Annotated in this window: 97 protein-coding genes, 1 pseudogene and 2 riboswitches (2 of these 100 only partly in view); of the genes and pseudogenes, 30 read left to right on the top strand and 68 right to left on the bottom strand. The window is 71.9% G+C overall.

The window, feature by feature from the left end:
- Window positions 1-940 carry the 5' portion of a polysaccharide lyase 8 family protein gene (locus ACZ7MF_RS07205; protein WP_471475205.1) on the bottom strand. Its footprint begins 1,400 nt before the window's first position, so only the first 940 of its 2,340 coding nucleotides appear in the window; it begins with the start codon at window positions 938-940; its stop codon lies off the left edge, out of view.
- Between the two features lie 150 nt (window positions 941-1,090).
- Here ACZ7MF_RS07205 and ACZ7MF_RS07200 point away from each other — a divergent pair, with 150 nt between their 5' ends.
- Window positions 1,091-1,648, top strand: coding sequence for a YceI family protein (locus ACZ7MF_RS07200; protein WP_471474998.1), 558 nt, complete (start codon window positions 1,091-1,093; stop codon window positions 1,646-1,648).
- Here ACZ7MF_RS07200 and ACZ7MF_RS07195 read toward each other — a convergent pair.
- Both ACZ7MF_RS07195 and ACZ7MF_RS07190 read right to left on the bottom strand, forming a co-directional pair.
- Window positions 1,635-2,213 (bottom strand): cysteine hydrolase family protein, encoded by a 579-nt coding sequence (locus ACZ7MF_RS07195; protein WP_471474997.1) that lies wholly within the window; start codon window positions 2,211-2,213, stop codon window positions 1,635-1,637. The two genes, ACZ7MF_RS07200 and ACZ7MF_RS07195, sit on opposite strands and share 14 nt — an antisense overlap.
- Window positions 2,214-2,254: 41 nt before the next feature.
- Entirely contained in the window at window positions 2,255-2,869 is a 615-nt protein-coding gene (locus tag ACZ7MF_RS07190; RefSeq protein WP_471474996.1) for a TetR/AcrR family transcriptional regulator, read from the bottom strand.
- Window positions 2,870-2,945: 76 nt separating this feature from the next.
- On the opposite strand from ACZ7MF_RS07190, the gene ACZ7MF_RS07185 reads away from it, so the two are divergent.
- A complete protein-coding gene (locus ACZ7MF_RS07185; protein ID WP_471474994.1) occupies window positions 2,946-3,911 on the top strand; it encodes a DMT family transporter in 966 nt (321 codons plus the stop codon).
- A gap of 17 nt (window positions 3,912-3,928) precedes the next feature.
- Here ACZ7MF_RS07185 and ACZ7MF_RS07180 read toward each other — a convergent pair whose 3' ends face one another.
- The 6 genes from ACZ7MF_RS07180 to ureA all read right to left on the bottom strand — a co-directional run bounded on the left by ACZ7MF_RS07180 (window position 3,929) and on the right by ureA (window position 11,340).
- Window positions 3,929-5,281, bottom strand: a complete 1,353-nt coding sequence (locus tag ACZ7MF_RS07180) for a hypothetical protein (RefSeq protein ID WP_471474993.1) — start codon at window positions 5,279-5,281, stop codon at window positions 3,929-3,931.
- A gap of 64 nt (window positions 5,282-5,345) precedes the next feature.
- Window positions 5,346-6,950, bottom strand: coding sequence for a citramalate synthase (cimA, locus tag ACZ7MF_RS07175; protein ID WP_471474992.1), 1,605 nt, complete (start codon window positions 6,948-6,950; stop codon window positions 5,346-5,348).
- Window positions 6,951-7,268: 318 nt separating this feature from the next.
- Window positions 7,269-7,871 (bottom strand): TetR/AcrR family transcriptional regulator, encoded by a 603-nt coding sequence (locus ACZ7MF_RS07170; protein WP_471474990.1) that lies wholly within the window; start codon window positions 7,869-7,871, stop codon window positions 7,269-7,271.
- Window positions 7,872-7,888: 17 nt separating this feature from the next.
- Window positions 7,889-8,908, bottom strand: coding sequence for an agmatine deiminase family protein (locus ACZ7MF_RS07165; protein ID WP_471474989.1), 1,020 nt, complete (start codon window positions 8,906-8,908; stop codon window positions 7,889-7,891).
- A 72-nt stretch (window positions 8,909-8,980) separates the two neighbouring features.
- Window positions 8,981-10,660, bottom strand: coding sequence for an urease subunit alpha (locus tag ACZ7MF_RS07160; protein WP_471474988.1), 1,680 nt, complete (start codon window positions 10,658-10,660; stop codon window positions 8,981-8,983).
- Window positions 10,657-11,340 (bottom strand): urease subunit gamma, encoded by a 684-nt coding sequence (gene ureA, locus ACZ7MF_RS07155; RefSeq protein WP_471474986.1) that lies wholly within the window; start codon window positions 11,338-11,340, stop codon window positions 10,657-10,659. The genes ACZ7MF_RS07160 and ureA overlap by 4 nt, the downstream gene beginning before the upstream one ends.
- Before the next feature lie 144 nt (window positions 11,341-11,484).
- On the opposite strand from ureA, the gene ACZ7MF_RS07150 reads away from it, so the two are divergent.
- Entirely contained in the window at window positions 11,485-12,915 is a 1,431-nt protein-coding gene (locus tag ACZ7MF_RS07150; protein WP_471474985.1) for a cytosine permease, read from the top strand.
- Window positions 12,916-12,990: 75 nt separating this feature from the next.
- On the opposite strand, the gene ACZ7MF_RS07145 is transcribed toward ACZ7MF_RS07150, so the two are convergent.
- The 5 genes from ACZ7MF_RS07145 to ACZ7MF_RS07125 form a co-directional block, all read right to left on the bottom strand.
- Window positions 12,991-14,079, bottom strand: a complete 1,089-nt coding sequence (locus ACZ7MF_RS07145; RefSeq protein ID WP_471474983.1) for a branched-chain amino acid aminotransferase — start codon at window positions 14,077-14,079, stop codon at window positions 12,991-12,993.
- Window positions 14,080-14,343: 264 nt separating this feature from the next.
- Window positions 14,344-15,387, bottom strand: coding sequence for a 3-isopropylmalate dehydrogenase (locus ACZ7MF_RS07140; RefSeq protein ID WP_471474982.1), 1,044 nt, complete (start codon window positions 15,385-15,387; stop codon window positions 14,344-14,346).
- Window positions 15,388-15,462: 75 nt separating this feature from the next.
- Complete coding sequence (locus ACZ7MF_RS07135; RefSeq protein WP_011030289.1) at window positions 15,463-15,594, bottom strand: hypothetical protein; 132 nt, start codon at window positions 15,592-15,594, stop codon at window positions 15,463-15,465.
- 308 nt (window positions 15,595-15,902) lie between these two features.
- Complete coding sequence (pruA, locus tag ACZ7MF_RS07130; protein WP_471474981.1) at window positions 15,903-17,543, bottom strand: L-glutamate gamma-semialdehyde dehydrogenase; 1,641 nt, start codon at window positions 17,541-17,543, stop codon at window positions 15,903-15,905.
- A 47-nt stretch (window positions 17,544-17,590) separates the two neighbouring features.
- Window positions 17,591-18,517: a proline dehydrogenase family protein gene (locus ACZ7MF_RS07125; protein ID WP_164278750.1), complete on the bottom strand. Its 927-nt coding sequence runs from the start codon at window positions 18,515-18,517 to the stop codon at window positions 17,591-17,593.
- Between the two features lie 165 nt (window positions 18,518-18,682).
- Between ACZ7MF_RS07125 and ACZ7MF_RS07120 the strand changes: the two genes are divergently transcribed.
- Window positions 18,683-19,918 (top strand): PucR family transcriptional regulator, encoded by a 1,236-nt coding sequence (locus ACZ7MF_RS07120; protein WP_471474979.1) that lies wholly within the window; start codon window positions 18,683-18,685, stop codon window positions 19,916-19,918.
- On the opposite strand, the gene ACZ7MF_RS07115 is transcribed toward ACZ7MF_RS07120, so the two are convergent.
- Window positions 19,899-20,489: a TetR/AcrR family transcriptional regulator gene (locus ACZ7MF_RS07115; protein WP_471474978.1), complete on the bottom strand. Its 591-nt coding sequence runs from the start codon at window positions 20,487-20,489 to the stop codon at window positions 19,899-19,901. The genes ACZ7MF_RS07120 and ACZ7MF_RS07115 overlap by 20 nt on opposite strands.
- An 84-nt stretch (window positions 20,490-20,573) precedes the next feature.
- Here ACZ7MF_RS07115 and ACZ7MF_RS07110 point away from each other — a divergent pair, with 84 nt between their 5' ends.
- Complete coding sequence (locus ACZ7MF_RS07110) at window positions 20,574-22,130, top strand: MFS transporter (RefSeq protein WP_471474976.1); 1,557 nt, start codon at window positions 20,574-20,576, stop codon at window positions 22,128-22,130.
- 48 nt (window positions 22,131-22,178) lie between these two features.
- Here ACZ7MF_RS07110 and serA read toward each other — a convergent pair whose 3' ends face one another.
- The 6 genes from serA to ACZ7MF_RS07080 form a co-directional block, all read right to left on the bottom strand.
- Window positions 22,179-23,780 (bottom strand): phosphoglycerate dehydrogenase, encoded by a 1,602-nt coding sequence (gene serA, locus ACZ7MF_RS07105; RefSeq protein ID WP_471474975.1) that lies wholly within the window; start codon window positions 23,778-23,780, stop codon window positions 22,179-22,181.
- 218 nt (window positions 23,781-23,998) lie between these two features.
- A complete protein-coding gene (ilvC, locus tag ACZ7MF_RS07100) occupies window positions 23,999-24,997 on the bottom strand; it encodes a ketol-acid reductoisomerase (RefSeq protein WP_471474974.1) in 999 nt (332 codons plus the stop codon).
- 139 nt (window positions 24,998-25,136) lie between these two features.
- Window positions 25,137-25,661 (bottom strand): acetolactate synthase small subunit, encoded by a 525-nt coding sequence (ilvN, locus tag ACZ7MF_RS07095; protein ID WP_003973483.1) that lies wholly within the window; start codon window positions 25,659-25,661, stop codon window positions 25,137-25,139.
- Between the two features lie 21 nt (window positions 25,662-25,682).
- Complete coding sequence (locus tag ACZ7MF_RS07090; protein WP_471474972.1) at window positions 25,683-27,524, bottom strand: acetolactate synthase large subunit; 1,842 nt, start codon at window positions 27,522-27,524, stop codon at window positions 25,683-25,685.
- 241 nt (window positions 27,525-27,765) lie between these two features.
- Window positions 27,766-30,864, bottom strand: coding sequence for a putative bifunctional diguanylate cyclase/phosphodiesterase (locus ACZ7MF_RS07085; RefSeq protein WP_471474971.1), 3,099 nt, complete (start codon window positions 30,862-30,864; stop codon window positions 27,766-27,768).
- Between the two features lie 414 nt (window positions 30,865-31,278).
- On the bottom strand, window positions 31,279-32,220 hold the full coding sequence (locus ACZ7MF_RS07080; protein WP_471474970.1) for a 2-hydroxyacid dehydrogenase: 942 nt from the start codon (window positions 32,218-32,220) through the stop codon (window positions 31,279-31,281).
- A gap of 74 nt (window positions 32,221-32,294) precedes the next feature.
- On the opposite strand from ACZ7MF_RS07080, the gene ACZ7MF_RS07075 reads away from it, so the two are divergent.
- On the top strand, window positions 32,295-33,293 hold the full coding sequence (locus ACZ7MF_RS07075; RefSeq protein WP_471474968.1) for an aldo/keto reductase: 999 nt from the start codon (window positions 32,295-32,297) through the stop codon (window positions 33,291-33,293).
- Window positions 33,294-33,381: 88 nt separating this feature from the next.
- Window positions 33,382-34,590 carry a PQQ-dependent sugar dehydrogenase gene (locus ACZ7MF_RS07070; protein WP_471474967.1) on the top strand — a complete coding sequence of 403 codons (1,209 nt, stop codon included), beginning with the start codon at window positions 33,382-33,384 and terminating at the stop codon, window positions 34,588-34,590.
- 8 nt (window positions 34,591-34,598) lie between these two features.
- Here ACZ7MF_RS07070 and ACZ7MF_RS07065 read toward each other — a convergent pair whose 3' ends face one another.
- From ACZ7MF_RS07065 to ACZ7MF_RS06985, 17 genes are all read right to left on the bottom strand, one after another.
- Window positions 34,599-34,808, bottom strand: coding sequence for a DUF6191 domain-containing protein (locus ACZ7MF_RS07065; RefSeq protein WP_471474966.1), 210 nt, complete (start codon window positions 34,806-34,808; stop codon window positions 34,599-34,601).
- 38 nt (window positions 34,809-34,846) lie between these two features.
- Entirely contained in the window at window positions 34,847-37,948 is a 3,102-nt protein-coding gene (locus ACZ7MF_RS07060; RefSeq protein WP_471474964.1) for a helix-turn-helix transcriptional regulator, read from the bottom strand.
- A 116-nt stretch (window positions 37,949-38,064) separates the two neighbouring features.
- On the bottom strand, window positions 38,065-38,250 hold the full coding sequence (locus ACZ7MF_RS07055) for a hypothetical protein (RefSeq protein WP_356864472.1): 186 nt from the start codon (window positions 38,248-38,250) through the stop codon (window positions 38,065-38,067).
- Window positions 38,251-38,445: 195 nt separating this feature from the next.
- Complete coding sequence (locus ACZ7MF_RS07050; protein ID WP_471474963.1) at window positions 38,446-39,057, bottom strand: hypothetical protein; 612 nt, start codon at window positions 39,055-39,057, stop codon at window positions 38,446-38,448.
- Between the two features lie 35 nt (window positions 39,058-39,092).
- Complete coding sequence (locus ACZ7MF_RS07045) at window positions 39,093-39,677, bottom strand: GNAT family N-acetyltransferase (protein WP_356864474.1); 585 nt, start codon at window positions 39,675-39,677, stop codon at window positions 39,093-39,095.
- Window positions 39,655-41,901: an MMPL family transporter gene (locus ACZ7MF_RS07040; protein ID WP_471474961.1), complete on the bottom strand. Its 2,247-nt coding sequence runs from the start codon at window positions 41,899-41,901 to the stop codon at window positions 39,655-39,657. Before ACZ7MF_RS07040 ends, ACZ7MF_RS07045 begins: the two co-directional genes overlap by 23 nt.
- A 240-nt stretch (window positions 41,902-42,141) precedes the next feature.
- On the bottom strand, window positions 42,142-43,656 hold the full coding sequence (gene gatB / locus ACZ7MF_RS07035) for an Asp-tRNA(Asn)/Glu-tRNA(Gln) amidotransferase subunit GatB (RefSeq protein ID WP_471474960.1): 1,515 nt from the start codon (window positions 43,654-43,656) through the stop codon (window positions 42,142-42,144).
- 15 nt (window positions 43,657-43,671) lie between these two features.
- Window positions 43,672-43,911: a hypothetical protein gene (locus ACZ7MF_RS07030; protein ID WP_007444751.1), complete on the bottom strand. Its 240-nt coding sequence runs from the start codon at window positions 43,909-43,911 to the stop codon at window positions 43,672-43,674.
- Window positions 43,908-45,401 (bottom strand): Asp-tRNA(Asn)/Glu-tRNA(Gln) amidotransferase subunit GatA, encoded by a 1,494-nt coding sequence (gatA, locus tag ACZ7MF_RS07025; protein WP_356864477.1) that lies wholly within the window; start codon window positions 45,399-45,401, stop codon window positions 43,908-43,910. The genes ACZ7MF_RS07030 and gatA overlap by 4 nt, the downstream gene beginning before the upstream one ends.
- A gap of 3 nt (window positions 45,402-45,404) precedes the next feature.
- Entirely contained in the window at window positions 45,405-45,701 is a 297-nt protein-coding gene (gene gatC, locus ACZ7MF_RS07020) for an Asp-tRNA(Asn)/Glu-tRNA(Gln) amidotransferase subunit GatC (protein WP_070023066.1), read from the bottom strand.
- 142 nt (window positions 45,702-45,843) lie between these two features.
- The gene (locus ACZ7MF_RS07015) at window positions 45,844-46,338 is read right to left on the bottom strand and encodes a cupin domain-containing protein (RefSeq protein WP_471474958.1); all 495 of its coding nucleotides are present in this window, start codon (window positions 46,336-46,338) and stop codon (window positions 45,844-45,846) included.
- Between the two features lie 31 nt (window positions 46,339-46,369).
- Entirely contained in the window at window positions 46,370-46,741 is a 372-nt protein-coding gene (locus ACZ7MF_RS07010; protein ID WP_471474957.1) for a DUF4267 domain-containing protein, read from the bottom strand.
- Between the two features lie 202 nt (window positions 46,742-46,943).
- A complete protein-coding gene (gene rmdB, locus ACZ7MF_RS07005) occupies window positions 46,944-49,190 on the bottom strand; it encodes a cyclic Di-GMP phosphodiesterase RmdB (RefSeq protein WP_471474956.1) in 2,247 nt (748 codons plus the stop codon).
- A gap of 257 nt (window positions 49,191-49,447) precedes the next feature.
- Complete coding sequence (ligA, locus tag ACZ7MF_RS07000) at window positions 49,448-51,655, bottom strand: NAD-dependent DNA ligase LigA (RefSeq protein WP_471474954.1); 2,208 nt, start codon at window positions 51,653-51,655, stop codon at window positions 49,448-49,450.
- 14 nt (window positions 51,656-51,669) lie between these two features.
- Window positions 51,670-52,665, bottom strand: coding sequence for a methionine synthase (locus tag ACZ7MF_RS06995; protein WP_471474953.1), 996 nt, complete (start codon window positions 52,663-52,665; stop codon window positions 51,670-51,672).
- Window positions 52,666-52,830: 165 nt separating this feature from the next.
- Entirely contained in the window at window positions 52,831-53,520 is a 690-nt protein-coding gene (locus ACZ7MF_RS06990; protein ID WP_471474952.1) for an SDR family oxidoreductase, read from the bottom strand.
- A 27-nt stretch (window positions 53,521-53,547) separates the two neighbouring features.
- The gene (locus ACZ7MF_RS06985; protein ID WP_109036229.1) at window positions 53,548-54,087 is read right to left on the bottom strand and encodes an LOG family protein; all 540 of its coding nucleotides are present in this window, start codon (window positions 54,085-54,087) and stop codon (window positions 53,548-53,550) included.
- Between the two features lie 91 nt (window positions 54,088-54,178).
- Between ACZ7MF_RS06985 and ACZ7MF_RS06980 the strand changes: the two genes are divergently transcribed.
- Complete coding sequence (locus tag ACZ7MF_RS06980) at window positions 54,179-54,502, top strand: DUF427 domain-containing protein (protein WP_471474950.1); 324 nt, start codon at window positions 54,179-54,181, stop codon at window positions 54,500-54,502.
- A gap of 37 nt (window positions 54,503-54,539) precedes the next feature.
- Window positions 54,540-55,319 (top strand): alpha/beta fold hydrolase, encoded by a 780-nt coding sequence (locus tag ACZ7MF_RS06975; protein WP_115744333.1) that lies wholly within the window; start codon window positions 54,540-54,542, stop codon window positions 55,317-55,319.
- An 85-nt stretch (window positions 55,320-55,404) separates the two neighbouring features.
- On the opposite strand, the gene mnmA is transcribed toward ACZ7MF_RS06975, so the two are convergent.
- Entirely contained in the window at window positions 55,405-56,535 is a 1,131-nt protein-coding gene (gene mnmA, locus ACZ7MF_RS06970; RefSeq protein WP_471474949.1) for a tRNA 2-thiouridine(34) synthase MnmA, read from the bottom strand.
- Window positions 56,536-56,596: 61 nt separating this feature from the next.
- Here mnmA and ACZ7MF_RS06965 point away from each other — a divergent pair, with 61 nt between their 5' ends.
- Window positions 56,597-57,325 carry an N-acetylmuramoyl-L-alanine amidase gene (locus ACZ7MF_RS06965; RefSeq protein WP_356864487.1) on the top strand — a complete coding sequence of 243 codons (729 nt, stop codon included), beginning with the start codon at window positions 56,597-56,599 and terminating at the stop codon, window positions 57,323-57,325.
- 38 nt (window positions 57,326-57,363) lie between these two features.
- Here the strand turns inward: ACZ7MF_RS06965 and ACZ7MF_RS06960 are convergent, their stop codons facing one another.
- The 3 genes from ACZ7MF_RS06960 to ACZ7MF_RS06950 form a co-directional block, all read right to left on the bottom strand.
- Complete coding sequence (locus tag ACZ7MF_RS06960) at window positions 57,364-58,533, bottom strand: cysteine desulfurase family protein (protein ID WP_471474947.1); 1,170 nt, start codon at window positions 58,531-58,533, stop codon at window positions 57,364-57,366.
- A 91-nt stretch (window positions 58,534-58,624) separates the two neighbouring features.
- The gene (locus ACZ7MF_RS06955) at window positions 58,625-58,918 is read right to left on the bottom strand and encodes a DUF4190 domain-containing protein (RefSeq protein WP_471474946.1); all 294 of its coding nucleotides are present in this window, start codon (window positions 58,916-58,918) and stop codon (window positions 58,625-58,627) included.
- A 34-nt stretch (window positions 58,919-58,952) separates the two neighbouring features.
- Entirely contained in the window at window positions 58,953-59,120 is a 168-nt protein-coding gene (locus ACZ7MF_RS06950; RefSeq protein WP_471474945.1) for a hypothetical protein, read from the bottom strand.
- A 127-nt stretch (window positions 59,121-59,247) separates the two neighbouring features.
- Here ACZ7MF_RS06950 and ACZ7MF_RS06945 point away from each other — a divergent pair, with 127 nt between their 5' ends.
- Window positions 59,248-59,874: a TetR family transcriptional regulator gene (locus ACZ7MF_RS06945; RefSeq protein WP_471474943.1), complete on the top strand. Its 627-nt coding sequence runs from the start codon at window positions 59,248-59,250 to the stop codon at window positions 59,872-59,874.
- A 12-nt stretch (window positions 59,875-59,886) separates the two neighbouring features.
- On the opposite strand, the gene ACZ7MF_RS06940 is transcribed toward ACZ7MF_RS06945, so the two are convergent.
- Window positions 59,887-60,747 carry a thioesterase family protein gene (locus tag ACZ7MF_RS06940; RefSeq protein ID WP_471474942.1) on the bottom strand — a complete coding sequence of 287 codons (861 nt, stop codon included), beginning with the start codon at window positions 60,745-60,747 and terminating at the stop codon, window positions 59,887-59,889.
- Window positions 60,748-60,790: 43 nt separating this feature from the next.
- Window positions 60,791-61,567, bottom strand: coding sequence for a TioE family transcriptional regulator (locus ACZ7MF_RS06935; RefSeq protein WP_471474940.1), 777 nt, complete (start codon window positions 61,565-61,567; stop codon window positions 60,791-60,793).
- A 58-nt stretch (window positions 61,568-61,625) separates the two neighbouring features.
- Between ACZ7MF_RS06935 and ACZ7MF_RS06930 the strand changes: the two genes are divergently transcribed.
- On the top strand, window positions 61,626-62,828 hold the full coding sequence (locus tag ACZ7MF_RS06930) for an erythromycin esterase family protein (protein WP_471474939.1): 1,203 nt from the start codon (window positions 61,626-61,628) through the stop codon (window positions 62,826-62,828).
- A 13-nt stretch (window positions 62,829-62,841) separates the two neighbouring features.
- On the opposite strand, the gene ACZ7MF_RS06925 is transcribed toward ACZ7MF_RS06930, so the two are convergent.
- The 9 genes from ACZ7MF_RS06925 to ACZ7MF_RS06885 form a co-directional block, all read right to left on the bottom strand.
- Window positions 62,842-63,501, bottom strand: a complete 660-nt coding sequence (locus ACZ7MF_RS06925) for a trimeric intracellular cation channel family protein (RefSeq protein ID WP_003973517.1) — start codon at window positions 63,499-63,501, stop codon at window positions 62,842-62,844.
- A gap of 79 nt (window positions 63,502-63,580) precedes the next feature.
- On the bottom strand, window positions 63,581-64,918 hold the full coding sequence (locus tag ACZ7MF_RS06920) for an ABC transporter ATP-binding protein (protein ID WP_471475204.1): 1,338 nt from the start codon (window positions 64,916-64,918) through the stop codon (window positions 63,581-63,583).
- Window positions 64,919-64,941: 23 nt separating this feature from the next.
- Window positions 64,942-66,039, bottom strand: coding sequence for an ABC transporter ATP-binding protein (locus tag ACZ7MF_RS06915; protein ID WP_356864495.1), 1,098 nt, complete (start codon window positions 66,037-66,039; stop codon window positions 64,942-64,944).
- Window positions 66,036-67,034, bottom strand: a complete 999-nt coding sequence (locus ACZ7MF_RS06910) for an ABC transporter permease (RefSeq protein ID WP_109036255.1) — start codon at window positions 67,032-67,034, stop codon at window positions 66,036-66,038. The genes ACZ7MF_RS06915 and ACZ7MF_RS06910 overlap by 4 nt, the downstream gene beginning before the upstream one ends.
- A 108-nt stretch (window positions 67,035-67,142) precedes the next feature.
- Window positions 67,143-68,945, bottom strand: a complete 1,803-nt coding sequence (locus tag ACZ7MF_RS06905) for an ABC transporter substrate-binding protein (RefSeq protein WP_471474937.1) — start codon at window positions 68,943-68,945, stop codon at window positions 67,143-67,145.
- Window positions 68,946-69,016: 71 nt separating this feature from the next.
- On the bottom strand, window positions 69,017-70,024 hold the full coding sequence (locus tag ACZ7MF_RS06900) for an ABC transporter permease (protein WP_109036260.1): 1,008 nt from the start codon (window positions 70,022-70,024) through the stop codon (window positions 69,017-69,019).
- Between the two features lie 315 nt (window positions 70,025-70,339).
- Window positions 70,340-71,137, bottom strand: a complete 798-nt coding sequence (locus ACZ7MF_RS06895) for an enhanced serine sensitivity protein SseB C-terminal domain-containing protein (protein WP_471350988.1) — start codon at window positions 71,135-71,137, stop codon at window positions 70,340-70,342.
- Between the two features lie 169 nt (window positions 71,138-71,306).
- A complete protein-coding gene (locus ACZ7MF_RS06890; RefSeq protein WP_471474935.1) occupies window positions 71,307-72,074 on the bottom strand; it encodes an enhanced serine sensitivity protein SseB in 768 nt (255 codons plus the stop codon).
- Window positions 72,075-72,153: 79 nt separating this feature from the next.
- Entirely contained in the window at window positions 72,154-72,822 is a 669-nt protein-coding gene (locus ACZ7MF_RS06885; RefSeq protein WP_471474933.1) for an AAA family ATPase, read from the bottom strand.
- Between the two features lie 178 nt (window positions 72,823-73,000).
- Window positions 73,001-73,094: riboswitch (glycine riboswitch) on the top strand.
- Window positions 73,095-73,210: riboswitch (glycine riboswitch) on the top strand. It abuts the riboswitch before it with no gap.
- 39 nt (window positions 73,211-73,249) lie between these two features.
- Here ACZ7MF_RS06885 and gcvT point away from each other — a divergent pair.
- The 4 genes from gcvT to ACZ7MF_RS06865 all read left to right on the top strand — a co-directional run bounded on the left by gcvT (window position 73,250) and on the right by ACZ7MF_RS06865 (window position 77,615).
- Entirely contained in the window at window positions 73,250-74,383 is a 1,134-nt protein-coding gene (gene gcvT / locus ACZ7MF_RS06880) for a glycine cleavage system aminomethyltransferase GcvT (RefSeq protein ID WP_471474932.1), read from the top strand.
- A 108-nt stretch (window positions 74,384-74,491) separates the two neighbouring features.
- The gene (gene gcvH / locus ACZ7MF_RS06875; protein WP_003973527.1) at window positions 74,492-74,869 is read left to right on the top strand and encodes a glycine cleavage system protein GcvH; all 378 of its coding nucleotides are present in this window, start codon (window positions 74,492-74,494) and stop codon (window positions 74,867-74,869) included.
- 14 nt (window positions 74,870-74,883) lie between these two features.
- On the top strand, window positions 74,884-76,146 hold the full coding sequence (gene glyA, locus ACZ7MF_RS06870; protein WP_471474930.1) for a serine hydroxymethyltransferase: 1,263 nt from the start codon (window positions 74,884-74,886) through the stop codon (window positions 76,144-76,146).
- Between the two features lie 101 nt (window positions 76,147-76,247).
- Window positions 76,248-77,615 carry an L-serine ammonia-lyase gene (locus tag ACZ7MF_RS06865; RefSeq protein ID WP_471474929.1) on the top strand — a complete coding sequence of 456 codons (1,368 nt, stop codon included), beginning with the start codon at window positions 76,248-76,250 and terminating at the stop codon, window positions 77,613-77,615.
- A gap of 19 nt (window positions 77,616-77,634) precedes the next feature.
- Here the strand turns inward: ACZ7MF_RS06865 and ACZ7MF_RS06860 are convergent, their stop codons facing one another.
- On the bottom strand, window positions 77,635-78,369 hold the full coding sequence (locus ACZ7MF_RS06860; protein WP_471474927.1) for a D-Ala-D-Ala carboxypeptidase family metallohydrolase: 735 nt from the start codon (window positions 78,367-78,369) through the stop codon (window positions 77,635-77,637).
- Between the two features lie 179 nt (window positions 78,370-78,548).
- On the opposite strand from ACZ7MF_RS06860, the gene ACZ7MF_RS06855 reads away from it, so the two are divergent.
- The gene (locus ACZ7MF_RS06855) at window positions 78,549-79,106 is read left to right on the top strand and encodes a glycoside hydrolase family 25 protein (protein ID WP_471474926.1); all 558 of its coding nucleotides are present in this window, start codon (window positions 78,549-78,551) and stop codon (window positions 79,104-79,106) included.
- Window positions 79,107-79,114: 8 nt separating this feature from the next.
- Here the strand turns inward: ACZ7MF_RS06855 and ACZ7MF_RS06850 are convergent.
- The 3 genes and pseudogenes from ACZ7MF_RS06850 to ACZ7MF_RS06840 form a co-directional block, all read right to left on the bottom strand.
- Window positions 79,115-79,798, bottom strand: a pseudogene (locus tag ACZ7MF_RS06850) (NADPH-dependent F420 reductase); the annotation flags it as partial.
- A 150-nt stretch (window positions 79,799-79,948) separates the two neighbouring features.
- Complete coding sequence (locus ACZ7MF_RS06845; protein WP_003973534.1) at window positions 79,949-80,161, bottom strand: EF-hand domain-containing protein; 213 nt, start codon at window positions 80,159-80,161, stop codon at window positions 79,949-79,951.
- A 43-nt stretch (window positions 80,162-80,204) separates the two neighbouring features.
- On the bottom strand, window positions 80,205-80,351 hold the full coding sequence (locus ACZ7MF_RS06840) for a hypothetical protein (protein ID WP_471474924.1): 147 nt from the start codon (window positions 80,349-80,351) through the stop codon (window positions 80,205-80,207).
- Between the two features lie 48 nt (window positions 80,352-80,399).
- On the opposite strand from ACZ7MF_RS06840, the gene ACZ7MF_RS06835 reads away from it, so the two are divergent.
- Window positions 80,400-81,041 carry a GNAT family N-acetyltransferase gene (locus ACZ7MF_RS06835; RefSeq protein ID WP_471474923.1) on the top strand — a complete coding sequence of 214 codons (642 nt, stop codon included), beginning with the start codon at window positions 80,400-80,402 and terminating at the stop codon, window positions 81,039-81,041.
- Between the two features lie 16 nt (window positions 81,042-81,057).
- On the opposite strand, the gene ACZ7MF_RS06830 is transcribed toward ACZ7MF_RS06835, so the two are convergent.
- From ACZ7MF_RS06830 to ACZ7MF_RS06810, 5 genes are all read right to left on the bottom strand, one after another.
- Window positions 81,058-81,672, bottom strand: coding sequence for an ADP-ribosyltransferase (locus ACZ7MF_RS06830; RefSeq protein ID WP_471474921.1), 615 nt, complete (start codon window positions 81,670-81,672; stop codon window positions 81,058-81,060).
- Between the two features lie 97 nt (window positions 81,673-81,769).
- The gene (locus ACZ7MF_RS06825; protein ID WP_356864537.1) at window positions 81,770-82,273 is read right to left on the bottom strand and encodes an ATP-binding protein; all 504 of its coding nucleotides are present in this window, start codon (window positions 82,271-82,273) and stop codon (window positions 81,770-81,772) included.
- Window positions 82,274-82,577: 304 nt separating this feature from the next.
- Window positions 82,578-83,345, bottom strand: a complete 768-nt coding sequence (locus tag ACZ7MF_RS06820; RefSeq protein WP_471474920.1) for an enoyl-CoA hydratase/isomerase family protein — start codon at window positions 83,343-83,345, stop codon at window positions 82,578-82,580.
- A gap of 54 nt (window positions 83,346-83,399) precedes the next feature.
- Window positions 83,400-84,602, bottom strand: a complete 1,203-nt coding sequence (locus tag ACZ7MF_RS06815; RefSeq protein ID WP_471474918.1) for a L,D-transpeptidase — start codon at window positions 84,600-84,602, stop codon at window positions 83,400-83,402.
- Window positions 84,603-84,757: 155 nt separating this feature from the next.
- On the bottom strand, window positions 84,758-86,008 hold the full coding sequence (locus ACZ7MF_RS06810) for a L,D-transpeptidase (RefSeq protein ID WP_471474917.1): 1,251 nt from the start codon (window positions 86,006-86,008) through the stop codon (window positions 84,758-84,760).
- 155 nt (window positions 86,009-86,163) lie between these two features.
- Between ACZ7MF_RS06810 and glgX the strand changes: the two genes are divergently transcribed.
- Entirely contained in the window at window positions 86,164-88,437 is a 2,274-nt protein-coding gene (gene glgX / locus ACZ7MF_RS06805; protein ID WP_471474916.1) for a glycogen debranching protein GlgX, read from the top strand.
- 67 nt (window positions 88,438-88,504) lie between these two features.
- On the opposite strand, the gene ACZ7MF_RS06800 is transcribed toward glgX, so the two are convergent.
- The 4 genes from ACZ7MF_RS06800 to ACZ7MF_RS06785 are packed head-to-tail and all read right to left on the bottom strand — an operon-like array spanning window position 88,505 to window position 92,097.
- Window positions 88,505-89,179, bottom strand: a complete 675-nt coding sequence (locus ACZ7MF_RS06800) for a response regulator (protein WP_471474914.1) — start codon at window positions 89,177-89,179, stop codon at window positions 88,505-88,507.
- On the bottom strand, window positions 89,169-90,440 hold the full coding sequence (locus ACZ7MF_RS06795; protein ID WP_471474913.1) for a sensor histidine kinase: 1,272 nt from the start codon (window positions 90,438-90,440) through the stop codon (window positions 89,169-89,171). Before ACZ7MF_RS06795 ends, ACZ7MF_RS06800 begins: the two co-directional genes overlap by 11 nt.
- An 8-nt stretch (window positions 90,441-90,448) precedes the next feature.
- Entirely contained in the window at window positions 90,449-91,198 is a 750-nt protein-coding gene (locus tag ACZ7MF_RS06790) for an ABC transporter permease (protein ID WP_471474911.1), read from the bottom strand.
- Window positions 91,195-92,097 (bottom strand): ABC transporter ATP-binding protein, encoded by a 903-nt coding sequence (locus ACZ7MF_RS06785; RefSeq protein WP_471474910.1) that lies wholly within the window; start codon window positions 92,095-92,097, stop codon window positions 91,195-91,197. The genes ACZ7MF_RS06790 and ACZ7MF_RS06785 overlap by 4 nt, the downstream gene beginning before the upstream one ends.
- Before the next feature lie 170 nt (window positions 92,098-92,267).
- Here ACZ7MF_RS06785 and ACZ7MF_RS06780 point away from each other — a divergent pair, with 170 nt between their 5' ends.
- The 7 genes from ACZ7MF_RS06780 to ACZ7MF_RS06750 all read left to right on the top strand — a co-directional run bounded on the left by ACZ7MF_RS06780 (window position 92,268) and on the right by ACZ7MF_RS06750 (window position 104,516).
- Window positions 92,268-94,178 carry an ABC transporter ATP-binding protein gene (locus ACZ7MF_RS06780; RefSeq protein WP_471474908.1) on the top strand — a complete coding sequence of 637 codons (1,911 nt, stop codon included), beginning with the start codon at window positions 92,268-92,270 and terminating at the stop codon, window positions 94,176-94,178.
- Window positions 94,175-96,061, top strand: coding sequence for an ABC transporter ATP-binding protein (locus ACZ7MF_RS06775; protein ID WP_471474907.1), 1,887 nt, complete (start codon window positions 94,175-94,177; stop codon window positions 96,059-96,061). Before ACZ7MF_RS06780 ends, ACZ7MF_RS06775 begins: the two co-directional genes overlap by 4 nt.
- Window positions 96,058-97,854, top strand: coding sequence for an ABC transporter ATP-binding protein (locus ACZ7MF_RS06770; RefSeq protein ID WP_471474906.1), 1,797 nt, complete (start codon window positions 96,058-96,060; stop codon window positions 97,852-97,854). Before ACZ7MF_RS06775 ends, ACZ7MF_RS06770 begins: the two co-directional genes overlap by 4 nt.
- Entirely contained in the window at window positions 97,851-99,602 is a 1,752-nt protein-coding gene (locus tag ACZ7MF_RS06765; RefSeq protein ID WP_471474904.1) for an ABC transporter ATP-binding protein, read from the top strand. Before ACZ7MF_RS06770 ends, ACZ7MF_RS06765 begins: the two co-directional genes overlap by 4 nt.
- Before the next feature lie 294 nt (window positions 99,603-99,896).
- Entirely contained in the window at window positions 99,897-101,951 is a 2,055-nt protein-coding gene (locus ACZ7MF_RS06760) for a M4 family metallopeptidase (protein WP_471474903.1), read from the top strand.
- Between the two features lie 325 nt (window positions 101,952-102,276).
- Entirely contained in the window at window positions 102,277-103,926 is a 1,650-nt protein-coding gene (locus ACZ7MF_RS06755; RefSeq protein ID WP_471474901.1) for a M4 family metallopeptidase, read from the top strand.
- A gap of 80 nt (window positions 103,927-104,006) precedes the next feature.
- Window positions 104,007-104,516: a DUF1990 family protein gene (locus tag ACZ7MF_RS06750; RefSeq protein WP_356864550.1), complete on the top strand. Its 510-nt coding sequence runs from the start codon at window positions 104,007-104,009 to the stop codon at window positions 104,514-104,516.
- A 65-nt stretch (window positions 104,517-104,581) separates the two neighbouring features.
- Here the strand turns inward: ACZ7MF_RS06750 and ACZ7MF_RS06745 are convergent, their stop codons facing one another.
- Entirely contained in the window at window positions 104,582-107,200 is a 2,619-nt protein-coding gene (locus ACZ7MF_RS06745) for a glycosyltransferase family 1 protein (protein WP_471474900.1), read from the bottom strand.
- 370 nt (window positions 107,201-107,570) lie between these two features.
- Here ACZ7MF_RS06745 and ACZ7MF_RS06740 point away from each other — a divergent pair, with 370 nt between their 5' ends.
- Genes ACZ7MF_RS06740 through glgB form a run of 4 tightly spaced genes read left to right on the top strand, consistent with a single transcriptional unit; the run spans window position 107,571 to window position 115,153 of the window.
- Window positions 107,571-109,598, top strand: coding sequence for an alpha-1,4-glucan--maltose-1-phosphate maltosyltransferase (locus ACZ7MF_RS06740; RefSeq protein ID WP_471474898.1), 2,028 nt, complete (start codon window positions 107,571-107,573; stop codon window positions 109,596-109,598).
- Window positions 109,595-111,313 (top strand): maltose alpha-D-glucosyltransferase, encoded by a 1,719-nt coding sequence (treS, locus tag ACZ7MF_RS06735; RefSeq protein WP_471474897.1) that lies wholly within the window; start codon window positions 109,595-109,597, stop codon window positions 111,311-111,313. The genes ACZ7MF_RS06740 and treS overlap by 4 nt, the downstream gene beginning before the upstream one ends.
- Window positions 111,314-111,333: 20 nt before the next feature.
- Window positions 111,334-112,728: a maltokinase N-terminal cap-like domain-containing protein gene (locus ACZ7MF_RS06730; protein WP_471474895.1), complete on the top strand. Its 1,395-nt coding sequence runs from the start codon at window positions 111,334-111,336 to the stop codon at window positions 112,726-112,728.
- Between the two features lie 40 nt (window positions 112,729-112,768).
- Entirely contained in the window at window positions 112,769-115,153 is a 2,385-nt protein-coding gene (glgB, locus tag ACZ7MF_RS06725) for a 1,4-alpha-glucan branching enzyme (protein WP_471474893.1), read from the top strand.
- Window positions 115,154-115,169: 16 nt separating this feature from the next.
- Here the strand turns inward: glgB and ACZ7MF_RS06720 are convergent, their stop codons facing one another.
- On the bottom strand, window positions 115,170-115,343 hold the 3' end of the coding sequence (locus ACZ7MF_RS06720) for a HelD family protein (protein WP_471474892.1). Its footprint extends 2,094 nt past the window's final position; 174 of the gene's 2,268 nt are visible here — the last part of the coding sequence; the start codon falls outside the window, past its right edge; the stop codon is at window positions 115,170-115,172.

The following is a 115,343-nucleotide window of genomic DNA, read 5'->3' as shown; positions in this document are numbered from 1 at the left end:
TGTCCATGACGAGGCCGTCGTGGATCAGGGGTGCGTAGGCGTGCTCGACACTGTCGAGGACGATCTGCCTGCCCGGGTCGGTCACCTCCCACTCGGAGCCGGCCAGCAGGGTGAACAGCCGGCCGAGGCCGTCCAGCATGACCTGGCCGTACGTCCCCGAGTAGGCGACCCAGGTGTGCTGGACGAACGAGCCGTCGGCGTAGAGCCCGTCCCCCTCGGTGACGTACGGGAAGACCGGTGAGAGGGCGTCGCGGGCCAGGGCGATCTTGGCGGGGGCCCGGCCCAGGACGCCGCGCAGGGCGACGGAGCGGCACAGGTCGACGCGGTTGGCGCCGGTGGAGGTGCCGGTGTAGTCGCCGAGCATCGTGTCGGGGACGAAGTGGTCGACGGCGGCGCAGGCGGCGGCCACGCGGTCGGTGCCGAGGTGGTCGTACAGGGCGGCCGTGATGTCCATCAGGAGCCGGGGGCTGCCGATCTGCCACTCCCACCAGTTGCCGTAGCGGGTGGTGGCGGGGTTGTAGACGGTGGCCGAGAGATGGTCGAGGCCGCGCAGGATGTCGGCGAGGAGGGCGGGGTCGCCGGTGGCGCCGGTGCCCTCCTGCACGTACGCCTCGGTCATCGTCCACAGGCGGCCGTAGGCGAAGGTGATGCCGGTGGGCGGGTCGAAGGGGTGGCCGGGCCACAGGGAGGTGGAGGTGGGGGCCATGGTGGCGCGGTGCTCGCGGGCGCGCTCGCCGGTCCCGGCGAGGCGGGAGGCGTACGGCTCGGCGGCCGGGTCGTAGCCGGTGCCGAGGGTGATGTCGAGCCAGCGGCGGCGGAGGGTGTCGTAGGGGTCGGCGGCGGCGGCCGCGGCGCGGGGGACGGCGGCGAGGGCGGCGGCCGCTGCCGCCGCGAGCAGGACCGCGCGGCGGGTGGGGGCGGTGGGGCGCTGTGGGGTCATGCTCATGCCGTCTATCACGCCGGAGGGCGGGAGGGGAACGGTGCCGCGACACGTGTGGCGCGGGTGGTTGATGACGGCGCGGAATAGTCCTAGAGTCGAACCCGTTGGACTGGTTGAACATTCAACTTCAAGCCTTCCCCGGAGGACACCATGACCGCCACCCCCGACCTCTCCACGCTGACCGGCGACTACACCGTCGACCCCGCCCACACGACGATCGGCTTCACCGCGCGCCACGCGATGGTCACCAACGTCAAGGGCAAGTTCCTCGACTTCACCGGCACGCTGCACCTGGACGGCACCGACCCGTCCCGTTCCACGGCGTCCCTGGACATCACGATGGACAGCATCGACACGGGCTCCCCCGACCGTGACGGCCACCTGAAGAGCTCGGACTTCTTCAACACGGGCGAGCACCCGACGATGACCTTCCGCTCCACCGGGGCCGAGTCCCTGGGCGGCGACGACTACCGCATCACCGGTGACCTGTCGATCCTCGGCACGACCAAGCCGCTCACCATCGACCTGGAGTTCAACGGCGCCGCCAAGGACCCGTTCGGCAACGAGCGCGTCGGCTTCGAGGGCAAGGCGGAGATCAAGCGCTCGGAGTGGGGGCTCACCTGGAACGCGGCCCTGGAGACGGGCGGCGTGCTGGTCTCCGACAAGATCAAGCTGAACTTCGACATCTCGGCGATCAGGCAGGCCTGACGTCCCGCGCCCCCTCGGGGGCGCCGAAGTCCACGTCGGCGGCGGCCCGGACCCGGATACGGCGGCCGGGCCAGCCGATCGTGCGGTAAATGGCGTTGTACTGCGCGATCGAGCGGTCCGCCGGAACGAGGTCGCCGGTGTCCGCCCCGGTCCGCACCGAGGTGGTGTGCCCGTCGGCGACGACGACCAGGTCGTACCCCCGGCTCAGCGCCTGCCGTGCCGTGGTGTCCACGCAGACCTCCGTGGCGAACCCGGTGACGATCACCTCGGTGACCCCGCGCGCCGTGAGGACCGCGTCGAGGTCGGTGTCCAGGAAGCTGTCCGGGGTCGTCTTGTCCACGACCGGCTCCCCGTCCCGCGGCGCCAGCTCGGGCACCACCCGCCAGCCCTCGGTCCCGGGCACCATGCCCGCGTCCTGCTGCCGCACGGTCACCACCGGCACGCCGGCCGCCCGGGCCCGTTCGCTCAGACCGGCGATCGCGGCGACCGTCTCGGCGGCCCGGTGCGCCATGGCGACCGTGGTGTTCTGCATGTCGATGACGAGGAGCGCGGTGGCGGGCGGCATGGGCTCACCGTAGCGGGGCGCTCCGCCCGTGCGCCGCCCTTTCACCTGCCCAGCAGCTCCCGCACCCGGTCGAGGGCGGCACCGAAGGGGTCGGGGACGACCCCCACGCCGTGGGCGACCAGCGCCCCCTCGTGCAGCAGCATCAGCGTCCGCGCCAGCCGGTCGGCACCGGCCGCGTCGATCTCCCGGGCCAGGCCGGTGAACAGGTCGAGCATCCACCGCTTCTGGCCGGTGATGACCGGGTACGCCGGATGGTCCGGGTCGCTGATCTCCGCGTGCGCGTTGATCATGCTGCACCCCTTGGCGCCGTACCGCTGCGACCACGCGCGCGACGCCTCGAAGACGGCCACCACCCGGGCGGCAGGGCCCTCCCCCGCCGCCGCCAGCCGCCCGGCGAGCAGTTCGCGCCAGCGCTCGTCGCGTCCGGCCAGGTACTCGACGACGATCTGCTCCTTCGAACCGAAGCGGTCGTAGAGCGTCTTCTTGGTCACCCCGGCCTCGGCGGCGATGGTGTCCACACCGACGGCGTGGATGCCGTGCTCGTAGAACAGCCGCTCGGCGGCCTCCAGCACCCGTCGCGCGCCGGGCGTCATCCGTACGCGGCGCGGCTTGTCTTCCGGACCCGTACCTTCTGCACCGCCGACCTCTGCACCCATGACGACGAGTATACCGGTCTGTATAGTGGGCACCCGAGACTAGTAAACCGATCTGTCTACTCTGGATGGAGTCGACATGAACGTCCTGCTCTCGGCCGCCTTCGTGCTGTGCTGGAGCTCCGGCTTCATCGGCGCCAAGCTCGGTGCCGAGACCGCGGCCACGCCCACCCTCCTGATGTGGCGCTTCCTGCCCCTCGCCGTGGTCCTGATCGCCGCCGCGGCCGTCTCCCGGACGGCCTGGCGGGGCCTGACGCTCCGGGGCGCCGGCCGGCAGATCGCCATCGGCGCGCTGTCGCAGAGCGGCTACCTGCTCAGCGTCTACTACGCCATCGAGCTGGGCGTCTCCAGCGGCACCACCGCCCTGATCGACGGCGTCCAGCCACTCGTCGCCGGCGCGCTCGCCGGTCCCCTGCTGCGCCAGTACGTCTCGCGCGGGCAGTGGCTCGGACTGTGGCTGGGCCTGTCGGGCGTGGCCACCGTGACGGTCGCCGACGCCGGGGCGGCGGGCGCGGAGGTGGCCTGGTGGGCGTATCTCGTCCCGTTCCTCGGCATGCTGTCGCTGGTGGCGGCCACGTTCCTGGAGGGCCGCACACGGGTGCCGGTCGAGCCCCGCGTCGCCCTGACGATCCACTGCGCGACCAGCGCCGTCCTCTTCTCCGCACTCGCCCTGGGCCTCGGGGCGGCGGCACCGCCGGCCGGTTCCTCGTTCTGGCTGGCGACCGCCTGGCTGGTGGTCCTGCCGACCTTCGGCGGCTACGGCCTGTACTGGCTGATCCTGCGCCGGTCCGGCATCACCGAGGTCAACACCCTCATGTTCCTCATGGCACCGGTCACGGCCGTGTGGGGTGCCCTCATGTTCGGTGAGCCGTTCGGCGTCCAGACCGCCCTCGGCCTGGCGGTCGGCCTCGTGGCCGTGGTCGTCGTCCGGCGCGGGGGCGGCGCACACCGGGGGCGGCCCGTGCGGTCCGGCGCCCGCCGTCCGGCGGTCGAGAAGCCGACGGCGGACAGGCCGGTGGGCAGGTCGACGGCGGCAAGGCGCTGATGCCTGCCGCACGTGCCTCAGAAGCCGCCGCCGAAGTCCCCTCCACCGCCGAAGCCGCCACCACCACCGAAGTCGCCGCCGCCGAAGCCGCCCCCGAAGTCGCCGGGATCGAAGTCGCCGCCCGAGACGTCGCCGCCCTCGTAGCCGCCGAAGTCGCCGTACCCGGTGCCGTAGCCGGCTCCGTAGGCGGGGCCCGCCATCATGCTGCCGAGCATGGTGCCCACCAGCAGGCCGGGCAGGATGCCGCCGCCGAAGTAGCCGCCCGCCCAGGGGCCGTAGGCCGGGCCCGCGTCCCAGTAGGGGCGGCGGCCCTGGTCGGTGTCCACCTCGCGGATCATCGGGTCCCGCCCGTCGGACAGCCGGGCCTGGTCGGCGGCGCAGACCGGGACCTGGCGGGTGGTGCCGCCGGGCGGGGTCCAGGTGGCGTCGGCGACCGACGGGCCGTGGCGCGGGTCGAAGAAGCAGGGCGGACGGCGTTCGGGCAACGGCCTGCCCTCGCGGCGGGCGGCGAGCTGCGCGAGCGAGAAGCGGCCGTCCTCCACCGCCTGGGTGACGGCGCGCACGTCCTCCGGTTTACGGGCGTCGGCCATGTACGTCTTGGCCTGCTCGTAGGCGTCCAGGGCGCGTTCGTAGTCCGCCCGCATCGCGTCGTCGGCGCCCGGTTCCGCCGGGTGGAAGTCCAGGCGGTCCAGCTCCTCGCCGAACGCCGTGATGTCCTCGTCGACCACCACCCGCAGCCGCTCCAGCGCCGCCCGCTGCTCCGCCTCGCGGCGATGGCGGCTGCGCCGGGAGACCGCGTAGACGCCCGCGCCGCCGATGACCACCACCGCACCCGCGGTGATCAGGGCGCCCGTGGGCGCGGAGCCGCCGCCGGAGTCCCAGGACGAGGGGGCGGAGCCGCGCACGCTGCGCAGCGCGTCGTCGACGAAGTCGTTCAGCTGGGCCTTGGGATCGCCCGCGCCCTGGACGGCGGTGACCAGGTTGTGCACGCCCTGGCGGCTCAGCACGCTGCTGTCGGCGCGGGCGTCGAAGCGGTCGCCGAGGCGGACGCCGTACAGACCGGTGATGCCGGTCTCGGTGCGGAGGTTCTGGAAGAGGTTCTCGGTCGGGTAGCCGGCCGGGAGGACCGCCACGAAGACGGGTTCGCCCGCGTCCTCGATCTTGTCGGCGAGCGCGTCCGCGTCCGACTTGGACAGCAGGTCGGAGGCGGCCGGGTCCACGTACACCGGACTCTCGCGCAGGGCCGCGCCGATCTCGGAGACGCCGGTCTCCGCCTGCGCGCCGGGCGCACCGGCGAGCAGCATCGCCAGCGCGGCCACGACCGGCGCGACCAGGAGACGTATGAGGACCTGAGCAGAAACGCCCTTCATACGTTCGAACGTACCCGAATGGACCTCAATCAGACATAAAGCGCGGAGTCATTACCTGCTCCGCTCACTGGGCGGGCGCGACCCCGGCCCGCAGCAGCCCGTAGGTGTACGCGTCCTCCAGGGCCTGCCAGGAGGCGGCGATGACGTTCTCCGCGACGCCCACCGTGGCCCACTCCCCCGTGCCGTCGGACGTGGAGATGAGCACCCTGGTGGTGGACTGGGTACCGTGCACGCCCTCCAGGATGCGGACCTTGTAGTCGACCAGGTCGAGCTTGGCCAGCTCGGGGTAGATCTTCTCCAGCGCGACGCGCAGCGACCGGTCCAGGGCGTTGACCGGGCCGTTGCCCTCGGCGGTGGCGACGATGCGCTCGCCCTTGGCCCAGAGCTTGACCGTGGCCTCGTTGGCGTGGCTGCCGTCGGGGCGGTCCTCGGTGATCGCGCGCCAGGACTCGACCTCGAAGTACTTCAGCGGCCTGCGTTCGACCTCGGCGCGCAGCAGCAGCTCGAAGCTCGCGTCGGCGGCCTCGTAGGTGTAGCCCGCCAGCTCGCGCTCCTTGACCCGCTCCACGACCCGGCCGACCAGCTCGCGGTCGCCGCCGAGGTCGATGCCGAGCTCCTTGCCCTTCAGCTCGATGGAGGCACGTCCCGCCATGTCGGAGACCAGCATCCGCATGGTGTTGCCGACCAGCTCGGGGTCGATGTGCTGGTAGAGGTCCGGGTCGACCTTGATCGCGGAGGCGTGCAGGCCGGCCTTGTGGGCGAAGGCGGAGACGCCCACGTAGGGCTGGTGGGTGGAGGGCGTGAGGTTGACGACCTCGGCGATGGCGTGGGAGATGCGGGTCATCTCGCGCAGCCGGCCCTCGGGCAGCACCTGCTTGCCGTACTTCAGCTCCAGGGCGGCCACGACCGGGAACAGGTTGGCGTTGCCGACCCGCTCGCCGTAGCCGTTGGCCGTGCACTGGACGTGGGTCGCGCCCGCGTCGACGGCGGCGAGCGTGTTGGCGACGGCGCAGCCGGTGTCGTCCTGGGCGTGGATGCCGAGCCGGGCACCGGTGTCGGCGAGCACCGTGGCGACCACGGCCTGGATCTGCGCGGGGAGCATGCCGCCGTTGGTGTCGCACAGGATGACGACGTCGGCACCGGCTTCGGAGGCGGTGCGCACGACCGACTTGGCGTACTCGGGGTTGGCGCGGTAGCCGTCGAAGAAGTGCTCGCAGTCGACGAAGACCCGGCGGCCCTGCGCCTTCAGGTGCGAGACCGTGTCGGCCACCATCGCCAGGTTCTCGTCCAGCGTGGTGCGCAGGGCCAGTTCGACGTGCCGGTCGTGCGACTTGGCGACCAGCGTGATCACCTCGGCACCGGACTCCAGCAGCGCCCTGACCTGGTGGTCCTCGGCGGCGGTGGCGCCCGCGCGGCGGGTGGAGCCGAAGGCGACCAGCTGGGCGTGCCGGAAGTCGATCTCCTGCTGGGCGCGGGCGAAGAACTCGGTGTCCCGCGGGTTGGCGCCGGGCCAGCCGCCCTCGATGAAGCCCACCCCGAAGTCGTCCAGGTGCCGTGCGATGGCCAGCTTGTCCGCGACCGTGAGGTTGATGCCCTCGCGCTGCGCGCCGTCCCGCAGGGTGGTGTCGAAGACGTGGAACGAATCGTCGAGTTCGCTGGTTGCGGTCATGATCTGAAGGCTCCTGTTGGGGATCTCGGTCTACCGGAATGACCGGTTCCACCGTCCGTCTATGATCCCTCGCGCTCTCTTCCCGGCTCGGGTGGGGCCAGGAAAGCGAAAAACCTCTCGCGGGTGCGAGAGGTCTGCGCGCGGGTCGAGGACGACGGTGTCCACCCGTACCTGGTCGTACGTGGTGGTCACTGCGGACCGGCGCGCCTGCTGCCAATAATCATGGCGAACGAGAGCACGGTGGCAGTCTGGCACACTCCGTCCCCCTGTCCATCGTCCGTCTCAGGATGCGAACGGCGGCCGTCCGGGGGCACGGGCTCAGTCCCGCCCGTAGAGGCCGTCCGTCAGGAAGTCCCGTACGTGACCGAGCACCTGCGCCCGGTCCGTCCCCCGCAGACCGATCGCCACGTGGATGGCGAAGCCGTCGAGGAGGGCCCGCAGCCGGGACGCGAAGCGGTCCGGGTCCACGGCACGGAACTCGCCGCGCGAGATGCCCTCGGCGAGCAGGGCGACCAGGTCGCGGTGCCAGGCGCCCTCGATGGCGGCCTGCCGGTCGCGGGCCTCGTCGGGGGCGTTCTGTGAGCGGTTCCACACCTCCAGCCACAGCGTCCAGTGCGGGTCGCGGTGGCCGTCGGGGACGTACAGGTCGACGTAGGCGCCGAGGCGTTCCCGGGCGGTGCCGGGCCGGGTGAGCAGGCGGCCGCGCTCGGCGCCGAGGCGGCCCTCGCTCCACTCCAGGGTGCGCAGCAGCAGTTCGTCCTTGGAGCCGAAGTAGTACAGGAGGTGGCCGCTGCTCATGCCGACCTCGCGGCCGAGCGCCGCCATGGTGAGCTTCTCCAGCCCGCGCTCGGCGATCATCTCCATGGCGGCGGCGAGCACGTCCTCGCGCGGCGGGGCCTGCCTGCGCCCACCACCGGCCATGTCCGCTCCCGGGTCTTCTAGGTCCTCGGCTGTTGCTGCGTGATGCAGTGGATGCCCCCGCCACCCGCGAAGATCGTACGCGCGTCCACCAGGGTCACCGTCCGCTCCGGGAACAGGCGGCGGAAGATGCCCGCGGCGAGTTCGTCGTTCGGGTCGCCGAAGGCGCAGAGGACGACGCCGCCGTTGCACACGTAGTGGTTGATGTACGAGTAGTCGACCCAGTCGCCCGCCTCGTCCCGCAGGACCGTCGGTGCGGGAACCTCGACGACCTCCAGGCGGCGGCCCCTGGCGTCGGTCCGGCCGCGCAGGATCTCCAGGTACAGCTGCGAGCGCTCGTGGTCGGGGTGCCGGGGGTCGCGCTGGCTGTGCACGACGACCGTGCCCGGCCGTGCGAAGGCCGCGACGATGTCGACGTGGCCCTGGGTGCCGTACCTGCCGTAGTCGCCGGCCAGGCCGTGCGGGAGCCAGATCGCCCGGGTGGTGCCGAGCTTGGCGTGGATCTCCGCCTCGACCTGCTCGCGGCTCCAGCCGGGGTTGCGGCCGGAGCCGAGCTGGACCGTGTCGGTCAGCAGGACCGTGCCCTCGCCGTCGACGTGGATCGCACCGCCCTCGTTGACGAGCGGGCTGCTCAGCACGGGGGCGACGGCGAGGTCCGCCACGTGGCGGGCGATCTTGGCGTCGTGCTCCCAGCGGGCCCAGTCCTGGCCGCCCCAGCCGTTGAAGACCCAGTCCACGGCGGCGAGCCCGCCCTGCCCGTCCGTCACGAAGGTCGGGCCGATGTCCCGCATCCAGGCGTCGTCCAGCTCCCGCTCCACCAGGTCGACGTCCGGTCCGAGCAGCTCGCGCGCGGTGGCTGCCTGGCCGGGCCCGTGCACCATCGTCACCGGCTCGAAACGGCGCACCGCGCGGGCGACCGAGGCCCAGGCAGCACGAGCCCCGGCCAGCTCCTGGTCGTCGGTGAACGTCGCGTTGGGGCCCGGCCAGGCCATCCAGGTGCGTTCGTGGGGGGCCCACTCGGGCGGCATGCGGAAGGTCATGGAGGTGTCCAGGAGATCGGAGAGAGGTCGGAGAGGGCTCGTAGAGAGGTCTGAAAAAAGGTCAGCGTGAGGTCAGAGGAAGTAGAGGCGGTTGAGGGAGACCGACTCGGCGGGTTCGGAACGCAGCGGGTCGCCGTCCAGGGTGACCAGACCGGTGCGCTGGTCGACGTCGACCGCGCCGGTACGGGAGTTCAGGCGCAGGTCGGCCGGGCCGATGCCGCGGGTGCCGCGCACGGCCACCCGGCGGCGGCGGGTGGGCATGGTGTCGTGCCCCTGGTCGAGGGCGGCCTGCGCGACGAAGGCCACCGATATCTCGGCGGGCGTGGCGCCGTGCGCGCCGAACTGGGGTCCGAGGACCAGGGGTTCGCAGGTGTCGGTGGCCGCGTTGGGGTCTCCGACCACGCCGTACGCCGGGAAGCCCGACTTGAGGACCAGCTGCGGCTTCGCGCCGAAGTACTCCGGCCGCCACAGCACGATGTCGGCGAGCTTGCCGGTCTCGATGGAGCCGACCTCGTGCGCGAGGCCGTGGGCGATGGCGGGGTTGATGGTCAGCTTGGCGATGTAGCGCAGGACGCGTTCGTTGTCGTGGCCGTCGTCCGGGGCGCCGAACTGGGCCTTCATCTTCCCGGCCATGGCGAAGGTGCGGCGGACGGTCTCGCCGGCCCGGCCCATGCCCTGCGCGTCGGAGGAGGTGATGCCGATGGCGCCCAGGTCGTGCAGTACGTCCTCGGCGCCCATGGTCCCGGCGCGGATGCGGTCGCGGGCCATGGCGGCGTCGCCCGGCAGGTCGGTCTTCAGGTCGTGGACGGAGACGATCATGCCGTAGTGCTCGGCGACCGCGTCCCGGCCGAAGGGCAGGGTGGGGTTGGTGGAGGACCCGATGACGTTGGGGACACCGGCCATCTTCAGCACGTTCGGGACGTGTCCCCCGCCGCAGCCCTCGATGTGGAAGGCGTGGATGGTGCGGCCCTCCAGGACCCGGAGGGTGTCCTCCACGGAGAGGCATTCGTTGAGGCCGTCGCTGTGCAGGGCGACCTGGACGTCGTACTCCTCGGCGACGCGCAGGGCGGTGTCGAGGGCGCGGGTGTGGGCGCCCATGTCCTCGTGCACCTTGAAGCCGGACGCACCGCCCTCGGCCAGCGCCTCGATCAGCGGGGCGTCGTGGGACGAGGAACCCCGGCCCAGGAAGCCGATGTTGACCGGCCAGGCGTCGAAGGCGCCGAACGCGTGCTTCAGCGCCCAGGGCGAGTTGACGCCGACGCCCCAGACCGGGCCGAACTCCTGCCCGATGACCGTCGTCACGCCGGACGCGAGCGAGGCCTCCATGATGCGCGGGGAGAGCAGATGGACGTGGGTGTCCACGGCTCCCGCGGTGGCGATGAGACCCTCGCCGGACACGATCGAGGTACCGGTGCCGACGACGACGTCGACGCCGTCGAGGGTGTCGGGGTTCCCGGCCCGTCCGATGGCGTGGATGCGCCCCTCGCGGATGCCGATCGACACCTTCCGGATGCCCTGCACGGCGTCGATCACGACCACGTTGCTGATCACGACGTCGCAGGTGTCGCGGACGGCGGCGGCCTTGAGGTGCAGTCCGTCGCGGGCGGTCTTGCCGAAACCGGCGAGGAACTCGTCCCCGTACCGCTGCGCGTCGGACTCGACGCGGATCACCAGCCCCGAGTCGCCGAGACGGAGCCGGTCGCCGGCGCGCGGGCCGTGGGTGGCGGCGTAGGCGTACGGGTCGATGCTCATCGGTCTGCTCCCAGATATCCGCAGGCGGCGGCCCGGCGCAGGGCCTCTTGTCTGGCGCCCGGCGTGTCCAGCGGGCCGTCGACGAGCCCGGCGAACCCGATGGCGACGCGCGCACCCCCGATCGGCACGAGCCCCACCTCGACGCGCTCGCCGGGGCCGAAGCGGACCGAGGACCCGGCGGGGACGGCCAGGCGCATGCCGTAGGCCCGCTCACGGTCGAAGTCCAGACGCGGATTGGCCTCGAAGAAGTGGAAGTGGGAGGTCACGGAGACCGGCACGGTCGCGGTGTTGGTGACCGGGAGCCGCAGCGCCGCCCCGGGCTCGGGACGGTCCCGTCCCGGCAACAGCGCTCCGGGGGCATCGGGGCCGAGCCCGCCGCCGCCGACGGGATCGGCGACGACCGCGAGGCGGGAGCCGTCGTCGAAGACGGCCTCCACGTGCACCTCGGTGACCACGTCGGCGACGCCGGGCAGGACGTCGTCCGGGCCGAGCACGGACCGGGCGCGCTCGATGGCCTCCGCGAGGCGCGCTCCGTCGCGGGCGGCCTCGCACACGGTGTCCGCGATCAGCGCGGTCGCCTCCGGCACGTTCAGCCTGAGCCCGCGGGCCCGGCGGGCGCGGGCCAGCTCGGCCGCCCCGAAGAGCAGCAGCCGGTCACGTTCCGTGGGGGTCAGTCTCACGACGCGGCACCTCCTTGCCATACCGAGATTAGAGCATCACTCTAAACGTCAATTACATGCCACGGAACCGTTGACGAGCACGCAGGACAGACGCCACATTGAACGTCGCTCTAAATCTCAGGCGGCCGTCGAAGGAGACCAGCCATGCCGATAGAACAGCGCGGAGTCGACACCATCCCGGAAGCGGAACGCACCAGCGGACCCCGGGACCTGGTCTCGATCCTGCTGGGATCCAACCTGTGCCTGGGCGTGATCGTCTTCGGCTGGCTGCCCCCGTCCTTCGGCCTCGGCTGGTGGGCGTCGGTGAGTTCGGTGGTCGCGGGGACGGTCGTCGGCACGGTGTTCACGGCCCCGCTGGCCCTGATCTCGCTGCGCACCGGCACCAACCTGTCCACCTCCTCCGGCGCCCAGTTCGGGGTGCGCGGGCGGCTGGTCGGCTCGGTGGTCGGCCTGCTCCTCGCCCTCGGCTACACCGCGCTGACCGTGTGGATCGGCGGGGACGTGATGGCGGGCGTGCTGGGGCGGCTGTTCGGCCTGCCGCAGGGCGGTGCGACGTACGCCGTCGTCTACGGCCTGCTCGCCGCCGCGACCGTGGCGGGCGCGGTGTACGGGTACCGGGTGCTGCTCGCCATGTCCCGGGTGCTGGCCTACGGCATGACCGCCCTGCTGGTCCTCGGCGTGATCGCCTACGCCCCCGACTTCACCACCGCCGCGTTGCCGGAGGCGGGCGGGTACCTGCTGGGCGGGTTCTGGCCGACGTGGCTGCTGGCCGCCGTGGCCGCGGGACTGTCCGGGCCGATCGCCTTCATCACGCTGCTCGGCGACTACACCCGCTACATCTCGCCGGCCCGCCACCCCTCCCGCCGGGTGCTGCACGCGACCTGGCTGGGGCTGCTGCTCGGCCTGCTGGTCCCGCAGCTCTTCGGCACCTTCACGGCGTACGCGGCCCGCGCCGCCCTGGACTACGCGGGCCCGCTGGTCGACGCCTCCCCCACCTGGTACCTGGTGCCGCTGCTGCTGGCCGCCTCGGCCGGCTCGGTCGGCAACGCGGGGCTGATGCTGTACTCGATGGGCCTGGACCTGGACGCCATCCTGCCGCGGGCCTCCCGAGCCCGTGCCACCTGCGCGGTCGCCGTGGTCGCCACGGCCTGCGTCTTCGCGGGGCACTACGCCTGGCAGGCGCAGTCGGCGATGACGTCCTTCGTGCTGCTGCTGACCGCGATCGGCACCCCGTGGGCGGTCATCACGATGATCGGCTCGGTCCGCTGCGGCGGGGTGTACGACGCCGACGCCCTCCAGGTCTTCAACCGCCGGGCACGGGGCGGGATCTACTGGTACCGGTCCGGCTGGAACATCCCCGCGACGGCTGCCTGGGCGGTGGGCGCGCTGGTCGGCGTGCTGGCGGTGTCCCTGCCGTCGTACGAGGGCCCGCTGCTGTCCCTCACGGGCGGCGTGGACTGCAGCTTCCTGCTGTCGGGGCTGGTGGGCGGGGTGGTGTACGTGGCGTTGCCGCAGCCCCGGGCCGGCTCGTCGGAGGAGCCCGGGGTCGACACACTCAGCCCGTCCGGCGTTTGAGGACGAGGCCGTTCAGGCCGAAGCGGGGGTCTGGGGGCGGCAGCCACCAGCGGGCCCGCCCCCACGCCGGCCGCGTCAGGCCAGCGTGTGCATCCACCCGTGCACGTCCGCGACAGTCCCCCGCTGGATGTCCAGCAGCGCGTCCCGCAGCCGCTGCGTCACCTCGCCCGTCTCGCCCCCGCTCTGCTGCCACTCGGCACCGGTGCGCTTGACCGTGCCGACCGGCGTGATCACAGCGGCGGTCCCGCAGGCGAAGACCTCGGTGAGGGTGCCGTTCGCCGAGTCGCGCTGCCACTGGTCGACCGAGACGCGGCCCTCCTCCGCCTCGTAACCGAGGTCGCGGGCGACGGTGAGGAGGGAGTCACGGGTGACGCCCTCCAGGATGGAGCCGGTGAGGGTCGGCGTGATGATCTTGTTGCCGTACACGAAGTACAGGTTCATGCCGCCCAGTTCCTCGACCCACTTGCGCTCGATGGCGTCGAGGTAGCAGACCTGGTCGCAGCCCTTGGTGGCGGCCTCGGCCTGGGCGAGCAGGGAGGCCGCGTAGTTGCCGCCGGTCTTGGCGTCGCCCATGCCGCCGGGGACGGCGCGGACGCGGTCCTCGGAGACCCAGATCGAGACCGGCTTGACGCCGCCCGGGAAGTAGGCGCCGGCCGGGGAGGCGATGACGAGGAAGAGGTACTCGTTGGCCGGCCTGACGCCCAGGCCGACCTCGGTCGCGATCATGAAGGGGCGCAGGTACAGGGACTCCTCGCCACCGTGCGCCGGGACCCACTTCTCGTCCTGCCCGACCAGCGCGTCGCAGGCCTCGATGAAGGTGTCCACGGGAAGCTCGGGCATGCCGAGGCGGCGCGAGGACGCCTGGAAGCGGGCGCCGTTCTTCTCCGGGCGGAAGGTCGCGACGGAGCCGTCGGGCCGCCGGTAGGCCTTCAGTCCCTCGAAGATCTCCTGCGCGTAGTGCAGGACCATGGTGGCCGGGTCGAGGGAGAGCGGGGCGTACGGCACCAGCTGGCCGTCGTGCCAGCCGCGGCCCTCGGTCCACTTGATCGTCACCATGTGGTCGGTGAAGTGGCGGCCGAACCCGGGGTTGGCCAGAATCGCCGCCCGCTCGGAGTCCGAGAGCGGGTTGGCGGAGGGCTTGAGCTCGATCGTGGGCGTCGTCATGGGTGGCTGTCCTTCACCGGTTGTGTTGTGACGGGCCGCGGTCACGCCCGTACGGCCGGTGGCCGGTGCTAGGACGTCCGAGCATTCCCTCAGGTCGCGGCTTCGCGTTCGATTATCGCGCGCGGCCCGCGACGGGTGAAACGGGGTGAATGCGGCCCAGGATTCGATGGTCGCACCTGGCGGACGCAGGAGAAAGCCGCCGGGTGCCTTGTTTTCGGGACCCGGCGGCTTCGAAACGGATTCGATCGAGTGGCGCGGCGGGCGTCAGCCGGCTACTCGTACGGCGAGAGCGTCGCCGATCTCGGAGGTGGAGCGGGCGGGCAGCCCGCCGCGCTCGCCGAGGTCGGTGGAGACGGCTTCCTCGATCCGGGCGGCCTCGTCCTCGTACCCGCGGTGGCGCAGCAGCAGGGCGACGGACAGGACCGTGGCGGTGGGGTCGGCCTTGCCCTGGCCGGCGATGTCGGGCGCGGAGCCGTGCACCGGCTCGAACATCGAGGGGAAGTCGCCGGACGGGTTGATGTTCCCGCTGGCGGCGACGCCGATGCCGCCGGAGACGGCCGCGGCGAGGTCGGTGATGATGTCGCCGAAGAGGTTGTCGGTGACGATGACGTCGAACCGGGCCGGGTCGGTGACCAGGAAGATGGTCGCGGCGTCGACGTGGATGTAGTCGGTGGTGACCTCGGGGAACTCCGCCGCCACCTTGTTGAAGATGTTGGTCCACAGGTGGCCCGCGAAGGTCAGCACGTTGTTCTTGTGGACCAGCGTGAGCTTCTTGCGGGGGCGGGCCTGGGCGCGGGCGAAGGCGTCGCGGACGACGCGCTCGACACCGTAGGCCGTGTTGACGGAGACCTCGGTGGCGACCTCGTGCTCGGTGCCCTTGCGGATGGTGCCGCCGTTGCCCGTGTACGGGCCCTCGGTGCCCTCGCGGACGACGACGAAGTCGATCTCGGGCTGGCCGGCGAGCGGGGTGGCGACGCCGGGCAGGAGCTTGCTCGGCCGCAGGTTGACGTGGTGGTCGAAGGCGAAGCGGAGCTTGAGCAGGAAGCCGCGCTCCAGCACGCCGGACGGCACCGACGGGTCGCCGATCGCGCCGAGCAGGATGGCGTCGTGCGCCTTGAGGGCGTCGAGGTCGGCGTCGGTGAGGGTCTCACCGGTGGCGTGGTAGCGCCGGGCGCCGAAGTCGAATTCCTTGGTCTCCAGCTTCACATCCTGCGGAAGGACGGCGGAGAGGACCTTGAGACCCTCGGCCACGACCTCCTGGCCGATGCCGTCACCGGGAATCACTGCGAGATTGAGGCTGCGAGACATGACGGCACCCTACCGCTCGTCCCACGGGATGACATGAGGCGTCCGCCATGCGGACGCCACTGTCGTCCGCGCGGCTCAGTGGCCGGTGGCGCCGCCGTTGTCACGGCGGTCGAGGGAGCGCTGGAGGGCGGCCGCGGCGTTCTTGCGGTCGGAGTCGCTGGTACGGGAGAGGTGGCGGACTCGGCGGCGGACGGTCGTCTCGGCCATGGGAATCGACTCCTTCGGCACAAAGGGAGCGCGGAAAGCGAGGGTGGTGAGAGACGCCGGAAGGGGCGGGGAGCTCGGTGCCGCAGGGGTTGCCTGCACGGGCACGGGCTCACGACCGCCATTCGCTCGATCGAGCGGGACGTTCGGCTCCTACAAAGCTAAGGGAGCGCACCGCGTCTGTCTCCACAATTACTCGGACTTCCTACTATCTGAGACGGCCTCTGTGCGTACACCGCTCCGACCTGCGGAAAAGCCCGGCGGGGCCAGGTCGGTCGACCTGGCCCCGCCGGGCGATTCGCGCGCGGGTGTCAGCCCATGTGCGGGTACGTGTAGTCGGTCGGCGCGACCAGCGTCTCCTTGATGGCGCGGGTCAGCGTCCAGCGCATCAGGTTCTGCGGGGCACCGGCCTTGTCGTTGGTGCCGGAGGCACGGCCGCCGCCGAAGGGCTGCTGGCCGACCACGGCGCCGGTCGACTTGTCGTTGATGTAGAAGTTGCCGGCCGCGTAGCGCAGCTTCTCCATCGTGTACGCCGCCGCCGCGCGGTCGTTGGAGACGACCGAGCCGGTGAGCGCGTAGTCCGAGACCGACTCCATCTGGGTCAGCATCGTGTCGTAGGCGTCGTCGGCGCTGTCGTCGTAGACGTGCACGGCGAGGAACGGGCCGAAGTACTCGGTGCGGAAGACCTCGTTCTCCGGGTCGGTGCACTCGACGACGGTCGGACGGACGAAGTAGCCGACCGAGTCGTCGTAGGAGCCGCCCGCGACGATCGTGCAGGTCTCGTCCTCCTTGGCGCGGTCGATGGCGGCCTTGTTCTTGGCGAAGGACCGCTCGTCGATGACCGCGCCGATGAAGTTCGACAGGTCGGTGACGTCACCCATGGTGAGGTAGTCGACCTCGGCGGCGAACTCCTCCTTGAACCCGTCGTTCCAGATGGACGCCGGGATGTACGCGCGGGAGGTGGCGCTGCACTTCTGGCCCTGGTACTCGAAGGCACCGCGGGTCAGCGCGGTCTTGAGCACCGCGCGGTCCGCGCTCGGGTGGGCGACGAGGAAGTCCTTGCCGCCGGTCTCGCCGACCAGGCGCGGGTAGGTGCGGTACTTCTCGATGTTGTTGCCGACCGTCTTCCACAGGTGCTGGAAGGTCTTGGTCGAGCCGGTGAAGTGGATGCCCGCGAGGTCCCGGTGCTCCAGGGCGACCTCGGAGACCGCGATGCCGTCGCCGGTGACGAGGTTGATGACGCCCTTGGGCAGCCCGGCCTCCTCCAGGAGCTGCATGAGCAGCACGGCGGCGTGGGTCTGCGTCGGGGACGGCTTCCAGACCACCACGTTGCCCATCAGGGCCGGGGCGGTGGGCAGGTTGGCCGCGATCGCGCTGAAGTTGAACGGCGTGATCGCGTAGACGAAGCCCTCCAGCGGGCGGTGGTCCATGCGGTTCCACACGCCCTGGGAGTTGGCCGGGGGCTGCTCGGCCAGGATGTTGCGGGCGTAGTGGACGTTGAAGCGCCAGAAGTCGATCAGCTCGCAGGGGCTGTCGATCTCGGCCTGCTGGGCGGTCTTGGACTGGCCCAGCATGGTGGAGGCGGCGATGGTCTCGCGCCAGGGACCCGACAGCAGCTCGGCGGCGCGCAGGATGATCGCCGCGCGGTCGTCGAAGGACATCGCGCGCCACGCCGGGGCGGCGGCCAGGGCGGCGTCGATCGCGTCCTGGGCGTCCGCCTGCGTGGCGTTGGCGTAGGTACCCAGGCGGGACTTGTGGTTGTGCGGCTGCACGACGTCGAAGCGCTCGCCGCCGCCCATCCGCTTCACACCACCGATGGTGCAGGGCAGGTCGACCGGATTGTCGGCCAGCTCCTTGAGCTTGGCCTCCAGGCGGGCACGCTCCGGGGAACCGGGCGCGTAGCCGTGCACCGGCTCGTTGACGGGGGTGGGGACCTGGGTCACAGCGTCCATGAGTTCGGTAACTCCTTACTGAGCGGGTTGTGCGAGCGGGTGCGGGCTCAGCCCTTGCTGACCATCGAGCGGGCGAAGAACCGGAGGTTGGCCGGCTTCTCCGCGAGACGGCGCATGAAGTAGCCGTACCAGTCGGTGCCGTAGGCGGTGTAGACGCGCATGCGGTGGCCCTCGGCGGCCAGGCGCAGGTGCTCGTCGCCGCGGATGCCGTACAGCATCTGGAACTCGTACTCGTCGAGCTTGCGTCCGGCCGTGCGGGCCAGCTCCTGGCCGATGGAGATCAGGCGCGGGTCGTGCGACCCGATCATCGGGTAGCCCTCGCCCTCCATCAGCGTGCGCAGGATCCGCACGTACGCCTTGTCGATCTCGTGGCGCTGCTGGTACGCGACCTCTGCGGGCTCCTTGTAGGCGCCCTTCACCAACCGTACGCGAGAGCCGCTGTCGGCGAGGCGGCGCGCGTCGGCCTCGGTGCGGAAGAGGTAGGCCTGGATGACGCAGCCGGTCTGCGGGAAGTCCTTCCGCAGCTCCTCGTGGATGGCGAACATCGAGTCGAGGGTGGTGTGGTCCTCGGCGTCGAGGGTGACGGTGGTGCCGATCTCGGCGGCGGCCTCGACGACCGGGCGGACGTTGGCGAGGGCCAGCTCGTGGCCGCCGTCCAGCGCCTGGCCGAACATGGAGAGCTTCACGGACATCTCGGCGCGGGTGCCGAGGTCGAGCGGCTTGAGCCGGTCGATCAGCTCCAGGTACGCGTCGCGGGCGGCCTCGGCCTGCGCGGGGGTGGTGATGTCCTCGCCGACGACGTCCATCGTCAGCTCCAGGCCCTGATCGGTGAGGTCCCGGACGATCGGCACGATCTGGTCGACCGTCTCGCCGGGGATGAACCGGTCCACGACCGGCTTGGTCACGGGCGCGGCCGAGACGAGACGACGCATCCGGTCGCTGCGCGACGCGGCGAGAATCACGGGACCCAGCACGGGGCACCTCCACTTACCAACCAACACAGGGGCCGCTGCCCGACGAAGGGGGAACGGCACGGAGAACCACCGTGAAATCTAAGGATCCTCCCGATCGTCGGCCATCGACAGCTGTCACGCATCCGTGCCGCGGATCTCAGACAGATGTATGAAGGGGGCGCGCATATGCGGCAGAATGCCCGGGTGACGTCGGATTCCAGAGGTTCCGCAGGCTCCGGTGGTACGCGTGGTGACTACCAGGAGCTGGTCGACGAGCTCTCCGAGCTGCTGGGCGCGCCCGCGACCCTGGAGAACCGCGACTTCGAACTGATCGCCTTCGGCGCCTACGACAGCGAGGGCGACCTCGACCCGTCCGCCCTCGACCCGGTGCGCACCCGCTCGATCCTCACCCGGCGGTCCACCGCCGCGGTGCGGGCCTGGTTCGAGAGCTTCGGGATCACCCGTGCGACCGGCCCGGTCCGCATTCCGCCGACCCCCGAGGCGGGGGTGTACCGGGGGCGCACCTGTCTGCCGGTACGCCATCGGGGTGTGGTCCTCGGCTATGTCTGGCTCCTGGACACCGACCCGGGGCCGACCGAGCGGCAGCTGGCGGCGGCCATGGAGGTAGCGGCGCGGATCGGCGCGCTGCTGGCCGACGAGGCGCAGCACGGCGCGGACCTGAGCCGGGAGCTGCGGGCGGTGCTGACGGCGGAGCGGGACTGGCAGCGGGACATGGCGGTGGCGGAGCTGCGCAGCGCGCTGGGCGCCCGCGCGGACACCCCGCACGCGGTGGTGTGCGTGGCGCCCTGGCCCTCGGCCGACCCGGACGACGCGCCCTCGGTCCGCACGGTGCCGGGGGCGACGGCTCTGTGCACGGTGCCGTGGGGGGCCGTCGGCGTGTCGCTGGCGCTGCTGGTCCGGCTGCGCTCGGCGGACGTGCCGACCCCGGCGACGTCGGCGGCGGGGCGGCTGCTGGAGCGGGTCCCGGCCCGGGACACCGACCCGGCGACCGGCGTGGCCGCGGGGGTCTCGGCGTCGCGCACGGGTCTCGCGGACCTGGGGACGGCCTGGGCCGAGGCGTCGGCGGCGGCGCGGGCGGCGCGCGCCGAGGCACGGTTCGCTCCGGTCGCCCAGTGGACGGACATCGGGCCGTTCCGCCTGCTGACCGCGCTGCCTCCGCACGCCGCCCACGACCGGGCCGTACGGGCCCTGCTCTCCCCCGCCCACCGCGAACTCGCCCGTACCGCGGAGGTGTACCTGGACCGCGCGGGCCAGGCCGGCCGGACCGCCGCCGAGCTGGGCATCCACCGTCAGACGCTGTACTACCGGCTGTCCCGCGTCGAGCAGCTCACCGGCCTGGACCTGGACGACGGCGAGGACCGGCTGCTGCTGCACATGGCGCTCAAGGCGCGTCGCCTGTAGCGGCCTCGATCACCCGGCGCAGGCCCTCGGCGAGCTGGTCCGCCTCGGGCGCCGTGTTCGGGTCGAAGGTCCACTGCGCGATGAGACCGGTCATCAGCGTCACGTAGAACATGCCGAGGGTGCCGAGCTCCTCCCCGGAGACGTCCTCCTCCCGCCCGCCCATGAGCAGCGGGATGAACCCGCGCCCGGCCTCCTGCTGGGCCTTCGCGAGGTGGTCGCGCAGCTCGGGCAGCTGGTCGCCGATGACGATGATCTCCATGCTGAGCCGCCACGGGGAGCCGGGCTCCTTCATGGTGGCGATGACATTCGACCAGACCTCGCGGAACCGTTCGACGGAACCCGGTTCGGTGGTCAACCCCGGGGTTTCGCCGCCCTCGAACGCGTCGGCCATGTCCTCGACCAGCGCCACGTAGGCCTGCGCCAGCAGGGCGTCCTTCGAGCCGTAGTGGTAGCCGATGGAGGCCAGGTTGGTCCCCGACTCCCTGACGACGTCACGCGCCGTGGTGCGCATGAATCCCTTCTGCAGCAGGCAGCGCTTGGCGCCTTCGAGCAGATCCTCGCGGTGTCCCATGCCGTCACCCTATCCATCCGTCCAGACACTCGTCTTATACAAACGTTCTAGACAAGCGTATAAGACGTGCGTACAGTCGCCGTCATGACAACGAACCCGTCCCGGGCCGGCCGCCGCGAGTGGACCGCGCTGGGCGTACTGATGCTTCCGCTGCTGCTGGTCTCGATGGACGTCTCCGTCCTGTACTTCGCGATCCCGCAGATCAGCGCCGATCTGGACCCGAGCGGCACCCAACAGCTGTGGATCTTCGACATCTACGGCTTCGTCCTGGCCGGTCTGCTGATGACGATGGGGGCGCTGGGTGACCGCATCGGCCGGCGCAGGCTCCTCCTCCTCGGCGCGGTGGCCTTCGGCGCCGCCTCCGTGCTCGCCGCCTACGCGCACACCGCCGAGACGCTGATCGCGGCCCGCGCGGTCCTCGGCATCGGCGGCGCCACCCTGATGCCGTCGACGATGGCGCTGGTCCGCACGATGTTCACCGACCCCGCCCAGCGGGCGAAGGCGATCGGACTGTGGTCCGGGGTGATGACGGCCGGGATCGCGCTCGGCTCGGTGATGAGCGGCATCCTCGTCGAGCACTTCTGGTGGGGCTCGGTCTTCCTGGTCAACCTGCCCGCGATGGCCCTGCTGCTGATCCTCGGCCCGGTGCTGCTCCCCGAGTCGAAGAGCCCGTCCCCCGGCCGCTTCGACTGGCTGAGCGTCCCGCTGTCGATGGCGGCGGTCCTCCCCGTGGTCTACGGCCTCAAGGAGCTGCCCTCGGAGGGCTGGAACGTCCGCTACGTCGTCTCGATCACCGTCGGGCTGCTGTTCGCGGCGCTGTTCGTGCACCGCCAGCGCACCTCGGCCTCGCCGATGATCTCGCCCGCCCTCTTCCGCGGGCACGGTTTCACCCCGGCGCTGGTCCTCAACACCCTGTCGGCCTTCGGGATGCTGGGCTCGGCGTACTTCACCACCCAGTACCTGCAGTCGGTCCTGGGCAAGAGCGCGCTGGAGGCCGCACTGTGGAGCCTGCTGCCGTCGGTGCTCATCGGCGTCGCCGCACCGGTCGCCGCCCAGTTGGCCCAGCGCGGTGTCGAGCGCGCGTACCTCGTGACGGCCGGATTCGTCGTCGCGGCGGGCGGCTACGGCCTTCTCGCCCTGGCCGGTACGGACTCCCTGTGGCTGGTGCTGGCCGCGTGCGGCGTCCTCGCCGCCGGTCTCGTCGTGGTGATGTCCCAGCTCACCGACCTGGCGCTCGGCTCGGCCCCGGTCGAGAAGGCGGGCGCGGCCTCCTCACTGCTGGAGACCGGCACCGAGTTCGGCGGCGCCCTGGGCATGGCCGCCCTCGGCTCCATCGGTACGGCCCTCTACCGCCACGGCATCCCCTCCGGCGCGCCCGACCCGGCGCAGGAGACCCTGGGCGGCGCGCTGTCCGTCGCCGCCGGACTCCCGGGGCGCGCGGGAGACGCCCTGGCCACGGCGGCACGCGAGGCGTTCACCGACGGGATGCGGGGCGCCGCTGCGGCGGGGGCGCTGCTGCTGCTCGGGGCGGCGGCGCTGGCCGCGCTGGGGCTGCGCAACATCCGGGTGCGCCCGCAGGCGGAGACGGCGGACACGGAAAACGCCGGACAGGCTGACTCACTCAGCCCGTCCGGCGTTTGAGGCCGTGAGCGGGGGTCCCGGGGGCGGCAGCCCCCGGGTACGGCCGCCTCAGACCAGGTTGACGGACCGGGCGGACGTCGCGCCGATCTCCGCCGAGACCTCCGCCAGCACCCCGGCGGGCACCGTGTCGTCGACGGTCAGCACGGCCAGCGCCTCGCCGCCGACCGTCGCGCGGGCGACCTGCATGCCGGCGATGTTGATACCGGCCTCGCCGATGACGCGGCCCACGGTGCCGACGACGCCGGGACGGTCCTCGTAGCGCAGGACGACCATGTGGTCGGCCAGGGCGAGGTCCACGTCGTACTCGCCGACGGCGACGATCTTCTGGAGGTGCTTCGGGCCGGCCAGCGTGCCGGAGACCGACACCTCCTCGCCGTCCGAGAGGGTGCCGCGCACGATGACGACGTTGCGGTGCTCCGAGGACTCCGAGCTGGTGGTCAGCCGGACCTCGACGCCGCGTTCCTGGGCGAACAGGGGGGCGTTGACGTACGACACCGTCTCGTCGACGACGTCCTCGAAGACACCCTTGAGCGCGGACAGCTCCAGCACCTTCACGTCGTGCTGGGTGATCTCGCCGTAGACCTCGACGTCGAGGCGGACGGCGACCTCACCGGCGAGCGCCGTGAAGATCCGGCCGAGGCGCTCGGCGAGCGGCAGGCCCGGCTTGACGTCCTCGGCGATGACGCCGCCCTGGACGTTGACCGCGTCGGGGACCAGCTCACCGGCGAGGGCCAGGCGGACCGACTTGGCGACGGCGATACCGGCCTTCTCCTGGGCCTCGTCGGTGGAGGCGCCGAGGTGCGGGGTGGCGACGACCTGGTCGAACTCGAACAGCGGCGAGTCGGTGCAGGGCTCCTTGGCGTACACGTCCAGGCCGGCGCCGGCGACGCGGCCCTCCTTGAGCGCCGAGTACAGCGCCTCCTCGTCGACGATGCCGCCGCGCGCGGCGTTGACGATGCGGACGCTCGGCTTGACCTTGCGCAACGCCTCGTCGCCGATCAGGCCGAGGGTCTCGGGGGTCTTGGGCAGGTGGACGGTGATGAAGTCGGAGACCTCGAGCAGCTCGTCCAGCGACAGCACCTTGACGCCCATCTGCGCGGCCCGCGCGGGCTGCACATAGGGGTCGTAGGCGACGACCTTCATGCCGAAGGCCGACATGCGCTGCGCGACGAGCGCGCCGATGCGGCCGAGGCCGACGACGCCGAGGGTCTTCTCGGCCAGCTCCACACCGGTGTACTTGCTGCGCTTCCACTCGCCGTTCTTCAGCGCGGCGTTGGCCTGCGGGATGTTGCGGGCGGTGGCGACGATCAGGCCGCAGGCCAGCTCGGCGGCGGTGACGATGTTGGAGGTCGGGGCGTTGACCACCATCACGCCGGCCTTGGTGGCGGCGGAGACGTCGACGTTGTCCAGGCCGACACCGGCGCGGGCGACGACCTTGAGCTTCTTGGCGGCGGCCACGGCCTCGGCGTCGATCTTGGTGGCGGAGCGGACCAGGATCGCGTCCACGTCGGCGATGGCGGGGAGCAGTTCGGCCCGGTCCGCGCCGTTGCACCGGCGGATCTCGAAGTCGGGGCCGAGCGCGTCCACGGTCGCGGGCGACAGCTCTTCAGCGATGAGTACCGTAGCTTTTTGACTGGGGTACGAGCTCACGTGAGTCCTCACAAGTCCAATGCGGACGGCCGTCCCGACGGCCGCATGCGGAGGGTTGCTAGCCGCGTGGAAGACGCACGACGCTGTGGGCCTGACGCGTATGTGTTCAGCAGTCTAGTGGCGTGGCGGGCAGTGTCCTGCGCCTCTGCGGAAGCATCACCCGGAAGTGGATCCCGCGGGGGTGCCCGGCGCGCCGGGCACCCCCGCGGGGCAAAGACCTACGCCTCTTCGTCGACCCAGCTCATGAGCTTGCGCAGCTCCTTGCCGGTGGTCTCCAGGAGGTGCTCGGAGTCCTGCTTCTTGTACTCGTTGTACTTCTTCAGACCGCCGTGGTACTCGTCCATCCAGTTCTTGGCGAAGGTGCCGTCCTGGATCTCGGCGAGGACCTTCTTCATCTCGGCCTTGGTGGCGTCGGTGATGATCCGCGGGCCGGTGACGTAGTCGCCCCACTCGGCGGTCTCGGAGATCGACCAGCGCATCTTCTCCAGGCCGCCCTCGTACATGAGGTCCACGATCAGCTTCAGCTCGTGCATGCACTCGAAGTAGGCGATCTCCGGCTGGTAGCCGGCCTCGGTCAGGGTCTCGAAGCCCGCCTTGACCAGCGCGGCCGTGCCACCGCACAGGACGGCCTGCTCACCGAAGAGGTCGGTCTCGGTCTCCTCGGTGAAGGTCGTCTTGATGACGCCGGCGCGGGTGCCGCCGATGCCCTTGGCGTACGACAGGGCCAGCGCGAAGCCGTTGCCCGTGGCGTCCTGCTCGACGGCGGCGATGCAGGGAACGCCGCGGCCCTCCTCGTACTGACGGCGCACCAGGTGGCCCGGGCCCTTGGGGGCGACCATGCAGACGTCGACGCCGGCCGGGGGCTTGATGAAGCCGTAGCGGATGTTCAGGCCGTGGCCGAAGAACAGCGCGTCGCCGTCCTTCAGGTTGTCCTTGATGTGCTTCTCGTAGACCTCGGCCTGGATCGGGTCCGGGACCAGGATCATGATGACGTCGGCCTCGGCGGCGGCCTCGGACGGGCTCACCACGCGCAGGCCCTGCTCCTCGGCCTTGGCCTTGGACTTGGAGCCCTCGTGCAGACCGACGCGCACGTCGACACCGGAGTCGCGCAGCGACAGGGCGTGGGCGTGGCCCTGGCTGCCGTACCCGATGACCGCGACCTTGCGGCCCTGGATGATGGACAGGTCGGCGTCGGCGTCGTAGAACAGCTCGGCCACTGGGTTCTCTCCTTGTGTGCAGGTGTTGCGTCCCACCGTATGCCGGTGGGGGGAGGCGAAGTTTCGGGGTCTCGGAATGCGGGCGGCCGGCGGCGTCCCCGGCCGCCCGTTTCCGTTGTGGTGCGGACCGTTTCCGTCGTTATGCGGACCGGTCGAGTGCGCGCAGCGAGCGGTCCGTGATCGAACGGGCGCCGCGGCCGATGGCGATCGTGCCGGACTGGACGAGCTCCTTGATGCCGTACGGTTCCAGCATCCGGAGCATGGCGGTCAGCTTGTCGCTGCTCCCGGTGGCCTCGATGGTGACGGCCTCCGGGGAGACGTCGACGGTCTTGGCGCGGAACAGCTGGACGATCTCGACGATCTGGGAGCGCGTCTCGTTGTCGGAGCGCACCTTCACCAGAACGAGTTCGCGCTGGACGGCCTGGGTGGGCTCCAGCTCGACGATCTTGAGCACGTTCACCAGCTTGTTGAGCTGCTTGGTGACCTGCTCCAGCGGGAAGTCCTCGACGCTCACCACGATGGTGATGCGGGAGATGTCGGGGTGCTCGGTGACGCCGACGGCGAGCGAGTCGATGTTGAAGCCGCGGCGGGAGAAGAGGGCGGTGATCCGCGCCAGGACGCCGGGTGTGTTCTCCACCAGGACGGAGAGCGTGTGCTTGGACATGGTCTCTTCGGTCTCTCTCGCTCAGTCGTCTTCGTTGTCGCCGAAGTCGGGGCGGACGTCCCGGGCGGCCATGATCTCGTCGTTGGAGGTGCCGGCGGCGACCATCGGCCAGACCATCGCGTCCTCGTGGACGATGAAGTCGACGACGACGGGGCGGTCGTTGACGGAGTTGGCCTCCTCGATCACCTTGTCGAGGTCGGCGGGGTCCTCGCAGCGGATGGCGTAGCAGCCCATGGCCTCCGACAGCTTCACGAAGTCGGGGACGCGGGTGCCGCGGGCCTGAGGGTTGACGTCGTCCGGGCCGGAGTGCAGCACCGTGTTGGAGTACCGCTGGTTGTAGAACAGGGTCTGCCACTGGCGGACCATCCCGAGGGCGCCGTTGTTGATGACGGCGACCTTGATCGGGATGTTGTTCAGGGCGCAGGTGGTCAGTTCCTGGTTGGTCATCTGGAAGCAGCCGTCGCCGTCGATCGCCCAGACGGTGCGGTCGGGCATACCGGCCTGGGCGCCCATGGCGGCCGGGACGGCGTAGCCCATGGTGCCCGCGCCGCCGGAGTTCAGCCAGGTGGCGGGCTTGTCGTACTGCACGAAGTGCGCGGCCCACATCTGGTGCTGGCCGACGCCGGCCGCGAAGATCGTGCCCTCGGGCGCCAGCTGTCCGACACGCTCGATGACCTGCTGCGGGGAGAGCGAGCCGTCCTCCGGCTGGTCGTAGCCCAGGGGGTAGGTGTCGCGCCAGCGGCTCAGGTCCTTCCACCAGGCGCTGTAGTCGCCCTTGTTGCCGTCCTCGTGCTCCTTCTGGACGGCCTGCACCAGGTCGGCGATGACCTCGCGGGCGTCGCCGACGATCGGCACGTCGGCGGCGCGGTTCTTGCCGATCTCGGCCGGGTCGATGTCGGCGTGGACGATCTTGGCGTACGGGGCGAAGCTGTCCAGCTTGCCGGTGACGCGGTCGTCGAAGCGGGCTCCGAGGGCGACGATCAGGTCGGCCTTCTGCAGCGCGGTGACGGCGGTGACCGCACCGTGCATGCCCGGCATTCCCACGTGCAGCGGGTGGCTGTCGGGGAACGCGCCGAGCGCCATCAGGGTGGTGGTGACGGGCGCTCCGGTGAGTTCGGCGAGGACCTTCAGCTCGGCGGTGGCCTTCGCCTTGAGCACGCCGCCGCCGACGTAGAGCACGGGCCGCTTCGCCGCGGAGATCAGCTTGGCCGCCTCGCGGATCTGCTTGGCGTGCGGCTTGGTGACCGGGCGGTAGCCGGGCAGGTCCATGACCGGCGGCCAGGAGAAGGTGGTCTTCTTCTGGAGGATGTCCTTGGGGATGTCGACCAGGACGGGGCCGGGGCGGCCGGTGGAGGCGATGTGGAACGCCTGCGCGATCACCCGGGGGATGTCCTCGGCCTTGGTGACCAGGAAGCTGTGCTTGGTGATCGGCATGGTGATGCCGACGATGTCCGCCTCCTGGAAGGCGTCCGTGCCGATCGCGGAGGAGACCACCTGGCCGGTGATCGCGACCAGCGGCACGGAGTCCAGGTTGGCGTCGGCGATCGGGGTGACCAGGTTGGTGGCACCGGGACCCGAGGTCGCCATGCAGACGCCGACCTTGCCGGTGGCCTGCGCGTAGCCGGTGGCCGCGTGGCCGGCGCCCTGCTCGTGGCGGACCAGGACGTGGCGCACCCTGGTGGAGTCCATCAGCGGGTCGTAGGCCGGAAGGATCGTGCCACCGGGGATGCCGAATACGGTGTCGGCGCCGACCTCCTCGAGAGAGCGAATGAGGGACTGCGCACCCGTGACGTGCTCGGGGGCGGACTGTCCTCCGGATCGGGGCCGGGGCTGCGGGTGAGCCCCGGTGGCCTGCTCGGTCATCGGCGTTCTCTTCTCGATGCTGAGGGTTTTTGCGAGGTTTGGGCGATCTGGGCTGCTGCTCGGCAGGTGCCTGTGCAACAAAAAACCCCTCGTGCCGTAAGGCAAGCGAGGGGAGCGCGTCGGTGTGGATCGCGGGGAGTCCGGGTCGGTCCGGACGTCACCAGCTTCAGCCGACGCGCTTTCCAAGTACGAGAATTCGGGTGCGCATGGCACTGACCTTCCCTCCGGCGCGCACTCACTGTCAAGTGGGTGGGACGGGAGTCTCATTATGTGAGCGAAGGGCCGTGCCACCACTCAGAACGGCCGGCAGTCCGGAGGGGACACCGCCGGTGACCTGCCCCGGGCCCGGGCCGCCGACGCCCTTGCCGTAGACCCCGGCACCGCCGCCCGCGAAGGCCGGCTCGGCCGGCCCGTGGGGCACCGGGTAGTGACCGGCCGCGAGCGCTCTGCGCAGCCGGTACTCGTCCAGGGCCCCGGAGAACGCCATGCCCTGCCCGTGGGTACAGCCCATCGCGCGCAGGGCGACGATCTGCTCGGGCAGGTCGACGCCGTCGGCCACGGACTTCAGTCCGAGGTCGGTGGCGATGCGCAGCAGACCACTGGTGATCTTGTGCAGCCGCGCGGACTCCACGACGCCCTCGACCAGGCCCCGGTCGAGCTTGAGGACGTCCACGGGCAGGCGGCGCAGCGCGGTGATCGCCGCGTAGCCGTTGCCGAAGCCGTCCAGGGCGATCCGGACGCCGACCCTGCGCAGGGCGTTCAGCCGGCGGTCCAGCTCGTCGAGGCCGACCCGTGGGTCGATGTCCGACAGCTCGATCACGAGGGAGCCGGGCGGCAGTCCGTGCCGGGTCAGCAGCGCCTCCACGGAACCGAGCGGCATGGAGCGGTCCAGCAGGCGGCGGGCGCCGATACGTATGGCCACGGTCACGGACAGCCCGGTCGCCGCGCGTTCGGCGGCCTGCTCGACGGCCTCGCGCAGCACCCAGCGGTCGAGTTCGGCGGTTCTGTCGCCTTCCTCGGTCACCCGCAGGAACTCGGCGGGGGTGAACAGCACACCCTGTGCGGAGCGCCAGCGCGCCTGGGCGCACACCGACGTGATCCGGCCGTCCGCCAGCGAGACCACCGGCTGGTGCAGCAGGGCGAACTCCCCGTCGTGCAGCGCGGCCCGCAGCCGGGTGGCCAGCTCGGCCTTGCGTACGACGTCCTGCTGCATCTGCGGTCGGTACAGCTCGACGCGTCCCTTGCCGCCCGCCTTGGCCCGGTACATGGCGAGGTCGGCGTTGCGCAGCAGCTCACCTGCGCCCAGGCCGGGTTCGGCGAAGGCGACGCCGATGGAGGCGTTGACCCGGACTTCGTTGCCGTCGATGAGGTAGGGCTGGGAGAGCGTCAGTCTGAGCCGGTCGGCCAACTCCCGGATGTGGCCCTCGCGGGCGGCCCGGTCCCGGGCGCCGTCCCCGACGATCAGGGCCGCGAACTCGTCGCCGCCCAGCCGGGAGGCGGTGTCGCCCTTGCGGACGGCCTCGTGGAGTCTGCGGGCGGCCTGGACGAGCAGCTCGTCCCCGGCCTGGTGCCCGATGGTGTCGTTGACGCCCTTGAAGCCGTCGAGGTCGATGAAGAGCACCGCCGTCCCGCGCAGGGCGGCGCCCCGGTCCGAGGCGCGGCGGCCGGACAGGGCCTGCTGGACGCGCCGGGTGAACAGGGCGCGGTTGGGCAGGTCGGTGAGCGGGTCGTGTTCGGCGTTGTGCTGGAGCTGCGCCTGGAGGCGCACTCTTTCGGTGACGTCCCGGCTGTTGAAGATGAGGCCGCCGTGGTGCCGGTTGACGGTGGACTCGACGTTGAGCCACTCTCCCCCGCCCCCGGAGCGGAAGCGGCACTCGATGCGTGTGGTGGGTTCCTCGACCGGGTTGGCGGCCAGGAACCGGCGCACCTCGTGCACCACGCAGCCGAGGTCCTCGGGGTGGATGAGCCCGGCCAGCTCGGTGCCCACCAGTTCCTCGGCGGGCCGTCCGTAGACCCCGGCGGCGGCCGGGGAGACGTAGCGGAGGATGCCGTTGGGCGCGGCGATCATGATGACGTCGCTGGAGCCCTGGACCAGGGACCGGAAGTGGTTCTCCTTCTGGGCCAGTTCCTGGGTGAGGACGATGTTGTCGAGCAGCATGATGCCCTGCCGGACGACGAGCGCGAGCACGACGGTGCCGCCGGTCAGCAGGACCACGCGGTCGACGCTGCGGCCGTTGAGCACGTTGTAGAGGATGCCCAGGGTGCAGACGGCGGCGGCGAGGTACGGCGTGAGCGCGGCCAGCGACCCGGCGATGGGGCGGGCGGCCGGATAGCGGCCCCGTTCGCCGCCCTGCCCGGGTCCGGGCAGGGCGGTGGACGTGGTCGGCGGTACCGAGGGGGGCGTGGGCCGGTGACCGCTGCCGCGCTGGCCGGGCACGTGCTCGCGCACCACGCGGGTGTGGCCGCCGGTCCCCTTCTCGTCCGGCGCCGCACGCCCGCGCCGGGACGCGGCCCAGGGGGCGTACGCGAGCAGCAGGGAGCCGGCGAACCAGCCCGCGTCGAGCAACTGTCCGGAGCGGTAGCTGTTGTGGAGCAGCGGCGAGGTGAACAGGGCGTCGCACACCACGGTCAGGGCGAGCGCGCCGATGGCGGTGTTGACGGCGGATCTGCAGACGGGCGACCGCCGGAAGTGCAGCGCGAGCACCATGCTGACGAGGGCGATGTCGAGCAGCGGGTAGGCCACCGAGAGCGCGGCGTGCGCCACGCTGGAACCGCCCTCGGCCTTGGCCGCCTGGGCGAGCGCCAGGCTCCAGGCCAGGGTCAGCAGCGAGCCGCCGATCAGCCAGGCGTCCAGGCCCAGGCAGATCCACCCGGCCTTGGTCACCGGCCGCTTGGCCAGCACGAGGAGCCCCACGATGGCGGGCGGGGCGAAGCACAGGAAGAACAGGTCCGCGTAGCTGGGGCTGGGCACCGGCACCCGCAGCACGACCTCGTACCACCCCCAGACCAGATTGCCCAGGGACGCCATCGCCGAGGAGAGGGCGAAGAGCAGCCAGGCCGGTCGAAAGCGGACGCGGCGTCCGCGGGCGTAGAGGAAGCAGGAGACGGCGGCGGCGGCCGCCGCGGCGCTCAGCCCGAAGTCGCCCATGATCTTGGCGACGTACTGCGAACCCCAGCCGAGCGCGGCACCGACGGCGTAGGCCGCGCAGACCAGGGCGAGCACGAGCTGGCGGACGAGGGGTGGGGCGCCGGCGGCGGCCGACGGCCGGGGCAGCAGCGGTCCGGGCGCGGCCTGGCCGCGCAGCGCGCCGTCCAGCGTGGGCACGGGGGGCGGACTCACCGGGGCCTCCCGGTCCGCACCGCTCCCGCGTCCCGCGCGCACCGGTGGGCCGGCCGGTCCTGCCTTCTGCGCTCGCCCGGTCGGCGCGGGTGGGGGCAGCGCGGAGCGGGCCGGCCCCCGTGGTGGCCGTGCCGACCCCGTCGGCGCGCGGTCGTTGTCGTGGTCGTGCGCCAGGGTCGCCGGCGGCGGCTCCGCCGCGTCGGATCGTCGGTCCATAGGCCGTGCATCGCCCGTCGCCCCCCTCCACAGTCTGAGATGTCCATCCCCGGCGCCGTACGGTGCGCGGCGCGTCCCCTGTCGGACGATACACCAGTCTCGTCACTCAGGGACATAGGTTCTCTACGCTCCGTGACGACCAGCGGATATGCGCGCACCCACCGCATCCGGGGAGTCGCGGAGGGTGCCCGAAACGGATTACGACCCCGTCGTCAGGATCACGTTGCGCAGCGGCTCCCGGTTCACGAACCGGGTCAACTGGTCCACCAGCAGCCGCTCGGCGCGCGGCAGGAAGGCGGAGGTCGGACCGCCTGCGTGCGGGCTGACGACTATGCCGGGAGCATGCCACAGGGGGTGGCCCGGCGGCAGCGGTTCGGGGTCGGTGACGTCGAGGGCCGCGGTGAGGCGTCCGCTCTCCAGTTCGGCGAGCAACGCCTTCGTGTCCACGACCGGTCCGCGCGCCACGTTGACGAGCAGGGCACCGTCCTTCATCCGGGCGAGGAACTCGGCGTCGGCCAGTCCCCGGGTGGCCTCGGTGAGCGGTGTGGACAGGATGACCACGTCGGCCTGCGGGAGCAGGCGGGGGAGTTCGGTGAGCGGGTGCACGGGGCCGCGCTCCGTGGTGCGGGCGGAGCGCGCGACGCGCACGACCGGCGCGACCTCGAACGGCACGAGCCGGTCCTCGATCGCGGCGCCGATCGACCCGTACCCGACGATGAGGACCGTCCGGTCCGCGAGCGCGGGCCGGAACCCGCCGAGCCACTCGCCGCGGTCCTGCGCCCGCACGAAGTCCGGGATGCCGCGCAGCGACGCCAGGATCAGGGCGAGGGTCAGCTCCGCCGTGCTGGCCTCGTGCACACCGCGCGCGTTGCACAGCCGTACCCCGGCGGGCAGGTGCTCGAGGCCGGGTTCGACGTGGTCGATGCCCGCGGAGAGGGTCTGGACGACCTGGACGGAGCGCATCTCGGGCAGCGGGCGTACCCCCACGGCGCTGGGCTTCATGTAGGGCACGACGTAGAAGGCGCAGTCGGCCGGGTCGGCGGGGAAGGTCTCCTCGCCGTCCCAGTGGCGGTAGGCGGGACCTTCGGGAAGGCCCTCGATCTCGTCCGGCGGGATGGGCAGCCACACGTCAGCAGTCATGGTCAGGAGGCTATGTCAGGGGGCGGAGAGGCAAAGGTTAGGTTGGGTGGTCCGACAAGGGAGGGTCACGACCGGTGGAGCGCAGGACGATCGGCGCGACGGCACTCGCGGTGGGGGCCGTCGGACTGGGGTGCATGCCGATGAACTGGGCGTACAGCGCCTCGCGGCAGCGTGGCGACGAGTCGCTCAGGGCCGTGCACCGGGCCCTCGACCTCGGTGTCTCCCTGCTGGACACGGCGGACATGTACGGCCCCTTCACCAACGAGCTGCTGCTGGGGCGGGTGTTGAAGGAGCGGCGGTCCGAGGCCTTCGTGTCGACCAAGGTCGGTCTGCTGGTGGGTGAGCAGCACATCGTGGCCAACGGCCGCCCCGGCTATGTGAGACGTGCCTGCGACGCGTCCCTGCGCCGGCTCCAGACGGACGTCATCGACCTCTACCAACTGCACCGCGCCGACCCGGAGATACCCGTCGAGGAGACCTGGGGCGCGATGGCGGAGCTGGTGCGGGCCGGGAAGGTGCGGGCGCTCGGCCTCTGCGCGGTCGGGGCGCGGTCGGCCCGGCGGCCGGGGGCGCGGCTGCACGACGCGACGATCCGTCAACTGGAGCGGGTGCAGCAGGTCTTCCCGGTGAGCGCGGTGGAGGCCGAGCTGTCGGTGTGGTCGCCGGAGGCGCTGCGGACGCTGCTGCCGTGGTGCGTCTCGCGCGGCGTCGGTTTCCTGGCCGCGATGCCGCTGGGCAACGGCTACCTGACCGGCACGCTCACGCCCGGCCAGGGCTTCGAACCGGAGGACCTGCGAGCCCGGCACCCCCGCTTCACCGCCGAGATGATGGCGGCCAACCAGCCGGTCGTGGCCGCGCTGCGCCGGATCGCCGCCCGGCACGGCGACGGGGTCACCGCGGCGCAGGTGGCGCTGGCCTGGGTGCTGGCGCAGGGGCGGCACGTGGTGCCGGTGCCCGGCACCAAGCAGGAGCGCTGGGTGACGCAGAACGCGGGGGCGGCCCGGCTGCGGCTGACCGAGCGGGACCTGGCGGAGGTGCGGGCGCTGCCGCCGGCGCAGGGTTCCTGGGAGTGAGGCCCGCGGCGCCCGGCCGGCCGCCGCCGGATTCGGGGTTGGGGGTTCGGGATTCGGCGATCGGGAACTTGGGGAGCCCCTGCGGTGTATGACAGGGAGAACCCGCCGCGTCGAAGGGACCAAGATCGTGCAACGTCGAGCCGTGCCGGCCGTGCTGACCGCCGCTCTCCTGCTGACGGCCGGCTGCTCCTCCGGCTCCTCCGACGGCGCGGACCCGTCCGGAACGGACCGCGGCGCCTCCCCCACCAGTACGGCGGCGCAGTCCTCGCCCGCCGGATCGGCCACCGAGCAGGCACCGCCCGCGAAGGGCTCGGTCAAGGTGCTCCGCACGGTCGCCACGGGGCTGAACAGCCCTTGGGGCCTGGCCCCGCTGCCGGGTGGCGACCTGCTGGTGTCCTCGCGCGACGAGGCCACGATCACGCGCGTCGACGCGAAGACCGGCGAGAAGACCGAGCTGGGCGAGGTGCCCGGGGTGTCCCCGTCCGGCGAGGGCGGCCTGCTCGGCATCGCGCTCTCCCCCGACTACGCCTCGGACCACATGATCTACGCGTACTTCACCTCCGCCTCGGACAACCGCATCGTGCGCATGCTGTACGCCGAGAAGAAGCCGTCCGGCGAGCAGCTGGGCGCCCCGGACACGGTGTTCCGGGGCATCCCCAAGGGCGTGATCCACAACGGCGGGCGGATCGCCTTCGGCCCCGACAAGATGCTCTACGCGGGCACGGGCGAGAGCGGTGACACCGGTCTGTCGCAGGACGAGGAGTCCCTCGGCGGCAAGATCCTGCGGATGACCCCGGACGGCGAACCGGCACCCGGCAACCCCTTCCCCGACTCCCCCGTGTACTCGTTGGGCCACCGGAACGTGCAGGGGCTGGCCTGGGACGGCAAGCAGCGGCTGTTCGCCTCGGAGTTCGGTCAGGACACCTGGGACGAGCTGAACGCGATCAAGCCCGGCGACAACTACGGCTGGCCCGAGGCGGAGGGCAAGGGCGGCGGCTCCGGCTTCCACGACCCGGTGGCGCAGTGGAGCACCGACGAGGCCTCTCCCAGCGGCATCGCCTACGCCGCGGGCTCCGTGTGGATGGCGGGGCTGCGCGGTGAGCGGCTGTGGCGGATCCCGCTGAAGGGGACGGAGGCCGCGGCCGACCCGCAGGCCTTCCTGGAGGGCGAGTACGGCCGGCTGCGTACGGTGGCCCCGGCGGGCGGCGACAAGCTGTGGCTGGTCACCAGCAACACGGACGGCCGCGGCGACGCGAAGGGCGACGACGACCGGATCCTGGAGCTGGAGGTGGAGTAGGCGGCCGGCTACTCGTCGTCCGGGGACGGGGTCCCCGGGTCCGCCGCGTCCTCGTCGGCGCGCGGCCGGTGGACGACGACCTTGCCCGAGGTGAGGTCTATGGGGCCGCGAGCGGGGTCGCCGTCGCCCACGTCCTCGCGGGTCAGTTCGAGGCGGTTCTGCTCGTCGTTGGTGTGTTTGCGGCCGGGCGAGAACAGTTCCTCGAATGCGTTGAACATCGGGCCTCCGTCGGTCGGCGTCCCTTACAGCGTAAGCCTCACTCCGTCGAACCGGACGTGAGCCGTTCGGCGGGGAACAGCGCCAGCCGGTGAGCCACCGCCGCGGCCTCGCCGCGGCCGGAGACGCCGAGCTTGGCCAGGATGTTGGAGACGTGGACGCTGGCCGTCTTGGGCGAGATGAAGAGCTCCTCGGCTATCTGCCGGTTGGTGCGGCCGTCGGAGACCAGCCGCAGGACGTCCCGCTCCCGGCCGGTGAGGCCGAGGGCGCCGGCCGGGTCGGCGGGCCCGGACGCGGGTACGGGTTCGGCGGCGCGGCCGAGGGTGAGGCGGGCACGCCGGCCGAGCACGGCCACCGCGTCGGACAGCGGGCGCGCACCGAGGTGGTCGGCGACGGTGCGGGCCAGGCGCAGCAGCTCCGTGGCCCGGGCGCGCTCGTCGTCGCCGCCGGTGGCCAGGAGGGCATCGGCCAGCCGGTGGCGGACGCGGGCCAGGTCGTAGGGGCGCTCCAGGCATTCGAAGGCGGTGACCGCCTCCGACCAGAGCTGCGGGGTGTCGCGGCCCCGGGCGCGGTGGAGTTCGGCGCGGACCCAGCGCTCGTGGGCGACCCAGACCGGGGCGCCCGTCGTCAGGTGCTTCGCGGCCTCGGCGAGGCGGTCGAGGATGCCGGCGCGGCCCTCTTCGGCGGCCGGCAGGGAGCGCGCGTCGGCCTCCGCCGCGGCGGCGGACAGCAGCAGGGGCCAGCCGAAGCGCTGGGTGCCGGGCGGGAAGCCCGCGTCCAGGACGCGGACGACTTCGGCGCGGGCGTCCGGGAGGCGTCCCTCGGCCGCGGCGACGCCGACGGTGAGGGCCGCCAGCGGCAGGCGGTGCTGCGGCATGGGGTCGTGGGTGCCGTAGGCGGCGCGGGCCTCGGCGAGCAGCCCGGCGGCCTCGGCCCGCTCGCCGCGGGCGAGGGCGACGACGGCGCGCTTGAGTGCGGCGCCACCGCGTGGTGCGGGGCTGCGGCCCGGTGCTCCGGCCCGGTCGGCCGCTTCGAGGGCCTCGTCCCAGCGGCCCAGGGAGATCAGCGACTCGGCGAGGTTGCCCCAGACCCAGGCCTCGGACTCCAGCAGCCCCGTCCGCCGGGTGAGGTCGATGCCCTCGCGCAGGATGCCGAGCGCGTCCCGCGAGCGGCCGACGCCTTCCAGGGACGAGGGCAGGTTGACGTGGCTGCGGGCCACCACGGCGGACCGGTCCTGGGCCACCACCAGATCCCTGACCTGGAACATCTCGGCGAGTCCCGCGTCGATCTGCCCGGCGTCCACCATCAGGCCGCCGAGGGTGAGCCGGGCGTTCAGCTCGATCTCGTCGGCGCCCACCATGCGCGCGTACTCGACGGCCCGCTCGGCCGCTGTCATCGCGTCGGGGCCGGGGCTGTGGAGCATCGACCAGTTGGCGGACATGGCAAGCACCTCCGCGTGCACCTGGGACGGCGGCAGGCCGCGGACCAGTTCCTGGGCGATGCCCAGCTCCCGCCAGCCGTCGCCGCGGCCCTGGGCCTGGACCAGCAGCGAGCGCTGGGTCCAGAACCAGGCCGCGCGCTGCGGGTCCCGGCCGCTCGCGCCCGCCCCGGTGCCCGTGTCCTGTTCGTCCTCCAGGAGGCGCAGCGCCCGCTTGGTGATCTTCATGGCGCGTTCGCGCTCCCCGCACAGCCGCCCGGCGACGGCGGCCTCGGCCATCAGGTCCAGGTAGCCCAGTGGCGTGGTGGCGGGGTCGCAGCCGCAGGGAGGGTAGACCTCGGTGTAGTCGACGGGGCGCAGGGTGGCGCGTACCTCGTCGGGGGCGGAGTCCCACAGCTCCATCGCGCGCTCCAGCAGCCGCAGCTGTTCGGAGTAGGCGTGCCGGCGGCGGGCCTCGACGGAGGCGTCCAGGACGGCCGGCAGTGCCTTGGCGGGGGTGTGGGCGTGGTACCAGTAGCTGGCCAGGCGCATCACGCGCTCGGCGGCGGGCACCAGCGTGGGATCGGCCTCCAGGGCTTCGGCGTAGCGCCGGTTGAGGCGGGAGCGTTCGCCGGGGAGCAGGTCGTCGCCGACGGCCTCGCGGACCAGGGAGTGGCGGAAGCGGTAGCCGTCGCCGTCGGGCGCGGGGAGCAGGATGTTGGCGTTGACCGCGGAGCGCAGCGCCTCGATGAGGTCGTCCTCGGCGAGCCGGGCGACGGCGGCGAGCAGCCGGTACTCGACGGTGGAACCGCCCTCGGCGACGATCCGGGCGACCCGCTGGGCGCTCTCGGGCAGGGCTTCGACGCGGACCAGGAGCAGGTCGCGCAGGGAGTCGGTGAGGCCGGTGCAGCTGCCGACGCGTGCGGCCACGGCGAGTTCCTCCACGAAGAAGGCGTTGCCGTCGGAGCGTTCGAAGATCTCGTCGACCTGGAGCGGGTCGGGCTCGTGGGCGAGGATCCCGGCGATCTGGCGGCCCACCTCGTCGCGGGTGAAGCGGCCCAGTTCGAGGCGGCGGACGGTGCGCAGCCGGTCCAGCTCGGCGAGCAGGGGGCGCAGCGGGTGGCGGCGGTGGATGTCGTCGGAGCGGTAGGTGGCGAGGACGACGAGGCGGCCGGTGCGCAGGGTGCGGAAGAGGTAGGCGATCAGGTGGCGGGTGGAGGCGTCGGCCCAGTGCAGGTCCTCCAGGACGAGGACGACGGTGTGCCGGGCGGCGACGCGCTCCAGCAGGCGGGCGGTGAGTTCGAAGAGCCGGGCCATGCTCTCCTCGTCGTGCCGGCCGCCGCCGGTGACCGGGGCACCCTCGCCCAGTTCGGGCAGCAGCCGGGCCAGCTCCTCCTCCTGGCCGGCGGCCGCGGCGGCCAGTTCCTCGGGCAGGTGGCGGCGCAGGGCGCGCAGCGCGGTGGAGAAGGGCGCGAAGGGCAGCCCGTCGGCGCCGATCTCCACGCAGCCGCCCAGCGCGACGACGGCGCCGCGCCGGTCCGCCGCGGTGGCGAACTCCTCGACGAGGCGGGTCTTGCCGACGCCGGCCTCGCCGCCGAGCAGCAGTGCCTGCGGCTCTCCGCCGGTGGCGGACGCGCGGGCGAGCGCCTCGTTCAACGTGTCCAGTTCGCCGGTGCGGCCGACGAACACGGGACTGACGGACCTGGTCTCCACGGACCCGAGCATCGCACGCGGGTACGACAGCGGGTCACCGGTTTTCGGCAGGTGGACAACCCCCGCAACGGCGGCGGGAACGACGGCGGGGAGGGAGGCCGTGCGGCCCCCCTCCCCGGCTCCCCCGTTCACGCGGTCCGGGCGAACCGGTGCCCGCGTCGGCGCGGCGTATGGCTCTCGGCCACGGCGGCGCCGTGCCGGGCCTGGCGGCGGGCGGCGCGGCGGGCCCGAAGCACCTCGCGGGCCAGCCGGGCCTCGTCGGCGCGGCGGATCAGTTCGGCGGAGCGGTACTGCTGGAACTCGTACTCGTACATGGTGTGCCCCTCGGCTTCTCTTCGGTTTCGGCTTCGCTTGCTTGCGATGCCTCAACCTTCGTCTCCCAGGGGGGTGGGCCACATCGGGTAAGTTCCGCATCTTCGGTGCCGCACGGGGCCTTAGATGCGCGTGAGGGGTCTTAGGGCGCGCGCCACAGGCGGGCGACTGTCCTAAGACCCCTCAGAAGTGCCTGGTCAGCCGGTGGCGGGCAGCCCCAGCAGGACGTCCGTGTACTTCAGCACGGCCAGCAGCAGGCCGATGACACCGAGGGCGACACCCGCCCAGGCGACCGACTTGATCCACGGGGCCTGCGGGCGGCCGGGCGCGCCGAACGCGGGACGGGCCAGCACGACGACGCCGACGATCAGCGCGACCAGGGCGAAGATCCCGCCCCACATCGCGGTGGCCTGCCAGGCGTTGCCGTAGCCCTTCTCGATCAGCGTGCCGACGTCCGAGGACGAGGACGTCTGAAGCTGGCCCATCAGGGACTCGCGCGCGGAGGCCACGGTGCCGACCCAGCTGCCGGTCAGGGAGACGATGCCGAGACCGGCGGAGACCACGGCGCCCGCGCCCTGGCCGACGCCGGTGGGGGCCGCCCCGGCCCCTTCGGTGCCGTCCGTGTCCTCGTCCGTGTCCTCGGCCGTCGCCGTGTCGGCGTCCTCGGGCGTGTCGGTCTCGGCCGCCTCAGGGGCCTCGGCCGCCTTGGTGACCTCAATGGACTCGGAGGCCTCGGTCGCCTCGGCCGCCTCGTCCGTCTTGTGCTCGTCGGTCTTCACGCCGGTCTCGTCCACTGTCTTCGTTCCCATGCCTCGCACCGTACGGACGCTGTCTGAGAGGTCCCTTAATGATCCTTGTGAGCGGCACGCGCGCGTGCTTCCCGTGCTGCCCGCCACTCGGGTGCGAGCACGGCCCACACCTCCATGTCCTGGCGCGTGCCCCGGTAGGGGAAGCTCTCGCGCAGCACGCCCTCACGCATCATGCCGAGTCGCCGCGCGGCGTTGACACTCGGGGTGTTCGCCGTCGAGGCGTACCACTCCACGCGGTGCATGCCGCGCTCGTCGAAGGCCCAGTCGATCAGCACGCGGGCGCCTCGGGTGACCAGGCCGCGGCCCGTTCCGGCGGGTTCCAGCCAGCAGCCGATCTCGCAGACGCCGGTGGCGGCGTCGAAGACGCGGTAGAGCAGGCCGCCGACGAGGGTGCCGTCCAGCCACAGCCCGTGCAGGAAGCCGCTGTCGGCGGCGTGCCGGTCGGCGTAGGCCTGGAGCACCTCGCGCGCGGAGTCGACGTCGGTGGCCTTCGCCCCGAAGGGAATGTGCTCGGTGATGAAGTCCCGGCCACGCTCCAGGTGGGCCAGGAACTCCTCGGCGTGCCAGGTCTCCAGGGGGCGCAGTTCGGCTCCGTCGTCACCCAGTGGTATCGCGTACATCCCGCTGCCGTTCCTCCTCCGCAAGGACGTCCGCCACCTCGGCGTCCGTCGCCGCGGCCAGCCTCTCATGGGCGGCCCGGCACTCGGGCGGCTCGATGCTGATGCGCGGCAGGAGGGCGTCCAGGCGGCGCGGCAGCCACCAGTTGGCGCGGCCGAGCAGATGCATCAGGGCGGGCACCAGGAGGGTGCGCAGGACGAAGGCGTCCAGGGCGACCGCGGCGGCCAGCGCGATGCCGAACATGGCGATCACCCGGTCGCCGCTGAGGACGAAGGCGAGGAAGACCGAGATCATGATGACGGCGGCGGAGTTGATCACGCGGCCGGTCTCGGCGAGTCCGACCCGGACGGCCCGGCGGTTGTCGCCGGTCTCCAGCCACTCCTCGTACATCCGGCTGACGAGGAAGACCTGGTAGTCCATGGAGAGCCCGAAGAGCACCGAGACCATGATCACGGGCAGGAAGGGTTCGATCGGCCCGGCGCTGCCGAGGCCGAGCAGTTCGCTCCCCCAGCCCCACTGGAAGATCGCCACGACCACGCCGAAGGCGGCGGCCACGGCGGCCACGTTCATGGCGGCGGCCTTGAGGGGGATGCCGACGGACCGGAAGGCCAGCAGGAGCAGCAGGCAGCCGAGGCCGATGACGACGCCGACGAAGAGCGGCAGCTTGCCGATGATGACGTCGGCGAAGTCGTCGTAGCCCGCCGTCACGCCGCCGACGTGCACGTCGAGCGCGGTACCGGCCTCGGCGCGCGGCAGCACCTCGGAGCGCAGCCGCTCGACCAGGTCGCTGGTGTCCTCGGACTGCGGCGCCGACTCGGGTACGACGGTGAGGTACGCGGCGTCGCCGCCGGAGTTGTACATCACCGGTGTCACCGAGGAGACGCCCTCGGTGGTCCGCAGGGTGGCGTCCAGGTTGTCCAGGGCGAGACGGTCCTCGGCGCCGCGGACCTCGGTGACCAGGGTGAGCGGGCCGTTGACGCCGGGGCCGAAGCCGTCGGCGAGGAGGTCGTAGGCCTGGCGGGTGGTGGTGCTCTTGGGGTCGTTGCCCTGGTCGGAGGTGCCGAGGCGCAGGCCGAGGGTGGGCAGGGCGACGACGGTGATGACGACGAGGGCGAGGGCGCCGAGCAGTTTCGGGTGGCGTTCGACGAAGGCCGACCAGCGGGCGGCGAACCCCGTCGGCACCTCGGGTTCGGGGCCGTGCTCGGCGAGCCGGCGCCGCTCGCGCCGGCTCAGGGCGCGCGGCCCGATGTACGAGAGCAGGGCGGGCAGCAGCGTCACGGAGGCGGCGACGGTCAGGAGCACGGTCAGCGAGGCGGCGACGGCGACGCCGTTGAGGAAGCTCAGCCGGAGGATCAGCATGCCCAGCAGGGCGATGCAGACGGTGGCACCCGCGAACACCACGGCTCGTCCGGTGGTCGCCACGGCGTCGGCGGCGGCGTCCGCCACGGACAGGCCTCGTTTCAGTCCGCGCCGGTGTCTGGTGACGATGAACAGGGCGTAGTCGATGCCGACGCCGAGTCCGACGAGGGTGCCCAGCATGGGCGCGAAGTCGGCGACGGTCATGGCGTGGCCGAGGAGCGTGATGCCGGCGTAGGCGGTGCCGACGGAGACCAGGGCGGTGGCGATGGGCAGCAGTGCCGCGGCGACGGAGCCGAAGGCGAGGAAGAGGACGACCGCGGCCACGGCCACGCCGACGGTCTCGGCCAGGTGGCTGCCGCCGGACTCGGTGAGCGCTATGGCGCCGCCGCCCAGTTCGATCCGGAGTCCGTCGGTCTCGGCCGCCTCGGCGGCGTCCACCACGGCCCGCGCCTGGCCCGCGTCGATGTCCTGGGAGGCGGCCCCGAAGGTGACGGTCGCGTACGCGGTGTCGGCGTTCTCGCTGATCAGGGGCGAGTCGGGGTCGTCGTACGGGTTGGTGACCGCGGCCACCCCGGGCAGGTCCGCGATGCGGTCCAGGGTGCGGGTCATGGTCTGCTCGACGTCGGCGGCGCGGACGGTGCCGGTCGTGGTGTGCCAGACGATGGTGTCGCTGTCGCCGTCGAGGTCGGGGAAGCGGGATTCGAGCAGCCGGTAGGCGCGGTCGGAGCCGGTGCCGGGGATGCCGTAGTCGTTGGAGTACGCGGAGCCGGCGACCGTGGCGGCCGTGGCCACCCCGCCGAGGGCGAGCAGCCAGAGCAGGACGGTGACGAGGCGACGTTGAACACACCAGCGTGCGAGGGCTGCCACGAACGTGCTCCCAGGGGTGTCTGATTGTGGATCTTTGACCGGGAACACGCGGAATACCGGGAACGCCGGGAATGATCGTCCATGGTGTGAACGGTCCGCAAAGAACGCATGAGCAATGCGGAATCACTCTTGCAGGCAGAAGAGATCCTTTGCGGACTTAGTGGGCTTATTCACAACAACGGCCCTGGGGGGACGCGTCAGGCTCGACGCGTCCCCCCAGGGCTCGTGGTGTACCGGGTCTCAGCCCTCGGTGACGCCCAGCTTCTCCAGGATCAGCTCCTTGACGCGGGCCGCGTCCGCCTGGCCCCGGGTCGCCTTCATGACCGCGCCGACCAGGGCGCCGGCGGCCGCCACCTTGCCGCCGCGGATCTTGTCCGCGATGCCCGGGTTGCCGGCGATGGCCTCGTCGACGGCGGTGGTGAGCGCGCCCTCGTCGGAGACGACCTTCAGGCCGCGCTGGTCGACGACCTCGTCCGGCGTGCCCTCACCGGCGAGGACGCCCAGGATGACCTGGCGGGCCAGCTTGTCGTTCAGCTCGCCCTTGGTCACCAGCTCGGCGACGCGGGCGACCTGGACCGGCGTGATCGCCAGCTCGTCGATCGCCTTGCCCGACTCGTTGGCGCTGCGGGCCAGCTCGCCCATCCACCACTTGCGGGCGGAGGCCGCGTCGGCACCGGCGTCGATCGTGGCGACGATCGGGTCCAGGGCACCGGCGTTGAGGATCGACTGCATGTCGTTGCCGGAGATGCCCCACTCCTCGCGGAGGCGGTTGCGGCGCACCAGCGGCAGCTCGGGCAGCCCGGAACGGATCTCTTCGACCCACTCGCGGGACGGGGCGACGGGCACCAGGTCGGGCTCCGGGAAGTACCGGTAGTCCTCGGCCTCCTCCTTCACGCGGCCCGAGGTCGTGGACCCCGTGTCCTCGTGGAAGTGGCGGGTCTCCTGGATGATCGTGCCGCCCTCGTTCAGCACGGCGGCGTGCCGCTGGATCTCGAAGCGGGCGGCGCGCTCGACGGAGCGCAGCGAGTTGACGTTCTTGGTCTCGCTGCGGGTGCCGAACTTCTCCCGGCCGTGCGGCCGCAGCGACAGGTTGACGTCGCAGCGCATCTGGCCCATCTCCATGCGGGCCTCGGACACGCCGAGGGCACGGATGAGCTCGCGCAGCTCACGGACGTACGCCCGCGCGACCTCGGGGGCGCGCTCGCCCGCTCCCTCGATCGGCTTGGTGACGATCTCGATGAGCGGGATGCCGGCGCGGTTGTAGTCGAGCAGGGAGTGCGAGGCGCCGTGGATACGGCCCGTCGCGCCACCGACGTGCAGCGACTTGCCGGTGTCCTCCTCCATGTGGGCGCGCTCGATCTGGACGCGGAAGGTCTCCCCGTCCTCCAGCTGCACGTCGAGGTAGCCGTCGAAGGCGATCGGCTCGTCGTACTGGGAGGTCTGGAAGTTCTTCGGCATGTCCGGATAGAAGTAGTTCTTCCGGGCGAAGCGGCACCACTCGGCGATCTCGCAGTTCAGCGCGAGACCGATCCTGATCGCCGACTCGACGCCGGTCGCGTTGACGGCCGGGAGCGCGCCGGGCATGCCGAGGCAGACGGGGCAGGTCTGGGTGTTGGGGTCGGCACCGAGCGCGGTCGAACAGCCGCAGAACATCTTGGTCTTGGTGCCGAGTTCGACATGGACCTCGAGGCCCATGACGGGGTCGTACGACGCGAGTGCGTCCTCGTACGACACCAGGTCGGTCGTGGTGGTCACGGTGAAACTTCCCTCTCAGCCCAGCAGGACGTCGTCGTCGCCGAGACGCTTCAGCTCGCGGTACAGGATGGCGAGGTTGGTGACGACGGCGGCTCCGGTGACGACGGCGTCGAGCAGTCGCAGCGTGTCGCTCTCGCCACGGGCCTTCTTGATCTGCTTGTAGACCCCGACGGCGCCGAACGCCGACGTGGCCATCGAGACGTACAGACCGGACTTGGACTTCTTGAAGCCCTTGGCCTTGGTCAGTGCACTCACAGCGACGGAGCCTCCTCGATCAGCGGGTGGCCCCACTTTTCCACGAAGGCGGCCTCGACGGCGGCGCCGACCTTGTAGAGCCGGTCGTCCTTCATGGCGGGGGCGATGATCTGCAGCCCCACCGGCAGGTTGTCCTCGGGCGCGAGGCCACAGGGCAGCGACATGGCCGCGTTGCCCGCCAGGTTGGTGGGGATGGTGCACAGGTCGGCCAGGTACATCGCCATCGGGTCGTCGGCGCGCTCGCCGATCGCGAAGGCGGTGGTCGGGGTCGTCGGCGAGACGATCACGTCGACCTGCTCGAAGGCCCGCTCGAACTCCTGCTTGATGAGGGTGCGGACCTTCTGGGCGCTGCCGTAGTACGCGTCGTAGTACCCGCTCGACAGGGCGTACGTGCCGAGCATGATGCGGCGCTTGACCTCGGGGCCGAAACCGGCCTCGCGGGTCAGGGAGGTGACCTCCTCGGCGGAGTGCGTGCCGTCGTCGCCGACGCGCGCGCCGTAGCGCAGGCCGTCGAAGCGGGCCAGGTTGGAGGAGCACTCGGAGGGGGCGATCAGGTAGTACGCGGAGAGCGCGAGGTCGAAGGACGGGCAGTCCAGCTCGACGATCTCGGCGCCCAGCGACTTCAGCAGCTCCACGGACTCGTCGAAGCGCTGCACGACACCGGCCTGGTAGCCCTCGCCGCGGAACTGCTTGACGACGCCGACGCGCATGCCGTCCACGCTGCCGTTGCGGGCGGCCTCGACGACCGCGGGGACCGGGGCGTCGATGGAGGTGGAGTCCATCGGGTCGTGCCCGGCGATCACCTCGTGCAGCAGGGCCGCGTCCAGGACCGTGCGGGCGCAGGGGCCGCCCTGGTCGAGGGAGGAGGAGAAGGCCACCATGCCGTAGCGGGAGACGCCGCCGTAGGTCGGCTTGACGCCGACCGTGCCGGTGACGGACGCGGGCTGGCGGATGGAGCCGCCGGTGTCGGTGCCGATGGCGAGCGGGGCCTGGAAGGCGGCGAGGGCCGCGGAGGAACCGCCGCCGGAGCCGCCGGGGATCTTGGTGAGGTCCCAGGGGTTGCCGGTCGGGCCGTAGGCGCTGTTCTCGGTGGAGGAGCCCATGGCGAACTCGTCCATGTTGGTCTTGCCGAGGATGACGACGTCGGCGGCCTTCAGGCGCTGGGTGACGGTCGCGTCGTACGGCGGGATCCAGCCCTCGAGGATCTTCGAGCCGACGGTGGTGGGGATGCCCTCGGTGGTGAAGATGTCCTTGAGCGCGAGGGGGACGCCGGCCAGCGGGCCGAGCTTCTCGCCGCGCTCGCGCTTGGCGTCGACGGCGCGGGCCTGGGCCAGCGCACCCTCGCGGTCCACGTGCAGGAAGGCGTGCACCTTCTCGTCGACGGCCTCGATGCGGGCCAGGTGGGCCTCGGTGACCTGGACGGCGGTCAGCTCGCCGGAGGCGATCTTCGCGGCGATCTCGGCCGCGGTGAGCTTGATGATGTCGCTCATGGCTTACTCCTCCCCCAGGATCTGCGGCACCTTGAAACGCTGCTGCTCCTGGGCCGGGGCGCCGGAGAGCGCCTGCTCGGGCGTGAGCGACGGACGGACCTCGTCCGCCCGCATGACGTTCGTCAGCGGGAGCGGGTGCGAGGTCGGCGGTACGTCTTGGTCGGCGACCTCGCTGACGCGGGCGACCGCGCCGATGATGTCGTCCAGCTGTCCCGCGAAGTGCTCGAGCTCTTCGGGCTTCAGCTCCAGACGCGCCAGCCGGGCGAGGTGGGCGACCTCCTCGCGCGTGATGCCAGGCATGCAGCGTTCCTCTGGGTGAGTGTGTGGTCGGGGCACCTCGGCCGGGACAAGTCGCTTGTCCCCGTCGATTCGGCCCAATCGGTTTGGCCCAATCCTATGGGGCCGGGCCCCGTGGCCGTTAAACGGTTTCCCCCGCGGCGGCTCACCCGCGCCGCGCGTCCCAGGCGGCGCTGCTCAGGAAGTGGTTGTCGTACAGCTCCTGGACCTCCAGGAGGCTCTCCCGGGTGGCATCGCCGAGGGCGGTGCGCCGGAGGTGGCGGAAGTACTCGAAGCGCTCGACGCCGGGCGTGAGGACGATGAGCAGGTCGGCGTCGGCGCCGGGCACGGCGGCGAAGGCGTGCGGCTTGCCGGGCGGGACCACCACCAGGTCGCCGGGGCCCGCGGTGAGCACCTCGTCGCCGGAGAGGATGTCGGCGGCGCCGTCGAGGAGGAAGAACATCTCGGCCGAGTTCTCGTGCCGGTGCGGCGCGGCGCCGTCGGCACCGGCGGTGAGGGTGACGCGCTGGGTGGACAGGGCACCGCCGGTGGCGCTGCTGTCGGCCAGCAGGCGCACGGTGGTGGGCGCGCGGCCGACGACCTCGGCCTCGGCCTCGCGGACGACCACGGACTCGTCGAACTTCGGAACGAACAGCGACATTCTCGGACCCCCTGAAGACGATTGGATGCGCTCAGACCGCGAAGAGCAGTCCGGCACTGATCAGGACAACGACCGCGGTGGCGAAGTGGATCCCGAAGGCCACCGCCTTCGTACCCCCGTGGCGCAGCACTATGAGCGTGTCGGCGAGCGGTACGAGGGCGACGCAGAGCATGAACCACGCCTCGGGGCGGGTGCCGGCGAAAGCCAGCAGCGCCAGCCCCACCACGCCGAGCGCGCCGTCCCTGACGCCCTTGATCGTCAGGTAGGCGGCGGCGTCGCCGCCCGCGTCGGCCGGGACGCCGTACCCGGTGGCGGCCGGGCCGGGCTGGAAGAGGAAGCGGTACCCCAGGAACAGGCAGAACAGGTTGAGCACGACGGCCAGGGTGTACGCGGCGACGGTCACGGCTTCTCCTTACTAGCAGCGCTAGGTACAGGAGTGACGCTAGCAGGTCGATGACAGGATGGCTAGCGTTGCTAGATTCAGAGTCGTGGGTGCGACGGCCGAGGGCGCGCACGGGACGCCGCCGCCGGCGCCCGGCTCACCCGGACCCGCCCGTCGCCGCGGTGAGCGGGCCGGGTCGCGCGGTGTGGTCGCCGCGGTCAGGTCACTCGTCGCTCGCCGCCGCGGGCAGGGCGGCGGCGGCCCGGACCCAGCCGCGGGAGCCGCGGGCGAGCAGCCAGGCGGTGGTCTCCTCCGGGGGCATCGCGGCCGCGACCAGCCAGCCCTGTACGGCGTCGCAGCCGAGGTCCCGCAGGCGCTCCCAGGTCTCGTCGTCCTCCACGCCCTCGGCGACGACGAGCAGGCCGAGCGAGTGGGCGAGGTCGACGGTGCAGCGCACGATCTCGGCGTCCTCGTTGTCGATGGCCAGCCGGGCCACGAACGAGCGGTCGATCTTCAGCTCGCTGACGGGCAGCCTGCGCAGGTGGACGAGGGAGGAGTAGCCCGTGCCGAAGTCGTCCAGGGACATCTTGACGCCGTGTCCGGTCAGCGCGTTGAGGGTGTCGGCCGCGCGCTGCGGGTCCTCCAGGAGGACGTGCTCCGTGATCTCGAGTTGGAGCGCTCCCGCGGGGACTCCGTGCCGGGCTAGCCGGGCGGCCACCGAGCCCGCGAAACCGGGGGTGTGGACGTCGCGCGGGGAGACGTTGACCGCGACCGGCACGAACAGCCCCTGGGCGCGCCAGCGGGCGACCTGGCCGAGCGCCGTCTCCAGCACGTACTCGGTGAGGTGGGGCATCAGCCCGGAGGACTCGGCGATCGCTATGAACTCGTCCGGCGGCACCTTGCCCCGCTCGGGGTGCACCCAGCGCACCAGGGCCTCCAGGCCCGCGACCTGCCCGTCGAAGCGGACCTTGGGCTGGTAGTGCAGCTGGACCTCGTGGGCGTCCAGGGCACGGCGGAGGTCGCCGAGGAGGCCGAGCCGGTCCGGGGTGTTGGAGTCCCGCTTGGACTCGTAGACCTCCACCCCGGTGCGGTCCCGCTTCGCCTGGTACATCGCCACGTCCGCGCGGCGCAGCAGCCCCTCGGCGTCCAGCGCGTGGTCGGGGAAGACGGCGACGCCGGCGCTGGCCTCCAGGACGAGGGTGAGCCCGTCCAGGTCCATCGGGGAACTGAGCGCGCCCACCAGGCTCCGGGCGACCCGCGTCGCCGACGTGGTGGAGTCGGCGACGGGCAGTAAGACGGCGAACTCGTCCCCGCCGAGCCGCGCGGCCTCCGCCCCGCGCGGCAGGGCCTGCCGCAGCCGGTCGGCGGTCTGGAGCAGCAGCCGGTCGCCCGCGAGGTGCCCGAGTGTGTCGTTGACCGACCGGAAACGGTCGAGGTCGATCAGCATCAGGGCGGCGCGGGCGCCGATGCGCTCGGCGTCGTCCAGCGCGGTCCAGGTGCGCTCCAGGAGCCACTGCCGGTTGGGCAGTCCCGTGAGCGGGTCGCGCAACTGCTCCTCCGCGCGGGCGCGGGCGATCCACAGGGTGGAGTCGAGGGCGATGAGCGGGATGGCGAACAGCGGCAGCAGCAGCGGCTTGGCGACGGCGACGACGCAGACCAGCGGGGCGATGCCGAGCAGCGCGACCGCGACCAGTCCCTGCCTGACCAGAGCGGTGCGGGCGGCGGTGGGCAGACCGGGGCGCGGGGTCTGGAGGTACCACAGCAGGGCGCGGGTGACGGCGAGGTAGGCGACGGCGACGAGCACCACCTTGGGGGCCGCGTACACGCCCCAGGTGTCGGGGTCCCAGGGGTGCTCCACGGACGGTACGGAGCCGCAGACGCCGAGGAGCAGGGCACCCGCGGCGATGCCGAGGATGTCCACCGCGCCGTGCAGGACGCCCTGCCGCCAGCGGCCCCGGCGGGCTATCCCGACCAGGACGACGACGGTGAGGCTGACCATGCCGGCCGGGACCCAGCCGTACAGCAGCAGGACGGCGAGGGTGAGGGCGGCGCCCGAACCGGTGCCGCCCCACCAGCGGGAGCGGCCGAGCATGACCAGGTGGCCGACGACGATGCCGGCCAGCACGGCCAGGGACCAGCCGACGGTGCCGGACGGGAAGAGGGCGTGTCCGTCGCTGAACGCCCGGTAGAAACCGGCGCCCAGGACGAAGGCGGCGATCGCGACGACGGCCGCGGGCAACGCGGGCCAGGACAGGTGCCGTTCACCGTCCGGATCGGTGAGGCCGTGGGGATGTCCTTGCACGTGGCTGTGGCCGTGGGCGTGGCCGACGGCCTGCGGCACGCGGGTACCCGTCGCGGAAGGCGGGACGCCACCATCGCGTTGCCCGAGCCACCGGCTCACGTGCCACGCGCCCACCATGCGACGCAGGCTCAGCCGTGAGCCCGCGGCGGCGCTCTCGGTCGGTTCCATTCCCGTCCCTCTCACAGCCGGCGGTGCCCACGCCACGCGGCCCCCGCCTCGACCACCTTCAACGGCTCCGCGTCGGAGACCCCTCCCCCTGTCACTCGGGGCAGGGGGGTGCCCCGACCGCAGCTGGGCACGGCGGGCGCACACCTCAACAGTAGGCCGCGGAAGGCTTCCAGGGGCACTGGTCGTCGACGGTTGCCCGAATGCCACCCGGCCACCCGTATGCATCTGATATGCGCCGATCGGGTGGCCTTCAACCGCTATTCCTCAGCCGAAAGCGCGACGCCCGCCGCCGCTTCGGGTCCTTGTTCGAGCAGAACGCCGAAACCGTCCTCGTTCAGAACCGGCACTTTCAGCTGCATCGCCTTGTCGTACTTCGAACCGGGGTTGTCACCGACCACGACGAACGACGTCTTCTTGGACACCGATCCGGTCACTTTCGCGCCCCGGCTCTGGAGGGCGTCCTTGGCACCGTCCCGGGTGAAGTTCTCCAGGGTGCCGGTGACGACGACGGTGAGTCCTTCGAGCGGGCGTGGGCCCTCGTCCTCCCCCGTCGAGCGGTCCTCCAGGGGGACGCCGGCCGCCTTCCACTTGCGCACGATCTCGCGGTGCCAGTCCACCGCGAACCACTCCTTGACGGCGGTGGCGATGGTGCCGCCCACCCCGTCCGTGCTCGCCAGCTCCTCCTCGGTGGCCTGCTCGATGCGGTCGATGGAGCGGAACTCCCGGGCGAGGGCCTGGGCGGCGACCGGCCCGACGTACCGGATGGAGAGGCCGTTGATGAAGCGGGCCAGCGGGCGGGTCTTGGCCTCCTCGATGTGCTGGAGCAGCGCGAGGGTGTTCTTCTTCGGCTCGCCCACCTTGTTGGCGAAGACCGTGGCGATCTTCTCCTCGCCGGTCTCGGGGTCGCGCTTGGGCAGCCCGCTGTCCGGGTCGAGGACGTAAGCCTTGATGGGCAGCAGCTTGTCGACGGTGAGGTCGAAGAGGTCGCCCTCGTCCACCAGCGGGGGCTCGGACGGCTCCAGCGGCCCGGTCAGCGCGGCCGCCACGACTCCGCCGAAGTGCTCGATGTCCAGGCACTCCCGGCCGGCGAGGTAGGCGACCCGCTCGCGCAACTGGGCCGGGCAGGCGCGGGCGTTGGGGCAGCGGAGGTCGATGTCGCCCTCCTTCATCGCCTTCAGCGGCGTCCCGCACTCGGGGCACTTCGCCGGCATCACGAACTCCCGCTCGCTGCCGTCCCTGAGGTCGGCGACCGGCCCGAGGATCTCCGGGATGACGTCACCGGCCTTGCGCAGCACCACGGTGTCGCCGATGAGCACGCCCTTGGCCTTGACGACCTGCTGGTTGTGCAGCGTGGCGAACTCGACCTCGCTGCCCGCCACCGTGACCGGCTCGACCTGCGCGTACGGCGTGACACGGCCGGTGCGGCCGACGCCCACCTTGATGTCGACGAGCTTGGTGTTGACCTCCTCCGGCGCGTACTTGTAGGCGATGGCCCAGCGGGGCGCGCGGGCGGTGGAGCCGAGCCGGCCCTGGAGGCGGATCTCGTCGAGCTTGACGACGACGCCGTCGATCTCGTGCGCGACGGAGTGCCGGTTCTCGCCGTAGTACGCGATGAAGTCCCGTACGCCGTCCAGGCCGTCGACCACGCGGTTGTGCGGGGAGGTGGGCAGGCCCCAGGTCTTCAGCAGGTCGTACGCCTGGGAGAGGCGGGTCAGGCCCGCGTAGCCCTCCAGGATGCCGATGCCGTGGACGACCATGTGCAGCGGGCGGGAGGCGGTGACGCGCGGGTCCTTCTGGCGCAGCGAACCGGCCGCCGCGTTGCGCGCGTTGGCGAAGGGCTTGTCCCCCGCCTCGTTCAACCGGGCGTTGAGCTCCTGGAACTTCTCCATCGGGAAGTAGACCTCGCCCCGGATCTCCACGAGGTCGGGGACCTTGTCGCCCGTCAGGCGCTCGGGGATCTCGGCGATGGTGCGGACGTTGGGCGTGATGTCCTCGCCGGTGCGGCCGTCGCCTCGGGTGGCGGCGCGGACGAGGCGGCCGCGCTCGTAGGTGAGGTTGACGGCGAGTCCGTCGACCTTGAGCTCGCACAGGAAGTGGTATTCCTGCTCGCCCAGCTCCCGGGCGATGCGGTCGAACCAGGCGGCCAGCTCGTCGTCGTTGAAGGTGTTGTCCAGGGAGAGCATCCGGGTGGGGTGCTGCACGGCCGTGAACTCGGTCGCGTAGGCACCGGCGACCTTCTGGGTCGGGGACTCGGGGGTGCGCAGCTCCGGGTGCCGCTCCTCCAGCTCCTCCAGGGTGCGCAGCAGCCGGTCGAACTCCGCGTCGCTGACGACGGGCGCGTCGTTCACGTAGTACCGGAAGCGGTGCTCCTCGATCTGCTCGGCGAGCTGCGCGTGCCGCTCCCGCGCCTCGGCGGGCACGCTCGTCGTCTCCGCCTGCTTGTCGCCCTGCTTGTCGCCGGCCACCGTATGTCCTCCCGTTACTCTGGGTTGTCCGCGAGAGATCTTGCCGCCCGGACGCAGTGGGCGAGCGCGCGCCGGGCGTAGTCCGGGGAGGCACCCGCGAGTCCGCACGCAGGAGTGACGGTGACCGCCTCCGCGAGCAGCTCCGGACGCAGCCCCAGCCTGCGCCACAGCGTTCTGACACCCATGACGCTACCGGCCGGGTCTGACAATGCGGTGTCCGTGCCCGGCACGACACCGGTGAAGAGCCGGGTGCCGCCCTCGACGGCCTCACCGATCGCGTCGTCGTCACGCTCGGTGAGGAGCGAGAAGTCGAAGGAGACGCCGGCGACGCCGGCCCGCCGCAGCAGGGCGAACGGCACGTCCGGTGCGCAGGAGTGGACCACGACGGGGCCGCCGTCGTGCACCCCGGCGACCTCCCGCAGCGTCGCCTCCACGACCTGGCGGTCGACGGCGCGGTGGGTGCGGTAGCCGCTGGCGCTGCGCACCTGGCCGCGCAGGACGGCGGTGAGGGAGGGTTCGTCGAGCTGGAGGACGGGGCGGGCTCCCGGGACGCGGCGCCGGATCTCCGCCAGGTGCAGGCGCAGGCCCTCGGCGAGCGAGGCGGCGAGGTCGCGGCAGGCGCCGGGGTCGGAGAGGACCACCTCGCCGCCCCGCAGTTCCAGGGCGGCGGCGAGCGTCCACGGGCCGACGGCCTGCACCTTGAGCGGGCCCTCGTAGCCCTGGGTGAACTCCTCCAGGGCGTCGAGGTCCTCCCCGAGCCAGGCCCGGGCCCGCTTGGTGTCCCGGCCCGGGCGGTCGCCGAGTCGCCAGCCGCTGGGCTCCACGCGCGCGTACAGCTCGACGAGCAGGCCGGCGGTGCGGCCGATCATGTCGGCGCCGGGGCCGCGGGCGGGCAGCTCGGGGAGGAAGGGGAAGTCCTCGAAGCTGCCGGTGGCGGTTTTGGCGGCCTCTCGGGCGTCGTGGCCCGGGAGGCTGCCGATGCCGGTGGCGGGGGCGAAGGTGTCGTTCACGGGGCAAGCGTACGCAGGGGTGCGGGGCTTGATTTCGCCCCCGCCGCCCCTTCCCGTTCCCGACCCTGGGGGCTGCCGCCCCCGGACCCCCGCTTCGGCCTGGACGGCCTCGTCCTCAAACGCCGGACGGGCTGAGTGATCCGGTCCGGGGTTCCAAAAGGGCGCTCACCGTCCCGGGCGCACCGTCAGGTCGTTGACCTCCGCGTCCCTAGGGAGGTCCAGGGCCATCAGGATGGTCGTGGCGACGGACTCGGGGTCGATCCACTTCGCGGGGTCGTAGTCCTTGCCCTCCTGCTGGTGGACCTTGGCCTGCATGGGGCTGGCGGTGCGGCCGGGGTAGACCGAGGTGACGCGGACGCCGTTCGCGTGCTCCTCCTGGCGCAGGGCGTCCGCGAGCGCCTTCAGGCCGTGCTTGGAAGCACCGTACGCGGCCCAGCCGGCGTGAGCGTTGAGCCCGGCGCCGGAGTTGACGAAGAGCACCTGGCCCTGCGCGACGCGGAGCTGGGGCAGAAGGAGGCGGGTCAGCTCGGCGGGGGCGACGAGGTTGACGTTCAGCTGGTTGAGCCAGGTCTTCGGGGTGAGGTCGCCGACCGGCCCGAGGTCGACGACCCCGGCGATGTGCAGCAGCGAGTCCACCCGGTCGGGCAGGCTCTGGTGGGAGAGGGCCCAGGACAGCTTGCCCGGGTCCGAGAGGTCGCCGACCAGTGTCTTCGCGCCGGGGAGCGCGGCGGCCAGTTCCTTCGCGCGGCCCGCGTCGCGCGCGTGGAGCACGACCTCGTCACCGCGTTCGTGCAGGCGGCGGGCGACGGCCGCGCCGATGCCGGAGCCCGCTCCGGTGATCACATGTGTAGCCATGCCCGCCATGCTCGCATCACGGGCGTCTCACTCGATGCCCTGGCTCTCCTCCAGATAGGCGAGCGCGCCCACCGGCTCCTCGGCGAAGAAGACCAGCTCGGTGAGGGGGCGGGGCAGGAAGCCCTCGTCCTCCATGCGGCGGAACTGCTCCTTGAGGCCGTCGTAGAAGCCCGCGGTGTTGAGCAGGACGACCGGCATGTCGGTGTGTCCGTGCTTCTTCAGCTCCAGGATCTCGGTGGCCTCGTCGAGCGTGCCGGTGCCGCCCACCATGATGACCACGGCGTCGGCCTTCTCCAGCAGCAGCCGCTTGCGCTCGGCGAGGTCCTTCGCGATCACCATCTCGTCGGCGCCCTCGCGCGCCTTGGCCGCCAGGAAGTCCACCGAGACCCCGAGCAGCCGTCCGCCGGACTCCTGCACGCCGTCGGCGACCACCTTCATCAGACCGACGTCGGAGCCGCCCCAGACGAGGGTGTGCCCGCCCTTGCCGAGCAGTTCGGCGAACTCCTTCGCGGGGCGGGTGTAGCGCTCGTCGAGGTCGGCGGCGGAGAGGAAGACGCAGATGTTCATGGCGCCCACCGTACGGCCCGCCGGGACGGGAAGAACCCGGCATCCGGGCACGCTGTAGTGACGAAGGCCACTGCTACTGAGGAGGACGATCGTGACCAAGGGACACCGCATCACTGTCGAACCGAGCGACCGGCACGTGCGCGTGGTGCACGGCGAACAGGTCCTGGCGGAGAGCGACGGGGCGCTGGTGCTGCACGAGACGGGCTGTCCCGACCGGTACTACATCCCGGCCGACGACGTGCGCCTCGACCTGCTGACGCCGTCCGGCACGACCACCCACTGCCCCTTCAAGGGCGATGCCTCCTACTGGTCGCTGCCGGACGCGACGGACCTGGTCTGGGCGTACCCGGACCCGAAGCCGGAGGTCGCGGAGATCAGGGACCACCTCTGTTTCTACGAAGTCGAGGTGTCCTGAGCGATGAATCACCTGCCGTAAGGCAGTCTGCACAGGCATGGAGATGACGACTGTTTCGCGTGACGGCACCCGCATCGCCTACGAACGCTCCGGGCGGGGACCGGCGGTCGTGCTGGTCAGCGGCGCGATGTCGACGGGGGCCACGACGGCGCCCCTGGCCGCCGAGCTGTCGGGCCGCTTCGACGTCACCGTGTACGACCGCCGGGGGCGCGGCGAGAGCGGCGACACGGCGCCCTACGCGGTGGAACGCGAGATCGAGGACCTGGCGGCGCTGATCGAGGCACTGGGCGGCGAGGTCTCGCTGTACGGCATGTCGTCGGGCGGTGCGCTGGTGCTCCGGGCGGCGGCCAGCGGTCTGCCGGTGCGCCGGGTCGCCGTGTACGAGGTGCCGTACGCCATGGACGACGCGGCGGTGCGGGCCGGGGCCGAGTACACCGAGCGGCTGGGCGAGGCCCTCGGGCAGGGCAGGCGCGGGGACGCCGTGGAGCTGTTCCTGCGCCATACCGGGCTGGGCGAGGAGATGATCCGGGGTGCCCGGCAGTCCCCCATGTGGGCGGGGATGGAGTCGGTGGCGCCGAGTCTTGCCTACGACGACGCCGTGCTGGGCGACGGCCGGGTGCCCCGCTCCGAGATCGCCGCGATCAGCTGCCCCCTGCTGGTCCTCGCGGGCGGTGCCAGCGACGCGTGGTGGCACGAGGCCGCCCGCGCCGTCGCGGAGGCGGCCCCGGAGGGCACCTACGCCACCGTGGACCGGCAGACCCACATGGTGGAGCCGGGCGTACTGGCGCCGGTGCTCGCGGAGTTCCTCGCCGGATGAGCCGACGCCGTCGTGCGCCTCGGGGACCGCTCGGCGGCGGCTCGGCGACGGCCCAGAGACGGCTGAGAGCCGGCTCCCTCCGGGCTCAGGCCACGCCGGCCGTCGCGCGCGTCGTCGACGCGATGGTCGCCGAGCCCACCACGCGCGTGCCGTCGTACAGCACGATCGCCTGGCCGGGGGCGACGCCGCGGACCGGCTCGGTGAAGGTCACTTCCAGGGTGCCGTCGGCCAGTTCGGCGCGGACCTCGGTCTCTCCGCCGTGGGCCCGGAGCTGGGCGGTGTAGGTGCCGGGGCCGGTGGGGGCGGCGCCGCACCAGCGGGGCTTGATCGCGCGCAGGGCGTCGACGTCGAGGGCCTCGGCCGGGCCGACCGTCACGGTGTTGTTCACCGGGGAGATGTCCAGGACGTAGCGCGGCTTGCCGTCGGGGGCCGGGGTGCCGATCCTGAGGCCCTTGCGCTGGCCGATGGTGTAGCCGTAGGCGCCCTCGTGGGTGCCGAGCCGGGTGCCCGCCTCGTCGACGATGTCGCCCTCGGCCTTGCCCAGCCGGTCGGCCAGGAAGCCCTGGGTGTCGCCGTCGGCGATGAAGCAGATGTCGTGCGAGTCGGGCTTCTTGGCCACTGCGAGGCCCCGGCGCTCGGCCTCCGCGCGGATCTCGTCCTTGGTGGTGACCGTGTCGCCGAGCGGGAACATGGCGTGGGCGAGCTGCCGGTCGTCGAGCACGCCGAGGACGTAGCTCTGGTCCTTGGCCATGTCGGAGGCGCGGTGCAGCTCGCGGACGCCGTCCTCGCGCAGGATCACCTGGGCGTAGTGGCCGGTGCAGACGGCGTCGAAGCCGAGCGCGAGGGCCTTGTCGAGGAGGGCGGCGAACTTGATCTTCTCGTTGCAGCGCAGGCACGGGTTGGGGGTGCGCCCCGCCTCGTACTCGGCGACGAAGTCCTCGACCACGTCCTCCCGGAAGCGGTCGGCGAGGTCCCACACGTAGAACGGGATGCCGATGACGTCGGCGGCGCGGCGGGCGTCCCGTGAGTCCTCGATGGTGCAACAGCCCCGGGCGCCCGTGCGGAAGGACTGCGGGTTCGCGGAGAGTGCCAGGTGGACGCCGGTCACGTCGTGCCCCGCCTCGGCCGCGCGGGCGGCGGCGACGGCGGAGTCGACTCCGCCCGACATGGCGGCGAGGACGCGGAGGGGACGGGTGCGCTGCGGGGTCTCAGTCATAACTCCTCCAGAGTACGGGGCAAGCGGGAACCGGAGCGCGCGAGTATGCGTTGAAGATCGCATGGGGGCGAAGCAGGGATCCACGAGCGGGTCCACACCGGGCGGACCGGCCGGCGGCGGGTCCGCGGACGGCGACCGGCGCATCGGCCGCCGCGCGCTGATCGTCGGCGGTGCGGCGGCGGCCGTGGGCACCGGTGTGCTGGCCCGCGACGAGCTGTCCCGGCTGTGGTGGCGGATACCGGGCGTCGAGCGGCCCCGCGAGGACGGCGTGGTCGACTACGCGGGCGCGCGCTGGGTGGCGGCGTCGGACGCGAACTGGCGGCGGGCGGACCGGCCGGACGACTTCGGCATCGACATGGTGATCGTCCATGTCACGCAGGGCAGCTTCGACAGCGCGGTGCGGGCCTTCCAGGACCCGGGGCACAAGGCGGCGGCGCACTACATCGTCGGGCAGGACGGGCGCGTCACCCAGATGATCCGCGAGCTGGACGTGGCCTACCACGCGGGCAACCGCGACTACAACGAACGCAGTGTCGGCATCGAGCACGAGGGCTTCGTGGACCGCCCCCAGGACTTCACCGACGCGATGTACACCGCCTCCGCGCGACTGACGGCGGGGATCTGCGCCCGGTACGGCATACCCGTGGACCGCAAGCACATCCTCGGCCACGTGGAGGTGCCGGGCACCGACCACACCGACCCGGGGCCGCACTGGGACTGGGACCGGTACCTGAAGCTGGTGCGGCGGGCGGCCACGAGCGGTCCGTCGAAGCCGCCGACCAAGGCCTGAGCCTCACGGCGCCCGTACGACAGCCCGTACGCCGGCTCCTACGACAGCCCCGCCGCCCTGGCCCGCTCCACCGCGGGGCCGATCGCCTTGGCGACCGCCGCCACGTCGGCCTCGGTCGAGGTGTGCCCCAGGGAGAAGCGCAGGGTGCCGCGGGCCAGGTCGGGGTCGGTCCCGGTGGCCAGCAGGACGTGGCTGGGCTGGGCGACGCCCGCGGTGCAGGCGGAGCCGGTGGAGCACTCGATGCCCTGGGCGTCGAGCAGCAGGAGGAGGGAGTCGCCCTCGCAGCCGGGGAAGGTGAAGTGGGCGTTGGCCGGAAGGCGGCCCCCGGGCGAGGGGTCGCCGCCGAGGATCGCGTCCGGGACGGCCGTACGGACGGCGTCGACCAGGTCGTCGCGCAGGGCGCCGATCTCGCGGGCGAACCACTCTCGCTGCTCGGCGGCGAGACGCCCGGCGACCGCGAAGGAGGCGACGGCGGGGACGTCGAGGGTGCCGGAGCGCACGTGGCGTTCCTGGCCGCCGCCGTGCAGGACGGGCACCGGGGTGTACTCCCGGCCGAGCAGCAGCGCCCCGATGCCGTAGGGGCCGCCGATCTTGTGGCCGGAAACGGTCATGGCGGCGAGCCCGGAGGCGGCGAAGTCGACCGGGAGCTGACCGAAGGCCTGGACCGCGTCGGCGTGCAGCGGCACGTCGAACTCGGCGGCCGCGTCGGCGAGTTCCCGGACCGGCATGATGGTGCCGATCTCGTTGTTGGCCCACATCACGGTGGCGAGGGCGACGTCCCCGGGGTCGCGGGCGATGGCTTCGCGGAGCGCGTCGGGGTGGACCCGGCCGTGGGCGTCGACCGGCAGGTACTCGACGGTGGCGCCCTCGTGCTCGCCGAGCCAGTGGACGGCGTCGAGGACGGCGTGGTGCTCGACGGGGCTGGCCAGGACCCGGGTGCGGGCCGGGTCGGCGTCGCGCCGGGCCCAGTACAGGCCCTTGACGGCGAGGTTGTCGGCCTCGGTGCCGCCGGAGGTGAGGACCACCTCGCTGGGGCGGGCGCCGAGCGCCTCGGCGAGGGTCTCGCGGGCCTCCTCGACGGTGCGCCGCGCCCGGCGGCCGGACGCGTGCAGGGAGGAGGCGTTGCCGGTGGCGCTCAGGTGCGCGGTGAGCGCCTCGACCGCCTCGGGAAGCATCGGGGTGGTCGCGGCGTGGTCGAGGTAAGCCATGGTGCGGCCGATTCTACGGGGCGCTTCCGCCCGGTCTCAGACCAAGGTTGGCCTCGTCCGGGCAGCGGCCGGGACGGGACGGTGAGGTGGTTCACAGGCTCCAGGACATGGTGCTGTCGGCGGACATGAAGGCGACCAGGACCAGCAGGTCGGCGACGCCCAGGCCGAGGCCGAGGAGGGCCCGGCCGCGGCGGGCGGTGCCGCGCCACAGGGCGATGCCCGCCAGGGCGATCGCGATCGGGCCGAGGAAGACGTTGAGGACCAGCAGACCGAGGAGTCCGAGGACGAAGGAGGCGACGGCCATGCCGTCGGTGTCGTGGATGCCGGTACGGCGGCTGGTGCGGGGGCTTTCGGTGGTGCGGTCGGCCGGTGCGGTGAGCTGCATGGTGTTCTCCCTGCCGTGCGTCGGTGGAGGTGCGTCAGTGGGCGGAGGTGCTCCGCCGGCGGCCGTGCCGCTCGCGGACCGCGAAGATGCCGAGCCAGACGGCGATGACCAGGCCGGCCACGACGGAGAAGGTCAGCGGTGCGTGGGCGACGGCGCCCATGACCACACCGAGGAGCAGCAGTGCGACGACGAGAAACAGCATGGAACGGATCCCCCAACCTTGCGTGGACGCTTCGGTGAACGATTGTGGTTACAGTTGTTCACTGACTTGTCAGTCTAGCGCGCCGCACGGCTTTTCAATTCCAGAGAACAGTTGTTAACTGCATGGCATGAGTCACACCCCCGGCGTTCGGCAGGCGCAGAAGCAGAAGACCCGGCAGGCGCTCCTGGACGCGGCGCTCGGCCTGCTGGAGGAGCAGAGCCTGAGCAGCCTGGGGCTGCGCGAGGTCACCCGTGCCGTGGGGGTCGCCCCGACCGCCTTCTACCGGCACTTCCACTCCACGGCGGATCTCGGCGTGGCACTGGTCGAGGAGGCGCTGGGCAGCCTGCACCCGATGATCCGGACCACGATGTCACCGGCCGAGGACGACGACGAACGCATCGACCGCGCGGTCGAGTTGATCGCGGGTCATGTGGCCGCACACCCGGCCCACGTCCGTTTCATCGCCCGGGAGCGGCACGGCGGCGTGCAGCCGGTGCGCCGGGCGATACGGGAGCAGTTGGCGCGGTTCGCCGAGGAGGTGCGGGCCGAGCTGGCCACGGACGCGTCGGCGGCGGGCTGGAGCGAGACCGACCTGCGCATGCTGGCGGGCCTCTACGTCGACCAGATGCTGATCACGGCGTCCCTGTTCCTGGAGACGCTGGACGCCCCGGAAGCAGAACGCCGCCGGGCCGTCGAGACGGCCCGGCGGCAACTGCGGCTGATCAGTGTCGGCCGCAGGCACTGGCTGGACTGAGCGGCCGCCGGGTCAGCCGAGCCGGACCCGGGCCAGCTGACGGGACTGGGCGACCAGGCGGTCGGCGCTGTCCCAGACCTCGGCGTCCTCCTCCAGGAAGCCGCCGGCGAGGTTGCGGGTGGTGATGGAGACCCGCAGCGGGCCCGGCGCCGGGCGGCAGCGCACGTGCGCGGTCAGTTCGACCGTCGGCACCCAGCCCTTGAGCCCCAGCTCGAAGGCGGTCGGCGGCAGCGCGTCCACCGCGAGGAGCAGCGAGAGCGGGTCGGCGTCGCGGCCGTCGGCGAGGCCGAACCAGGCCCGCATCTCCCCCCGGCCCGAGGGCTGCCCCAGCGCCCAGCCCAGGGTGGCGGGGTCGAGCTTGAGCTTCAGCCGGTCGGCGATGGGCGAGCCGCCGTCGACGGGGGCGGGGCCGTCCTCCGGGCCGAGGCACTGCTCCGCCGGCGGGATCGCGGGCGGCTTCGCCGAGGTGCGGACGTCGTCGGGCAGCGTGTCGAGGTCGCCGTAGGAGGCGAGGACGCGGATGCGCTCGACCTCGTTGCCCTCGTCGTCCCGCTGGAAGAGGGAGGCCTGCCCGGTGGAGAGGGTGCGCCCCGCGCGGACGGTCTCGGTGCGCACGACCGCCGGGCCGGGCCGGGAGGTGGTGAGGTAGTGCGCCGAGACGGTGAAGGGGTCGGGGTGCGGGAGCGCATCGCCGAGGGCCCGGCCGAGGACGGCCAGCAGATAGCCGCCGTTGACGGCGTCGAAGATCGTCCAACCGGCCGAGAGGTCGGTGTCGTAGACGCCGGGGGCACGCCGGGTGACGGCCGTGTCCCGGTCGAACTCGCTGTCGCCGATGGTGGCCCGTACGGCCGCTGCGGAGGCTGCTTCTGGCATGACTGCACGGTACAACAGGAAACTACTAAGCGGTAGCTTTCCCTTACCTCTCCTCCTCCACCACCTCCTCCGCCCCCTCCTCTTCCTTCTCCTCTTCGTGTTCCCTCGCGCGCAGGTAGGTCTCCAGTCGCGCCGCACCGGTCACCATCGCCCGGCCGCGGGCGGAGACGCGGTCGTGCCACTCGCGCAGGGCGGCCTCCAGGGGCTCCAGGCCCCCGGCCGACCGCACCTGGGCGATCACGGACGCGATCCGCTCCAGTGGATAGCCGCCCCGCCTGAGCTGGTGGGCGAGCCGGGCGTCCCGTACGTCGGCCTCGTCGTAGCGGCGGTATCCGGTCACCGGGTCGCGCCGCGGGCGCACCAGGCCGGCCCGCTCCCAGGTGCGCAGGGTCGCGGGCCGGATGCCCAGTTCTCCCGCGAGCGCGCCGATGAACCCGCCCGCCGGTCCCGGCACACCCCCGGCCGCCTCGGGCACCAGGTCCCGCAGCGCGCCCTCCACCGCCTCCAGCGTCCGCCGGTCCTCGAGCAGCTGGGCGTGGCTCTCGTCGATCAGCCGGAGCGCCCCGTCCGGCGCGCCCTCGTTCACGCCCCGCATCACAGCGGCCGCCGTCCGGTGCCCGTGGGCCGCCACCAGGGCGAGGAACGCGTCCAGGGCCCGGGCGTGCAGTGTGGTGTAGACGCGGTAGCCGTGGGCCGTGCGAGCGGCGGCCGGGAGGATGCCGTCCGCCTCGTAGTTCCTGACCGCCTGCGCCGACAGGCCGTGCGCACGGGCCAGGTCGACGGGCTTGAGTCTTCCCGTGCTTTGAAGGTTTGCGGCCAAAAATCCCACACTCTCGCGGCAAAGTTTCAACGGAGACTTCAACGATACCGTTGAAGCCATGGCTGAACGCATCCAGGACATCGCCCGTCCCCTCGACGCCGCCGCCGTCATGCGGCTGCTCCCGGCACCGCCCCGGCTGCTCGCCCTGGGCGAGCCCACCCACGGCGAGGACACCCTGCTCGACGTGCGCGACGACGTCTTCTGGCAGCTCGTCGAACGGCACGGCTACCGGACGATCGCGATCGAGAGCGACTGTCTGAGGGGCCTGGTCGTGGACGACTACGTCACCTCGGGCCGCGGCACCCTCGACGAGGTCATGGCGCACGGGTTCAGCCACGGCTTCGGCACCAGTGCGGCCAACCGGGAGCTGGTGCGCCGGATGCGCGCCCACAACGAGGACCGGCCCGCACACGAGCGGCTCCGCTTCGCCGGTTTCGACGGCCCGCTGGAGATCACCGGCGCCGCGAGCCCCCGGCAGGCGCTCACCGCGCTCCATGGCTACCTGTCGGCCTCGGTGGACCCGGCCCTGCTCCCCTGCACCCGGCAGACGCTGGACCGCCTGCTCGGGGCCGACGACCGGTGGACCGAACCCGAGGCGATGACGGACCCCGCCCGGTCGGTGGGGCGGTCGGCCGGGGCCGGGGAGCTGCGGACGCTCGCCGCCGACCTGGTGTCACTGCTGGACGAGCAGGCGCCGCACCTGCTCGCGTCCGGCGCACGGGACGACTGGGACCGGGCGCGCCTGCACGGACGTACCGTGACGGGCCTGCTGAGCTACCACTACTGGATGGCCGACACCTCCCCGGCCCGCATGTCCCGCATGCTCGGCCTGCGGGACCGGATGATGGCCCACAACCTCCTGGCGCTCGCCGACCGGGGGCCGACGCTGGTCCACGCCCACAACTCCCACCTCCAGCGCGAGAAGAGCTCGATGCGGCTGTGGCAGGGACCGATGGAGTGGTGGAGCGCCGGTGCGCTCGTGGCCGCCCGGCTCGGCCGGGAGTACGCCTTCGTCGCCACGGCTCTCGGCACGATCCGGCACCAGGGGGTGGACACCCCGCCGCCGGACACCGTCGAGGGGCGCCTGTACGCGCTCGCGGAGGACCCCTGCGTCGTCGACGCCCGGCGACTGGCCGACGCCCTCGGCGACCCGCGGCCGGCGCCCCGGGTGTCCCCCTGGTTCGGCTACGCCCCGCTCGATCCCGGCCACCTGGACACGGTCGACGGCGTCGTCTTCGTCAAGGAAATGGCGCGTCCCTGACGGGAGCCGGGGGTCAGTCCCCCTCCACCACCGTCGACCGGCGGTTCCAGGCGCGCGGCGCCCGCCAGTGGAAGCGCAGGGCGAGCAGCCGCAGGACGAAGGCCGTGACGACCGCGAGTCCGCTGGTGAACGGGGTGAGCGCCTCGTAGCGGATGCACAGGGCGACCATCGCGGAGCCGACGATCGCCGGGACGGCGTACAGGTCGCGGTCCCAGCGCAGCAGTGAGGGCACCTCGTTGGCGAGCACGTCGCGCAGGACGCCGCCGCCCACCGCGGTGGTCAGGCCCAGGCAGGCGGAGGCGGTCAGGCCGAGGCCGTAGTCGTACGCCTTGGTGGTGCCGGCGACGCAGAACAGGCCGAGCCCGGCCGCGTCGAAGATGTTCACGCCGGTCTGGAGACGCTCCACGTGGGGGTGGAGGAAGAAGACCAGCAGCGTCGCCAGCAGCGGGGTGAGGAAGTACCCGAGGTCGGTGAAGGCGGCGGGCGGCACCGCGCCGATCACCAGGTCCCGGAACAGCCCGCCGCCCAGCGCGGTGACCTCGGCGAGGACGGCGATGCCGAAGACGTCGAAGTTCTTGCGTACGGCCAGCAGCGCGCCGGAGATGGCGAAGACGAAGATGCCGACCAGGTCGAGCGTGTGCTGGACGGTGGGGCTGAAGAGTTGCTCGTACACCCTTCCATTCTTACCTGCCGAAGAGCCCCCGCCTTACAAATGAAGGCGGGGGCTCTCAGGTAGGGCACAGTGAACGCGGTCACTTCTCCTTGGCGGGAGGCTCCTCGTCGGTGCTCTCGGCACTCTCGGCGGCCTCGGCGGCGGGCTCGTCGCCGTCCGAGGCGGCATCGTCCGACGCGGCATCGTCCGACGCGGTGTCCTCCGACGCGGTGTCCTCCGACGCCTCGGCCTCCGACGCCTCGACCTCCGCGGCCACCGCCGCCGAGGTCGCCGCCGACTCGGCCAGCGCGTCCTCCGACACCAGCTCCGCCGCCTCCTTGGCGGCGGTGAGCAGGACGACGTCCTGCGGGGCCTGGTCCTCGAAGTTCTCCGGGTGGTGGCAGGCCACCTGCTGGCCCGGCCGCAGCTCCTTGAGCGGCGGCTCGGTGGTCGTGCAGATCTGCGTCGCCTTCCAGCACCGGGTGTGGAAGCGGCAGCCGCTCGGCGGGGCGATCGGCGAGGGCACGTCGCCCTTGAGCAGGATGCGCTCGCTCTTCACGCCGCGCCGCGCCGGGTCCGGGATCGGTACCGCCGACATCAGCGCCTTGGTGTACGGGTGCATCGGCGACTTGTAGAGCAGGTCGCGGTCGGCCAGCTCCATGATCTTGCCGAGGTACATCACCGCAATGCGGTCCGAGACGTGCCGGACCACCGAGAGGTCGTGCGCGATGATCACGTACGTCAGGCCCAGCTCCTGCTGGAGGTCGTCGAGCAGGTTGACGACCTGGGCCTGGATCGACACGTCGAGCGCGGAGACCGGCTCGTCGGCCACGACCAGCCTCGGGTTGAGCGCGAGCGCGCGGGCGATGCCGATGCGCTGGCGCTGGCCGCCGGAGAACTCGTGCGGGTAGCGGTTGTAGTGCTCGGGGTTGAGCCCGACCACCGACAGCAGCCGCTGCACCTCCTTCTTGACCCCGCCCTCGGGCTGGACGCCCTGGAGCTTGAAGGGGGCGCTGACGATCGTGCCGATGGTGTGGCGCGGGTTCAGCGAGGAGTACGGGTCCTGGAAGATCATCTGCACGTCGCGGCGCAGCGGACGCATGCCGCCGACCCCGAGGTGGGTGATGTCCTTGCCCTGGAACTCGACCTTGCCCGCGGTCGGTTCGAGGAGCCGGGTGATCAGCCGGCCCATGGTCGACTTGCCGCAGCCGGACTCGCCCACGACGCCGAGGGTTTCACCGGAGCGGACCTCGAAGTCGATGCCGTCGACGGCGCGGACGGCGCCGACCTGGCGCTGCAGCAGGCCCTTCCTGATGGGGAAGTGCTTCTGCAGCCCGGTCACCTTGAGCAGGGTGTCGCCGGGGGCCGCGTCCTTGGTGAGGGTGGCCGTCCCGGCGGACTCACTCTCGGTGCCGTCGCTCTGCGCGGGGATGGACACCGCTTCGTCCTTGGCTTCGTCGCTCACAGCTTCGGCGCAATCTCTTCGGTCCAGATACGCTCCCGCTGCTCCTGCGACATGTGGCAGGCGGCCCAGTGCTTGCTGCCGACCTCGGTCAGCTCGGGGCGGACCGTGCGGGTGACGTCGTCCTTGGGCACGTCGGCGTACGGGCAGCGCGGGTTGAAGGCGCAGCCGGACGGGAGGTTGATGAGGGAGGGCGGCGAGCCCTTGACCGGGATGAGGCGTTCCTGCTGGTCGCGGTCGAGCCGCGGCATCGAGCCGAGCAGGCCCCAGGTGTAGGGGTGCCGCGGCTCGTAGAACACCTTCTCCGCCGGACCGCGCTCCACGCACCGGCCGCCGTACATCACCAGGAGGTCGTCGGCCAGCTCGGCGACGACGCCCAGGTCGTGGGTGATGATGATGACCGCGGAGCCGAACTCCTTCTGCAGGTCCCGGATGAGGTCGAGGATCTGCGCCTGGACGGTGACGTCCAGGGCGGTGGTCGGCTCGTCCGCGATCAGCAGCTCGGGGTTGTTGACCAGCGACATCGCGATCATCGCGCGCTGGCGCATACCGCCGGAGAACTCGTGCGGGTAGCTGTCCACCCGCTTGTCCGGCTGCGGGATGCCGACCCGGTCGAGCATCTCCACCGCGCGGCGCTTGGCGGTCTTCTTGTCCACCTTGTGGTGGATGCGGTACGCCTCCACGATCTGCTGGCCGATCGTGAAGTACGGGTGCAGCGCGGACAGCGGATCCTGGAAGATCATCGCCATCTCGCGGCCACGCAGCTTGCGCACGTGGTCGGGGTCGGCGGACAGCAGCTCGGTGCCGTCCAGCCAGATCTCGCCCGATATCCGTGCCTTGCGCTTGCCGTACTGGCCGGCGGTGTGCAGGCCCATGATGCCGAGCGAGGTCACCGACTTGCCGGAGCCGGACTCGCCCACGATGCCGAGGGTCTTGCCCTTCTCCAGCTGGAAGGAGAGCCCGTCCACGGACTTGACCAGGCCGTCGTCGGTCGGGAAGTGGACCTTGAGGTCGCGTACTTCCAGGAAGGCGGTCGGCGCGGGCGAGCTGCCGGTGGGCTCGCCCACCGCCGCCCCGCTCTTGCTCAGTTCGGTCATGCGAGCCTCACTCGGGGGTCGATCACGGCGTACAGGATGTCCACCACGAGGTTGGCGATCAGCACCGCGAGAGAAGTGATCAGGACGACGCCCAGGATGAAGGGCAGGTCGTGGTTCTTGATCGCGTCCAGCACCTTCTGGCCGAGGCCGGGAAGGCTGAACGTGGTCTCGGTCAGGATAGCGCCGCCCATCAGGGCGCCGAGGTCCATGCCGAGCATGGTGAGCAGGGGGGTCAGGGTCGATCGCATCGCGTGCTTGCTGATGACGACCTGTTCCTTGAGGCCCTTGGCCCGCGCGGTGCGGATGTAGTCCTCGCCGAGGATCTCCAGCATGGTGGCGCGGGTGATCCGGGCGTACATCGCAGCATACAGGAAGGCCAGGGTGATCCAGGGCAGGATCATGCCGCCGAGCCATCCGGTGAGACTGTCCTCGAGCGGTACGAACTCACCGTCGATCCAGCCGAGACCGTAGGAGAAGATCGCCAGGCTCAGCAGACCGGTGAAGTAGATGGGGAGGGAGACACCCGCCAGGGCGACGACCATCGCGCCGCGGTCCCACAGCGTGCCGCGCTTGAGGGCGGAGAGCACACCGGCGGCCACGCCGAAGATCAGCCACAGCACGGCGGCACCGAGCGCGAGAGCCAGGGTCACCGGGAAACGCTCGGTCAGCACCGGCCAGACCGACTGCTCGGTCTTGAAGGAGTAGCCGAAGCAGGGCGCGGCGCATTGGGTCACGTCGCCGCCGGCCGCGTAGGTGCGACCCGCGAAGATGCCCTTGAAGAACTCCCAGGCCTGGACGAAGACCGGGTCGCCCAGACCCAGCTTCTCCCGCACACCCTCGACGGCAGCGGGGTCCGCCTGCTTGCCGACGAAGTTCAGGGCGATGTCGACCCCGGCCCACTTGGGGACGAGGAAGAAGATGCAGAAGACCACCAGGATGATGACCACGAGCATCACTGCGGCGGCGAACAGCCGCCTGATGAGGTAAGCGAGCACGGGTTGCGGCCCGCTGCGTCCCGCGGGCCGCCGGAGGTTGTCCGACGGCCCGCGGTCACGCCGCGCCGGCCTTCACCTGCCTTTCGTGCCGTACGGCGGGTGTACCGGTTACTTCTTGGGGTTCTTCAGACCGATGTTCACGAAGTCGTACATACCGCTGTAGGCGTCGGTGGTGTACACGTTCGCGATGTTGCTGGAGCGCCAGTTGATGAACTTCTCGAAGACGAAGGGCAGGTAGTACGCGCCCTCCATCACCTTGTGGTTGATCTCCGTGGCGATCTGCTTCTTGCCCGCGTCGTCCTTCGCGGTCAGGTAGTCGGCGAAGAGACCGTCGATCTTCGGGTCGTCGATCATCGCGAAGTTGTTGTTCGCGCTGTCGAGGATGTAGTCGCTGTGCCACAGCGGCAGACCGTAGCCCTGCACGGACGGGAAGTCCGGGCCCCAGCCCATGATGATGATGCCGTAGCCCTTCTTCTGCACGTTCGAGGGGCTGCCGATGACGCTGGCGTACTGCGAGCCGTCGTACTGGTCGATCTCGACGTCGATGCCGACCTTCTTCAGCGAGGCCTGGAGGGACTCGGCGGTGGCGACCTCGACCGGCTTGTTGTTGCGGACCGCGATGGTGGTCTTGAAGCCGTTCGGCTTGTTGCAGGCCTTCAGCTCTTCCTTGGCCTTCTCGACGTTGCCCTTCTTGTTGGCACCGGCCATCTCGTACGGGTCGTACTTCTGACCCTCGGAGCCCGGGACGGCGGGCGGCAGCATGTTGGTGCCGATGTCACCACCGGCGACCGGGCCGCCGCGCGCGGTCTGCAGGGAGACGTGGTCGGCCCCGTAGAGCACGGCCTTGCGGCAGTGGATGTTGTCGAACGGCTTCACGTTCTGCGGGAACGCCGCGTACCGGATGTAACCCGAGACCGGGTTGTCCAGGTTGGCCTTGTGCTCCTTCAGGGCGGTGGTGCGGCCCTGCGGGGACAGACCGGTCTGCGCCAGGTCGATGTCGTAGTCGCCGGCGATGAGGCGGGCGTCCATGTCGTTGGCGTTGGTGAAGAACTTGATCGTGATCTTGTCCGGGTACGCCTTGCGGACCGGGTCCGAGCTCTGCTTCCACTCGGTGTTGCGGACCAGGGTCAGGTCCTTGCCGGGGTTGTAGGACTCGAACTTGTACGGGCCCGAGGAGAACGGGTGCAGGCCGTACTTGGACTTGGTGTCCTTGTCCTGGCGGACCGGGGACGCCGAGGTCAGCGCGAGCATCTCCTCGAAGTCCGAGTTGGCCTGCGGCAGGTGGAAGACGATGGTCTTGTCGTCCGGCGTCTCGATCGACTTCAGACCGAGCTTGTCCGCGGACTTGTCCTTGTACGGGCCCTGGTACTCGCCCTTGGGGTCGAGCACCTCCTTGAGGTACGTCGGGCCGCCGGACAGCACGTCCTGCGCCCAGACGCGCTCGATGCCGTACTTGACGTCCTTGGAGGTGATCGGCTTGCCGTCCTCCCAGGTGACGCCGTCACGCAGGGTGTACGTGTAGGTCTTGCCGTCTTCCGAGACCTTGGCGACGTCGGTGGCGAGGTCGGGGGTGGTCTCGGCGCCGGTGGCACCCGGCTCGGTCTTGTTCGTGACCAGCTGGCGGCTGTAGTAGCGGGAGAAGTCCCACATGAAGCCGTAGTAGCCGCGCGTGGTGTCCCACGAGTCGGCGTCCTGCGTGCTGGCGAACTTCAGCGTGCCGCCCTTCTTGGCCTCGGAGGCCTGGGCGACCTTGTTGTTGGCTGCGTCGTAGCCGGCCGCGCCGTTCTTCGAACCGCCGCCGCTGTCGTCGTCGCCGCCTCCGCCGCACGCCGCCGTGGTCAGCAGCGCGGCGACCACTGCGGCAGCGGCCAAAGCCTGCTTGCGCCGCCCTGAGGTGCGTTGGGTAGTCACGATCTCGGATCCTCCGGATTAGATGAGAGACCCCGTGCAGGTGCCACGGGTCGCCTTGCGGTACGGCAGGGTCAGCGGGAGCCCTTCGGGTCCAGCGCGTCGCGCACGCCGTCACCGAAGAGGTTGAAGGCAAGAACGGTGATGAAGATCGCCACACCGGGGACCACCATGTACATGGGGTCCGACTTGTAGTAGTCGATCGCGCTCGAGAGCATCTGCCCCCAGGACGACGTGGGCGGCTTGACGCCCACGCCCAGGAAGCTGAGCGCCGCCTCGGTGAGGATGTTGGTGGGGATCATCATCGTCGTGTACACGATGATCGGCGCCACCAGGTTGGGCAGCAGTTCCTTGAAGAGGATGTAGAACCGTCCGGCACCCAGCGACCGGGCCGCCTCGACGTACTCCCGTTCGCGCATCGAGAGTGTCTGACCGCGGACCACGCGACCGATGTAGGGCCAGCCGAAGAAGCCGATGACCACGATCATCATGAGCAGGCGCACGCCCGTGCCGCTCAGTCCGAGCATGTTGTCCGGCATGACGGAGACCAGGGCGATGATGAAGAGCAGCTGCGGGAAGGCGAGCAGGCCGTCCATGATCCGGCAGATGAGGGAGTCGACCCAGCCGCCGAAGAAGCCCGCGAGGACACCGAGGACGGTGCCGAGGACCACGGCGACCATCGCGGACAGGAAGCCGACCAGCAGCGAGATGCGTGCGCCGTGGACGATGCGGGCGAAGATGTCGCGGCCGTTGACCGGCTCCACGCCGAGCCAGTGTTCGCCGCCGAGGCCGCCCAGGGAACCCGTGGGGGTACCGAACAGCGGGTCGATCATGTCCTCGTTGTACGCGTTGGGGTCCTGCCCGTAGAGGGAGGTGATCAAGGGCGCGAACACGGCGACCACGACGAGGACCAGCACGACGATGCCGCCCGCGAGGGCCAGCTTGTCCCGCTTCAGGCGCTCCCAGGCGATCCGGCCCAGGGAGCGCCCTTGTACCGACTTGGCCTCGGCGCCGGCGACCGCCGCTTCCTCTGCCGCACTCGGGGCCGCTTCCGCGGTCGGCTCGTGCAATGGTGCCGTCATCTGGCAGGGACCCCTCTCAACCGGCGGTAGCCGGCCCGCACTTGCCGCTGTAGCGGCGTGATCAGTCCGTCGTACAAAGAGGCGAGCATCCACCCCTTGTTGCGGGAGTCTTCAACGCTTTGGCGATCTGTAGCCAGACTTGACGGGGAATGGATGCGCAACCGTGATGCTGTTTGAGGTGTTCCGTTATCCGGACAGTGGGTAACGGGGGCCGGACACGGGCGAGTTGGGACATCGGGGACAAGACGGCGCTTTGCGTCGCCATCTACGCGCGAAGATCGCCTCTTCCGACGGGGAGGACGGACCCCGCTGCCGTCAGTACCGGCTACCGGCCGGAGGGTATCCGTACCCGCCCGCCGGCGCCTGGGCGGGGGCCGGCGCGTGGGCCTCGCGGTCGTAGAACGGGCGCGCGTTGGCGCGCAGCCACAGGGCGACCGGGTCGTGGGCGTCGGTCATCGCCACCGTCGACACCGGCAGCCCGTCCGGTACCGCGCCGACGGACTGCTGCATCATGGCGCGCACCGCGTCGACGGCCGGCGGGGAGGTGTCGTACACGTCCAGGCCGATGGCGAGGTACGGCGCCCCCAGCGCCGGCTGCACCCAGGCGCGGCGCAGCGCGCGGACTGCCGGGGTGCGGTGGGCGTTCTGTGCGAGCAGGGCGTAGAACTGGGGGATCTCGATGGCCGGTTCGGACAGCCGCAGCGGCCCGGCGGGCTGGCGGTCCAGGCCGGAGGCGATGCGGCGCAGGTCGAGCCAGGGGATGCCGACGCCGCCGCCGGGGGCGTGCGGGTTGAGCCACAGTCCGTAGTGGTCCGGGTAGAGGGCGCGGGCGACCTCCAGGCCGTCGACCACTTCGTACGACCGGTTCCAGCCGCTGGCCGAGAGCTCCTGGGCGGAGGTCACGCAGGGCGCGTAGCCGTAGCCCTCGACCTCCATGTTTCCGTACTGGGCGTCCGGGGAGCCGGCCTGGCCGTGCCACAGCAGCATCCAGACCTGGCCGGAAGTGGGGCTGGCGAGGGCGCGCAGCAGGGCCTCGTAGGCGTCGTAGCGCCCGGGCGTCACCTGGCGCAGCATGTGCTCGACCTGTCCGGTCGTGGTGCCGCTGGCGCTCACGCGTATCGCCCCTTCGAGAAGTTCCCCCGGTGTGGGGACCAGCTTAAGGCTCCGCCGGGTGCGGGGGGCCTAGGAGCTCGGGGTGAGCTGCCGTCTTGCGGGTGCGGGTTTCGTCGTGGCTTGTCGCGCAGTTCCCCGCGCCCCTGACGGCACTCCCCCTTACCGGTGTCTACAAGTCACCGTTGTAGAAGGGCCTGACCTTCTCCCGCATCCAGTCGCAGACCGGGTCCTGGGCTGCTTCCAGAAGGACCAGGTTGACCTGGTACTTCAAGGGGGCCCTGGTCAGGGCTCGGCCGAGGGCGTCCAGGGGGAGGGCGCGGGCGTCGTCCTCCCAGTGGGTCAGTTCGACGCCGACGAACAGGACCGGGTCGGCGGTCTCGACGGCGGCCAGGCAGCGGCGCGCGCTGCGGACGACGCCGGTGGCGGCGAACTCGGCGGAGGCCGCGGCCAGGAAGTCCACCGGGTCGTCCTGCCAGTCCGGCTCGAAGAGGCGGACCCGGCCGCCGGAGGAGGGCCCGTCCAGCGGGGTGCGCCCGGCCCGGCACAGCTCGGCCACGGCGGGCGGCGGCAGCGGGATGCCGACCACGCCCTCCGGGTTCACCGCGATGCCGACCTGCGGGGGCAGGCCGCGGGCGAACTCCGCGGCGGGGGCGATGGTGTACGCCATGTGCGCGCCGGCGACCTGGCGCAGCTGCTCCTCCGAGCTGAACACCGGCACGTAGGCCTGGCCGTCGATCTCCAGCGACGGCAGGTCGAGGGGGCCGCTGTGCGGGCCGCCGCCGTTCGGCAGGGGTATCCACAGGAAGCTGCGGCCGAGGACCTCCACGATCCGGCCGCCGGCCGACGGGATGCCGAGGGAGGCGGACAGCACCTCCTCCAGCTCGTTGCCGGGCCACCCGCCGTGCGGGTGGGGGTGCGCCTGTGCCGGGAAGTCCATCTGTCTACCTACCGCCTGCCTGGTACCGCCGTTCGTGGCTGAAAGGCTAACCCGTTCGACTCCGGTGCCCTACCGTGCGTCACCCCGTGAAGGCGATCCGCCGCAGGGTGTCGGCCGCCGCCCGGTCCAGGACGACCGCCGAGGAGCAGCCGGCGGGCAGGGTGCCCTCGGTCACCGCGCGCAGCAGGCGGGAGTTGGCCGTGCGGTGCCGCAGGAACGCGTACCGCGAGACGCCCCGGCCGCGCTCGCGCTGGCCGGCCAGGGCCTCGCCGGGGGCGACGTCGAGGAGCAGCAGGTGCAGGGTGCCGTCCCGGCGGCGGGCCTCGCGGGCCAGCCAGCCGCGCACCCAGGCCTGGGTGCCGCAGTCGTGCACGACGACGGCCTCGCCGGAGCGCAGCGCGCGGCGCAGTCCGGCGTAGTGGGCGAGGCGGACGAGGGGGCGGTAGAGCGCGTACGGCAGGAGGCGCGGCATACGCTGGTCCCAGCGGTCGCGGGTGTCCTGGGAGTCGATGCGGCCGCCGCGCACGGTGCGCCGCATGAGCGTGGACTTGCCGCTGCCGGGCAGGCCGGTGATCACCACCAGGTCCCGGGGTCCGAAGAGCAGGGCGTGCGGGCTGCGGCCGTCGCGGTCCCTCAGGTCGCGGACGACGGGTGCGGTCAGTGGGGCGCATGCCTCGGGGGCCGGGGCGGCCGGCTGCTTGGGCAGCGCGAGTCCCGAGGTCGTGGCGTACGCCGTGGTCCTGTTCACCGTGATCGTCCTCCCCTGGGGCGGTACACGAGTACCTCCCCGTCGAGTGTAAAGAGAAGGTAATGCGCGGGTCTCGCGTTTTCGTTCGCTTACTGCCACAAGCCGGTTACAAGAACAGCTCTGCCCACGGATGAGCCAGGCGTGCAATGATGGCGGCGCCAACTGCATACCGGCCGTTTGAATCCGCGCGGGAGAGTCCCCGGCCGCGCCGGGGCGCCGAAGGAGCAAGTCCCTCCCTTGAATCTCTCAGGCACCGTTACCGCGCGGGCGAGGCACATCTGAAAAGCGGACCGCCCCCGACGGTGGTCCCACCCAAGGTGCAAGCCCTGATCGCCGTACTCCGGTGGCCGTGGCGAACCTCTCAGGTTCCGATGACAGATGGGGAGGACCGACCTCGCCCCGTCCTGTCCTGGGAGACGACCGACCGATGAGCAGTACCGAACTGCGCCGTACCGCGCTGGATGCCACGCATCGCGCGCTGGGCGCGACGATGACCGACTTCGCCGGCTGGGACATGCCGCTGCGCTACGGCTCCGAGCGCGAGGAGCACGTCGCGGTGCGCACCCGCGCCGGTCTCTTCGACCTGTCGCACATGGGTGAGATCAGCGTCACCGGGCCGCAGGCGGCCGAGCTGCTGAACTTCGCGCTGGTCGGCAACATCGGCACCGTGAAGCCGGGCCGGGCCCGCTACACCATGATCTGCCGCGAGGACGGCGGCATCCTGGACGACCTGATCGTCTACCGGCTCGGTGAGACCGAGGCCGCCCCTTCCGAATACATGGTGGTCGCCAACGCCTCCAACGCGCAGGTCGTGCTGGACGCGCTGACCGGGCGGGCGGCCGGCTTCGACGCCGAGGTGCGTGACGACCGCGACGCGTACGCGCTGCTCGCCGTGCAGGGCCCCGAGTCCCCGGGCATCCTCGCCTCGCTCACCGACGCCGACCTGGACGGCCTGAAGTACTACGCCGGTCTTCCCGGCACGGTCGCCGGTGTCCCGGCGCTGATCGCGCGCACCGGTTACACCGGCGAGGACGGCTTCGAGCTGTTCGTGAAGCCCGAGCACGCCGTCGAGCTGTGGCAGGCGCTGACCAAGGCCGGTGAGGGCGCGGGACTGACCCCGTGCGGCCTGTCCTGCCGGGACACGCTCCGCCTGGAGGCGGGCATGCCGCTGTACGGCAACGAGCTGTCGACCGCGCTGACCCCGTTCGACGCCGGTCTGGGCCGGGTGGTGAAGTTCGAGAAGGAGGGCGACTTCGTCGGGCGCGCCGCGCTGACCGAGGCCGCCGAGCGCGCCGCTTCCCGGCCGCCCCGCGTCCTGGTCGGCCTGGTCGCCGAGGGCCGCCGGGTCCCGCGCTCCGGGTACCAGGTCGTCGCGGGCGGCGAGGTGATCGGCGAGGTCACCTCCGGCGCCCCGTCCCCGACGCTGGGCAAGCCGATCGCCATGGCGTACGTCGACCCCGCGCACGCGGCTCCGGGCACCGAGGGCGTCGGCGTGGACATCCGGGGCAGTCACGAGCCGTACGAGGTCGTGGCGCTGCCGTTCTACAAGCGCCAGAAGTAGACAGTGGACTCGGGGCACCGCCCCTCCGCGGCAGCCCCCTGAGTCACCCACCCCTCCCTCAGCACCCCCTTCACCAGCCACTTCCTCGCGTACAGGAGAATTCAGGCCATGAGCAACCCCCAGCAGCTGCGCTACAGCAAGGAGCACGAGTGGCTGTCGGGCGCCGAGGACGGCGTCTCGACGGTCGGCATCACGGAGCACGCGGCCAACGCGCTCGGTGACGTCGTCTTCGTGCAGCTCCCCGAGGTCGGCGACTCGGTGACCGCGGGCGAGACCTGCGGCGAACTGGAGTCGACCAAGTCCGTCTCCGACCTGTACTCCCCCGTCTCCGGCGAGATCACCGAGGTCAACGAGGACGTCGTCAACGACCCGTCGCTGGTGAACAGCGCCCCCTTCGAGGGCGGCTGGCTGTTCAAGGTGCGGATCACGGACGAGCCGGCCGACCTGCTCTCCGCCGACGAGTACACCGCCTTCGCCGGCGCCTGAGGAGTCACGATCGCATGTCGCTTCTGAACACACCCCTGCACGAGCTGGACCCGGACGTCGCCGCCGCCGTCGACGCCGAGCTGGACCGCCAGCAGTCCACCCTCGAGATGATCGCCTCGGAGAACTTCGCCCCGGTCGCGGTCATGGAGGCCCAGGGCTCGGTCCTCACCAACAAGTACGCCGAGGGCTACCCCGGCCGCCGCTACTACGGCGGCTGCGAGCACGTCGACGTGATCGAGCAGATCGCCATCGACCGGGTCAAGGCGCTCTTCGGCGCCGAGCACGCCAACGTGCAGCCGCACTCGGGCGCCCAGGCCAACGCGGCCGCGATGTTCGCGCTGCTCAAGCCCGGCGACACGATCATGGGTCTGAACCTCGCCCACGGCGGGCACCTGACCCACGGCATGAAGATCAACTTCTCCGGCAAGCTCTACAACGTCGTCCCCTACCACGTCGGCGACGACGGCCAGGTCGACATGGCCGAGGTGGAGCGCCTGGCCAGGGAGACCAAGCCGAAGCTGATCGTGGCGGGCTGGTCGGCGTACCCGCGTCAGCTGGACTTCGCCGCGTTCCGCAAGGTCGCGGACGAGGTCGGCGCGTACCTGATGGTCGACATGGCGCACTTCGCCGGTCTGGTCGCGGCGGGCCTGCACCCGAACCCGGTCCCGCACGCGCACGTGGTGACGACGACGACCCACAAGACGCTGGGCGGCCCCCGCGGCGGTGTGATCCTCTCCACCGCCGAGCTGGCCAAGAAGATCAACTCCGCCGTCTTCCCCGGTCAGCAGGGTGGTCCGCTGGAGCACGTGGTGGCCGCCAAGGCCGTCGCCTTCAAGGTCGCCGCGAGCGAGGACTTCAAGGAGCGCCAGGGCCGTACGCTGGAGGGTGCCCGCATCCTGGCCGAGCGCCTGGTGCGGGACGACGCGAAGGCGGCGGGCGTCTCCGTCCTGACCGGCGGCACGGACGTCCACCTGGTCCTGGTGGACCTGCGCGACTCCGAGCTGGACGGGCAGCAGGCCGAGGACCGGCTTCACGAGGTCGGCATCACGGTCAACCGCAACGCCGTCCCGAACGACCCGCGTCCGCCGATGGTGACCTCCGGTCTGCGCATCGGTACGCCGGCCCTGGCGACCCGCGGCTTCACCGCCGAGGACTTCGCCGAGGTCGCGGACGTGATCGCCGAGGCGCTGAAGCCGTCCTACGACGCGGAGGCCCTCAAGGCCCGGGTGAAGACCCTGGCCGACAAGCACCCGCTGTACCCGGGTCTGAACAAGTAGACACCACCCCTTCGAGTGGGGCGCCGCGTCCGCCACAAGCGGCCCGGCGCCCCGCCCGGAGCGCCCCACCCTCTGCACCACCCCCGTTCTGAGGAGTCCCCGTGGCCATCTCGGTCTTCGACCTGTTCTCGATCGGCATCGGCCCGTCGAGCTCGCACACGGTCGGCCCGATGCGCGCGGCCCGCATGTTCGCCCGCCGCCTGCGCAACGAGGAGCTGCTGGACTCCGTCGCCTCGGTCCGCGCCGAGCTGTACGGTTCGCTCGGCGCCACCGGCCACGGCCACGGCACGCCCAAGGCGGTGCTGCTCGGCCTGGAGGGCGACTCGCCGCGCACGGTGGACGTGGAGAGCGCCGACGACCGCGTCGAGGCGATCAAGTCCTCCGGTCGCATCCGCCTCCTCGCCGAGCACGAGATCGCCTTCTCCTACGACGACGACATGGTCCTGCACCGCCGCAAGGCCCTCCCCTACCACGCCAACGGCATGACCCTGTGGGCGTACGACGCCGAGGGCGCCGAGGTGCTGACCAAGACGTACTACTCGGTCGGCGGCGGCTTCGTCGTCGACGAGGACGCGGTCGGCGCCGACCGCATAGTCCTCGACGACACCGTCCTGAAGTACCCCTTCCGCACCGGCGACGAGCTGCTGCGCCTGGCCCGGGAGACGGGCCTGTCCATCTCCGCCCTGATGCTGGAGAACGAGCGGGCCTGGCGCGACGAGGAGGAGATCCGCGAGGGCCTGCTGGAGATCTGGCGCGTGATGCGGGCCTGCGTGGAGCGCGGCATGACCCGCGAGGGCATCCTGCCGGGCGGGCTGAAGGTCCGCCGCCGCGCCGCGAACACCGCGCGCAAGCTGCGCTCCGAGGGCGACCCGCAGGCCCTGGCCATGGAGTGGATCACGCTCTACGCGATGGCCGTGAACGAGGAGAACGCCGCCGGCGGCCGGGTCGTCACCGCCCCGACCAACGGCGCGGCCGGCATCATCCCCGCGGTCCTGCACTACTACATGAACTTCGTGCCCGGCGCCGACGAGGACGGCGTGGTCCGCTTCCTCCTCGCCGCCGGCGCCATCGGCATGCTCTTCAAGGAGAACGCCTCCATCTCCGGCGCCGAGGTCGGCTGCCAGGGCGAGGTCGGCTCCGCCTGCTCGATGGCGGCCGGCGCCCTCGCCGAGGTGCTCGGCGGCACCCCGGAGCAGGTGGAGAACGCCGCCGAGATCGGCATGGAGCACAACCTCGGCCTCACCTGCGACCCGGTCGGCGGCCTGGTCCAGATCCCCTGCATCGAGCGCAACGGCATGGCCGCGGTCAAGGCGGTCACGGCGGCCCGGATGGCGATGCGCGGCGACGGCTCCCACAAGGTCTCCCTCGACAAGGTCATCAAGACCATGAAGGACACCGGCGCCGACATGTCGGTCAAGTACAAGGAGACGGCGCGGGGCGGGCTCGCGGTGAACATCATCGAGTGCTGAGCCGCGCCCCGCGCGGCCCTCAGATGCCGCAGTTCGGGGCCGACCAGTACGGCGACGGGTCGAAGGCCACGTGGGTGTGGTCGTTGTGGCCGGGGTAGCCCGGGCCGAGGATCTCCGAGAAGCCGTGGGTCCTGGCCTGCTGGGCGAGCCGGCAGAAGCTGGGCGAGCCGGTGAGGTCGGCGGCGTCGCCGTAGAGGTGGCGGCTGGTGGACGAGCCGCCCACCGCGCTGTTGCAGGCGCGGGAGCGGAAACCGCTGGAGATGGTGATCGGCACGTCGCCGAGGGCGTGCCGCATGGCCTCCAGCTTCCACATGGTCTTCAGCGCGTTCGACTTGGCGGTGGCGGCGGAGACCGCGCCGCCCGACCAGTCCGAGTTGCACTTGTTGAGCTCCGCGTAGGTGAAGTGGACGGGCGTGCAGTCCGCGTCCTGGAGCGCGTAGATCTTGCTGAAGGTCGCGGAGCCGGCGATGCCGTCCGCGCCCAGTCCGTAGGCGGCCTGGAACTTCTTGACGGCGGCGGCGGTCCTGGCGCCGTACTGGCCGTCGTAGGAGAGCCGTTCGCCGGAGGTGACCCAGCCGGCGACGCGGATCTGGAGCTGCGTGACGTCGCTGCCGGAGGAGCCCTGGCGCAGGGTGCGGTTCCAGGTGTAGCAGGAGTCGGCGTGCGCGGCGCCGGCGGTGGCGCCCACACCGACCACCGCGCCAGCCATGAGCATGACAAATGAGAGAAGGAGACGTGACACGCGTCTGAACATCCCGGCCTCCCGACCGTCGAGTCAGTCTTCAGGTGGGGCCCAGCGTGCGGCACCGCGCTACGCGCGTCAATGGCGCCCCGGCGAAGCGAAGTCGACGTTTCCGCTTCCGGTGGGGATCGCCCGTGCCATCGTGGGGAATAACCAACTCCCGTCCCCCCACAGCCTCTCAGGGAGGCCCCATGCTGCGTGGCATCGACGTCAGCGCGTACCAGTCCTCCAGCTACGACACCGACGGCCTCTCCTTCGTCTTCGTGAAGGCGACGGAGGGCCGCTCGTACGTCAACCCCAAGCTCGCGGCCCAGACGGAGCGGGCCCGCGACGCCGGGCTGGTCGTCGGCTTCTACCACTTCCTGTGGCCGGGCAACCTGGCCGCCCAGGCCGAGTACTTCGTCTCCAAGGCCCCGGACCGCAAGGGCGACATCCTCGCCGTCGACTGGGAGACGAACGGCGAGGGCACCCACCCGAGCAACGCGGAGAAGGACAGCTTCATCAAGAAGCTGAAGGCGCTGCGGCCGGACAACCGGATCGTCCTCTACTGCAACCGGAACTTCTGGTTGAACATCGACACCACCTCGTACGCCGGTGACGGCCTCTGGATCGCCGACTACGTCTCGGCGGGCAAGCCGCGCATCCAGGCCAAGTGGCGCTTCCACCAGTACACGGACGACCCGGTCGACACCAATGTGGCGGACTTCGCGAGCAGGGCCGCGCTGAAGGAGTGGGCCCAGAGCGCCTGAGGGCGGGGTCAGCCCCGGAAGGCCGCGGGCCGCTCCGGGGACGCCTCGGCCAGCGCCTTGGTGACGCCGTCGACGCCCTCGCGCAGGCCGTAGACCGGGGTGTCCGGCTGCTGGCGCCAGGAGTCGTCGATGCCGCCGGCGTCGACGGTGTCGAAGCCCAGCTCGTCGATCAGGGCGCGGACCTTCGCCTTGGCCGCCGCGTCGTCGCCGGCCACCGGGAGCGCCATGCGGTCGGGCGCGCCGGCCGGGCGCGGGCGGTCGAGGATGTCCTGGGCGTAGGTGCCGTTGAAGGCCTTGATCACCGGGTGGCCGAGGTGGCGTTCGGTCCAGCGGCTCTCGGTGAGGCCGTCCTCCTCGATGCCCGCGATCCTGCCGTCCCGCTGCTGCGGGTAGTAGTTGCCGGTGTCGATGACCGCGACGCCGTCGGCCGCGCCGTCCAGGACGCCGGACGGCAGGTCCGGGACCCGCTTCAGCGGGATGGTGACGACCACGATCTCGGCGCCCCGCGCCGCCTCCTCCACCGGTACCGGGGTGGCGCCGGTCTCCTCGGCCAGCGCGCCGAGCGTCTGCGGCCCGCGCGAGTTGGCGACGGAGACCTCGTGTCCGAGGGCGGTGAGCCGCCGGGTGAGGTTGCCGCCGATGTTGCCCGCGCCGATGATGCCGATCTTCATGATGCTGACTCGCCTGGCCCTTCGGGGATCGTGTCCTGCCGGTGAGCACCAGCAACCTCCGAGCCGGTCGGGCTATTCCGCCGTCGTCCGGCTTTCACTCCCCCGCAGCAGCGTGCCCGGACGGCGAAGGGGCGCCCGCCGGGTGACCGCCGGGCGCCCCTCACCGTGCCGTCACTTGTTCAGGTGGGCCCAGAACTCGTCGAACGACAGCTGCTTGTCGCCGTCGAGGTCGCGGCCGGCGATGATCGCCTCGGCCACCGACTCGGTGACGTTCCAGTCGCCGCCCTGGGCGAGCGCGGTCTTGAACTCGGCCGCGGTGATGAGGCCGTCACCGTCCGTGTCGATCCGCTCGAACTGCTTGCGTGCTTCCTCGATGTCGGCCACCGGTCCGCCCCTCGTTCCGTGCATTGGGTCCATCTGACGCAGGTCAGATTAACCGGCCGTCCGAGCGCTCAGTGCGGCGACCACCCACCTGAACTGGGTCCTCGTGGCGCAGGGCGGCTCCAGGCCGTTCACGATCGCCGACGGCGGCCAGTTCGCCGATGGTCATGGGGTCGGTGCCGTCGTCGGTCATGTCTGGGAGTGTGTGCCCTCCAGTGGGTGGAGACTCAAGGAGCGCGGTGTGGCGGAGAGCCTGCGGGAGATTCTGGACGCGGCGGCGCGGGGGGTGTTCCCCCCGGCGGACGGCGGGACGAGCGTCGTGCGGCAACCCGGCGGCCGGGACGCGGGGGTCATCGCCTTCACGGCGCACTCGGTGGTCTTCACCGACGAGGCGGACGAGGGGTGGGTGCGCGAGACCCTGGCGTCGCTGGAGTGCGACCCGCTCGCCGCGACGATGAACGCCCGGTTCCTGGCGGCGTTCGCGCAGCGCACGGGACGTGCGACGGACACGATCGACGTGCTGCTGACCGGCGCTCCGCTCCCGGGGTGCCCGGAGGTCGCGCTGACGGAGGTCGCCGACCCGGGGCATCCCCGCGTCGTCGCGGCCCGGCGGCGGCGCGACGGGGTGCGGGTGTGGGCGGCGGACGGCGGGGTGCTCATGCTGGGCCGCGGCGTCGGCGGGCGGCTGGAGGTCGCCGTGGAGGTGGCGGGGGGCGCCCGGCACCGGGGGCTGGGGCGGCGGCTGGTGGCGGCCGCGCGGCAGCTGGCTGGGGAGGAGCCGGTGTGGGCGCAGGTCTCCGCGGGGAACGCCCGCAGTCTGCGGGCGTTCCAGGCCGCGGGCTATCGGCCGGTGGGCTCGGAGGCGCTGTTCCTGCGCCCCTGAGCCGGGGCGGTCGGGGTCAGTGCCAGGGCTGGTAGTGCGGGTTGCTCTCGCAGTCGCTCATGATCTCGGTCTTGGTCTGCCGGTCGACCGGGCAGACGCCGATGATGTACTTCCGCTGGATGCCGCCGGGGAAGGCGACCTCTACCTGGTCGGCCCACTTGTGGGTGTCGCCGATGGTCTTGTTGACGTCGATGCCGCCGGGGGCGTCGATGTAGTAGTTGTAGCCGGACTTGTACCAGGTCTTGTAGAGGTCGTGGTCGTAGCTCGTCGAGACGAACGGCGAGGGCTGGTTGACCAGGACGTACTTCTCGACGTCGTACTGTCCGTTCTGGACGTCCTTGGCGTGGAAACCCTCTTCGAAGACGACCTGCGGGCCGCGGCTGTCGCTGCGGTAGAGGGTGCCGCAGGTGGTGCGCCAGACCGGCTCGGGCGTGATGCGGTCGACGTCGACGCCGCGGTCGGCGGCGGCCTTGGTCTTGTCGTCGAACTGGGGGCAGGCCGGGGCGGCCTTGACGGGCGCGGCCGACGGGGCGGTGGCGGCACCGGGGGCGGTGGCGGCGGTGGTGGCGAGGACCGCGGAGAGCGACAGGACGGCGGCGGCGGTCCGTCGGCGCAGGCGAGTGGTGATCATGCGGATACGATCCCGGCTGCGGAGTGGCGCGTTCCGGATTCTCACCCGTAGGTGGCGTGTCCGGTGAACGGGGTTGCTTTCCGCGGCAGATGGGCTCTCAGCGGTCCACGACCCGCATCTCGAACCACGTGGTCTTCCCGCGCGGCAGCAGATCGACGCCCCACCGGTCGGAGAGCTTGTCGACGAGGAAGAGGCCACGCCCGCTGATGTCCGTCTCCTGCACCGGCATCAGACAGGGCAGCCCCCTGGAGGGGTCTCGGACCTCGACCCGGATCCAGCCGGGGCGGCGCCGCATGTGGAGGCCGAAGACCCGGGCACCGGTGTGGCGTACGGCGTTGCCTACCAGCTCGGAGACGAGGAGGACGGCATCCTCCGTGACCTTGGGCCCGAGCTGCCACTGACGCAGGGCGACGACCTGGGCCAGCCGGCGGGCGGTGGCGGCGGACTCGGGCCGGGAGGGTAACGGAACTTCGCGCTCCGTCGGGTTGCCGAACAGCTCCAGCGCCTTGAGCGCACGCTCGTCCTCGACCGCCGGCGACCAGCGCGCCGCGGTCGCACGTCCGGCTCCCCGCGGCTGTTCCGTACCATCCAGCCCCGCCATGCCCCCATCATGGCCGCCCTCGGGGGCCTCCGGGGCCGTTCCCGGGGAATACGCCTTGACGGAAGCCCGGTCGAACGACGGTCGATCGGCATATGCCACAGGCAGTTCGGGGCCGGGAACAGCCCCGGTGACCTGCGCGAACGGCTCGGCCGGAGACAAGCGACGGACTCCCTCGACAAGGCGCGCTTAATGGTGCGTTAAGGCTGCCATAAACCGCCCCATCGAGGGACCCGGATCAGACATCGCGTCAATTGCAAGCGACACGACGCGACTTCGGATGAAACTTGTACTTCTTGCGGGGTGTTCAGAGGAACTTGGCCTTGCCGGGGCCCTCTTCCACGAAGCTGCGCATCCCGCGCTCGCGGTCCTCGGTGGCGAACAGGCCCGCGAACCAGTTGCGCTCGACGGCGAGACCGGTCTCGATGTCCGTCTCCAGACCCGTGTCGATCGACTCCTTCGCCGCGCGCAGTGCGATGGCGGGGCCCTTGGCGAGCCGCGCGGCCCAGGCGTGCGCCTGCTCGTAGACCTCGGCGGCCGGGACCACCCGGTCCACCAGGCCGAGCGCCAGCGCCTCGTCGGCCTTCACCTGGCGGCCGGTGAAGATCAGGTCCTTGGCCTTGGAGGGGCCGATCAGCCGGGACAGCCGCTGAGTGCCGCCCGCGCCGGGGATCAGGCCGAGCAGGATCTCGGGCTGGCCCAGCTTGGCGTTCTCCCCCGCGATGCGGAAGTCGGCGCAGAGGGCGAGTTCGCAGCCGCCGCCCAGCGCGTAGCCGGTCACCGCCGCGACCACCGGCTTGGGGATGCGGGCCACGGCCGTGAAGGAGTCCTGGAGGGCACGGGACCGCGCGATCATCGCCGCGTGGTCCATCACCTGCATCTCCTTGATGTCCGCGCCCGCCGCGAACACCTTCTCGCCGCCGTGGATCACCACGGCGCGCACGTCCTCGCGCCGGGTGATCTCCTCGGCCAGCTCCTTCAACCGGTCCTGGGTGGCGACGTCCAGCGCGTTCATCGGCGGACGGTCCAGGCGCAGTGTGCCGACGCCCTCGGCGACTTCGAGATGTACGGTCATGCTCCGCAGGTTAGCGGGCGTTCACGCGCGGTGGCAGTGGCCCCCCGCCCCCCTTTACGCCTTCCACTTCTCCCAGGACATGTTCCAGCCGTTGAGGCCGTTGTCGGGGGCGATGGTGGCGTCCTCGGAGTTCTTGACCACGACCACGTCGCCGATGATCGAGTTCTCGAAGAACCAGCGGGCCGGCGCCCCCTCGTCCCAGCCGCCGCGTACGTCGCGCAGGCCGATGCAGCCGTGGCTGGAGTTGCGGTTGCCGAAGGCGTCGCCGCCCCAGTAGTTGCCGTGGATGAAGGTGCCGGAGGTGGACAGGCGCATGGCGTGCGGCACGTCCTTGATGTCGTACTCGCCGCCGTAGCCGACGGTCTCGCCGTTCATGCGGGTCACCGCGAGCCGTTCGGTGATGACCATCTGGCCGTTCCACGTCTCGTAGCCGGGCGCGCCGGTGGTGACGGGGACGGTCTTGAGGGTCTTGCCGTCCCGCACGACCTGCATCGTGTGCTTCTTGGCGTCCACGACGGAGACCTGGCTGCGGCCGACGGTGAAGGAGACGGTCTTGGCCTGCTTGCCGTAGACGTCCTCGCGGCCCTCGACGCCGTCGAGGTTGAGGTCGACGGTGACCTTGGTGCCGGCCTTCCAGTACTTCTCGGGCCGGAAGTCGAGGCGGTCGTTGCCGAACCAGTGGCCCTCGACCTCGACGGCCGGCTCGGTCTTGACGGTGATGGCCTTCTCGACGTCCTCCGGGTTGGTGATGCCCCGGGTGAAGCGGACCGAGAACGGCATGCCGACGCCGACCTTCGAGCCGTCCTCGGGCGTGAAGGTGCCGATGAAGGTGTTCTTCGGCGTCAGGGTGGTGAAGCGGGAGTCCTCGGCGGCCGTGCGGCCCTCGGAGTCCTTGGCGACCGCGTGCACGCTGTACGTGGTGGCGGCGGCCAGGTGGGTGGACGGCGTCCAGGTGGCGCCGTCCCCGGTTATCTTCCCGTCGACCTTGGTGCCCTTGCCGTCCTTGACGACGACCTCGGTGAGCCTGCCCTTCGCGGCTCCGACCTTCAGGGCGCCGCTGGTGTCGACGGCCTTGGCCCCGTTCTCGGGGGCGATGGTGACGACGGCCTCGGACTGCTCGCTCTGGGCCGCGGTGGCGTCCTTGGCCTTGTCCCCCTTGCCGTCCCCGGCCCCCGAGCCCGAGCCGCCCCCACCGCATGCGGTGACGGTCAGCATCAGCAGCCCGAGTACCGCCCCCGCTATCGGACGCACGTTCACCTTGTTCTCCCCTCGCCGGGCCTGTTCGGCCCGCGCCCCAGTGCGCTCGCGCGCGCACCGGCGCATCGTAACCGCAGGCCAGGGGGTTGAGGGACAGGTGAATTGTCACCGTTCCGTACCGAGTTGGCGGCCGGGTGCCGAAGGACGGCCCGGCGTCACTTCACCGCGCTGCCCGCCTTCCATTCCTTCCACTTCATGTTCCAGCCACCCAGCCCGTTGTCGGGGGCCACGGTTTTGTCCTTGCTGTGGACCACCTCGACGACGTCGCCGATGAGGCTGCGGTCGAAGAACCAGCCGGCCGGGGTGTCGGAACCGCCGCCCTTGTCGTCGCGCAGTCCGACGCAGCCGTGGCTGACGTTGGCCCGGCCGAAGGTGTCGGCGGGCGCCCAGTAGTTGCCGTGCAGGAAGGTGCCCGAGCTGGTCAGCCGGATGGCGTGCGGGACGTCGGGGATGTCGTACTCGCCGCCGAAGCCGACCGTGCGGCTGTTCATGCGGGTGACCTCGAGCATCTCGGTGATCACCATCCGGCCGTTGTAGGTGGGCGTCGTCGGCGCGCCCGCGGTGATCGGCACGGTGGCCAGCAGGGTGCCGTCCCGGCGCACCTCCATGGTCCGCTCGACGGCGTCGACGCGGGAGACCTGGCTGCGGCCGACGGTGAAGGAGACCTTCTTGTGCTGGAGCCCGTAGACGCCCTTCGCACCCTCGACGTCCCGCAGGCCGAGGTCGACGGTGACTTCGGTGCCGGGCTTCCAGTACACCTTCGGGCGGAAGTCGAGGCGGTCCTTGCCGAACCAGTGGGGGCGGATCTCGGTGGCGGGCTCCGCGGTGACCGTGACGGCGCGTTCGACGGCGGCGCGGTCGGTGATCTCGCGGTTGAACTCCAGCGAGACGATCATGCCGGTGCCGACGACCGAGCGGTTCTCGGGGGCGACGTAGGCGATGAAGCGTTCCTCGGGGACCTTGGTGGTGAACGTGGTGTGCCGGGCCGAGCGGTGTCCGCCGCCGTCCAGGGCGACGGCGTCGACCGTGTACTTGGCGGCGAGGGCGAGCCGGTCGTCGTCGGGCCGCCAGCTCAGGCCGTCCTCGGAGATCCGGCCGGGCACCGGGGTCTCCTGCGCGTCCTGCGACCGGACGACCTTCACCGACTCCAGGCGCCCGTCGGGCACCCGCACCGACAGTTTCTTCTCCGGCGCGACGGCCTTGCTCCCGTCGTCCGGGGTGACGCGGATGACGTCCTCGGCGGCGGGTTGCTTGCCGAACATCTCGCCGATGCCCGAGCCGATGCCGGAACCGATGCCGCCGCCGTCCGAGGTGCATCCGGCGGCCCCGGCCAGCAGTCCTGCCCATGTCAGTAGGGCGGCCAGAGCGGCGCCCGCGCGCCGTGCGCGCTCGTGTACGTGCCTCACATCCACCCGTAACGACCGGTCGGCCCTGGGGAAACGTGAGTGCGAGCCACCCGGTGGGCAGAACTGTGGGGAGGACGACGCGACGGGGAGCAGCGGCCGGGACGCCGCGCGCCCTCCTGCCGGACGTCGTTCCACGAGCCGTGGGAGGCTGACAGGTGTCCAGCGCAGCCGAGCGGGAGGCGGTGCCCGGGGAACGGGCCGCCGCGGACGGGCACCCCGCCGTCGTGGTCAATGGCGCGCGGCGCGCCGCTCCGCCGCCCGCCGTGCCGGCCCGGCCGGGCACCCCGGTGCCGCTGGGCGCCCGCTTCCGGACCGGCCCGGACCAGGTGGCGGGGACCAACTTCGCCCTGTGGGCGGGCGGGGCGGAGGCGGTGGAGCTGTGCCTGTTCGACGGGCCGGGTCCCGGTGCGAGGGAGAGCCGGGTGCGGCTGACCGAGCTGACGCACGAGATCTGGCACGGCTTCGTGCCGGGCGTCCGGCCGGGGCAGCGCTACGGCTACCGGGTGCACGGCCGCTGGGACCCCTGGACCGGCGCCCGCTGGAACCCGGCGAAGCTGCTCCTGGACCCGTACGCCCGCGCCGTGGACGGCGCCGAGGGGAATGACTACGGCGTGCTGCCGCCCGAGGTGTACGGGCACGTGCGCGACTGGCCGGAGCAGCGGGTCGCGGACACCGTGCGCGACGACCGCGACTCGGCGCCGCACGTCCCCAAGGGTGTGGTCGTCCACGATGACGACGACTGGTCGGACGACCGGCGGCCCAAGACGCCGTGGGCGGACTCGGTCATCTACGAGCTGCACGTGCGCGGCTTCACCAAGCTCCACCCGGACATTCCTCCCGAGCTGCGCGGCACCTACGCGGGCCTCGCCCACCCGGCGGCGATCGACCACCTGACGCGGCTGGGCGTGACGGCGGTGGAGCTGCTGCCGGTGCACCAGTTCGCGCACGAGAGCCATCTGCTGGAGCGCGGCCTGCGCAACTACTGGGGCTACAACTCGGTCGGCTACTTCGCCCCGCACGCCGCCTACGCCGCCTCCGGCACCACCGGTGAGCAGGTCGGCGAGTTCAAGCGGATGGTGCGCGCACTGCACGCGGCCGGCATCGAGGTGATCCTCGACGTGGTCTACAACCACACCGCGGAGGCGGGCGAGCTGGGCCCGACGCTCTCCCTGAAGGGCATCGACAACCGCGGCTACTACCGCCTCCAGCCCGACCCCCGCCGATACGCCGACTACACCGGCTGCGGCAACACCCTGCACGTGGTCCAGCCGCACGTGCTGCGCCTGATCACCGACTCGCTGCGCTATTGGGTCACCGAGATGGGCGTGGACGGCTTCCGCTTCGACCTGGCGGCGGCGCTGGCCCGCTCGATGCACGACGTCGACATGCTCTCCCCGTTCCTCGCGGTGATCGCGCAGGACCCGGTGCTGCGCCGGGTGAAGCTGATCGCCGAGCCGTGGGACGTGGGCTCGGGCGGCTACCAGGTGGGGGCGTTCCCGCCGCTGTGGACCGAGTGGAACGACCGGTACCGGGGCGCGGTGCGGGACTTCTGGCGGCACGCGCTGCCGGACGTGCGGGAGATGGGCTACCGCCTGTCGGGCTCCAGCGACCTCTACGCCTGGGGCGGGCGACGACCGTACGCCTCGGTCAACTTCGTCACCGCGCACGACGGCTTCACGCTGCGCGACCTGGTGTCGTACGAGCGCAAGCACAACGAGGCCAACGGGGAGGGCAACCGGGACGGCACGGACGACAACCGGTCCTGGAACTGCGGCACGGAGGGCGAGACGGACGACGCGGAGGTGCGTGCGCTGCGACGCCGCCAGCTCCGCAACCTGCTGACCACGCTGCTGCTGTCGACCGGGGTGCCGATGCTGGTCGCGGGCGACGAGATGGGCCGCACCCAGCGCGGCAGCAACAACGCCTACTGCCAGGACAACGAGACCGGCTGGGTGGACTGGAGCCTGCGGGACGACCCGGAGTGGCGCCCCCTGTTCGCGCTGGCCTCCCGTCTGATCGCGCTGCGCCACCGGCACCCGGTGCTGCGCCGCCGGGCCTTCTTCTCCGGCCGCGCGCACTCCGCGGACGGCCTGCGCGACCTTGCCTGGTTCACCGCGGGCGGCACGGAGATGACGGAGCGGGACTGGTACGCCCCGGCCGCCACCCTCGGCATGTACCTGTCCGGGCGGGACATCCCGGGCCGCGACGAGCACGGCGACCCGGTCGTCGACGACAGCTTCCTGGCCGTGCTGCACGCGGGCGGGGAGCCGGCCGGCTTCGTCCTGCCGGGCGCCCCGTGGGCGGAGCGGTACGAGGTGGTCGTCGACACCGGACGGGAGGAGCAGGGCGAGGCACCGGGCACCGCACACCTCGCGGGAACGGAGATCACGGTCCCGGCGCGGACGGTGCTGTTGCTGAGGGCGGGTTGAGCGGGGACGGGTCCCGAGCCGCGGCGAGCAGAAGGCGACGGGCGACGGGCGGCGGCCGAGGGCGGGTTCAGCCGAGGATGCCCCGGTCGTACGCCGTCGCGACGGCCGCCGCGCGGTCGTTGACGCCCAGCTTGGCGTACAGGTGGGTGAGGTGGGTCTTCACGGTCGCCTCGCTGATGAACAGCTCCCGGGCGATCTCCTTGTTGGAGGTGCCGCGCGCCACCAGGGCGAGCACCTCGCGCTCGCGGGCGGAGAGGGGCTCGGCGCCGGGGGTCTTCGGGGCGCGGACGGCGGAGACCAGGCGGGAGGCGACCGCCGGGGAGAGGACCGTGCGCCCCTGGGCCGCCGCGCGGACCGCGGTGAACAGGTCGTCGCGGGGCGCGTCCTTGAGGAGGTAGCCGGTCGCGCCGGCCTCGATCGCGGGCAGGGTGTCGGAGTCGGTGTCGTACGTGGTGAGCACGAGCACCCGCGCGCGGGCACCCCGCCGGGCCAGCTCCCGGATGGCGTCCACGCCGGAACCGCCCGGCATCCGCAGGTCCATGAGGATCACGTCGGGGTCGAGCGCGGCGGCCCGTTCCAGCGCCTCGGCGCCGCCCGCCGCCTCGCCGAGGACGCGGAAGCCGGACGCGGACTCGAACATGCCGCGCAGGCCGTCGCGGACCACGGGGTGGTCGTCGACGATGAGCAGGGAGATCACGGCGTCGGCGGTCGTGGCGTCGTGGGGCGCGGCGTCATCGGTCATGGCGGACCAACGGTACGCGAGCCGAGACGGCCGTGCCGTGCCCCGGTTCCGCCTCGACGGTGAGCGAACCGGCGATGCGCTCGGCGCGGGCCCGCATGCCATCGAGACCGAAGCCGCCGCCGGGGGTGCGCTCCCGCGCGGTCAGCGCGTCGAAGCCCCGGCCGTCGTCGCGGATGTCGAGGGTGACCTCGTCGCCCATGTAGGAGAGGGTGACGCCGACCCGGTCGGCACCGGCGTGCCGGGCCGTGTTGGACAGGGCCTCCTGGGCGATGCGCAGGAGCGTGGCGGCGACCTCGTCGTGGAGGTGCTCGGCGGTGCCGGTGACGGTGAACCGGGCCTGGACGCCGGTGCGTCCGCCCCACTCCGTCACGGTCTTCTTCAGCGCGTCCGGCAGTCCGTCGTCGGCCAGCGCGACCGGCGAGAGGTTGTGCACGGAGCGGCGGGCCTCGCCGAGGCTGTGCCGGGCCAGGGCGAGGGCCCGGTCCAGGTGCTCCCGGCCCAGCGCCGGGTCCGGGGCGGCCGCCACGACCTGGAGCTGGGCGATGATGCCGGTCAGGCCCTGGGCGAGGGTGTCGTGGATCTCGGCGGCGAGCCGCCTGCGCTCGTCGGCGACCCCGGCCTCTCTGGCCTGGACGAGGAGCTGGGCGTGGAGGGCGGCGTTCTCGTCGAGCGCCTGCTGCAACGCGGTGTTGGTGCGCTCCAGTTCGGCGATGGTCTCGACGCGGGCGCGGCTGCGGGCCTCCTCCGTCTCGGCGAGGCGGGCGAACACCACGAGGAGGACGACGTTGACCGCGAGGATCGCGCCGAACAGCATCCATCCCGTCGCGTCGTCCGGCGGCATCCCGCCCGACTGCGAGCCCGCGATCGTCACCGCCGTCAGGAACAGTCCCGGCTTGCGCAGCCGGGGCGGCAGCAGCCGGTCCACCCCGAAGTACCCGGCGTAGGCGTAGAAGCCGAAGAGCGGGTTGAGCCAGGCCAGAACGAAGGCGACGGCGCAGCGCACGAAGTAGAGGCACACGCTCACCGGGTTCGGGCCGGGGCGGGCGCGGGCCGTTCTCGTCCACCACAGCTGCATGCCGACCGCGACCGCGATCAGGGCGGCCGCGAGGTACCACTCGGGCACGGTCATGCCGACCAGGTCGGAGGCGGCCGCGGCGACGACGGTGCCGACGGCGAGCAGGCCGTACGGACCCCACTGGTGGAACGCCGTCCACTGGCGCTCGACGGTGCCCGCGTCGGTCATCGGGCCAGTGTGGGCCATCGATGCGCTCATTCCCAGCGGAACCAGCGCGAGGCCGCCGCGGTGAGCAGCACCGTCCAGCCCAGCAGTACCGCCAGGTGGGACCAGCCCGGCCAGTCGCCCGCCGCGGCCTCGTTGAGGGCCTGCGCGGCGGCGCCGAAGGGGGTCCAGCCCACGATCCGGCCCAGCAGGTCCGGCATGGCCTGCACCGGCAGCCACACGCCCGCGCAGAACATCGCCGGGAACAGCGCGGCCGACCCGATCGCACCGGCGATCTTCGTGGTGCGGGACAGCGCGGAGAGCACGGCGCCCAGGGAGAGCGCGGCGAGCACGGCAAGGAGCAGTGCCAGGAGGTAGCCGAGGGGCTGCTCGGGCAGGCCCACGTCGAAGGCGAGCCGCCCGACCGCGAGCGCGAGCAGCGCCGAGACCAGGGCGGCCGCGCCGCACACCACCATCTGGGCGGACAGCAGCGCCGCCGGGCGGACCGGCGTGGCGGACATCCGGCGCAGGATGCCGCGCTCCCGGTAGCCGGTGAGCACCTGCGGCATGCCCTGAAGGCCGCCCACGGTCAGGCCGAGCAGCACGGCCACCGGCACGTAGGCGTCGACCGGGCGCAGCCCGCCGAAGGAGGCGTCGGCCTCGCGGAAGGACGGGATGGAACCGAGGACCACCAGCAGCAGGGTCGGGAACACCAGCATCCAGAACAGCGCGCCCGGTTCGCGCCGGAACAGCCGCAGTTCGGTCCTCAGTACGGCGGTGTCGAAGACGTCCGTGGTCATGCGGGGGCCTCCGTGAGGTCGAGGAAGGCGTCGTCCAGCGTGCTGTCGGTGACCCGGAGCTGGTGGGCGGTGACGCGGGTGCGGGCGAGCAGGGTGATGACGGCGTTGACCGTCTCGTCGGTGCCGGACAGGGTGACGCGACCGTCCCTGAACTCGGCGGAGGACAGTTCGGGCAGTGCGCGCAGGTCCGCCTCGTCCAGCGGCGTGGACGGGGTGAAGCTGATGACGGTGGCGCCCGCCGAGCGCCGGATCAGTCCGGCCGGGGTGTCCAGCGCGGCGATGCGGCCCCGGTCGATCACCGCGATCCGGTCGCACAGGCGCTGGGCCTCCTCCATGAAGTGGGTGACCAGCAGGACGGTGACGCCGCCCGCGCGGATGTCCTCGATGAGCTGCCAGGTCTCCCGGCGGGCGCGCGGGTCGAGACCGGTGGTCAGCTCGTCCAGGACGACGACGCGGGGGTCGCCGACCAGGGCCAGCGCGATGAACAGGCGCTGCTTCTGGCCGCCGGAGAGCTTGCCGAACCGGGTGTCCAGCATCGGGACCAGGTCGAGCCGCTCGGCGAGCGGGCGCCAGTCGGCGGGCTTCGGGTAGAAGGCGGCGTACAGCTCCAGGGCCTCGCGGACGGTGAGCTTGGCCTGGAGTTCGCTCTGCTGGAGCTGGGCGCCGAGGACCTCGGCGACCCGCCGGTGGTCGGCGACCGGGTCGAGCCCGGTGACCCGGACCCGGCCGGCGTCGGGGACGCGCAGTCCCTCGACGCACTCGACGGTGGTGGTCTTGCCGGCGCCGTTGGGGCCGAGGACGCCGAAGATCTCGCCCTCCTCGACGGCGAAGGACACACCGTCGACGACGGGGCGGCCGCCGTAGGACTTGCGCAGGTCGGTGACTTCGATGACGGGCATGGCACCAGCGTCCCGGCGGGCGGGGGCCCGGCACATCGGCCGACGCGCTCGAAGGCGCATCAGCCGATCGGTTGATGCGCCGGTACGACCCCGGCGGGGCCTCGGTACGACCCCGGTGCGCGCGAAAACTCGGTGGGCAGTGTCAGTGGCAAACCGTAGGCTCGCTGCTGATGCCCACGAAACCTGCCCCCGCCACGGATCTCGCCCCGGACGCCACCGGGACGCGTTCCACCGTACGTGCCCTGCTGCGGCTGTGGCCCTATGTGCGGCCGGTGCGCGCGCGGTTGGGGACGGCCGCGGCGATAGCGATCCTCGCCTCCTGCGTGGGTCTGGTGATCCCGCTGGTCCTGAAGTGGATGGTGGACGGGCCGGTCGCCGACGGTGATCCGGCGGGCGTGTGGCTCGGGGCGCTGTACCTGCTGCTCCTCGGGCTGGCGGAGGCGCTGCTGTTCGGGCTGCGGCGGTGGCTGGTGGCCCGGCCGCTGGCGGGCGTCGAGGCGGGCATGCGGGCCGATCTCTACCGGCATCTGCAGCGCCTGCCGGTGGCCTTCCACGACCGCTGGGCCTCGGGGCAGTTGCTGTCGCGCGGGACGACCGACCTGATGCTGCTCCGCATGTTCCTCGCCTTCCCGCTGACGTTCCTGCTGGTCAACGGCGTGACGATCCTGGTCGGCGTGGGCATCATGCTGGTCCAGGACTGGACGCTCGGGCTGGTCATCCTCGGGCCCGCCATCCCGGTGATGATCACCTGCGGGATCTTCGAGAAGAAGTACTCGGCGGTGGCGCGGCGCGCGCAGGACCAGGTCGGGGATCTGACGACCGTGGTCGAGGAGAGCGTGCTCGGTGTCCGGATCATCAAGGGCTTCGGCAGGCACCGCAGCCAGGCCCGCGCCTTCCACGAGCTGTCGCACACCCTGCGGGGCACGGAGCTGCGCAAGGCGCGGCTGCTGGCGGCCATCTGGGCGGTCATCGTGACGCTGCCCGAAGTGGCGATCGGGGCGGCGCTGGTGGTCGGGGCGGTGCAGGTGGCGGACGGGGCGCTGTCGGCGGGGACGCTGGTGGCGTTCCTGTCCACGGCGCTGGCGCTGCGGTGGCCGGTGGAGTCCATCGGCTTCCTGCTGGCGATGAGCCAGGAGGCGGCGACGGCGACGGACCGGTACTTCGAGGTGATGGACGCGGAGGTTGAGTCGCCGGGGGGTTCTGGTGACCCTGCGTCGGTGCGGGGCGGTGGTGAGCGCGGCCCGGCGTTGCGGGGTGCCGCTGCGCCCACCCGTGCCGCCCCAGCGGCACGACTGCCCGCAGCGGCGGGGGGACTGCGGTTCGAGCACGTGCGGTTCCGGTATCCCGACGCCGCTCCCGACTCCACGCCGCTCCTGACGGACGTCGACCTGCACATCCGCCCCGGTGAGTCCATGGCCCTGGTCGGTGCCACCGGCAGTGGCAAGACGACGCTGACCGCGCTCGTCCCGCGCCTGCACGAGGTGACCGAGGGCCGGATCACGCTGGACGGCCAGGACATCACCGCCCTGTCCCGCGAGGAGCTGCGCTCGATGGTCGCCGTGGCCTTCGAGGAGCCCACCCTCTTCTCGGCCACCGTCGGTGAGAACGTGCTGATGGGTGCCGGTGAGGGCGCCGACGACGAGGCGCTGGACCGCGCGCTCGCCGTCGCGCAGGCCGACTTCGCGCACGCGCTCCCCCAGGGCACCGGCACCCAGGTCGGTGAGCAGGGCCTCAGCCTCTCCGGCGGCCAGCGTCAGCGCCTGGCGCTCGCGCGGGCCGTGGTGGGCAGACCGAGGTTCCTCGTCCTGGACGACCCGCTGTCCGCGCTGGACGTGCACACGGAGGCCGCCGTGGAGGCCGCCCTGCGGCAGGTCCTCGCGGACACCACCGCGCTGATCGTGGCCCACCGCCCCTCCACCGTCCTGCTCGCCGACCGCGTCGCCCTGCTCTCCGGGGGCCGCATCACCGCCGTCGGCACCCATCACGAACTGCTGCACACCAGCCCCGAGTACGCCCATCTGATGTCCGGGCTCGACGGGCACGAGAACGACGAGGGACCCCAGGAAGGGGACGGCCGATGACCGCGCCCACGGCCACCGCGCCGGACCGCGAACAGCCGGAGGGCCCCGAGCCCGGGGACCCGGCCGAGGCAGCGACCGGCACCACCGCCGCCGACGACGCCTTCGACCAGGACGTCCTGCCCAGCCCGCCGGGTGCGACCGGCGTCCTGCTGCGCTCCCTGCTGGTGCCCATGAAGGCCCGGGTCGCCCTCACCGTCCTCCTGCTGCTGCTCCAGCAGGCGGCCGTGCAGGCGGGCCCGCTGCTGGTGGCGTACGCCATCGACCACGCCGTGCCGGCCCTGCGGGACGACGACCACGGCCCGCTGATCGCGGTGGGCGCCGGCTACCTGCTGTGCTCGCTGGCGGCGGGCGGACTCCAGTACGCCTTCATCGCGGCGGCGGCCCGCGTCAGCCAGGACGTGCTGCTCGACCTGCGCGGGCGGATCTTCCGGCACGCGCAGGCGCTCAGCGTCGACTTCCACGAGCGTTACACCTCGGGCCGCCTCATCTCGCGCTCCACCACGGACGTGGAGTCCCTGCGCGAACTGCTCGACGAGGGGCTCCAGGAGCTGGTGACGGTCATCCTGTCCTTCGTCTACATCGCGGCGCTGCTGCTCTGGCTGGACCTCGGTCTCGGCGCCGTGGCGGTGGCGTCGTTCGTGCCGCTGTACGCGCTGGTGCGGCTCTACCAGCGGCGCGCGGGGCGGGTGTACCGGCAGCGGTCCACGGCGATCGCGGCGGTGATCGTGAAGTTCGTGGAGACGATGAACGGCATCCGGCCGGTGCGCGCCTTCCGCCGTGAGGCCGCCAACGACGCCGACTTCGCGGTCCTGAACCACCGCCACGAGCGGACCAACGGCAACGCGCTGCTGGAGATGGCCCGTTACGTGGTGGGTTCCCGCCTGGTCGCGAACACGGCCGTCGCGGGCATCGTGCTGTGGGGGGCGTACCGGGTCGCGGACGGCACGCTGGCGCTCGGTGTGCTGGCCGCGGCGGTGCTGTACCTGCGCCGCCTGTACGACCCGATCGACCGGCTGGGCATGTTCCTGAACTCGTACCAGTCGGCGGCGGCCTCGCTGGAGAAGATCGCCGGGCTGCTGGCCCAGACGCCGTCGGTGCCGGAGCCGACCGCGCCGAAGGAGCTGCCGCCGCTGGAGTCGGAGCACCCCGGCCGCGAGGTCGTCTTCGACGCGGTGAGCTTCGGCTACCGCACCGGCGGCGAGGTGCTGCCGCGCTTCGGGCTGACGCTCCCGGCCGGGCAGACGGTCGCCGTCGTGGGCTCGACCGGCGCGGGCAAGTCGACGCTGGCCAAGCTGCTCGCCCGGTTCTACGACCCCTCCGCCGGGCGGGTCCTGCTGGACGGCACCGACCTGCGCGACCTGGCCGTGCCCGAACTGCGGCGCGGGGTGGTGATGGTGACGCAGGAGGCGTTCCTGTTCTCCGGCACGGTCGCCGACAACATCGCCATCGGCCGCCCGGAGGCGACCCGGGAGGAGATCGAGCGGGCCGCGAAGGCGATCGGCGCCCACGACTTCATCGCCGCGCTGCCGGACGGCTACGACACCGACGTGCGCAAGCGGGGCGGCCGTATCTCCGCCGGTCAGCGGCAGCTCGTGGCGTTCGCGCGGGCGCTGCTCGCGGACCCGGCGGTGCTGATCCTGGACGAGGCGACCAGCTCGCTGGACATCCCCGGGGAGCGGGCGGTACAGCGGGCGATGACGACGGTGCTGAAGGGCCGTACGGCGGTCGTGATCGCGCACCGGCTCTCCACCGTGGAGATCGCCGACCGGGTGCTGGTGATGGAGCACGGCCGGATCGTCGAGGACGGCGCGCCGGACGAACTCGTCGCCGGTACCGGCCGGTTCGCGGATCTGCACCGCGCCTGGCGGGACAGTCTGGCGTGAGGATCGACGCGTACGAGGACCCGGGCACCCCGGGCCGCGGGGGCGGCTGGCGGTACCTGGGCTGGCTGGTCCGGCGGCAGTGGCCCCGGTGCCTGGCGGGGGCGGTGCTCGCCAGTGTCTGGATGGTGCTGCTGGCGGCGACGCCGTACCTGATGGCCCGGGCCGTCGACCACGGTCTGGAGCCGGGTGACATGGGCGCGCTGGCGGGCTGGACGGGCGCCATGGTCGCCGTCGGCGGGGTCAACGCGTGGCTGGGCATGATGCGGCACCGCACGATGACGAAGGTGCGGATGGACGCCAACTTCCGCACGGTCAAGGTGGTCGTCGGGCACGCCACGCGGCTCGGCGCGGCGCTGCGCGGCCAGGTGGGGGCCGGTGAGGTCGTCACCATCGGAGTGGGCGACGTGCAGACCATCAGCACGTCGCTGACGGCCGTGGGGCCGGGCGTCGGCGCGGTCGTCGCCTACGCGGCGGTCGGCGGACTGATGCTGTCGGTGTCGACCCGGCTCGCCCTGGTGGTGCTGCTCGGGGTCCCGGCGCTCGGGGTGCTCCTCGGCCCGCTCATGGGGCGGCTCCAGGGCAGGGAGGCGGAGTACCGGGAGCGGCAGTCCGTCCTGACCGCGCGGATCGGCGACCTCGCGGGCGGGCTGCGGGTGCTGAACGGGCTGGGCGGCAAGGGCCTGGTAGCGGACGCCTTCCGCCGGGACTCGGGCCGGCTGCGCGAGCAGGGCTACCGGGTCGGCGCGGTGACCAGTTGGATCCAGGCCCTCGGGGTGGGCCTGCCGATGCTGTTCCTGGCCCTGGTGACCTGGCTGGGCGCCCGGCAGGCCGCGCAGGGTCACATCAGTGTGGGCGAACTGGTGTCGGTGTACGGCTACGTCGTCGCGCTGGGCTGGCCGGTGGCGTTCCTCATCGAGATGGGCCACCAGCTCAGCCGCGGCGTGGTGGCCGCCCGCCGGGTCGTCGCCTTCCTGCGCCTGGAGCCGGAACCGGACACGGGCACCCGGGACGCCCCCGCCGAACCGTCGGCGCTCTACGACCCGGCCTCGGGCGTACGGATCACCCCCGGCCGCCTGACCGCCCTGGCCACGTCCCGCCCGTCCGACGCCACCGACATCCTGGACCGCCTGGGCCGCTACACCCCGTCGGACGCGACCTGGGGAGACATCCCCCTGACCGACATCCCCCTCTCCCAGATCCGCACCCGCATCCTGGTCGCAGACCCGGAGGCCGACCTCTTCGCAGGCGCCCTGAGCGATGTGATCGGCGATGCGGAAACGCCGGTAAGGGGCGCGGGGAACTGCGCGACAAGCCACAACGAACCCGCAGACGCGAAGCAACGGGCCGGGGCCGATGAGACGGCGAAATTCACCGCCGCCATCCACACCGCCGCCGCCGAAGACATCGTCCGCGCCCTCCCCGACGGCCTCAAAACCCAGGTCGCGGCCCAGGCCCGGGACCTGTCCGGAGGACAACGCCAACGCATCCGCCTGGCCCGCGCCCTCCTCACCGACCCCGAGATCCTCCTCGCCGCAGAACCCACCTCCGCCCTGGACGCCCACACGGAGGCCACCGTGGCCGACCGCCTCGGGCACGCCCGCCAGGGCCGCACCACCGTCCTGGCCGCCACCTCACCCCTGCTCCTCGACCGCGCGGACGTCGTGCACCACCTGGTCGACGGCAAGGTCGCGGCCACCGGCACGCACCGCGAACTCCTGGAATCCGAACCGGGCTACCGCGCCCTGGTCGCGCGGGACGACGAGGGTGCCGAAGAAGGGGAAACGGCCCGATGACACACCTGCCCGTAGCCGAGCGCACCGACGTCCGCCGCGCGGCAGCCGACCTCGTGCGCACCGACCGGAGGTCCTTCGCCGTCGTCCTGGGTCTCAACGCGCTGGCCGCGCTGGCCGGTCTCGCGGGTCCGTGGCTGCTGGGCCGGATCGTCGACGAGGTGCGCGGCGGGGGCGGGGTCGGCGCCGTGGACCGGATGGCCCTCGCCATCCTGTTGTGCTCGCTGGCGCAGTTGCTGCTGGCCCGCTGGGCGCGGTACGTGGGGCACCGGTTCGGGGAGCGGACGCTCGCCCGGGTGCGGGAGCGGTACGTGGAGCGGGCGCTCGCGCTGCCCGCGTCGGTCGTGGAGCGGGCGGGGTCCGGGGATCTGACGACGCGCGGCACCGCCGACGTGACCGCCGTCGGCACGACGCTGCGCGACGCCGGTCCCGAGCTGCTGGTCAACGCGGTGCAGGCGCTGTTCCTCACCGCCGCGGTGTTCGTGCTCGACCCGCTGCTCGGCCTGGTCGGGGTGCTGGGACTGACGCCGGCCGGGCTGGCGCTGCGCTGGTACCTGCGCCGGGCGCGGGCGGCCTACCTCGCCGAGGGCGCGGCCAACTCGGACGTCGCGGAGACTCTGGCGGCCACGGTGGCGGGGGCCCGCACGGTCGAGGCGTTCGGGCTCGCCGAGCGGCGCGTGGCGACGAACCGGGGGGCGCTGGAGGTCTCGCTGCGCACCCGGTTCCGGACGCTGTTCCTGCGCAGTGTGTTCTTCCCTGCGGTGGACATCTCCTACGTCCTTCCGGTGGCGGGCGTGCTGCTGCTCGGCGGGGTCCTGCACACGCACGGGTCGGCGAGCCTCGGCGCGGTGGTGTCCTGCGCCGTGTATCTCCAGCAGTTGGCGGGGCCGCTCGACGAGGTGCTGATGCGGGTCGAGCAACTGCAGGCCGGTGCTGCCTCGTTCGCCCGGGTGGAGGGGCTGGCCCGGGCCCCGCGGGCGACGGCGGACGAGTCGGCGGTTCCGGACGGCGACCGTATCGACGTGTCCGGGGTGCGGTACGCCTACGACCGGGGCGGGGAGGTGCTGCGCGGGGTGGACCTGACCGTGCGGCCGGGTGAGCGGCTGGCGGTCGTCGGTCCTTCGGGGGCGGGCAAGACGACGCTGAGCCGGCTCCTCGCGGGCGTCGACGCGCCGACGGAGGGCTCGGTGACGGTGGGCGGGGTGCCCGTGGTCGCCCTGGGCCCGGAGCGGCTGCGCCGTCAGGTGGTACTGGTCACCCAGGAGCACCATGTGTTCCTGGGGACGGTCCGCGACAATCTGCTGATCGCCGAACCGGGCGCGACGGACGAGGAGTTGTGGGCCGCGCTCGCCGCGGTGGGCGCCGAGGGCTGGGTGCGGGAGCTGTCCGCGGGCCTCGGCGCCGAGCTGGGCGCGAAGGGACACTCCACGGACGGCTCGCAGGCCCAGCAACTCGCCCTGGCCCGGGTGGTGCTGGCCGACCCGCACACCCTGATCCTGGACGAGGCCACGGCCCTGCTGGACCCGACGACGGCCCGGCACACGGAGCAGGCGCTGGCCGCCGTACTGAAGGGCCGTACGGTGATCGCCATCGCGCACCGCCTGCACACCGCGCACGACGCCGACCGGGTGGCGGTGATGGAGGACGGTCTGCTGACCGAGCTGGGCACGCACGACGAGCTGGTGGCGGCGGGCGGAGCGTACGCGGCCCTGTGGGGCTCCTGGCACGGGGAGCCGTCCGCCGGTTACTGACTGACCGGACAGTAACCGGACCGGGACAGCAACGATTCCGTTTATCGAACGTGAACGCCCGGTCAACGAACCATTTCCAGCCAACTTACTGACGCGCTCCTGACAAGTAGCGCTTTCTCCTGCCACTCTTCCGTCGGCCCCTTCACAGCGCCCCCACAGCTTCCCCACGAGCGCTGTGCCGCGGCCGGCTCACAGCACCAGGTTTCTGCGTACCGCACAGTTCCGCCCGGCCGGCCACCCGCCGACCGGTCTCCCCTGGCCGCGCAACCCGTGGCCACGCAGAAGGAGTCAGTGTTGAGCAGCAGTACTCCCCACAGACGCACCTCCCACACCACCTCCCACGCCTCGCGCCGTACCGCGCACCGGCGCGCCGCGGCCGTCGCACTGGCCGGTGTCGCCGCGCTGATCGCCACGGCGGTCCAGGCCGGCACCGCCACCGCGGCCCCCGAGCCGACCCCCGCGAAGGGCAACGAGCTGGTCAGGCTCAGCCCCGCGCAGCGCGCCGAGCTGATCCGGGACGCCAACGCCACCAAGGCGAAGACCGCCGACGAGCTGGGCCTGGGCGCCAAGGAGAAGCTGGTCGTCCGGGACGTGGCCAAGGACCGCGACGGCACCCTGCACACCCGCTACGAGCGCACCTACGACGGTCTGCCCGTCCTCGGCGGCGACCTCGTGGTGGCCTCCGACGCGGGGAAGACCGAGCAGGTCGTGAAGGCCACGGCGAAGGCGCTCAGGCCGGCCACCGTGACGCCGAAGATCTCCGCCGCCAAGGCGGAGTCCCAGGCGGTGTCCGCCGCGAAGGCCGCCGGTGCCGAGCAGCCGGACGCCGACCGCGCCCCGCGCAAGGTGATCTGGGCGGCGAACGGCACGCCGGTCCTGGCGTACGAGACGGTCGTGGGCGGCCTCCAGGAGGACGGCACCCCGAACGAGCTGCACGTCGTCACCGACGCCGCCACCGGCGCCAAGCTGTACGAGTACCAGGGCATCGAGAACGGCACCGGCCACACCACGTACAGCGGCACCGTGACGCTGGGCACCGCGCAGTCCGGGTCGTCGTACACGCTGACCGACACCGCGCGCGGCAACCACAAGACGTACAACCTGAACGGCCGGACCTCGGGCACCGGTTCGCTGTTCACCGGCTCCGACGACGTGTGGGGCAACGGCAGCTCCTCCGACCCGGAGACCGCCGGCGCCGACGCGCACTACGGGGCCGCGCTGACCTGGGACTACTACAAGAACGTGCACGGCCGCTCGGGCATCCGCGGTGACGGTGTGGCGGCGTACAGCCGGGTCCACTACGGCAACGCCTACGTCAACGCGTTCTGGTCGGACAGCTGCTTCTGCATGACCTACGGCGACGGGATCAACAACTCCAACCCGCTCACCGCCATCGACGTGGCCGGGCACGAGATGACCCACGGCGTCACGTCCAACACCGCGGGACTCAACTACAGCGGCGAGTCCGGCGGTCTGAACGAGGCCACGTCCGACATCTTCGGCACGTCGGTCGAGTTCTACGCCAACAACTCCGAGGACGTCGGTGACTACCTCATCGGCGAGGAGATCGACATCAACGGCGACGGCACCCCGCTGCGCTACATGGACAAGCCCAGCAAGGACGGCGCGTCCTACGACGACTGGTTCTCGGGCATCGGCAACTCCGACGTGCACTACTCGTCGGGCCCGGCCAACCACTTCTTCTACCTGCTGAGCGAGGGCAGCGGCACCAAGACCATCAACGGTGTCACGTACAACTCGCCCACGGCGGACGGCCTCCCGGTGACCGGCATAGGCCGCGCCAAGGCCGAGAAGATCTGGTTCCGCGCGCTGACCACCAAGTTCACCTCGACCACCAACTACGCGGGCGCCCGCACCGGCACCCTCGCGGCGGCCGGTGAGCTGTACGGCACCGACAGCGCCGAGTACACCGCGGTGGCGAACGCGTGGGCGGGCATCAACGTCGGCTCGCGGCCCGGCGACGGCGGCGACCCCGGGGACGGCACCACGTTCGAGAGTGACACGAACGTGAACATCCCCGACTACGGCTCCGCGGTCACCTCGTCCCTCACGGTCTCCGGACGCACCGGCAAGGCGCCGAGCAACCTCCAGGTGGGCGTGGACATCGTGCACAGCTGGCGCGGTGACCTCCAGATCGACCTGGTCGCGCCCGACGGGTCGACGTACCGCCTGAAGAACAGCGGCTACGACCCGGCGGAGGACGTGCACGACACCTACACGGTGAACGCCTCCTCCGAATCGGCCAACGGCACCTGGAAGCTGCGCGTCCAGGACCAGGGCCCGGCGGACACCGGCTACATCGACGCCTGGCGGCTCACCTTCCCGTAGGCCAACCGGCCCGCGGACGCACCACCCCCAAGACAGGGCGCCGCTCCGGAGGTTCGAATCCTCCGGAGCGGCGCCCTCTCCATGTCCGCCCCCGACTGCCGGTTTTTGCCAAGCACTTACGCCTGCCTTGTTGCCACTTGACCGAGGTCACACGGCCTTCACATTCCCGCAACAGACACCCGGGTGGCGATTTTCGGCCAACATCATCGCGCCCTCCTGACATGTACGCGCCTTCGGTGTCAGTCTTCCGTCACCCACAGCACAACTTCGCAGTAACCGGCCGGACACCCCACGCCGTCCGGTACCCCCCACCGAAGGAGCTTGTGTGTCTTCCCTCTTCGCGCGCCACAAGCGCACCACCCTGGCCCTCGCCACCGCCGTCGCCGCCGGAGCGATGCTCACCACCGGCCTGACCGCGGGCAACGCCGCCGCCGACAGCACCGCGCCGTCGGCACTCCCGGGCGCACCCGTCCTGCTGTCGGGCACCGCCCGCAGCGCGCTCATACAGGAGCAGCAGGCCGGCGCGGCCGGTACCGCCCGGGCGATAGGTCTCGGGGCCAAGGAGAAGCTGGTCGTCAAGGACGTGGTCAAGGACCGCGACGGCTCCGTGCACACCCGCTACGAGCGCACCTACGACGGCCTGCCCGTCCTCGGCGGCGACCTCGTCGTGCACCGGTCGGAGTCCGGCGCCACCAGAGGCGTCACCAAGGCGACCGAGGCCGCCGTCAAGGTCGCCACCGTCACCCCGAAGGTGAAGGCGGCCAAGGCCGAGCAGCAGGCGCTGTCCGCCGCCAAGGACGCCGGGTCGTCGAAGACCGCGGCGGACTCCGCACCCCGCAAGGTGATCTGGGCCGCCGAGGGCAAGCCCGTCCTCGCCTACGAGACCGTGGTCGGCGGCCTCCAGGACGACGGCACCCCGAACGAGCTGCACGTCATCACCGACGCCGCCACGGGCGCCAAGCTGTACGAGTACCAGGGCATCGAGAACGGCTCCGGCAAGAGCCTCTACTCGGGCACGGTCGAACTCGGCACCACCAAGTCGGGCTCGTCGTACCAGCTGTACGACACCGGGCGCGGCGGCCACAAGACGTACAACCTGGCCCGCAAGACCTCCGGCACCGGCACGCTGTTCACCGACGCCGACGACACCTGGGGCACGGGCGCCGCCTCCAGCGACCCGCAGGACCAGACCGCCGCCGTCGACGCCGCCTACGGCGCCCAGGTCACCTGGGACTTCTACAAGGAGAGCTTCGGCCGCAACGGCATCAAGAACGACGGCAAGGCGGCCTACTCCCGCGTCCACTACGGCAGCAACTACGTCAACGCCTTCTGGTCCGACGCGTGCTTCTGCATGACCTACGGCGACGGCACGGGCAACACCAACCCGCTGACCTCGCTGGACGTGGCCGGGCACGAGATGAGCCACGGCGTCACCTCCAACACCGCGGGCCTCGAGTACAGCGGCGAGTCCGGCGGCCTCAACGAGGCGACCAGCGACATCTTCGGCACCGGCGTGGAGTACTTCGCGGGCAGCTCCACCGACAAGGGCGACTACCTCATCGGCGAGCAGATCGACATCAACGGCGACGGCACCCCGCTGCGCTACATGGACGAGCCGAGCAAGGACGGCGCGTCCAAGGACTACTGGGACTCCGGTCTCGGCGGCGTGGACGTGCACTACTCGTCCGGTCCGGCCAACCACTTCTTCTTCCTGCTGTCGGAGGGCAGCGGGGCGCGGACGGTCGACGGGGTGGACTACGACTCGCCGACCCACGACGGCTCCACCGTCACCGGCATCGGCCGCGACAAGGCCCTGCAGATCTGGTACAAGGCGCTGACCGAGTACATGACGTCGACGACCGACTACGCCGACGCCCGCACGGCCACCCTGAGCGCGGCGTCCGACCTGTACGGCGCCGACAGCACGGAGTACAAGACGGTGGGCGCGGCCTGGACCGCGATCAACGTGAACTGACCGCCCCCACCGGCCCGACCCACGCGACCGGCGGCACCCGGAACCAGCGGTTCCCGGGTGCCGCCCTACCCTTGGGACCCATGTCCTTCACGTACGACGACGTCGGCGCCACCCGCGAGCAGGGTGCCTGCCCGCCCGGCTTCCGCCCCATGCACGTACGCACCCGCCTCGGGGAGGGCGAACCGGTGTTCCAGCGTGCGGTCGAAGCCGTACTCACCTGGGAGATGCACCGGGAGCTGGGCGTCGGCATCGACGCGAGCGCGGAGCGTGCCGCGCCCGGCGTCGACGTCACCGTCACCCTTGCCGGCATGATCAAGGCACCCTGCCGGGTGGTGTGGACCCTGGAGGAGCCGCGCCGGGCCGGCTGGGCCTACGGCACGCTGCCCGGCCACCCGGAGTCCGGCGAGGAGGCCTTCGTGGTGGACCGCACGGGTGACGGGACGGTCTGGCTGACCGTGCACGCCTTCAGCCGCCCGGCCAAGTGGTACGCCAAGGCCGGCGGACCGGCGGCCCGCGCCTTCCAGCACGCCTACGCCCGCCGGTGCGGCACCGTCCTCAGGCGGCTGAGCGGCGGTGACGAGGAGGACTGAGCCCCGCCTCGTCGCCACCGCCCGCCTCTGCGCATCGCCTCTCACCGCGCCCGGCTGCTCCGGGGTCACCGCATCAGCAGCCCCGCCGCCTCCACCAGCTCGCCCGAGGGCACCGCGACCAGACCGGCCTCCACGCCGGACGCGAGCAGCCGGTGCGCGGGCAGGACGCGGACCGTGTAGCCGAAGGGGCCGGTGCGGTCCAGGGCGAGCGGGCCCTCGTAGGCCCAGCGGCCCTCCAGGTCGGGTCCGCCCACCGGTTTCAGCGGTGTCCTCGCCGCGTCGGTGATCCGGTCCTCGGAGTCCACCCGGCCGGAGACCGCCTGCACCTCCACGTCCTCCGGCGCGAGGTCGCCGAGCTTCACCCGCACCCGCAGCGCGAGCGTGGTGCCGAGTTCGGCGCTGGCGGTGGCGGCGGAGGTCTCCACGTGGTCGACGCTCACCCCGGGCCAGGCCGCCCGCACCCGCGCCTTCCACTCGGCGAGCCCGCGCGCGGAGTCCGGGTCCATCGCGCGGTGCGCCTCGGCGGCGGGGGTGTAGAGCCGCTCGACGTACTCGCGGACCATGCGGCCGGCCAGCACCTTCGGGCCGAGCAGGCTGAGGGTGCGGCGCACCATCTCCAGCCACCGGTCGGGCAGCCCGCTCGCGCCCCGCTCGTAGAAGCGCGGGGTGATCCGCTGCTCCAGCAGGTCGTAGAGGGCGTTGGCCTCTATGGCGTCGCGCCGGTCGGGGTCGGTGCCGACGCCGTCGGCGGTGGGGATCGCCCAGCCGAAGTCGGGCTGGTACCACTCGTCCCACCAGCCGTCGAGGACCGACAGGTTGAGGCAGCCGTTGAGCGCCGCCTTCATGCCGGAGGTGCCGCAGGCCTCCAGCGGACGCAGCGGGTTGTTCAGCCAGATGTCGCAGCCGGGGTAGAGCTTCTGCGCCATCGCCATGCCGTAGTCCGGCAGGAACACGATGCGGTGCCGCACCCGTGCGTCGTCCGCGAACCGCACCAGCTCCTGCACCAGTCGCTTGCCGCCGTCGTCCGCCGGGTGCGCCTTGCCCGCGACGACGATCTGGACCGGCCGCTCGGGATGGAGCAGCAGCTCGGTGAGCCGGTCCCGGTCGCGCAGCATCAGCGTGAGCCGCTTGTACGACGGGACGCGCCGCGCGAAGCCGATGGTGAGCACGTCCGGGTCGAGGGCGTCGTCGATCCAGCCCAGTTCGGCCGTCCCGGCGCCGCGCTGCCGCCAGGAGGCACGCAGCCGCTCGCGCACCTCCTCCACGAGCTGGGCGCGCAGGGTGCGGCGCAGCTCCCAGATGTCCTGGTCGGGGATGTCGGCGACCGAGTCCCAGCGGTCCGAACCACCCACGGCCAGCGCGTCCTCGGCCCGCTGCACGCCGATCTGCCGGGCGCCGAGCCGGAACACCTCCGGGGCCACCCAGGTCGGGGCGTGCACGCCGTTGGTGACGGAGGTGATCGGCACCTCGTCGGCGTCGAAGCCGGGCCACAGTCCGGCGAACATCCCGCGGCTGACCCCGCCGTGCAGCACGGAGACGCCGTTGGCGCGCTGGGCGAGCCTGAGGCCCATCACGGCCATGTTGAACAGGTTCGGCTCGCCGCCCGGGTAGGTCTCCATGCCGAGCCTGAGGACGCGTTCGACGTCGATGCGCGGGAGTTCGGCGTCGGGGCCGAAGTGGCGGGCGACCAGCTCGCGGTCGAAGCGGTCGATGCCGGCCGGGACCGGGGTGTGCGTGGTGAAGACGGTGCCGGACCGCACCGCCTCCAGGGCCGGGCCGAACTCCAGACCCTCGTCGGACAGTTCGGCGATGCGTTCCAGGCCGAGGAAGCCGGCGTGGCCCTCGTTGGTGTGGAACACCTCCGGTGCGGCGTGCCCGGTGAGCCGGCAGTACGTCCGTACCGCCCGGACACCTCCTATGCCCAGCAGCATCTCCTGGAGGAGCCGGTGCTCGCTGCCGCCGCCGTAGAGCCGGTCGGTGACGCCGCGTTCACCGGGGTCGTTCTCCTCGACGTCGGAGTCGAGCAGCAGCAGCGGCACCCGGCCGACCTGGGCCAGCCAGACGCGGGCCCGCAGCTCCCGGCCGCCGGGCAGCGCGAGGGCGACGTGCGCGGGGGTGCCGTCGCGCTCCTTCAGGGGCGCGAGGGGCAGCTCGTGGGGGTCGAGGACGGGATAGTGCTCCTGCTGCCAGCCGTCCCGGGAGAGGGACTGGCGGAAGTAGCCGTGCCGGTACAGCAGGCCCACGCCGACGAGCGGCACCCCCAGGTCGCTGGCCGCCTTGAGGTGGTCGCCGGCCAGGATGCCGAGGCCGCCGGAGTACTGGGGCAGGGCGGCGGTGATGCCGAACTCGGGCGAGAAGTAGGCCACGGCGGCGGGGAGTCGGCCGGACTGGGCCTGATACCAGCGGTCGCCGGTCATGTAGTGGTCGAGGTCGTCGGCCACCGCGGTGAGCCGGCGCAGGAAGCGCCGGTCCTCGGCCAGCTCCGCGAGACGCGCGGGCCGGACGGTGCCGAGCAGCCGTACCGGATCGCGGCCGGACGCGGTCCAGCACTCGGGGTCGACGGACTGGAAGAGGTCGCGGGTCTCCGGGTGCCAGGACCAGCGCAGATTGCGGGCCAGATCACTGAGCGGCCGGAGGGGGTCGGGGAGAACGGGACGGACGGTCAGTCGACGGATCGCCTTCACCCTCACGACGTTACCGCGCGATGTGTCCCTTGTTGGGGCCTTCGCCCTGATGCGCCGGACAGGAACTGACGCGCACGGCGTGTCGATATGGCCGGATCTTTCCCCGTCGGCCTTCTTGTGGCGCTTCGGCCCGCAAGGAAAGCTGCACATGTCGCGACGAACGCTGATTGCGGGAGCGGCATCCGGGAAAGCGACGGTCAGATCGCGCTGTGTGTCGGGATGTCGACATACGCGCGAGTAGTTAACAAAGTGCCGGATTGCCCACCGGAAGAGTGTGGGAAGGCTCCTGCGGTACGCCCCGCACGCACCTCGCAGGACCCACCTCCCCAGTAGTCATCCGCCCACCCAGTTGACGCGGACAGGAGCGGTCATGCCCGCCACGCACCACTCGTCAGCCACCGCCGCGGAGCGCGCCACGGTCGTCGGGCGCATCCCCGTCCTGGACGTCCGTCCGGTCGTCCAGCGGGGGCGCAGGCCGGCCAAGGCCGTCACCGGTGAGTCGTTCGAGGTCTCCGCCACCGTGTTCCGTGAGGGGCACGACGCGGTGGGGGCCAACGTCGTCCTGAGAGATCCGCGGGGCCGGCCGGGCCCCTGGACACCGATGCGGGAGCTGGCCCCGGGCACCGACCGCTGGGGCGCCACGGTCACCGCGGGCGAGACCGGGATGTGGTCGTACACCGTGGAGGCGTGGGGCGATCCGGTCACCACCTGGCGGCACCACGCCCGGATCAAGATCCCGGCGGGCATGGACACGGACCTGGTCCTGGAGGAGGGTGCCCGGCTGTACGAGCGGGCCGCCGCCGAGGTGCCCGGACACGGGGACCGGCGTGAACTGCTGGCCGCCGTCGAGGCGCTGCGGGACGAGAGCAGGCCGGCCGCGTCCAGGCTGGCGGCGGCGTTGACGCCCCAGGTGGACGCGGTCCTGGCCCACCATCCCCTGCGGGACCTGGTCACCTCCTCCGACCCGCTCCCCCTGCTCGTCGAACGCGAACGCGCCCTCTACGGCGCCTGGTACGAGTTCTTCCCCCGCTCCGAGGGCACCCCCGACACCCCGCACGGCACCTTCCGCACCGCCGCCCGACGCCTGCCCGCCATCGCCGCCATGGGCTTCGACGTCGTCTACCTCCCCCCGATCCACCCCATCGGCACCACCCACCGCAAAGGCCGCAACAACACCCTGAGCGCCACCGGTGACGACGTCGGCGTCCCCTGGGCCATCGGCTCCCCCGAAGGCGGCCACGACACCGTCCACCCCGCCCTCGGCACCCTCGACGACTTCGACCACTTCGTCACCCGGGCCACCGCACTCGGCCTCGAAGTCGCCCTCGACTTCGCCCTCCAGTGCTCCCCCGACCACCCCTGGGTCCACAAACACCCCGAGTGGTTCCACCACCGCCCCGACGGCACCATCGCCCACGCCGAGAACCCACCCAAGAAATACCAGGACATCTACCCCATCGCCTTCGACGCCGACCCCGACGGACTCACCGCCGAAACGGTACGGATCCTGCGCCACTGGATGGACCACGGCGTACGCATCTTCCGCGTCGACAACCCCCACACCAAACCCGTCGCCTTCTGGGAACGCGTCATCGCCGACATCAACACCACCGACCCCGACGTCATCTTCCTCGCCGAGGCCTTCACCCGCCCCGCCATGATGGCGGCCCTCGCCCAGATCGGCTTCCAGCAGTCCTACACCTACTTCACCTGGCGCAACACCAAGCAGGAACTCACCGAGTACCTCACCGAACTGTCGGGGGACGCCGCCTCCTACATGCGGCCCAACCTCTTCGCCAACACCCCCGACATCCTGCACGCCTACCTCCAGCACGGCGGCCGCCCCGCCTTCGAGGTCCGCGCCGTCCTCGCCGCCACCCTCTCCCCCACCTGGGGCATCTACAGCGGCTACGAACTCTGCGAGAACACCCCCCTGCGCCAAGGCAGCGAGGAATACCTCGACAGCGAGAAATACCAGCTCACCCCCCGCGACTGGGCCACCGCCGCCCGCGAGGGCACCACCATCGCCCCCCTCGTCACCCGCCTCAACACCATCCGGCGCGAGAACCCGGCTCTCCGCCAACTGCGCGATCTGCACTTCCACCCCACGGACAAGGAAGAGGTGATCGCCTACTCGAAGCGGCAGGGGTCGAACACGGTTCTGGTGGTCGTGAACCTCGACCCGCGCCACACCCAGGAGGCGACGGTCTCGTTGGACATGCCGCAACTCGGCCTGGACTGGCACGAGTCGGTGCCGGTGCGCGACGAGCTGACCGGCGAGACCTACCACTGGGGCAGGGCCAACTATGTGCGCCTGGAGCCGGGCCGTACGCCCGCGCACGTCTGCACGGTTCTGCGACCGTCCCACCCGCAGATCGGAGGGTCACCCACCACATGATCGTCAACGAGCCCGTGCCGGACACCTTCGAGGACACCCCCGCCAAGGACCGGGACCCGGACTGGTTCAAACGAGCCGTCTTCTACGAGGTCCTCGTCCGCTCCTTCCAGGACAGCAACGGCGACGGCATCGGAGATCTCAAGGGCCTGACCGCCAAGCTGGACTACCTGCAATGGCTGGGCGTGGACTGCCTGTGGCTCCCGCCCTTCTTCAAGTCGCCGCTGCGCGACGGCGGTTACGACGTCTCCGACTACACCGCCGTGCTGCCCGAGTTCGGCGACCTGGCCGACTTCGTGGAGTTCGTGGACGCGGCCCACCAGCGCGGCATGCGCGTGATCATCGACTTCGTCATGAACCACACCAGCGACCAGCACCCGTGGTTCCAGGAGTCCCGCAGGAACCCGGACGGGCCGTACGGCGACTACTACGTCTGGGCCGACGACGACAAGCAGTTCCAGGACGCGCGGATCATCTTCGTCGACACCGAGGCGTCCAACTGGACCTACGACCCGGTGCGCAAGCAGTACTACTGGCACCGGTTCTTCTCCCACCAGCCGGACCTCAACTACGAGAACCCGGCCGTGCAGGAGGAGATGATCTCCGGGCTGAAGTTCTGGCTGGACCTGGGGATCGACGGTTTCCGGCTGGACGCGGTGCCGTACCTCTACCAGGAGGAGGGCACCAACTGCGAGAACCTGCCGCGCACGCACGAGTTCCTGAAGCGGGTGCGGAAGGAGATCGACGCGCAGTATCCGGACACGGTGGTGCTGGCCGAGGCCAACCAGTGGCCGGAGGACGTGGTCGACTACTTCGGCGACTACGCCGCGGGCGGCGACGAGTGCCACATGGCGTTCCACTTCCCGGTCATGCCGCGGATCTTCATGGCGGTCAGAAGGGAGTCCCGCTACCCGGTCTCGGAAATCCTCGCCAAGACCCCCGCGATCCCGTCCGGCTGCCAGTGGGGCATCTTCCTGCGCAACCACGACGAGCTGACCCTGGAAATGGTCACCGACGAGGAACGCGACTACATGTACGCGGAGTACGCCAAGGACCCGCGCATGCGCGCCAACATCGGCATCCGCCGCCGGCTGGCCCCCCTGCTGGACAACGACCGCGACCAGATCGAGCTGTTCACCGCACTGCTGCTGTCCCTGCCCGGCTCGCCGATCCTCTACTACGGCGACGAGATCGGCATGGGCGACAACATCTGGCTCGGCGACCGCGACGCCGTGCGCACCCCCATGCAGTGGACGCCCGACCGCAACGCGGGCTTCTCGTCGTCCGACCCGGGCCGCCTGTTCCTGCCCACGATCATGGACCCGGTCCACGGCTACCAGGTGACGAACGTCGAGGCGTCCATGGCCTCGCCCTCCTCCCTGCTGCACTGGACCCGCCGCATGATCGAGATCCGCAAGCAGAACCCCGCCTTCGGCCTGGGCACCTACACCGAGCTGCCGTCCTCCAACCCCGCGGTCCTGGCCTTCCTGCGCGAGGCCCCTCCGAATGGAGAAGAAGGGGACGACCTGGTGCTGTGCGTCCACAACTTCTCCCGGTTCGCGCAGCCGACGGAGCTCGACCTCAGCGCCTTCGACGGACGCCATCCGGTCGAGCTGTTCGGCGGGGTCCGCTTCCCGGCGGTCGGTGACCTGCCGTACCTGCTGACCCTGGGCGGTCACGGCTTCTACTGGTTCCGCCTGCGCAAGGACCCCGTCTGAGGGAAAGGACGCGACACGCCATGCCGGAAGCCGTCATACGCACCGACACGAGCCCGCCGGGACTGCTCGCGTCCCTCGACCCCCTGCTGCGGGAGTGGCTGCCGCGGCAACGCTGGTTCGCCGGCAAGGGCCGCCCGGTCACCGGCTTCTCGCTGGTCGCCGCGACCGAACTGCTCCCCGCCGACTCCCGCCTCGGCCTCCACCACGTGCTGGTCCGCGCCCACCAGCGGCACGCCCCGGCCGGAGGCGCAGCTCAGGAGCCGGGCGACTGCTACCAGCTCCTGATCGGCACCCGCGAGGCGCTGCCGCCCCGGCTCGCGCCCGCACTGATCGGTCATGTGACCGAGGGCCCGGCGGCCGGCCGCACCGCCTACGACGCCCTGTACGACACCCGACCCGCCGAGGTGCTCCTCGAGGCGCTGCGCACGCGGGCCCGCATCGGCGGACTGCGCTTCGAGCGGGCACCGGACGCCGGCATACGCACGGGGCTGGTGCCGCGGCTGATGACCGCCGAGCAGTCGAACTCGTCGGTCGTGTACGGAGATACGTTCATCCTCAAGTTGCTGCGGCGGATCGTGCCCGGCGTCAACCCCGACCTGGAACTGCCGCTGGCCCTGGCCCGCGAGGGCTGCCCCCGGGTACCCGCACCGGCGGGCTGGATGGTGGCGGACCTGGCCGGCCGGACCTGGGTGCTGGGCGTGCTCCAGCCCTATCTGCAGGGCGCGACCGACGGCTGGGAGCTGGCGCTGCGCGAGCTGGCCAAGGGCGAGGACTTCGTCGCCGAGTCCCGGGCGCTCGGGCGCGCCACCGCCGAGGTGCACACCGCGCTGGCCCGCGCGCTGCCGACCGTCACCCTCGGCCACGCCCAGGCGCGGCAGCTCGCCGACGCCATGATCGAGCGGCTGGAGGAGGCGGCGCGGGCCGTGCCGCTGCTCCGGTCGTACGCGCCCGGGCTGCGGACGGCGTTCACGGCGTTGGCGGACCTGGCCTCCGAGGGCCGTGCCTGGTCGGCGCAGCGCGTCCATGGCGACCTGCACCTCGGCCAGTGTCTGCGCTCCCCCGACGGGGAGTGGTCCCTGATCGACTTCGAGGGGGAACCGGCGAAGCCCCTGGCCGAGCGTCGGCTGCCGCAGCCGGCGGTGCGGGACGTCGCGGGGATGCTGCGCTCCTTCGACTACGCCGCGCACTCGGCCGGCGTACGTGTACCGGGCTGGGCCGAGTCCTGCCGGGCGGCGTACTGCACCGGGTACGCGGAGGCGGGCGGCCACGACCCGCGCACCGACCCGGTGCTGCTGCGCGCCTACGAGACGGACAAGGCGGTCTACGAGGTCCTGTACGAGGCCCGGCACCGTCCCGACTGGCTCGAGGTGCCCCTGGCGGCGGTGCGCCGCCTGTCCGTGCCCGAGCCGGCATGACGTCCGCGTCCGCTCCCACTGTGCCCAGGAGGCCCCACCCGTGACCCCCCGCCCCTCGTCCAGCGGTCCCGACCCGAAGAAGACGACAGGGAAGAAGACAGCCGGGAAGAAGACGGCCAAGACCGCGAAGAAGGCCGTTCCGAAGAAGGCGGCCACGAAGAAGGCGGCCACGAAGAAGACCGCGACGAAACGGGCCGCGCCCCGGGAGGCCACCGCCTCCCCCGGGGCCGAGGCCGCCGTCTCTCCCGCCCCGGCCGCCGCCGACCGGGAGCGGCTGCTCGCCGGCACGCACCACGATCCGCACGCGGTGCTCGGCTCCCACCGGGTGCCCGGCGGGGTCGCGTTCCGGGTGTTCCGGCCGTACGCCCTGGCGGTGACCGTGCTGTCCGGGGAGCTGCGGGTCGCGCTGCACGACGACGGGGACGGCTTCTTCTCCGGCCTGGTGCCGCTGAAGGACGTCCCGCGCCACCGGCTCCTCGTGGCCTACGAGGGGACGGAACTGGAGGCCGAGGACCCCTACCGCTTCCTGCCCACCCTGGGCGAGCTGGACCTGCACCTGCTCGGCGAGGGGCGGCACGAGCAGCTGTGGCGGGCGCTCGGCGCGCACCCGACGACGCACGACGGGGTGGCGGGCACCCGGTTCGCGGTGTGGGCGCCGAACGCGCGCGGGGTCCGGGTGGCCGGGGGCTTCAACTTCTGGGACGGCACCGGCCACCCGATGCGGTCCCTCGGTTCGACCGGGGTGTGGGAGCTGTTCCTGCCGGGCGTCGGCGCGGGCGAGCTGTACAAGTTCGAGATCACCCGGCCCGACGGTTCGCGCACCTTCCGCGCCGACCCGCTGGCCCGCCGTACGGAGGTGCCCCCGGCCACCTCCTCCGTCGTGCACGCCTCGGACTACGCGTGGGGCGACGAGGAGTGGCTGGCCCACCGCGCGGACGCGCCCGCGCACGAGGCGCCGATGTCGGTGTACGAGGTCCACCTGCCGTCCTGGCGGCCGGGCCTGACCTACCGGCAGCTGGCCGAGCAGCTCCCCGCCTACGTCGCGGACCTCGGCTTCACCCACGTCGAGCTGATGCCGGTCGCCGAGCACCCCTTCGGCGGCTCCTGGGGGTACCAGGTCACCGGCTTCTACGCGCCCACGGCCCGGCTCGGCGACCCCGACGACTTCAAGTACCTGGTCGACCGGCTGCACCGGGCCGGGATCGGCGTGCTGATGGACTGGGTGCCGGCGCACTTCCCGCGCGACGACTGGGCGCTGGCCGAGTTCGACGGGCGCCCGCTGTACGAGCACGCCGATCCGCTGCGGGCCGCGCATCCGGACTGGGGGACGCTGGAGTTCGACTTCGGGCGCCGGGAGGTGCGCAACTTCCTGGTGGCCAACGCCGTGTACTGGTGCGAGGAGTTCCACATCGACGGGCTGCGCGTGGACGCGGTGGCCTCGATGCTGTACCTGGACTACTCGCGCGAGCCGGGCCGGTGGACGCCGAACGAGCACGGCGGCCGGGAGAACCTGGACGCGGTGGCGTTCCTCCAGGAGATGAACGCGACGCTGTACCGGCGGGTGCCCGGCGTCGTGACGGTGGCGGAGGAGTCGACGGCCTGGGACGGGGTCACGCGGGCCACGCACCACAAGGGGCCGAGCGGCTTCGGCGGGCTCGGCTTCGGGCTGAAGTGGAACATGGGCTGGATGCACGACTCGCTCGACTACATGAGTCACGAGCCGGTGCACCGCAAGCACCACCACGGGGAGCTGACCTTCTCGATGGTGTACGCGTACAGCGAGAACTACGTGCTGCCGATATCCCACGACGAGGTGGTGCACGGCAAGAGGTCGCTGGTGTCGAAGATGCCGGGCGACTGGTGGCAGCAGCGCGCCAACGAGCGGGCCTACCTGGGCTTCATGTGGGCGCACCCCGGCAAGCAGCTGCTGTTCATGGGGCAGGAGTTCGCGCAGGGCGCGGAGTGGTCGGAGGCGCACGGCCCCGACTGGTGGCTGCTCGACCCGGAGTACGGGGCGTCGGCGGACCACCGGGGCGTGCGCGACCTGGTGCGGGACCTGAACACCGTCTACCGGGCGACGCCCGCGCTGTGGCGGCGCGACACCCACCCCTCCGGATTCTCGTGGGTGGTCGGCGACGCGGCCGAGGACGACGTCCTGGCGTTCCTGCGGCTGGACGCCGACGGCACCCCGCTGCTCGCGGTGTCGAACTTCGCCCCGGTGGTCCGCTCCGGCTACCGCCTCGGCGTGCCCGACGAGGTCCCGGCCTGGCACGAGGTGCTCAACACCGACGCGGCGCGGTACGGCGGCGGCGACGTGGTCAACCCGGACCCGGTCAAGCCGGAGGCGCAGGGGTGGCACGGCCGGCCGGCGAGCATCCGGCTGACCCTGCCGCCCCTGGCGACGGTGTGGCTGCGTCCGGCCTGACCGGGCGGCCCGCCGGTCAGTCCGCGTCCACCAGTCCCTTCGGCAGCGGCTCGCTGTGCAGGACGCCGAGGTGCTGGGTGGCGCGGGTGAGGGCGACGTAGAGGTCGCTGGTGCCGTAGCGGCCGGGCTCGACGACCAGGACGGAGTCGAACTCCAGGCCCTTGGACTGGCGCGGGTCGAGCAGGACGAC

Source organism: Streptomyces sp. NPDC111628 (genome assembly GCF_055635195.1).
The sequence above is the reverse complement of the archived record's forward strand: the minus strand, read 5'-3'. Positions and strand labels throughout refer to the sequence as shown.

Coding starts and splice junctions, on each gene's coding strand:
- ACZ7MF_RS06945 (WP_471474943.1), top strand. CDS start 59,248: ATGAGTCACACCCCCGGCGTTCGGCAGGCGCAGAAGCAGAAGACCCGG.
- glyA (WP_471474930.1), top strand. CDS start 74,884: ATGTCGCTTCTGAACACACCCCTGCACGAGCTGGACCCGGACGTCGCC.
- cimA (WP_471474992.1), bottom strand. CDS start 6,950: ATGACCGCAACCAGCGAACTCGACGATTCGTTCCACGTCTTCGACACC.
- pruA (WP_471474981.1), bottom strand. CDS start 17,543: ATGGACGCTGTGACCCAGGTCCCCACCCCCGTCAACGAGCCGGTGCAC.
- ACZ7MF_RS07150 (WP_471474985.1), top strand. CDS start 11,485: ATGCCGATAGAACAGCGCGGAGTCGACACCATCCCGGAAGCGGAACGC.
- ACZ7MF_RS06730 (WP_471474895.1), top strand. CDS start 111,334: ATGCCGGAAGCCGTCATACGCACCGACACGAGCCCGCCGGGACTGCTC.
- ACZ7MF_RS06825 (WP_356864537.1), bottom strand. CDS start 82,273: ATGGCGGGGCTGGATGGTACGGAACAGCCGCGGGGAGCCGGACGTGCG.
- ilvN (WP_003973483.1), bottom strand. CDS start 25,661: ATGTCCAAGCACACGCTCTCCGTCCTGGTGGAGAACACACCCGGCGTC.
- ACZ7MF_RS06785 (WP_471474910.1), bottom strand. CDS start 92,097: ATGCCCGTCATCGAAGTCACCGACCTGCGCAAGTCCTACGGCGGCCGC.
- ACZ7MF_RS06915 (WP_356864495.1), bottom strand. CDS start 66,039: ATGACCGAACTGAGCAAGAGCGGGGCGGCGGTGGGCGAGCCCACCGGC.
- ACZ7MF_RS07120 (WP_471474979.1), top strand. CDS start 18,683: ATGCGGCAGAATGCCCGGGTGACGTCGGATTCCAGAGGTTCCGCAGGC.
- ACZ7MF_RS06775 (WP_471474907.1), top strand. CDS start 94,175: ATGACCGCGCCCACGGCCACCGCGCCGGACCGCGAACAGCCGGAGGGC.
- ACZ7MF_RS07115 (WP_471474978.1), bottom strand. CDS start 20,489: ATGGGACACCGCGAGGATCTGCTCGAAGGCGCCAAGCGCTGCCTGCTG.
- gcvH (WP_003973527.1), top strand. CDS start 74,492: ATGAGCAACCCCCAGCAGCTGCGCTACAGCAAGGAGCACGAGTGGCTG.
- ACZ7MF_RS07045 (WP_356864474.1), bottom strand. CDS start 39,677: ATGTACGCGATACCACTGGGTGACGACGGAGCCGAACTGCGCCCCCTG.
- ACZ7MF_RS06960 (WP_471474947.1), bottom strand. CDS start 58,533: ATGGCTTACCTCGACCACGCCGCGACCACCCCGATGCTTCCCGAGGCG.
- ACZ7MF_RS07170 (WP_471474990.1), bottom strand. CDS start 7,871: ATGGCCGGTGGTGGGCGCAGGCAGGCCCCGCCGCGCGAGGACGTGCTC.
- ACZ7MF_RS07110 (WP_471474976.1), top strand. CDS start 20,574: ATGACAACGAACCCGTCCCGGGCCGGCCGCCGCGAGTGGACCGCGCTG.
- ACZ7MF_RS07065 (WP_471474966.1), bottom strand. CDS start 34,808: ATGTTCAACGCATTCGAGGAACTGTTCTCGCCCGGCCGCAAACACACC.
- ACZ7MF_RS06985 (WP_109036229.1), bottom strand. CDS start 54,087: ATGAACATCTGCGTCTTCCTCTCCGCCGCCGACCTCGACGAGCGCTAC.
- ACZ7MF_RS06830 (WP_471474921.1), bottom strand. CDS start 81,672: ATGATCACCACTCGCCTGCGCCGACGGACCGCCGCCGCCGTCCTGTCG.
- ACZ7MF_RS06765 (WP_471474904.1), top strand. CDS start 97,851: ATGACACACCTGCCCGTAGCCGAGCGCACCGACGTCCGCCGCGCGGCA.
- ACZ7MF_RS06780 (WP_471474908.1), top strand. CDS start 92,268: ATGCCCACGAAACCTGCCCCCGCCACGGATCTCGCCCCGGACGCCACC.
- ACZ7MF_RS06790 (WP_471474911.1), bottom strand. CDS start 91,198: ATGACCACGGACGTCTTCGACACCGCCGTACTGAGGACCGAACTGCGG.
- ACZ7MF_RS07200 (WP_471474998.1), top strand. CDS start 1,091: ATGACCGCCACCCCCGACCTCTCCACGCTGACCGGCGACTACACCGTC.
- ACZ7MF_RS06820 (WP_471474920.1), bottom strand. CDS start 83,345: ATGACCGTACATCTCGAAGTCGCCGAGGGCGTCGGCACACTGCGCCTG.
- treS (WP_471474897.1), top strand. CDS start 109,595: ATGATCGTCAACGAGCCCGTGCCGGACACCTTCGAGGACACCCCCGCC.
- ACZ7MF_RS07185 (WP_471474994.1), top strand. CDS start 2,946: ATGAACGTCCTGCTCTCGGCCGCCTTCGTGCTGTGCTGGAGCTCCGGC.
- ACZ7MF_RS07160 (WP_471474988.1), bottom strand. CDS start 10,660: ATGAGCATCGACCCGTACGCCTACGCCGCCACCCACGGCCCGCGCGCC.
- ACZ7MF_RS07080 (WP_471474970.1), bottom strand. CDS start 32,220: ATGACTGCTGACGTGTGGCTGCCCATCCCGCCGGACGAGATCGAGGGC.
- ACZ7MF_RS07195 (WP_471474997.1), bottom strand. CDS start 2,213: ATGCCGCCCGCCACCGCGCTCCTCGTCATCGACATGCAGAACACCACG.
- gatA (WP_356864477.1), bottom strand. CDS start 45,401: ATGAGCGACATCATCAAGCTCACCGCGGCCGAGATCGCCGCGAAGATC.
- ACZ7MF_RS06800 (WP_471474914.1), bottom strand. CDS start 89,179: ATGACCGATGACGCCGCGCCCCACGACGCCACGACCGCCGACGCCGTG.
- ACZ7MF_RS07165 (WP_471474989.1), bottom strand. CDS start 8,908: ATGACCTTCCGCATGCCGCCCGAGTGGGCCCCCCACGAACGCACCTGG.
- ACZ7MF_RS07070 (WP_471474967.1), top strand. CDS start 33,382: ATGACAGGGAGAACCCGCCGCGTCGAAGGGACCAAGATCGTGCAACGT.
- ACZ7MF_RS06840 (WP_471474924.1), bottom strand. CDS start 80,351: ATGACCGACGACGGCACCGACCCCATGACCATCGGCGAACTGGCCGCC.
- ACZ7MF_RS06940 (WP_471474942.1), bottom strand. CDS start 60,747: ATGCCAGAAGCAGCCTCCGCAGCGGCCGTACGGGCCACCATCGGCGAC.
- ACZ7MF_RS07180 (WP_471474993.1), bottom strand. CDS start 5,281: ATGAAGGGCGTTTCTGCTCAGGTCCTCATACGTCTCCTGGTCGCGCCG.
- ACZ7MF_RS06930 (WP_471474939.1), top strand. CDS start 61,626: ATGGCTGAACGCATCCAGGACATCGCCCGTCCCCTCGACGCCGCCGCC.
- gatC (WP_070023066.1), bottom strand. CDS start 45,701: ATGCCTGGCATCACGCGCGAGGAGGTCGCCCACCTCGCCCGGCTGGCG.
- ACZ7MF_RS06990 (WP_471474952.1), bottom strand. CDS start 53,520: ATGGCTACACATGTGATCACCGGAGCGGGCTCCGGCATCGGCGCGGCC.
- ACZ7MF_RS06750 (WP_356864550.1), top strand. CDS start 104,007: ATGTCCTTCACGTACGACGACGTCGGCGCCACCCGCGAGCAGGGTGCC.
- ACZ7MF_RS06975 (WP_115744333.1), top strand. CDS start 54,540: ATGGAGATGACGACTGTTTCGCGTGACGGCACCCGCATCGCCTACGAA.
- ACZ7MF_RS07055 (WP_356864472.1), bottom strand. CDS start 38,250: ATGTACGAGTACGAGTTCCAGCAGTACCGCTCCGCCGAACTGATCCGC.
- ACZ7MF_RS07145 (WP_471474983.1), bottom strand. CDS start 14,079: ATGACGACGCCCACGATCGAGCTCAAGCCCTCCGCCAACCCGCTCTCG.
- ACZ7MF_RS06950 (WP_471474945.1), bottom strand. CDS start 59,120: ATGCTGTTTCTCGTCGTCGCACTGCTGCTCCTCGGTGTGGTCATGGGC.
- ACZ7MF_RS06955 (WP_471474946.1), bottom strand. CDS start 58,918: ATGCAGCTCACCGCACCGGCCGACCGCACCACCGAAAGCCCCCGCACC.
- ACZ7MF_RS06855 (WP_471474926.1), top strand. CDS start 78,549: ATGCTGCGTGGCATCGACGTCAGCGCGTACCAGTCCTCCAGCTACGAC.
- ACZ7MF_RS07090 (WP_471474972.1), bottom strand. CDS start 27,524: ATGACCGAGCAGGCCACCGGGGCTCACCCGCAGCCCCGGCCCCGATCC.
- ACZ7MF_RS07190 (WP_471474996.1), bottom strand. CDS start 2,869: ATGGGTGCAGAGGTCGGCGGTGCAGAAGGTACGGGTCCGGAAGACAAG.
- ACZ7MF_RS06860 (WP_471474927.1), bottom strand. CDS start 78,369: ATGTTCAGACGCGTGTCACGTCTCCTTCTCTCATTTGTCATGCTCATG.
- ACZ7MF_RS07140 (WP_471474982.1), bottom strand. CDS start 15,387: ATGTCTCGCAGCCTCAATCTCGCAGTGATTCCCGGTGACGGCATCGGC.
- ACZ7MF_RS06795 (WP_471474913.1), bottom strand. CDS start 90,440: ATGGCCCACACTGGCCCGATGACCGACGCGGGCACCGTCGAGCGCCAG.
- rmdB (WP_471474956.1), bottom strand. CDS start 49,190: ATGGAACCGACCGAGAGCGCCGCCGCGGGCTCACGGCTGAGCCTGCGT.
- gcvT (WP_471474932.1), top strand. CDS start 73,250: ATGAGCAGTACCGAACTGCGCCGTACCGCGCTGGATGCCACGCATCGC.
- ACZ7MF_RS06965 (WP_356864487.1), top strand. CDS start 56,597: ATGGGGGCGAAGCAGGGATCCACGAGCGGGTCCACACCGGGCGGACCG.
- ACZ7MF_RS07050 (WP_471474963.1), bottom strand. CDS start 39,057: ATGGGAACGAAGACAGTGGACGAGACCGGCGTGAAGACCGACGAGCAC.
- ACZ7MF_RS07060 (WP_471474964.1), bottom strand. CDS start 37,948: ATGCTCGGGTCCGTGGAGACCAGGTCCGTCAGTCCCGTGTTCGTCGGC.
- mnmA (WP_471474949.1), bottom strand. CDS start 56,535: ATGACTGAGACCCCGCAGCGCACCCGTCCCCTCCGCGTCCTCGCCGCC.
- ACZ7MF_RS07135 (WP_011030289.1), bottom strand. CDS start 15,594: ATGGCCGAGACGACCGTCCGCCGCCGAGTCCGCCACCTCTCCCGTACC.
- ACZ7MF_RS07015 (WP_471474958.1), bottom strand. CDS start 46,338: ATGTCGCTGTTCGTTCCGAAGTTCGACGAGTCCGTGGTCGTCCGCGAG.
- ACZ7MF_RS06900 (WP_109036260.1), bottom strand. CDS start 70,024: ATGACGGCACCATTGCACGAGCCGACCGCGGAAGCGGCCCCGAGTGCG.
- ACZ7MF_RS06740 (WP_471474898.1), top strand. CDS start 107,571: ATGCCCGCCACGCACCACTCGTCAGCCACCGCCGCGGAGCGCGCCACG.
- ACZ7MF_RS06890 (WP_471474935.1), bottom strand. CDS start 72,074: ATGGACTTCCCGGCACAGGCGCACCCCCACCCGCACGGCGGGTGGCCC.